Source organism: Brevibacillus gelatini, assembly GCF_050920745.1.
Classification (GTDB): domain Bacteria; phylum Bacillota; class Bacilli; order Brevibacillales; family Brevibacillaceae; genus Brevibacillus; species Brevibacillus gelatini.
Genome location: NZ_CP154342.1, coordinates 3,641,110 through 3,754,568, shown reverse-complemented (window position 1 = coordinate 3,754,568; position 113,459 = coordinate 3,641,110). Strand labels below are relative to the sequence as shown.

Annotated in this window: 108 protein-coding genes, 6 pseudogenes and 4 riboswitches (2 of these 118 only partly in view); of the genes and pseudogenes, 73 read left to right on the top strand and 41 right to left on the bottom strand. The window is 53.1% G+C overall.

From position 1 onward, the window contains the following. From AAFJ72_RS18140 to AAFJ72_RS18125, 4 genes are all read right to left on the bottom strand, one after another. Window positions 1-252 carry the 5' portion of a cupredoxin domain-containing protein gene (locus tag AAFJ72_RS18140; protein ID WP_122906477.1) on the bottom strand. The gene continues 138 nt to the left of window position 1, outside the view, so the window shows 252 of its 390 coding nt (coding positions 1-252); the start codon lies at window positions 250-252; its stop codon lies beyond the left edge, outside the window. A 135-nt stretch (window positions 253-387) separates the two neighbouring features. Then, window positions 388-1,398 (bottom strand): anion permease, encoded by a 1,011-nt coding sequence (locus AAFJ72_RS18135; RefSeq protein WP_432775118.1) that lies wholly within the window; start codon window positions 1,396-1,398, stop codon window positions 388-390. 20 nt (window positions 1,399-1,418) lie between these two features. Beyond that, window positions 1,419-2,036 (bottom strand): DUF47 domain-containing protein, encoded by a 618-nt coding sequence (locus AAFJ72_RS18130; RefSeq protein ID WP_432775116.1) that lies wholly within the window; start codon window positions 2,034-2,036, stop codon window positions 1,419-1,421. A gap of 61 nt (window positions 2,037-2,097) precedes the next feature. Continuing rightward, a complete protein-coding gene (locus tag AAFJ72_RS18125) occupies window positions 2,098-2,727 on the bottom strand; it encodes a LysE/ArgO family amino acid transporter (protein WP_432775114.1) in 630 nt (209 codons plus the stop codon). 148 nt (window positions 2,728-2,875) lie between these two features. Between AAFJ72_RS18125 and AAFJ72_RS18120 the strand changes: the two genes are divergently transcribed. Next, window positions 2,876-4,324 carry a PLP-dependent aminotransferase family protein gene (locus tag AAFJ72_RS18120; protein WP_432777221.1) on the top strand — a complete coding sequence of 483 codons (1,449 nt, stop codon included), beginning with the start codon at window positions 2,876-2,878 and terminating at the stop codon, window positions 4,322-4,324. A 50-nt stretch (window positions 4,325-4,374) separates the two neighbouring features. On the opposite strand, the gene AAFJ72_RS18115 is transcribed toward AAFJ72_RS18120, so the two are convergent. From AAFJ72_RS18115 to AAFJ72_RS18080, 8 genes are all read right to left on the bottom strand, one after another. Next, window positions 4,375-4,707 carry a hypothetical protein gene (locus AAFJ72_RS18115; protein ID WP_432775112.1) on the bottom strand — a complete coding sequence of 111 codons (333 nt, stop codon included), beginning with the start codon at window positions 4,705-4,707 and terminating at the stop codon, window positions 4,375-4,377. 135 nt (window positions 4,708-4,842) lie between these two features. Continuing rightward, window positions 4,843-5,175 carry a spore coat protein gene (locus tag AAFJ72_RS18110; protein WP_122906483.1) on the bottom strand — a complete coding sequence of 111 codons (333 nt, stop codon included), beginning with the start codon at window positions 5,173-5,175 and terminating at the stop codon, window positions 4,843-4,845. Between the two features lie 15 nt (window positions 5,176-5,190). Continuing rightward, window positions 5,191-5,499, bottom strand: a complete 309-nt coding sequence (locus tag AAFJ72_RS18105) for a ferritin-like domain-containing protein (protein ID WP_432775110.1) — start codon at window positions 5,497-5,499, stop codon at window positions 5,191-5,193. Between the two features lie 108 nt (window positions 5,500-5,607). Then, window positions 5,608-6,426 (bottom strand): hypothetical protein, encoded by an 819-nt coding sequence (locus AAFJ72_RS18100; RefSeq protein WP_432775109.1) that lies wholly within the window; start codon window positions 6,424-6,426, stop codon window positions 5,608-5,610. A gap of 137 nt (window positions 6,427-6,563) precedes the next feature. After that, window positions 6,564-7,406: a pyrroline-5-carboxylate reductase gene (gene proC, locus AAFJ72_RS18095; RefSeq protein ID WP_432775108.1), complete on the bottom strand. Its 843-nt coding sequence runs from the start codon at window positions 7,404-7,406 to the stop codon at window positions 6,564-6,566. A gap of 19 nt (window positions 7,407-7,425) precedes the next feature. Further along, a complete protein-coding gene (locus AAFJ72_RS18090) occupies window positions 7,426-8,694 on the bottom strand; it encodes a glutamate-5-semialdehyde dehydrogenase (RefSeq protein WP_122906487.1) in 1,269 nt (422 codons plus the stop codon). A gap of 43 nt (window positions 8,695-8,737) precedes the next feature. Further along, the gene (gene proB, locus AAFJ72_RS18085; RefSeq protein ID WP_432775106.1) at window positions 8,738-9,856 is read right to left on the bottom strand and encodes a glutamate 5-kinase; all 1,119 of its coding nucleotides are present in this window, start codon (window positions 9,854-9,856) and stop codon (window positions 8,738-8,740) included. A 374-nt stretch (window positions 9,857-10,230) separates the two neighbouring features. Further along, window positions 10,231-10,845, bottom strand: coding sequence for a hypothetical protein (locus tag AAFJ72_RS18080; protein WP_432775104.1), 615 nt, complete (start codon window positions 10,843-10,845; stop codon window positions 10,231-10,233). A gap of 197 nt (window positions 10,846-11,042) precedes the next feature. Here AAFJ72_RS18080 and AAFJ72_RS18075 point away from each other — a divergent pair, with 197 nt between their 5' ends. From AAFJ72_RS18075 to AAFJ72_RS18060, 4 genes are all read left to right on the top strand, one after another. After that, window positions 11,043-11,459 (top strand): hypothetical protein, encoded by a 417-nt coding sequence (locus tag AAFJ72_RS18075; protein WP_432775102.1) that lies wholly within the window; start codon window positions 11,043-11,045, stop codon window positions 11,457-11,459. A 169-nt stretch (window positions 11,460-11,628) separates the two neighbouring features. Beyond that, entirely contained in the window at window positions 11,629-12,354 is a 726-nt protein-coding gene (locus AAFJ72_RS18070; protein WP_432775100.1) for an ABC transporter ATP-binding protein, read from the top strand. After that, window positions 12,347-14,014 carry a putative ABC transporter permease subunit gene (locus AAFJ72_RS18065; protein ID WP_432775098.1) on the top strand — a complete coding sequence of 556 codons (1,668 nt, stop codon included), beginning with the start codon at window positions 12,347-12,349 and terminating at the stop codon, window positions 14,012-14,014. Before AAFJ72_RS18070 ends, AAFJ72_RS18065 begins: the two co-directional genes overlap by 8 nt. Before the next feature lie 260 nt (window positions 14,015-14,274). Further along, window positions 14,275-15,390 carry an S-layer homology domain-containing protein gene (locus AAFJ72_RS18060; RefSeq protein WP_432775096.1) on the top strand — a complete coding sequence of 372 codons (1,116 nt, stop codon included), beginning with the start codon at window positions 14,275-14,277 and terminating at the stop codon, window positions 15,388-15,390. A 344-nt stretch (window positions 15,391-15,734) separates the two neighbouring features. Here AAFJ72_RS18060 and AAFJ72_RS18055 read toward each other — a convergent pair whose 3' ends face one another. The 3 genes from AAFJ72_RS18055 to AAFJ72_RS18045 are packed head-to-tail and all read right to left on the bottom strand — an operon-like array spanning window position 15,735 to window position 17,508. Next, window positions 15,735-16,274, bottom strand: coding sequence for an RNA 2'-phosphotransferase (locus tag AAFJ72_RS18055; RefSeq protein WP_432775094.1), 540 nt, complete (start codon window positions 16,272-16,274; stop codon window positions 15,735-15,737). 2 nt (window positions 16,275-16,276) lie between these two features. Further along, entirely contained in the window at window positions 16,277-16,660 is a 384-nt protein-coding gene (locus AAFJ72_RS18050) for a DUF6960 family protein (protein ID WP_432775093.1), read from the bottom strand. A 20-nt stretch (window positions 16,661-16,680) separates the two neighbouring features. Beyond that, window positions 16,681-17,508, bottom strand: a complete 828-nt coding sequence (locus AAFJ72_RS18045) for a hypothetical protein (RefSeq protein WP_432775091.1) — start codon at window positions 17,506-17,508, stop codon at window positions 16,681-16,683. 578 nt (window positions 17,509-18,086) lie between these two features. Between AAFJ72_RS18045 and AAFJ72_RS18040 the strand changes: the two genes are divergently transcribed. The 6 genes from AAFJ72_RS18040 to AAFJ72_RS18015 all read left to right on the top strand — a co-directional run bounded on the left by AAFJ72_RS18040 (window position 18,087) and on the right by AAFJ72_RS18015 (window position 27,411). Next, window positions 18,087-20,495, top strand: a complete 2,409-nt coding sequence (locus tag AAFJ72_RS18040) for a 3-hydroxyacyl-CoA dehydrogenase NAD-binding domain-containing protein (protein ID WP_432775089.1) — start codon at window positions 18,087-18,089, stop codon at window positions 20,493-20,495. A 19-nt stretch (window positions 20,496-20,514) separates the two neighbouring features. Further along, window positions 20,515-21,693: an acetyl-CoA C-acetyltransferase gene (locus AAFJ72_RS18035; protein WP_432775087.1), complete on the top strand. Its 1,179-nt coding sequence runs from the start codon at window positions 20,515-20,517 to the stop codon at window positions 21,691-21,693. Window positions 21,694-21,729: 36 nt separating this feature from the next. After that, complete coding sequence (locus AAFJ72_RS18030) at window positions 21,730-23,508, top strand: acyl-CoA dehydrogenase family protein (protein ID WP_432775086.1); 1,779 nt, start codon at window positions 21,730-21,732, stop codon at window positions 23,506-23,508. A 158-nt stretch (window positions 23,509-23,666) separates the two neighbouring features. Then, window positions 23,667-25,202 carry a spore germination protein gene (locus tag AAFJ72_RS18025; protein WP_122906501.1) on the top strand — a complete coding sequence of 512 codons (1,536 nt, stop codon included), beginning with the start codon at window positions 23,667-23,669 and terminating at the stop codon, window positions 25,200-25,202. Continuing rightward, on the top strand, window positions 25,199-26,299 hold the full coding sequence (locus AAFJ72_RS18020; RefSeq protein WP_432775083.1) for a GerAB/ArcD/ProY family transporter: 1,101 nt from the start codon (window positions 25,199-25,201) through the stop codon (window positions 26,297-26,299). The genes AAFJ72_RS18025 and AAFJ72_RS18020 overlap by 4 nt, the downstream gene beginning before the upstream one ends. After that, window positions 26,296-27,411, top strand: coding sequence for a Ger(x)C family spore germination protein (locus tag AAFJ72_RS18015; RefSeq protein ID WP_432775081.1), 1,116 nt, complete (start codon window positions 26,296-26,298; stop codon window positions 27,409-27,411). Before AAFJ72_RS18020 ends, AAFJ72_RS18015 begins: the two co-directional genes overlap by 4 nt. A gap of 56 nt (window positions 27,412-27,467) precedes the next feature. On the opposite strand, the gene AAFJ72_RS18010 is transcribed toward AAFJ72_RS18015, so the two are convergent. Genes AAFJ72_RS18010 through AAFJ72_RS17995 form a run of 4 tightly spaced genes read right to left on the bottom strand, consistent with a single transcriptional unit; the run spans window position 27,468 to window position 30,534 of the window. Next, a complete protein-coding gene (locus AAFJ72_RS18010; protein ID WP_122906504.1) occupies window positions 27,468-27,980 on the bottom strand; it encodes a 1,2-dihydroxy-3-keto-5-methylthiopentene dioxygenase in 513 nt (170 codons plus the stop codon). 17 nt (window positions 27,981-27,997) lie between these two features. Beyond that, complete coding sequence (locus AAFJ72_RS18005; protein ID WP_122906505.1) at window positions 27,998-28,651, bottom strand: methylthioribulose 1-phosphate dehydratase; 654 nt, start codon at window positions 28,649-28,651, stop codon at window positions 27,998-28,000. Window positions 28,652-28,654: 3 nt separating this feature from the next. Further along, window positions 28,655-29,323, bottom strand: a complete 669-nt coding sequence (locus AAFJ72_RS18000; RefSeq protein WP_432775078.1) for a 2-hydroxy-3-keto-5-methylthiopentenyl-1-phosphate phosphatase — start codon at window positions 29,321-29,323, stop codon at window positions 28,655-28,657. Continuing rightward, a complete protein-coding gene (locus AAFJ72_RS17995; RefSeq protein WP_432775076.1) occupies window positions 29,320-30,534 on the bottom strand; it encodes a 2,3-diketo-5-methylthiopentyl-1-phosphate enolase in 1,215 nt (404 codons plus the stop codon). The genes AAFJ72_RS18000 and AAFJ72_RS17995 overlap by 4 nt, the downstream gene beginning before the upstream one ends. 110 nt (window positions 30,535-30,644) lie before the next feature. Further along, a riboswitch (SAM riboswitch) is annotated at window positions 30,645-30,793 on the bottom strand. Between the two features lie 200 nt (window positions 30,794-30,993). Here AAFJ72_RS17995 and AAFJ72_RS17990 point away from each other — a divergent pair. The 9 genes from AAFJ72_RS17990 (at window position 30,994) to AAFJ72_RS17950 (ending at window position 41,531) form a co-directional block, all read left to right on the top strand. Next, window positions 30,994-31,470, top strand: a complete 477-nt coding sequence (locus AAFJ72_RS17990; RefSeq protein ID WP_432777220.1) for a sigma-70 family RNA polymerase sigma factor — start codon at window positions 30,994-30,996, stop codon at window positions 31,468-31,470. Then, a complete protein-coding gene (locus AAFJ72_RS17985) occupies window positions 31,467-32,666 on the top strand; it encodes an anti sigma factor C-terminal domain-containing protein (protein ID WP_432775074.1) in 1,200 nt (399 codons plus the stop codon). The genes AAFJ72_RS17990 and AAFJ72_RS17985 overlap by 4 nt, the downstream gene beginning before the upstream one ends. A 92-nt stretch (window positions 32,667-32,758) precedes the next feature. Further along, a riboswitch (SAM riboswitch) is annotated at window positions 32,759-32,904 on the top strand. Window positions 32,905-33,040: 136 nt separating this feature from the next. After that, window positions 33,041-34,270: an S-methyl-5-thioribose kinase gene (gene mtnK / locus AAFJ72_RS17980; RefSeq protein WP_432775072.1), complete on the top strand. Its 1,230-nt coding sequence runs from the start codon at window positions 33,041-33,043 to the stop codon at window positions 34,268-34,270. Further along, the gene (gene mtnA, locus AAFJ72_RS17975; protein ID WP_432775070.1) at window positions 34,267-35,313 is read left to right on the top strand and encodes an S-methyl-5-thioribose-1-phosphate isomerase; all 1,047 of its coding nucleotides are present in this window, start codon (window positions 34,267-34,269) and stop codon (window positions 35,311-35,313) included. The genes mtnK and mtnA overlap by 4 nt, the downstream gene beginning before the upstream one ends. A gap of 162 nt (window positions 35,314-35,475) precedes the next feature. Then, window positions 35,476-36,030 carry a GNAT family N-acetyltransferase gene (locus tag AAFJ72_RS17970; protein WP_432775068.1) on the top strand — a complete coding sequence of 185 codons (555 nt, stop codon included), beginning with the start codon at window positions 35,476-35,478 and terminating at the stop codon, window positions 36,028-36,030. A gap of 131 nt (window positions 36,031-36,161) precedes the next feature. Further along, window positions 36,162-37,904: an ABC transporter ATP-binding protein gene (locus tag AAFJ72_RS17965; protein ID WP_432775067.1), complete on the top strand. Its 1,743-nt coding sequence runs from the start codon at window positions 36,162-36,164 to the stop codon at window positions 37,902-37,904. A 25-nt stretch (window positions 37,905-37,929) separates the two neighbouring features. Beyond that, window positions 37,930-40,005 carry an ABC transporter ATP-binding protein gene (locus tag AAFJ72_RS17960; protein WP_432775065.1) on the top strand — a complete coding sequence of 692 codons (2,076 nt, stop codon included), beginning with the start codon at window positions 37,930-37,932 and terminating at the stop codon, window positions 40,003-40,005. Window positions 40,006-40,062: 57 nt separating this feature from the next. Continuing rightward, a complete protein-coding gene (locus AAFJ72_RS17955) occupies window positions 40,063-41,247 on the top strand; it encodes an MFS transporter (RefSeq protein WP_432775063.1) in 1,185 nt (394 codons plus the stop codon). Window positions 41,248-41,390: 143 nt separating this feature from the next. After that, window positions 41,391-41,531 carry a hypothetical protein gene (locus AAFJ72_RS17950; RefSeq protein ID WP_432775061.1) on the top strand — a complete coding sequence of 47 codons (141 nt, stop codon included), beginning with the start codon at window positions 41,391-41,393 and terminating at the stop codon, window positions 41,529-41,531. A 63-nt stretch (window positions 41,532-41,594) separates the two neighbouring features. On the opposite strand, the gene AAFJ72_RS17945 is transcribed toward AAFJ72_RS17950, so the two are convergent. Further along, window positions 41,595-42,605, bottom strand: a complete 1,011-nt coding sequence (locus AAFJ72_RS17945; RefSeq protein ID WP_432775059.1) for a CAP-associated domain-containing protein — start codon at window positions 42,603-42,605, stop codon at window positions 41,595-41,597. Between the two features lie 228 nt (window positions 42,606-42,833). Here AAFJ72_RS17945 and AAFJ72_RS17940 point away from each other — a divergent pair, with 228 nt between their 5' ends. Next, a complete protein-coding gene (locus AAFJ72_RS17940; protein WP_432775058.1) occupies window positions 42,834-43,562 on the top strand; it encodes an amino acid ABC transporter ATP-binding protein in 729 nt (242 codons plus the stop codon). Window positions 43,563-43,611: 49 nt separating this feature from the next. Here AAFJ72_RS17940 and AAFJ72_RS17935 read toward each other — a convergent pair whose 3' ends face one another. Next, window positions 43,612-44,313 (bottom strand): polysaccharide deacetylase family protein, encoded by a 702-nt coding sequence (locus tag AAFJ72_RS17935; protein ID WP_432775057.1) that lies wholly within the window; start codon window positions 44,311-44,313, stop codon window positions 43,612-43,614. A 142-nt stretch (window positions 44,314-44,455) separates the two neighbouring features. Here AAFJ72_RS17935 and AAFJ72_RS17930 point away from each other — a divergent pair, with 142 nt between their 5' ends. From AAFJ72_RS17930 to gcvH, 4 genes are all read left to right on the top strand, one after another. After that, window positions 44,456-45,268, top strand: coding sequence for a DUF2797 domain-containing protein (locus AAFJ72_RS17930; protein WP_432775055.1), 813 nt, complete (start codon window positions 44,456-44,458; stop codon window positions 45,266-45,268). Window positions 45,269-45,358: 90 nt separating this feature from the next. Beyond that, entirely contained in the window at window positions 45,359-45,721 is a 363-nt protein-coding gene (locus tag AAFJ72_RS17925; RefSeq protein WP_432775053.1) for an arsenate reductase family protein, read from the top strand. A 3-nt stretch (window positions 45,722-45,724) separates the two neighbouring features. Beyond that, entirely contained in the window at window positions 45,725-46,912 is a 1,188-nt protein-coding gene (locus AAFJ72_RS17920; RefSeq protein WP_432775051.1) for an aminotransferase class I/II-fold pyridoxal phosphate-dependent enzyme, read from the top strand. Window positions 46,913-47,122: 210 nt separating this feature from the next. Beyond that, window positions 47,123-47,503 (top strand): glycine cleavage system protein GcvH, encoded by a 381-nt coding sequence (gene gcvH / locus AAFJ72_RS17915; protein ID WP_122906542.1) that lies wholly within the window; start codon window positions 47,123-47,125, stop codon window positions 47,501-47,503. Window positions 47,504-47,797: 294 nt separating this feature from the next. On the opposite strand, the gene AAFJ72_RS17910 is transcribed toward gcvH, so the two are convergent. Beyond that, on the bottom strand, window positions 47,798-49,852 hold the full coding sequence (locus AAFJ72_RS17910) for a methyl-accepting chemotaxis protein (RefSeq protein WP_432775049.1): 2,055 nt from the start codon (window positions 49,850-49,852) through the stop codon (window positions 47,798-47,800). A gap of 304 nt (window positions 49,853-50,156) precedes the next feature. Here AAFJ72_RS17910 and AAFJ72_RS17905 point away from each other — a divergent pair, with 304 nt between their 5' ends. From AAFJ72_RS17905 to sufB, 10 genes are all read left to right on the top strand, one after another. Continuing rightward, window positions 50,157-50,591: a hypothetical protein gene (locus tag AAFJ72_RS17905; protein WP_122906522.1), complete on the top strand. Its 435-nt coding sequence runs from the start codon at window positions 50,157-50,159 to the stop codon at window positions 50,589-50,591. A gap of 28 nt (window positions 50,592-50,619) precedes the next feature. After that, window positions 50,620-51,012 (top strand): VOC family protein, encoded by a 393-nt coding sequence (locus AAFJ72_RS17900; protein WP_122906523.1) that lies wholly within the window; start codon window positions 50,620-50,622, stop codon window positions 51,010-51,012. A 183-nt stretch (window positions 51,013-51,195) separates the two neighbouring features. Beyond that, the gene (locus tag AAFJ72_RS17895) at window positions 51,196-51,537 is read left to right on the top strand and encodes an SCP2 sterol-binding domain-containing protein (RefSeq protein ID WP_432775047.1); all 342 of its coding nucleotides are present in this window, start codon (window positions 51,196-51,198) and stop codon (window positions 51,535-51,537) included. Between the two features lie 79 nt (window positions 51,538-51,616). Continuing rightward, a complete protein-coding gene (locus AAFJ72_RS17890) occupies window positions 51,617-52,777 on the top strand; it encodes a M20 peptidase aminoacylase family protein (RefSeq protein WP_122906525.1) in 1,161 nt (386 codons plus the stop codon). Window positions 52,778-53,111: 334 nt separating this feature from the next. After that, complete coding sequence (gene pckA / locus AAFJ72_RS17885; RefSeq protein WP_432775045.1) at window positions 53,112-54,692, top strand: phosphoenolpyruvate carboxykinase (ATP); 1,581 nt, start codon at window positions 53,112-53,114, stop codon at window positions 54,690-54,692. A gap of 479 nt (window positions 54,693-55,171) precedes the next feature. Then, window positions 55,172-55,960, top strand: coding sequence for a Fe-S cluster assembly ATPase SufC (gene sufC / locus AAFJ72_RS17880; protein ID WP_122906527.1), 789 nt, complete (start codon window positions 55,172-55,174; stop codon window positions 55,958-55,960). Between the two features lie 21 nt (window positions 55,961-55,981). Continuing rightward, the gene (sufD, locus tag AAFJ72_RS17875) at window positions 55,982-57,280 is read left to right on the top strand and encodes a Fe-S cluster assembly protein SufD (RefSeq protein WP_432775044.1); all 1,299 of its coding nucleotides are present in this window, start codon (window positions 55,982-55,984) and stop codon (window positions 57,278-57,280) included. Beyond that, window positions 57,280-58,506, top strand: coding sequence for a cysteine desulfurase (locus tag AAFJ72_RS17870; RefSeq protein WP_122906529.1), 1,227 nt, complete (start codon window positions 57,280-57,282; stop codon window positions 58,504-58,506). The genes sufD and AAFJ72_RS17870 overlap by 1 nt, the downstream gene beginning before the upstream one ends. After that, window positions 58,493-58,930, top strand: a complete 438-nt coding sequence (sufU, locus tag AAFJ72_RS17865; protein ID WP_122906530.1) for a Fe-S cluster assembly sulfur transfer protein SufU — start codon at window positions 58,493-58,495, stop codon at window positions 58,928-58,930. The genes AAFJ72_RS17870 and sufU overlap by 14 nt, the downstream gene beginning before the upstream one ends. Window positions 58,931-58,970: 40 nt before the next feature. Further along, entirely contained in the window at window positions 58,971-60,368 is a 1,398-nt protein-coding gene (gene sufB, locus AAFJ72_RS17860; RefSeq protein ID WP_432775042.1) for a Fe-S cluster assembly protein SufB, read from the top strand. A 313-nt stretch (window positions 60,369-60,681) separates the two neighbouring features. On the opposite strand, the pseudogene AAFJ72_RS17855 reads toward sufB, so the two are convergent. Then, window positions 60,682-60,825 (bottom strand): annotated as a pseudogene (locus AAFJ72_RS17855) (AbrB/MazE/SpoVT family DNA-binding domain-containing protein); the annotation flags it as partial. A gap of 569 nt (window positions 60,826-61,394) precedes the next feature. On the opposite strand from AAFJ72_RS17855, the gene AAFJ72_RS17850 reads away from it, so the two are divergent. The 3 genes and pseudogenes from AAFJ72_RS17850 to AAFJ72_RS17840 form a co-directional block, all read left to right on the top strand. Next, complete coding sequence (locus AAFJ72_RS17850; RefSeq protein WP_210178980.1) at window positions 61,395-62,585, top strand: ISL3 family transposase; 1,191 nt, start codon at window positions 61,395-61,397, stop codon at window positions 62,583-62,585. Between the two features lie 90 nt (window positions 62,586-62,675). Then, window positions 62,676-63,347 (top strand): hypothetical protein, encoded by a 672-nt coding sequence (locus AAFJ72_RS17845; protein WP_432775041.1) that lies wholly within the window; start codon window positions 62,676-62,678, stop codon window positions 63,345-63,347. Window positions 63,348-64,464: 1,117 nt separating this feature from the next. Then, window positions 64,465-64,772, top strand: a pseudogene (locus AAFJ72_RS17840) (ParB N-terminal domain-containing protein); the annotation flags it as partial. Window positions 64,773-64,794: 22 nt separating this feature from the next. On the opposite strand, the gene AAFJ72_RS17835 reads toward AAFJ72_RS17840, so the two are convergent. After that, window positions 64,795-65,915 (bottom strand): IS3 family transposase gene (locus AAFJ72_RS17835; protein WP_432775040.1). Its coding sequence is split into 2 segments (ribosomal slippage): window positions 64,795-65,666 and window positions 65,666-65,915, totalling 1,122 coding nucleotides; the frame shifts between segments, so codons are not numbered across the junction. An 81-nt stretch (window positions 65,916-65,996) separates the two neighbouring features. Between AAFJ72_RS17835 and AAFJ72_RS17830 the strand changes: the two are divergent. From AAFJ72_RS17830 to AAFJ72_RS17820, 3 genes and pseudogenes are all read left to right on the top strand, one after another. After that, window positions 65,997-66,204: pseudogene (locus tag AAFJ72_RS17830) on the top strand (ATP-binding protein); the annotation flags it as partial. A gap of 178 nt (window positions 66,205-66,382) precedes the next feature. Then, window positions 66,383-66,535 carry a hypothetical protein gene (locus AAFJ72_RS17825; RefSeq protein WP_432775039.1) on the top strand — a complete coding sequence of 51 codons (153 nt, stop codon included), beginning with the start codon at window positions 66,383-66,385 and terminating at the stop codon, window positions 66,533-66,535. Window positions 66,536-66,707: 172 nt separating this feature from the next. Continuing rightward, entirely contained in the window at window positions 66,708-67,313 is a 606-nt protein-coding gene (locus tag AAFJ72_RS17820) for an acetylglutamate kinase (protein WP_432775038.1), read from the top strand. 129 nt (window positions 67,314-67,442) lie between these two features. On the opposite strand, the gene AAFJ72_RS17815 is transcribed toward AAFJ72_RS17820, so the two are convergent. The 3 genes from AAFJ72_RS17815 to AAFJ72_RS17805 all read right to left on the bottom strand — a co-directional run bounded on the left by AAFJ72_RS17815 (window position 67,443) and on the right by AAFJ72_RS17805 (window position 71,297). Next, window positions 67,443-67,736, bottom strand: a complete 294-nt coding sequence (locus AAFJ72_RS17815; RefSeq protein ID WP_432775036.1) for a hypothetical protein — start codon at window positions 67,734-67,736, stop codon at window positions 67,443-67,445. Window positions 67,737-67,835: 99 nt separating this feature from the next. Next, complete coding sequence (acsA, locus tag AAFJ72_RS17810) at window positions 67,836-69,575, bottom strand: acetate--CoA ligase (protein WP_432775034.1); 1,740 nt, start codon at window positions 69,573-69,575, stop codon at window positions 67,836-67,838. 459 nt (window positions 69,576-70,034) lie between these two features. Further along, the gene (locus AAFJ72_RS17805; protein ID WP_122906535.1) at window positions 70,035-71,297 is read right to left on the bottom strand and encodes a helix-turn-helix domain-containing protein; all 1,263 of its coding nucleotides are present in this window, start codon (window positions 71,295-71,297) and stop codon (window positions 70,035-70,037) included. 201 nt (window positions 71,298-71,498) lie between these two features. Between AAFJ72_RS17805 and AAFJ72_RS17800 the strand changes: the two genes are divergently transcribed. The 5 genes from AAFJ72_RS17800 (at window position 71,499) to AAFJ72_RS17780 (ending at window position 75,655) form a co-directional block, all read left to right on the top strand. Then, entirely contained in the window at window positions 71,499-72,083 is a 585-nt protein-coding gene (locus tag AAFJ72_RS17800) for a hypothetical protein (RefSeq protein WP_122906536.1), read from the top strand. A 312-nt stretch (window positions 72,084-72,395) separates the two neighbouring features. Next, complete coding sequence (locus AAFJ72_RS17795; protein ID WP_432775031.1) at window positions 72,396-72,932, top strand: suppressor of fused domain protein; 537 nt, start codon at window positions 72,396-72,398, stop codon at window positions 72,930-72,932. A 16-nt stretch (window positions 72,933-72,948) separates the two neighbouring features. Further along, on the top strand, window positions 72,949-73,413 hold the full coding sequence (locus AAFJ72_RS17790; RefSeq protein ID WP_122906538.1) for an NUDIX domain-containing protein: 465 nt from the start codon (window positions 72,949-72,951) through the stop codon (window positions 73,411-73,413). A 149-nt stretch (window positions 73,414-73,562) separates the two neighbouring features. Continuing rightward, complete coding sequence (locus AAFJ72_RS17785; protein ID WP_432775029.1) at window positions 73,563-74,084, top strand: NfeD family protein; 522 nt, start codon at window positions 73,563-73,565, stop codon at window positions 74,082-74,084. A gap of 17 nt (window positions 74,085-74,101) precedes the next feature. Continuing rightward, window positions 74,102-75,655: an SPFH domain-containing protein gene (locus AAFJ72_RS17780; RefSeq protein ID WP_432775027.1), complete on the top strand. Its 1,554-nt coding sequence runs from the start codon at window positions 74,102-74,104 to the stop codon at window positions 75,653-75,655. 231 nt (window positions 75,656-75,886) lie between these two features. Here the strand turns inward: AAFJ72_RS17780 and AAFJ72_RS17775 are convergent, their stop codons facing one another. Together AAFJ72_RS17775 and AAFJ72_RS17770 are read right to left on the bottom strand one after the other, a co-directional pair. Then, window positions 75,887-77,119 (bottom strand): IS110 family transposase, encoded by a 1,233-nt coding sequence (locus AAFJ72_RS17775; RefSeq protein ID WP_005833250.1) that lies wholly within the window; start codon window positions 77,117-77,119, stop codon window positions 75,887-75,889. A gap of 186 nt (window positions 77,120-77,305) precedes the next feature. Beyond that, window positions 77,306-77,482: a hypothetical protein gene (locus AAFJ72_RS17770; protein WP_432775025.1), complete on the bottom strand. Its 177-nt coding sequence runs from the start codon at window positions 77,480-77,482 to the stop codon at window positions 77,306-77,308. Between the two features lie 114 nt (window positions 77,483-77,596). On the opposite strand from AAFJ72_RS17770, the gene AAFJ72_RS17765 reads away from it, so the two are divergent. Then, a complete protein-coding gene (locus AAFJ72_RS17765; protein ID WP_432775024.1) occupies window positions 77,597-79,006 on the top strand; it encodes an aspartate kinase in 1,410 nt (469 codons plus the stop codon). Here the strand turns inward: AAFJ72_RS17765 and AAFJ72_RS17760 are convergent. Further along, window positions 78,931-79,374 (bottom strand): M67 family metallopeptidase, encoded by a 444-nt coding sequence (locus tag AAFJ72_RS17760; protein WP_432775022.1) that lies wholly within the window; start codon window positions 79,372-79,374, stop codon window positions 78,931-78,933. The two genes, AAFJ72_RS17765 and AAFJ72_RS17760, sit on opposite strands and share 76 nt — an antisense overlap. A gap of 113 nt (window positions 79,375-79,487) precedes the next feature. Here AAFJ72_RS17760 and AAFJ72_RS17755 point away from each other — a divergent pair, with 113 nt between their 5' ends. The 6 genes from AAFJ72_RS17755 to AAFJ72_RS17730 all read left to right on the top strand — a co-directional run bounded on the left by AAFJ72_RS17755 (window position 79,488) and on the right by AAFJ72_RS17730 (window position 84,579). Further along, entirely contained in the window at window positions 79,488-80,339 is an 852-nt protein-coding gene (locus AAFJ72_RS17755; protein WP_432775019.1) for a DUF72 domain-containing protein, read from the top strand. Window positions 80,340-80,360: 21 nt separating this feature from the next. Further along, entirely contained in the window at window positions 80,361-81,185 is an 825-nt protein-coding gene (locus tag AAFJ72_RS17750; protein WP_122903174.1) for a sulfite exporter TauE/SafE family protein, read from the top strand. A gap of 28 nt (window positions 81,186-81,213) precedes the next feature. Continuing rightward, a complete protein-coding gene (locus AAFJ72_RS17745) occupies window positions 81,214-82,692 on the top strand; it encodes a bifunctional metallophosphatase/5'-nucleotidase (protein ID WP_432775017.1) in 1,479 nt (492 codons plus the stop codon). Then, entirely contained in the window at window positions 82,689-82,928 is a 240-nt protein-coding gene (locus AAFJ72_RS17740) for a DUF6154 family protein (RefSeq protein WP_122903172.1), read from the top strand. The genes AAFJ72_RS17745 and AAFJ72_RS17740 overlap by 4 nt, the downstream gene beginning before the upstream one ends. An 85-nt stretch (window positions 82,929-83,013) precedes the next feature. After that, entirely contained in the window at window positions 83,014-83,316 is a 303-nt protein-coding gene (locus tag AAFJ72_RS17735) for a YunC family protein (RefSeq protein ID WP_122903171.1), read from the top strand. 168 nt (window positions 83,317-83,484) lie between these two features. Next, entirely contained in the window at window positions 83,485-84,579 is a 1,095-nt protein-coding gene (locus tag AAFJ72_RS17730; RefSeq protein WP_432775014.1) for an HD-GYP domain-containing protein, read from the top strand. Between the two features lie 4 nt (window positions 84,580-84,583). Here the strand turns inward: AAFJ72_RS17730 and corA are convergent, their stop codons facing one another. After that, window positions 84,584-85,519: a magnesium/cobalt transporter CorA gene (corA, locus tag AAFJ72_RS17725; RefSeq protein WP_122903169.1), complete on the bottom strand. Its 936-nt coding sequence runs from the start codon at window positions 85,517-85,519 to the stop codon at window positions 84,584-84,586. A gap of 533 nt (window positions 85,520-86,052) precedes the next feature. Between corA and AAFJ72_RS17720 the strand changes: the two genes are divergently transcribed. The 7 genes from AAFJ72_RS17720 to ribH all read left to right on the top strand — a co-directional run bounded on the left by AAFJ72_RS17720 (window position 86,053) and on the right by ribH (window position 93,171). Further along, window positions 86,053-87,369, top strand: coding sequence for a globin-coupled sensor protein (locus tag AAFJ72_RS17720; RefSeq protein WP_432775012.1), 1,317 nt, complete (start codon window positions 86,053-86,055; stop codon window positions 87,367-87,369). Window positions 87,370-87,526: 157 nt separating this feature from the next. After that, complete coding sequence (gene yunB / locus AAFJ72_RS17715) at window positions 87,527-88,252, top strand: sporulation protein YunB (protein WP_432775009.1); 726 nt, start codon at window positions 87,527-87,529, stop codon at window positions 88,250-88,252. Window positions 88,253-88,395: 143 nt separating this feature from the next. Then, a complete protein-coding gene (locus AAFJ72_RS17710) occupies window positions 88,396-89,046 on the top strand; it encodes an HAD family hydrolase (protein ID WP_432775008.1) in 651 nt (216 codons plus the stop codon). 87 nt (window positions 89,047-89,133) lie between these two features. Beyond that, a riboswitch (FMN riboswitch) is annotated at window positions 89,134-89,279 on the top strand. 103 nt (window positions 89,280-89,382) lie between these two features. Further along, window positions 89,383-89,530, top strand: a riboswitch (FMN riboswitch). A 131-nt stretch (window positions 89,531-89,661) separates the two neighbouring features. Beyond that, window positions 89,662-90,762, top strand: coding sequence for a bifunctional diaminohydroxyphosphoribosylaminopyrimidine deaminase/5-amino-6-(5-phosphoribosylamino)uracil reductase RibD (gene ribD, locus AAFJ72_RS17705; RefSeq protein ID WP_432775006.1), 1,101 nt, complete (start codon window positions 89,662-89,664; stop codon window positions 90,760-90,762). A gap of 42 nt (window positions 90,763-90,804) precedes the next feature. Beyond that, window positions 90,805-91,473: a riboflavin synthase gene (locus tag AAFJ72_RS17700; RefSeq protein ID WP_122903164.1), complete on the top strand. Its 669-nt coding sequence runs from the start codon at window positions 90,805-90,807 to the stop codon at window positions 91,471-91,473. 19 nt (window positions 91,474-91,492) lie between these two features. Next, the gene (locus tag AAFJ72_RS17695; protein WP_122903163.1) at window positions 91,493-92,692 is read left to right on the top strand and encodes a bifunctional 3,4-dihydroxy-2-butanone-4-phosphate synthase/GTP cyclohydrolase II; all 1,200 of its coding nucleotides are present in this window, start codon (window positions 91,493-91,495) and stop codon (window positions 92,690-92,692) included. A 14-nt stretch (window positions 92,693-92,706) separates the two neighbouring features. Beyond that, complete coding sequence (gene ribH / locus AAFJ72_RS17690) at window positions 92,707-93,171, top strand: 6,7-dimethyl-8-ribityllumazine synthase (RefSeq protein WP_432775004.1); 465 nt, start codon at window positions 92,707-92,709, stop codon at window positions 93,169-93,171. A gap of 352 nt (window positions 93,172-93,523) precedes the next feature. On the opposite strand, the pseudogene AAFJ72_RS17685 reads toward ribH, so the two are convergent. The 3 genes and pseudogenes from AAFJ72_RS17685 to AAFJ72_RS17675 all read right to left on the bottom strand — a co-directional run. Further along, window positions 93,524-93,670 (bottom strand): annotated as a pseudogene (locus AAFJ72_RS17685) (IS256 family transposase); the annotation flags it as partial. Further along, a pseudogene (locus tag AAFJ72_RS17680) lies at window positions 93,665-93,808 on the bottom strand (IS256 family transposase); the annotation flags it as partial. The pseudogenes AAFJ72_RS17685 and AAFJ72_RS17680, both read right to left, overlap by 6 nt. Window positions 93,809-94,127: 319 nt before the next feature. Continuing rightward, window positions 94,128-94,955 carry a hypothetical protein gene (locus AAFJ72_RS17675; protein WP_432775003.1) on the bottom strand — a complete coding sequence of 276 codons (828 nt, stop codon included), beginning with the start codon at window positions 94,953-94,955 and terminating at the stop codon, window positions 94,128-94,130. Between the two features lie 337 nt (window positions 94,956-95,292). Between AAFJ72_RS17675 and AAFJ72_RS17670 the strand changes: the two genes are divergently transcribed. The 4 genes and pseudogenes from AAFJ72_RS17670 (at window position 95,293) to AAFJ72_RS17655 (ending at window position 99,439) form a co-directional block, all read left to right on the top strand. After that, window positions 95,293-95,676, top strand: coding sequence for a transposase (locus AAFJ72_RS17670; protein WP_122903161.1), 384 nt, complete (start codon window positions 95,293-95,295; stop codon window positions 95,674-95,676). Window positions 95,677-95,734: 58 nt separating this feature from the next. Continuing rightward, a pseudogene (locus tag AAFJ72_RS17665) lies at window positions 95,735-97,234 on the top strand (spore germination protein). Window positions 97,235-97,238: 4 nt separating this feature from the next. Next, the gene (locus AAFJ72_RS17660) at window positions 97,239-98,324 is read left to right on the top strand and encodes a GerAB/ArcD/ProY family transporter (protein WP_432775000.1); all 1,086 of its coding nucleotides are present in this window, start codon (window positions 97,239-97,241) and stop codon (window positions 98,322-98,324) included. Next, window positions 98,321-99,439: a Ger(x)C family spore germination protein gene (locus tag AAFJ72_RS17655; protein WP_432774998.1), complete on the top strand. Its 1,119-nt coding sequence runs from the start codon at window positions 98,321-98,323 to the stop codon at window positions 99,437-99,439. The genes AAFJ72_RS17660 and AAFJ72_RS17655 overlap by 4 nt, the downstream gene beginning before the upstream one ends. Before the next feature lie 15 nt (window positions 99,440-99,454). Here AAFJ72_RS17655 and AAFJ72_RS17650 read toward each other — a convergent pair whose 3' ends face one another. The 3 genes from AAFJ72_RS17650 to AAFJ72_RS17640 all read right to left on the bottom strand — a co-directional run bounded on the left by AAFJ72_RS17650 (window position 99,455) and on the right by AAFJ72_RS17640 (window position 102,753). After that, window positions 99,455-100,984 (bottom strand): aldehyde dehydrogenase family protein, encoded by a 1,530-nt coding sequence (locus tag AAFJ72_RS17650; protein ID WP_432774996.1) that lies wholly within the window; start codon window positions 100,982-100,984, stop codon window positions 99,455-99,457. A 2-nt stretch (window positions 100,985-100,986) separates the two neighbouring features. Continuing rightward, the gene (locus AAFJ72_RS17645; RefSeq protein WP_432774995.1) at window positions 100,987-101,637 is read right to left on the bottom strand and encodes a TetR/AcrR family transcriptional regulator; all 651 of its coding nucleotides are present in this window, start codon (window positions 101,635-101,637) and stop codon (window positions 100,987-100,989) included. A 108-nt stretch (window positions 101,638-101,745) separates the two neighbouring features. Further along, window positions 101,746-102,753, bottom strand: coding sequence for a M23 family metallopeptidase (locus AAFJ72_RS17640; RefSeq protein WP_432774994.1), 1,008 nt, complete (start codon window positions 102,751-102,753; stop codon window positions 101,746-101,748). Between the two features lie 219 nt (window positions 102,754-102,972). Here AAFJ72_RS17640 and AAFJ72_RS17635 point away from each other — a divergent pair, with 219 nt between their 5' ends. The 4 genes from AAFJ72_RS17635 to lipA all read left to right on the top strand — a co-directional run bounded on the left by AAFJ72_RS17635 (window position 102,973) and on the right by lipA (window position 108,050). Continuing rightward, window positions 102,973-103,524 (top strand): DJ-1/PfpI family protein, encoded by a 552-nt coding sequence (locus tag AAFJ72_RS17635; RefSeq protein ID WP_122903159.1) that lies wholly within the window; start codon window positions 102,973-102,975, stop codon window positions 103,522-103,524. 197 nt (window positions 103,525-103,721) lie between these two features. Continuing rightward, entirely contained in the window at window positions 103,722-104,846 is a 1,125-nt protein-coding gene (locus tag AAFJ72_RS17630) for a metallophosphoesterase family protein (RefSeq protein ID WP_432774993.1), read from the top strand. Next, window positions 104,843-107,041, top strand: coding sequence for an ATP-binding protein (locus tag AAFJ72_RS17625; RefSeq protein ID WP_432774991.1), 2,199 nt, complete (start codon window positions 104,843-104,845; stop codon window positions 107,039-107,041). The genes AAFJ72_RS17630 and AAFJ72_RS17625 overlap by 4 nt, the downstream gene beginning before the upstream one ends. Window positions 107,042-107,141: 100 nt before the next feature. Beyond that, complete coding sequence (gene lipA / locus AAFJ72_RS17620) at window positions 107,142-108,050, top strand: lipoyl synthase (RefSeq protein WP_122903156.1); 909 nt, start codon at window positions 107,142-107,144, stop codon at window positions 108,048-108,050. Window positions 108,051-108,128: 78 nt separating this feature from the next. On the opposite strand, the gene AAFJ72_RS17615 is transcribed toward lipA, so the two are convergent. Further along, a complete protein-coding gene (locus AAFJ72_RS17615) occupies window positions 108,129-109,028 on the bottom strand; it encodes a YhcN/YlaJ family sporulation lipoprotein (protein WP_432774989.1) in 900 nt (299 codons plus the stop codon). Window positions 109,029-109,144: 116 nt separating this feature from the next. Between AAFJ72_RS17615 and AAFJ72_RS17610 the strand changes: the two genes are divergently transcribed. Beyond that, window positions 109,145-109,783: a YutD family protein gene (locus tag AAFJ72_RS17610; protein WP_122903154.1), complete on the top strand. Its 639-nt coding sequence runs from the start codon at window positions 109,145-109,147 to the stop codon at window positions 109,781-109,783. 60 nt (window positions 109,784-109,843) lie between these two features. Here the strand turns inward: AAFJ72_RS17610 and AAFJ72_RS17605 are convergent, their stop codons facing one another. From AAFJ72_RS17605 to glpX, 3 genes are all read right to left on the bottom strand, one after another. Further along, window positions 109,844-110,098, bottom strand: coding sequence for a hypothetical protein (locus tag AAFJ72_RS17605; protein WP_432774987.1), 255 nt, complete (start codon window positions 110,096-110,098; stop codon window positions 109,844-109,846). Between the two features lie 153 nt (window positions 110,099-110,251). Continuing rightward, a complete protein-coding gene (locus AAFJ72_RS17600; protein ID WP_432774986.1) occupies window positions 110,252-110,521 on the bottom strand; it encodes a DUF3055 domain-containing protein in 270 nt (89 codons plus the stop codon). Window positions 110,522-110,533: 12 nt separating this feature from the next. Further along, window positions 110,534-111,508: a class II fructose-bisphosphatase gene (gene glpX / locus AAFJ72_RS17595; protein WP_432774984.1), complete on the bottom strand. Its 975-nt coding sequence runs from the start codon at window positions 111,506-111,508 to the stop codon at window positions 110,534-110,536. Window positions 111,509-111,622: 114 nt separating this feature from the next. On the opposite strand from glpX, the gene AAFJ72_RS17590 reads away from it, so the two are divergent. The 4 genes from AAFJ72_RS17590 to AAFJ72_RS17575 form a co-directional block, all read left to right on the top strand. Then, complete coding sequence (locus tag AAFJ72_RS17590) at window positions 111,623-111,739, top strand: hypothetical protein (protein WP_007777847.1); 117 nt, start codon at window positions 111,623-111,625, stop codon at window positions 111,737-111,739. Between the two features lie 10 nt (window positions 111,740-111,749). Then, a complete protein-coding gene (locus tag AAFJ72_RS17585; RefSeq protein WP_432774983.1) occupies window positions 111,750-112,184 on the top strand; it encodes a DUF86 domain-containing protein in 435 nt (144 codons plus the stop codon). Between the two features lie 94 nt (window positions 112,185-112,278). Continuing rightward, window positions 112,279-112,905: a helix-turn-helix transcriptional regulator gene (locus AAFJ72_RS17580; protein ID WP_122903149.1), complete on the top strand. Its 627-nt coding sequence runs from the start codon at window positions 112,279-112,281 to the stop codon at window positions 112,903-112,905. Between the two features lie 225 nt (window positions 112,906-113,130). After that, window positions 113,131-113,459 carry the start of a TIGR01457 family HAD-type hydrolase gene (locus tag AAFJ72_RS17575; protein ID WP_432774981.1) on the top strand. It continues 451 nt past the right edge of the window, so only the first 329 of its 780 coding nucleotides appear in the window; its start codon is at window positions 113,131-113,133; its stop codon lies beyond the right edge, outside the window.

Below are 113,459 nucleotides of genomic sequence, written 5' to 3'. Positions count from 1 at the left end.
GTTCAGATCGCGAATGGAGAGGTTGTGCGGGCGCGTATCTGCGTTGACGATCATCAACGCGACGCGCTCGCCTGCCCGCGCAGTCAACTGGTTGGGCAAAAAGCCGGCGCTGGAAATCGTAACCGTGTGCGTCCGCGTCGTGGCGGCGTAGGAAGTATGCAACCGTTGGTGATGATGCGTCCAAAGCAGCGTTAATGTCACGGTCAGTGCGATGAGGGGATAGCGAAGCTGCCGGAACCATTGACGAGACATTTGCAAATCAGCTCCTTTGCGACAATAACATGATGAAGTTACTATTATCCTGTCCCCACTCTGTCAACAGTAAACACATTTTTCCTCATCGGCAAACGCTGGGCATTCGCAAACCGGGCGCAGCTCGCATCGCCTTCACTCAAAAAACAAACGCAACAAGGAATAGATTGCCGCAGAGATCACCGCGGAAATCGGCAGCGTAATAAACCAGGTGATGATGATCCGTTTGGCGACGCCCCAATTGACACCCTTCATCCGTTTGGCCGCGCCGACCCCCATAATCCCCGAAGAAATCACGTGTGTCGAGCTGACCGGAAGCCCTAACTGCGTAAATGTAAAAATGATCGTGGACGAGCTTAAATCAGCGGTCGCGCCGTTGATCGGCTCGATTTTCGTAATTTTGCCGCCGACCGTCTTGATGATCTTCCAGCCGCCGACAGAAGTTCCCAGCCCCATGGCAATCGCGCAAATCAGCTGGACCCAAAACGGAATCGTCGCTGTATCCGTATGCAAATCGGCAGCCACCAGAGCGAAGACGATGATGCCCATTGCTTTTTGCGCGTCGTTGGTGCCGTGGGAGAAAGATTGCAGGGCAGCAGTAAAAATCTGGAAGTAACGAAAGCCTCGGTTCACTTTGGCGGGCGGTTTCTGGATGCGGCGAAACAAGGCGTAAGCCAGCTTCATGAGCAGATAGGCGGCCACGAGCGCGATGACGGGCGACAATATCAGCGCCTCGAAAATTTCCAAAAAACCGCTCCAGTTAACGTGCGAACCGCCAGCCGAAGCGAAAACGGCGCCTACGACGGAGCCGATGAGCGCATGGGAGGAACTGCTCGGAATCCCGTACCACCAGGTGACCAGATTCCAGAAAATCGACGAGGCCAAAGCAGCCAGCACGATCAGTACGCCGTATTCCAGCTTGGTGGGATCGGCAATTTTTCCTCCGATAGTTTTGGCGACCCCTGTAAAAGCAAGTGCGCCGACGAAGTTCATGATCGCGGCAAGGGCGATGGCGATTTTCGGCGGCAAAGCTTTTGTCGAGACTGTGGTGGCGATGGCATTGGCTGTATCGTGAAAGCCGTTGATAAAGTCAAAGGAAACGGCCAGAACAATGACAGCGATCACAAGAGGCAGGCTAGTGTGCATGGAAGAAGAGCCTCCTTCGTTTATGTATTGCTCATAATCACCGTCTCCATCATGTTGGCGACGTCCTCGCAATGATCCATGACATCCTCAAGCACATCGTAAATTTCCTTGAACTGCATAATGTGAAGCGGATCGTTCGTCGACTTGAACAACTTCCGGATGCTGTTGCGCACCAACTCATCACCGGCGCTTTCCAGATCGTTGATGCGAATGATGTACTCCTTCATGCCAGACAGCTTTAGTTTTTGCAACAGCTCAATTGCGAACAAAATTTGCTGGGTGGCATCCTCAATCAGTTGGCCAAATTTGACCATCGCTTCATCCGGCTCCATGATGTCGTACATGTACAGGCGAGCGGCGCACCCCTCCAGTCCGTCCAGCACATCGTCCAGCTTGACCGCCAGATTCAGCACGTCCTCCCGTTCAATGGCCGAAATAAACGTTTTGTTGATCCGGACGATAATCTCGTGAATCAGCTTGTCGCCCTTGGACTCATACACTTTCATTTCCTCGGCAAAGCTTTTTAACGTTTCCAGCGAAGTAATTTTGTAATTATTGAAATAAATCGCTGAGTCATACACGTTTTTGGCGATCGTGTACAAATGATCGAGCAGGGCGTCTGATTTGGCAAAAAGCATGAAAAGACCTCCACATTAAAATCCGACTAGGGATATTTTGAGTGGAGGCGAAAGCATTTATTCACTTTTCCCAGAACCAGGCCAAATCGAGCTGGCTTGTCATGTAGGCAGCGACTCCCCACATAATGAGCGCAGAGATGATGTTGAGGCTGCGCAGCAAGGACCCGGACCGATCCAGTTTGCCCATGATTCTCCCTGCCACAGACAAGCCGAAAAACCAGAGGCAGGAGACGAGGATGCAGGCGATGGTGAACCCCCATTTTTCTGCTCCTGCATAGTTGAGCGAGTTGGTTCCGATGACCCCGATGGTATCGAGGATTGCGTGCGGATTGAACAAAGAGACGGAAGCGGCGAACATCATCTGCTTTTTGGCGGAAAAGCTTTCCTGATTACGGTGATCCAGGCTTGGGCGGCTGCGCCAGGTCAGGTAGCCCATGTACAGCAAAAAACAGATCCCGATGACGTACAGGACGGTTTTCAGCCAGGCAACGGTCAAAATCACCAGAGAAACGCCAAGGACGGCAAGTAAAATCAGGAGCGCATCACAGGCTGCTGCCGTCAGAACGACGGGAGCGGCTCTCCACAGCGTAGGCTGTACGGCTCCCTGGTTGAATACAAACACGTTTTGCGCACCCAGCGGCAAAATCAGCCCGAAGGCGAGCACAAAACCGTGCAGAGTGGCTTCCAGCACGATTCCTTCCTCCTTTTTCGTTGGCATGTCAGCAAGCAAAAGCATGACACTATGGACATTATTCATGAGGAAGGAGCGAATGTCTCCAGCCAATTGGTTTACCACTGCCCCAACCAATTTGTACAATGGAGCAAAGGAGTGGAGACGGATGCTGACCATTGACTGGAAGCCGGACAAATCGGGTGACTTGCCTGTCTACGCGCAAATTGTCGCGTACATGAAGGGAAAAATTGCGCGGGGAGAGTGGCCGGTAAACAGCAGGCTGCCTGCCCAGCGTGCTTTGGCTGCTGCTTTCGGGGTGAACCGCAGCACGGTCGTGACCGCACTGGAGGAACTGAAGGCGGAAGGGCTAATTGAGTCGACGGTCGGGAGCGGCTCGGTCATTTGCAACAACACATGGTCGCTGTTGACGACCACGCCGCCGCCGGATTGGTTGGGGTATGTGCAGGCGGGCACGCATTTGCCCAATTCGCCGACGATCCAGGACATTAACCGCTATGAGCCGGATCCGCGCTACACCCGTCTGGGCACAGGAGAGCTTTCGCCCACCCTGATCCCGACGGCAGAGATGGAGGAAGTGCTTTGTGACCTGCGCGGGAAAATGACGCAGCTTGGCTATTCCGAGCCGAAGGGACTTTTGCCGCTGCGCGAGGCGATCAGCGCTCACCTGCGCACGCGAGGGATCGAGGCTTCTCCGGCGTCGATTCTCGTTGTATCCGGTGCGCTGCAGGCTTTGCAGTTGATCTCACTCGGGATTTTGCACCGAGGCTCGACGATTTTGCTGGAGCAGCCCTCGTACCTGTTTTCGCTGCCGTTATTCCAGTCGTCAGGGATGAGGCTGGCTGGCGTCGCGATGGATGGGGAAGGAATAGCGCCTGCCTCTGTCGCCCGGCAGAAGCAGCTTCATAACGGAGCGCTGCTCTATACGATCCCGGCTTTTCACAATCCGACCGGGATTTTGATGAGCGAGCAGCGCAGGCGGCAGCTTATGGCGGTATGTGAACAGGAGCGGCTGCCCATCTTGGAGGACGATGTGTATGGCGAGCTGTGGCTGGATGAGCCGGGGCCTGCTCCGCTCAAGGCGAGCGATCAGAATGGGCTGGTGCTCTACCTTGGTAGCCTGTCGAAAACGCTCAGCCCTGGCTTGCGAATCGGCTGGCTCGTCGGGCCGCAGCCAGTCATTGAACGTTTGGCCGACGTGAAAATGCAGATTGACTACGGCGCGAGCGCCCTTTCGCAGTGGGCGGCGACAGAATGGCTGACGAGCGGGCGCTATCAACGGCATCTGGAACGAATCCGCGCGGCACTCAAGGAAAGAAGAGCGCGGATGGACGAGCTTCTCACGCGCTGGTTTTCCGACTTGGCCGACTGGCAGGTGCCGCAGGGCGGTTTTTACATCTGGCTGCGCCTGCGTCAGCCCGTGTCGATGCGCAAGCTGTTTACCCAGGCGCTGGCAGAAGGCGTCCTGCTCAATCCCGGTTTCGTGTACGACCAGACGGACAGCCAGCATTTGCGTTTGTCGTATGCGTATGCGGCAGACGACGAGCTGGAGCGGGCGTTGTTTGCGGTCGCCCGGCTCTTGCGGGGCAAAGGATGAAGAAGAGGTGACAGGCTGTTTGCGGAAAGCACAAAGCGCAAAGCTGCCAGTTACCAGGGCAGCCAACTGGCTTTTGCTGTCTTGCATTTCAACACGCCGGACAGAAAATACAGCAAGGAGGCAATGAGGAAAAAGAAAAATTTGTCTGCATTCATGGACAAGTACAGGCAAAGCGGCAAAGAGACGACAAAGGAAAGCAGAATAACGGGCGGCTTAACAAAGGAAGCAACCAGGCCGAGCAACGCCGGAAGCACGAGGCAAAGAAACGTCAGCGCAGAGACGGAGGACTTTTCGGACAGCAAAACGTACCACAAAACAAGGGAGCCTGCAGAAGCGAGCAGGCCGCAAAGCAAAGAGAGCCAAAACAAAAAACGGTCTTTCATTTGAATCCCTCCTTCTCCAATAAATTATACAATTTGGAAAAAGGAGTAAAAAGACCCCGCAAGCACAACAAACAGCCCCGGCCCGAACGGGAATCGGACCAGGGCTGCATCAGCCATGCTGGAAAAACAGCCTAACTATTGATACGGGAACTGACTGGAATAGCCGGAGAACTGCTGGTAAGCTTGCTGCAGCTTTTGCTGTTCTTCTGCTTCGAGCTTGTACCAGCCTTTTTGGAACATCAGGTTGTACACTTCCCGAGCCGACTGGTGTGTCTCATTCAGCAGTTGCAGCATGTCGTTGTACAGTTGCTGGTGGCTCGCCTCGCGCACCGCGACGTTCAGGCTGTCTGTGAGGTATTTGCACGTCGCCAGACAGTCATTGAGAAAATCGCGGTCATTCATTTGCGGCCCTTTGATTTGCGGCAGCTGTCCGGATTGCGGGTTTGCGATCTGATTTTGGTTTGGCATCCCTGTTCTCCTCCCTTACTGCATCTGTTGTTGCTGTTGTTGGGATTGGGTCTGCGGCAAGGTCGCCATGACAGCCGTGTTGTTGTTTTGCAGGTGGGAGAGCAGCTTTTGGTAGTGCTGCTGGTGCATGCGGCCTGCTTTTTCCAGACATTGCTTCACATCCGGGTCTGTGGCTTGCTGGGCAAAGAAGTGCAGCTTTTTAAAGGCGAGCAACTCCCAGGACAAGGCATCTTTCAGGTAGCTCAAGTCTTTGGTCGTGATGACTTTGGGCGGCTCGGGAATCGGCGCTTGTTGAAAAGGCGTGGAAGACATGATGGATGGCATCTGATTGCTCCTTTCATGTGTGATACATGTATAGGATGGGCAAACAGGCCGCAAGTAACCCTGCCTCTTTCCGCCAAAAAATGAACCGGTCCGAAAAAAAGACCGGTTTCACGCTTTCACAGGAGCCAATTCCAGCGAAGCGACCTGAATGTCGATGCTGGCGGGTGCGATATTGAGGCAAAAGCTTGCTTCCTTGTGCAGCTCTTCCTGAATGTCCCGAAGCAGTCGGGTCATATCTGTCAAAAAGGGCAGCCTGAGGGCGAGCGTAATCTGGAGGCGAGGCAAATCCTCGAAGGAAAAGCTGACTTTGACGACCTGGCTGACTTCTGCATAGCGGCTGCACGTAGCCTGCGCGATCTTGCGCAACACTTGCGGATGAATCAGGATGCGCCCGCCGGAAAAAGGCGGGTGAACGACGGTCGATTCGCCGATGACTTCCTTTTTCGAGCTGAAAATGCGGGTCGCGGAAGCAATCAGCCGCTGCAAATAGTCTTTTTCCACCTCGACGCGGGGGATCGGGATGACGTGTCTGCCCATCGTCTCCCGCACGTAGCGCGCCGCTTCGATTTCCTGCGGCGGCTTGATCGACTCAATCGGAATATATTCAATCGTAGAAGGCAGATGCAGCGCCTCGGCGATGCGCGTAATCATGCGCTGCGACGTGCCGAGAATCAGCAAGCGTCCGGGTTGAATCTGCTCCAGACTGCGCCGCACTTCCTCTGCGTGATCCGCGTAATGAAAAATCGCCCGCTTGACCGCCTGGATTTTCGTTTTCTCGTACTTGGCGGAGGTACCCGCCACCTTGCGCCCCTGGTAGATCAGGATGCCGTCGTCAATAATGGCGTCGATGTTCATGCGGTGGGAAAGTTCTAATGCACTGGAGCTTTTCCCCGTACCACTGGTGCCGTACAAGGCGTAAATTTCCATCGGATACCTCCCTCGTTCAGTTTCTCGCAAAAAATCGGGCAACGGTGTGCCTCTATGCCTGTGCGTCTGGACATGCTTTGTTCCAACATCGTAACGCACAGGCGGCTTACGCGGCAACTATCTTCCGCGAAAAACGCTTACCGATACTGCGCGCCCATTTCCCGTGCGCGCTCGGTCGCCCGCAGGATGGCTGATGTTACCGCCTCCTGGAACCGATACGACTCCAACACTTCCAGCCCGGCCTGTGTAGTTCCGCCAGGGCTGGTGACTTGCTTGCGCAGCAAGGCAGGCTCCGCGCACGTTTCCAGCAGCATATGGGCCGCGCCGATCACTGTCTGGAGCGTGAGCTGACGCGCCATTTCCCGATCCAGCCCGGCTGTCGCGCCCGCTCCCATCATCGCTTCGACCAAATAATAAATATAGGCCGGGCCGCTGCCGGACAGCCCTGTAATAATATCGAGTTCTTCTTCTGCCACTTCGTATACGGTGCCAATCGCTTCGAACAGGCGGGTGGCGAGGGCGAGCTGCTCGGGACGCACAAACGCATTGGCACTCAGTCCTGTCGCAGACAGCCCGACAGCAGAGGACGTGTTTGGCATCGTGCGAATGATCGGGCAGTCTACCCCCAGCCATTCGCCGATCAGGCTGGTAGGAACGCCCGCGATAACGGAAATAATCAGTTGGTTTGAAGAGACGGCTCCGCGCAGTTCGAGCAGCGCTTCCTTCGCGTCCTTCGGCTTGATTGCCAAAATCAAAATGTCAGAGGCCCGCGCTACCGCCAGTTTATCCGTGGTGGCGTTGACCCCGTATGCGTCCGTCAACTGCTCCAGGCGCTCCGCGTTGTTGCGGTTGGTGACGAAAATGCGGTCTTTTGCGGTCAAGCCTTTTTTCAAAATCCCCGCAAGCATCGCTTCCACAATGGAGCCTGCGCCGAGAAAGCCAATTTGTCCGGTTGCTATACTAGCTGTTTGGTTGCTCATCGCTGTTTCCTCCTTTGGTCTAGCGAATTTGTCCCGTTCCACGTACGACGTACTTGTAGGAAGTGAGTGCGGGCAAGCCCATTGGCCCGCGGGCGTGCAGCTTTTGCGTGCTGATCCCGATCTCGGCGCCAAAGCCGAACTCGCCGCCGTCGGTAAAGCGGGTAGAGGCGTTATGATAGACAGCAGTTGCATCGACAGCGGACAAAAATTGATTGGCTGCCGCAGCGTCTTCCGTCACAATCGCTTCGGAGTGGCCCGTGCTGTGTGCGGTAATATGCGCAATCGCTTCGTCCAGGCTATCGACGGTGCGGACAGCCAGGATGAGAGCGGTGTATTCCGTATCCCAGTCCTCTGCCTGCGCTTCGTGCAGGAGAGAAGCCAGCTCATGGTGTGCCTCCCGCGTTTTCTCGCAGGCGCGCAGCTCGACTCCTTGATCGAGCAGCTTTTGCAAAAGCGCCCGCTGGTAGTCGTGCGGCCAGTTGCGGTGGAGAAGCAGCGTTTCGGCTGCGTTGCAGACGGCGGGGCGGCTTGTTTTCGCATTGACGGTGATGGCTTCTGCCATGTCGTAGCGGGCCGCCTGATCGATGTAGATATGGCAGTTGCCCACTCCCGTTTCCAGCACAGGCACGCTGGACAGTTGCAGCACGCGCTGGATCAGGCCTGCTCCGCCGCGCGGGATGATGACGTCGACCAGCCCGTTTGCGGTACATAACAGGTCGACAGAGGCATGCTCGGCAAAAGGCAGGTACTGCACGGCGTCCTCGGGGAGGTCTGTCGCTGCCAGCGCTTCGCGAATCGAGCGGGCGAGTGCGACGTTGCTGTTGACGGCGCTGTGGCTGCCGCGCAGGACGATCGCATTGCCGGTTTTCAGCGCAATCGCCGCCGCATCGACCGTGACATTGGGCCGCGCTTCGTACACCATGCCGATGACGCCGAGCGGGACGCGAATCTGTTCGATGACAAGACCGTTCGGCCGCGTCCAGGAAGCCATTTTTTGTCCGACAGGATCATCGAGAGCGGCCAAGGCAGCCAGACTCTCGACAAGATCGTTTATCCGCGCAGGTGTCAGGCGCAGGCGGTCGAGGTAGGAAGCGGGCTGGCCGTCAGCTTCCGCCTTGGCAATATCCAGCTCGTTTGCCGCCAGGATGGTTTGGGCATCAGCCAGCAGTTTTTCTCCGATGGCAGCCAGTGCCTTGTCTTTTTCTGTACGGGTCAACAGCGCCATTTGTCGGGAAGCCTGTTTGGCCAGTGAGAGCTGTGCATACACTTTTTCTTTCAGGTTTTCCATTGTCTCCCCATCTCCTTATCTCTCTTTTTAAGTAAAAAGCGGTTTAAGTTAAAAATGCTTTCGAGCGTGCCGGGGTCCATTCATCACGGTGTATCACGGTACCGCTGCGTCGCGTCAAGCCGGAAGGTGAGAGAGATTCCAGAAGCTGGGCAGCGCCATACCTGCTGACGCCCCGGCCGATCAAGGTGCCTTCGCAATACACCTCGATCACCTCGCCTTCCTCGAACATCCCCGAGACATCGCGGACGCCCGCCAGGAGCAGGCTGCGGCTTTTTTCCAAAATCGCTTCCGCCGCCCCGCTGTCGACGGTAATCCTGCCGCGAACAGGGGAGTGGAGCGCAATCCATTGTTTGCGCGTGGAGACGCCGGCTGATACTGGCGCTTCGGGATGATAGCCGACGTAGGTGCCGTCTCCGTTTCCTTCCAGCACCTTGACGAGATCAGCCGATTGCGCCAATTTTCCGATAAAGCTCGGAATCCCCAAGCCTTGCGCTGTTTTCGCGGCAATCAGCTTCGAGCGCATACCGCCCGTGCCGAGCTGTGACGCTCCTCCTGCCAACGCCTCGATTTCCTCCGTCACCTGCTCAAGCGAGTCAATGCGTCGGGCGTCCGGGTTGTGGCGCGGGTCTTTGTCGTACAGTCCGTTCGTATCGGTGAGAATCATGTACAAATCTGCGTGGACCAGCCCGGCGACCAGCGCGCCGAGCATGTCGTTGTCGCCAAAGGTCAGCTCCGCAACCGATACGGTGTCATTTTCGTTGATGATCGGCAAAATGTTTTTGTCCAAAAGCAGCGACAACGTCTGAAAAGCGTGCTGATAGCGCTCGCGATCCGAGAAGTCTCCCCGCGTCAGCAAAATTTGCGCCACGCTGAGGTGATGGGCTGCGAACATTTGCGTGTACGTCTGCATCAGCAGGCTTTGCCCGATGGCTGCTGCGGCCTGCTTGGCAGCGAGAGAGCGGGGGCGCTGCTGGTAGCCAAGCCGTTGATAGCCGCTCGCGACCGCACCCGAGGAAACGAGCACGACCTGGTGCCCGGCTTCGCGCAGCTTGCTGATAGCAGAGACGAGCAAGGACATTTTCGCCGGGTCCACCCCACCGCCCGCTGCGGCAATCGAACTGCTGCCGACTTTGACCACCAATCGCATTTTTCCCTTCTTCATGCCTTGACCTCCTAGCACTCACTTGTATCCATGTAAAAAAGCAATAAAAAAAGCCCAATCGTCTCTTTGTTAAGGACGAAAGGGCATGTTAGCCTTACGCGGTACCACCTTAATTGACGTTTGCCGACAGAAAATACCCGTCAAGTCGCAAACATCCAGCTCTCTTTCTTTGATAACAGGTGAAAGAAACCTGTCCAGGTCTTCCCTGGATGCTCTGGGGTGGGTTCAAACCGATTCATGGACGAAATCTCTCAGCCGCCGGATTTCGCTCTCTGGACCTGAAGGGCGGTTTTACTGTTCCCCGTCATTGCCGCTTGCTATGCGCTTGTTAATTCACTATTATTCGTCGGGCATATAAGAAATGTCAAGAGAAATTATTGAAATTGTTCGCTGCCATACGCGCCCGCTCTCGACTTGATCTCGAACCGTTTCGTCTTCTGGTCGCGAACGAGGCGGTATTGAATCGTCTGGTCGGAGGCAAAAGACGGGTCGGTTGCGTTCTGGACCGTCACGTTCAGTTCGCCGTTTTCTTTGGCGACAGTCGTATTGCGGACGGAGATCAGGACCGGGTAGTCGACGCGCGGGATCGCAATGTACAGCTTTTCCTTGACGAGCTTCGTCGTCAGCTTGTCGTACATGGAAAGTGCCAGCGGCTTGCTCCAAAAACGTCCAAAGTAATCGACGATTTTATCCTTGCTGTCAAATCGCTTCGGCAGCTCGCGGAACACCAGCCCATCCTCGTAGATCGTCTTGCCCTTGGCGTTGTCGAGCGCGGCGAAGTACACTTCCTCCAGCAAATGCTCGGCACGGTTGAGGAACAGGACGACATCCATTTTGTTGTCGCCGAGCTTCTGAATTGCAGACAGCTTCACGGGTTTGTTCCGGGCCTTCGTCTTGCTTTTGCTCTCTTCCTTGCCGGGAAGGGCACAGCCTGTGACGATCAGGGAGAAGGACAGAAAAATCATCCACTTTTTCCAGTTGGTTTTCATCGCGCACCTCACTTGAAAAGCCGTTGTTACCTGTTAGCATGTGTGGCCAAAGAAAAAAATAACCAAGTGAAAAGGAGCCAGTTGCAAAACAGCCGTCATGTTCGGGAAAAAGGAAACAGGATAGGGGTTGTCTGACACCCGGATTATGTCTATCATGAAGAGAGTTGTGCAGATCGAACGATATGAGGTGAACATACATGTTTGGATTTGGAAAAAAAGCGAAAAAGCCGGATGGCATTGACATTTTGATTATCAAGACCGTCGAGGCGAAAAACCGCAACTTTTACCAGGTTGCTTTTCCAAGCGTAGTAGCAAACGATGTCTTGTCCATGCTGCAAAAGCTGGAAAAATCGAAAATCAACAAGCAAGAATTTTTGGGAGAGATCGGCGGATTCCGCATCGTGACACACCTGGAAGCACTGACCAGCTACGATGTGCTCGATGACGCCGATATGGAAGCACAGCCTGTACAAATCGCCGATTTTGCGAACATACTGCTGCGCCGTCTGGAAGCGCTGGCGGAGAGCGGCAAGCTGGGTGAATCCGAGGATTTGGCATTCATCATGGGCGAGCTGACCATGCTGCGCGATGGAAGCTTTCTCCCGCTAGAGTAGATATGGTTGTGTGTTCAAGCTGATTTTTGCGCTGGACAAAAATGCGTGATGAGCCGTTGGGAAACTGACGGCTTTTTTTCGTATCCGCAACTTTTTGGGGGTGCGAGCGTATAGCATAAGGTGGAATCTTATGGAAATGAAAAGACGATAAGCAAAAGGAGGGACGGGCATGATTGAGCTGATAAATGTGACGAAAAGCTACAATGGAACAAACAAAGCGGTCGATCAACTGAATCTCACGGTGCCAAATGGAGAAATATTCGGGTTCCTTGGCCCCAATGGCGCAGGGAAGACGACCACGATCAAGATGGTGACGGGAATTATCCGCCCGGACCAGGGCGAGATCACGATTAACGGAAAAAACATCGCGACACAGCCGCTTGAGGCCAAGCAGCAATTTGGCTACGTGCCGGACAGTCCGGACCAGTTTTTGCGGCTGAAAGGGCTGGAGTACATAAACTTCATGGCCGATATGTACCAGGTGCCAAAAGACGTGCGCGGGCAGCGGATTCTGGAGTTGGCGAACCGCTTTGAAATGACGAGTGCGCTCGGCGATCCGATTCAGAGCTACTCGCACGGGATGCGGCAAAAAATCATGATAATGGGTGTGCTTGTCCATAACCCAAAGGTGTGGATTCTCGACGAGCCGCTGACCGGACTCGATCCCAAAGCGTCGTTTACGCTAAAGGAAATGATGCGGGAGCATGCCGACAGCGGACGAACGGTATTTTTTTCCACGCACGTACTGGAAGTGGCAGAGAAACTGTGTGACCGTGTCGCGATTATCAACAAGGGGAAAATTTTGTTTTGCGGCACTTTCAAGGAGATGCAGCAGCATTTTCAGTCGGATCATTCGCTGGAAAGCCTGTTCCTGGAGCTGACGAAGCATGAATAAAGTCCTGCTGTTATCCAAAGTGCTGCTAAAAAATGCGGAATCGATCTGGGGGGCGAAAAAAGGAAGCGACTGGAAGAAGTTTCTGCTTGTTTTGGCGCTCGCCATCGGAATTATCCCAATGATTCTCGGGGCAGTCGTCTTTCTTTCCGCGATGTACGACGGTCTTGCGCTGATCGGACAGGAAGGGGCGCTGCTTGGGCTAGGATTTACAGTGGCTTCGCTGGCCATTTTCATCTTCGGGATTTTGTACGTCCTGAGCGTGTTTTATTACTCGCAGGATGTCGAGCAACTGCTGCCGTTGCCGCTTCGGCCCGCGCACATTCTGGGAGCCAAATTCGTTGTCGCGCTCTGCTACGAGTATCTTACGGCACTGGTCTTGCTGGGACCGCTTTTGGTAACATACGGGGTGAAAAGCGGGGGAGGCATTGTGTACTACCTGTTTGCCGTCCTCATTTTTTTGGCTGTGCCCATCGTGCCGTTAGTGATGGCGGCTCTTCTTGTCATGCTGTTCATGCGCTTTACAAACGTAGGCAAAAGCAAGGAGCGCTTCCGGCTAATCAGTGGCCTGTTCGCGATCTGTCTGGCAGTCGGGTTTCAAATGTTCGTCCAGCGCCAGTCGAGCGGCGGGATAGACAGCCTGGAACAGTTGCAGCAAATGATTGCGAGCCAGGAGAACGCGCTGTTGAATCTGGTGACGCAGTTTTTCCCGGCGGGCAGGCTGGCCGCGCTCGCTTTGCAAGATGGTGGCACACTGGAATCGCTCGGCTTTTTGGCCGCTTTTTTCCTCGTGGTTCTTGCCAGTCTTGTCGTCTTTCTTGTGGTCGGAAACAGCTTTTACTTCGCGGGGGTCATGGGGATCAGCGAAGCCGCAGCCAAACGAAAGGCGATCGGAAAGACGGCTTTTCAAAAACTCGTGAAGCAGCGCTCAAGACTACTGTCTTACTTCTGGAAGGAATGGAAAATTCTTTGGCGGACGCCCGCTTTTTTGCTGAACTGCACGCTCTCCAGCCTGCTCTTCCCGATCCTGGCCTTGCTGCCTTTGCTTGCGCGTCGGGATAGCGGAGAGTTACTCGCGCGCCTGCAAGCGACGCTACAGGGCGAGCAAGCCGGGGCTACCAGCCTGGCGATAGCTTTCGCGGCGATTGTGCTGCTTGGCGCTCTTAACAGCACATCGGTTACGGCAATTTCCAGGGATGGACAAGGGTTCTTTTACAACAAGACATTGCCGATTTTGCCTCAGCACCTTTTGCTGGCAAAAGTCATGCCCGGCATCATCCTCAGCATGGTGGGCATGCTGGTGCTGCTGGCCGAAGCGGTCTGGCTTCTGGCACTGCCCGGAACGTTCATTTTTTGGGCGATCCTGTGCGGGATTCCAGGCGTAATTTTCATCAACCTGATCGGCATCATGGTCGACCTGCACCTGCCCAAGCTGGTATGGAGTTCGGAACAGGAAGCGGTGAAGCAAAATTTCAATCCGCTGTTTTCGCTGCTCGCCGGCTTGCTGACGGGAGGATTTGTTGTCGTGTGTGTGATGTATGTGGAGGCTTCCCTGTTCGCAACGGCTCTGGGGCTTTTCGCTCTTTTTGCCCTGTTGGACGCTGCCATTTACCGGCTGCTTGTCGTCAAAGGGCCAAAATGGCTGGAAAATATTGAGGATTGAGGATAGTCAGGCTGCTTCTGGAAGCGGTTCTCCCCGTGCCGGAGTGCGGCTTTTTTCACTGGATAAAGGCAAATGAGGGACATTTGGGAAAAACGGGGTATAAAGAAGTGCGCGCTCCATCCCGATACATGAATGGGGGATCATTGTTGTCCGAGACGAATGTCGAGTCCGGGACATTTCTGCCCAGGAGAGGGCAGGAACATCTACATAGAAAAAGGGGTAAAGATTCTGGCAAACGAAGAAAGGAGTATGCGTAAAACATGATGAAGCGTTTTGCTCTCTGTTTTCTCATGGCGTTGCTGCTCGTGCAAGGGATATGGACGGGCGGGGCACATGCTGCAGGTGTTTTCGATGACACCCAAGGACACTGGGCAGAGCAACAGATTGAAGAACTGGCAAATCTGGGGATTGTGAAACGAAACAGCAAGCACGCGTTTTATCCGAACAACCCGATCACCCGCGGCGAAGCACTGGCATTGCTCAACCGCGTATTTGAGACAGCGTACGGCTCACTTGAGCAGCCGCAGCGAAAAAACAATCTGGACCACCGCTATCTGCTCCGGGGGGAAGTAGAGCAGCTGTTGGTCAATATGAAGGCGATTTGGCAAGTCGAAACGAACGCTCTTTCCAGCTACGATCCCGGCGACCGGATGCTCTATTACTTGTATCTCGCCGAAAGCGGACAACTGCTCAAAAAGCAGCAGAAAGAAAATCCTGACTGGTGGCTGTCCAGTGAAGCCATGCAGCGGCCTTTGTCCAGGGAAGAGGCCAGTCTGATCTTGTTCCATGTACTGGCTCCGCAAAAATTCCGGACGGCCAATTTGAAGCCGCAGGACGCCGTTACTTACTTCAACAGCTTTTACGAGTGGAAGCAGGATCGATTCTACCGTGATACATACTCTCCGTACCCGCTGGCTATCCGCGAGTTCCAGCTGTTTTTGACAGAAAAGACGTTTTCACCCGAGAGGATCATGACCCGTGCCGAATACGCCGTCGTCATGAAGCGACTGCTCGATTATTACCGCACCGATATATCTGCCCAGTTCCGCGGAACGTTGGTTCAGCAGCAAAAAATCGCACAGTTGTACTTGCGCTCGGCTCTTTTCGCACTGGAGAAAAACAATCAGGCCCGTCTGGCGGCAGTGTTCGCTCCCGAAACTTTACAAACAATGGCGACGCTTCCGCAAGTGCCGAAGTACAACGGCCCGGTGACGCTTACGAGCAAGGCAGATAGCAACGACCCGAAAATCCTTTGGCTGATCGGCCACTATCTCGATCCGGTAAACGGAGACTTCCAGATCGAGTACAAGCTGGAGCCGGATGCGTCCAGTGCTTTTGGGCGGAAAATCATTGCGGTGCTTTATTCGGAAAAATAGGCGGGTGCCAAGGGACAGGTGGCTGTCTAGCAAGTTTCAAAGCAAAAAAATTGGGCGGGAGACGCAATGTTCCCGTCCAATTTTTTTGGTTCTTTTGTTTTTTTGGAGTACATGTCGGCCCTACGACACACAAAAAGGCTTATTCCTCGTCATGTTCTCGGGGAATAAGCCTTTGAAAGTTTAACAAGTGTGTTTGTCAAGTTGTTATGACGAAATCTTCATACGGGTATTACATGGGGTATATGTGTTATTGGTTGAATGATATGTTTATTCGGCACTGGGTAACCCCCACCAAAAACCTCAAAGGCATGAAGCCAATCAATGTTAAATTAAACGAAACGAGCTTATTCTATAGAAATATATTGAGATGGAACATAATCTGCCAGCCAAACTAAATTGTTGCCTTGGTAAAATTTTACCCCGTCACGTGAAGCATTTCCTGCCTGAATTTTTAATAGTATTGGATTTGAATCCTTACGTTTTCCCACCATCTTGGCTGTATGAATGTCAACAGACATATGAACGTACTGTCTTGCCATTGGTTTAAGCCCCTCATTCATAATGCGTTCAAATAAATGCCTAGATGTTCCATGAAAAAGGATTGATGGTGGAGTAGCTTCAGTTTTTAATATTTTTTCAGACGTTGAATGACCGTAAAGTGCTCTTATCTTACCATTTGAAATCTCATGTCTTTTCTTGTCTGAATTCTCAATCATATTAACTATAATTTGCTCGTCGACAGATTCCCACTGTTTATTTAAGTGCAATCCAGCTAATAGCTGACCTATCTCCACCCACCCTTCATTATCTAGCTCAAGTTCATATTCCCAAGGTGCATGTCTTAATGCATACGAAATTTCCCTGCTTAATTTTAATATATCCAAATTTAATTATCCTCCACATTACATAGTTCTTCGTTGAAATAGCGAGTAGACTTCTTTTTTCCGTTCACTTCAATGAAATACATTTCCCTTGCCTCTTTACTGTGCCAATTTATGTCGCAGATAATCCCCATTACCTCTTTACTTTTAATACGTACTTTCTCGCCAAATTTATATGTCGGACTAGGAGTTTGTTTAAATAACTCAGGCTTCACTTTAAATTTCTGCTTATTATACAGAATCTCAATATATTCTCCATCTATCCCAACACATTGAAATAGTTTGCCAACTGGTTTCAAATTTCTAAAGCCCTCTAAACTCTGTGCTTGAATGAATCCTTCGCCATCTTCTTCAAACCAGTTGTATGTTCCCCAGGAACCAATTAGCAAGAACAACACCTCCTTAGAAATTATTTGTTATAAGGAACATAGCCTTGGAATGAAGGGCTGAATGCAGATGATGGTAGCTTTCCAAACGCTTCTTCTGCAGCTTTGAGCGATTCAGCACTTGGCTTGAAATGTCCACTTGAATTATCTATCTTGTAAATCTGTCCACCTCTAATTTCAACAATTCCCGCCGCTTTAACTTTTGGGTTTTCGCCACCAATGAGAGTTGGATGAGGCATTTTTTGTCCTGCTCTAGTACCAATAACTATATTCCCATTGGTATCTACTACGTACATATACTGTCCAGACATTTGCTTACTACCAATTTTACCCGAAACGGTAATGAAATCACTTAGATTTTTGGCAGTCGGGTTCTTAATATAACTACCGTTCTTCAGTACACCTGCCGCTTCATCATCTGCTTGCATGGCAGGGTCGACCTTAAAATAACTCGGCCCCTCAACCTTCGAACTCGCCCCCCGCTTCAACGCCCCGCGAACCCTCTCAGCACCTTTCGCCAACCAGGACGTCCCTACGGAAAAAGCTCCTCCCAGCGCGGCCCCAACCGCAAATGATTCCAGCGCCTGACCTCCATCCGGCGTCCGCCCGTCCCACAGCTCCCGCAGCGAATAATCAATATAGCCCGAGGTTCCCCCCATAAAAACGGCCGAGCCAAGCCCTACGGTCGTTTGTCCGCCCGCAAGCGGCACAATTGCTCCTCCGCCGATCCCTGCAATGGGGCCGAAAATCGCTCCGCATACCGCGTCGATCACGGACCCTTGGGCGGCGCTTTTGATATACTCCGACGGACTGCTCGCCTCCCCGTTGATGAGATCGGACGAGGCGGTCATCACTACGCCACCTATTGCTCCGAGAGCAGCCCCCACCGCTGCCGCTCCAATCACCGCACCAGCGCCAAACGTCGCTACGGTCAATGCCACAGCCCCAACAATCGCCACAGCCCCTAACACACAAAGAGCCAGCTTTCCCCAATCAAACGGCGGTTCCGGCGGTGGGGGTGTTCCTTGCTTCGGCTCGTCGTCAAACGCTGGGAACGTCGTCCGATCCCGCCCTTCCACGTGAACGGCTGTCCCCAGGAAGACAGCACCTTGTTGTTTTGCAAGAAGCAGAAACAGTGGCAAGTGGCGATTGCAAATGACAGAATTTTCGTTTACAATAAAACTGAACGGTGATTCAGTCGGGAGCAGCCAAACATCTCAAGGCGGGGAGCAAAGCCAATGCGTGGGATGTATTTTTTGGCCCACAAAATGAATGAGCATTCATTCAATAGAAGCATGAGCCTGCTCATACAGGAATATGGTAAAGAATAGTAGAACTTATAAAAATATCTACTAGTCTGAAAATTAAGCAAGTAAGACAGCATTTGTGACTATGCCTCGACAGAGGTTTTCTAAAGGAGGATTTGAAGATGGAACGCAAAATTCGCAAAGCGGCGGTACTTGGCGCGGGCGTCATGGGTGCCGGGATTGCCGCGCATCTCGCCAACGTCGGAATCCCTACCTATTTGCTGGACATCGTACCCCGTGAGCTGACGGAGGAAGAGAGCAAAAAAGGACTGACACTGGCTGATCCCGCAGTGAAAAACCGCATTGCGCAGGCGGGCAAAGACAGGCTTCTCAAGGAAAAGCCAGCCCCGCTTTACGATAAAAAGAACATCGAGCTGATAACGGCAGGCAACTTCGAGGACCATTTGCCACTGCTCGCCGAAGTTGACTGGATCATCGAGGTCGTCGTGGAGAACCTCGAAGTGAAGAAAAGCGTGCTCGCGCAAGTCGAAGCACACCGCAGGCCCGGAACGATTGTCTCTTCCAATACGTCCGGCGTTTCGATCAACGAGATGGCAGAAGGCCGCTCAGACGACTTCCGCAAGCATTTTCTCGGCACGCACTTTTTCAACCCGCCGCGCTATTTGAAGCTGCTGGAGCTGATTCCCGGACGCGATACCGACCCGGCCATCGTCGCCTTCATGAAGCACTTTGGCGAGCATGTACTCGGAAAAGGAATGGTCGTCTGCAAAGACACGCCAAACTTCATCGCCAACCGTATCGGTACATACGGATTGCAGGTTTCGCTCCACGAGATGGTGCGGCTTGGGCTTGGGGTAGATGAAGTCGATGCGCTGACAGGCCCGGTAATCGGCCGTCCGAAGAGCGCGACGTTTCGCACGCTGGATGTCGTCGGGCTGGACACGTACGTCCATGTGGCAGGAAACGTCCGCAACAAGAGTACGGACGAAACCGAGCGCGCCATCTTTGAGGTGCCGGATTTCGTTTTGCAAATGGTCGAGAAGCGCTGGATTGGGCAAAAGGCCGGGCAAGGCTTTTTCAAACAGGTGAAATCGGCGCAGGGCAAAGAAATTTTGGCGCTGGACATCAACACCTTGGAGTATCGCCCGAGCGTAAAGCCGAAATTCCCGTCGCTCGATGCAGCGAAGGCGGCGAAAACGCTGCCGGAAAAGCTGCGGGCGCTCGTGTACGGCAAGGACAAGGGCAGCGAGTTTGTCTGGAGCGTCTTCAAAAAAGTGCTGCTGTACTCGGCTGAAAAGGCTTACGAGATCGCCGACGACATCGTCGCGGTCGACCAGGCGATGAAGTGGGGCTTCGGCTGGGAGATGGGGCCGTTTGAGACGTGGGATGCCATCGGCGTGGAAAAATCAGTGGCGCGGATGCGCGAGGAAAACGAGCGGATTCCCGCACTGGTTGAGGAACTGCTTGCAAGCGGCAAAACCTCCTTTTATCAGAAGGCAGAAGGCAAGCGCCAGGTCTTTTCCATCGGCGGCGTCTACAAGGGCATCGAAGAAAACAAGGAAAACATCAACCTGGCCGCGCTCAAGGAGCAAGGCAAGCTGATTAAGAAAAACGCGGGCGCTGCCCTGATCGACCTTGGAGATGGCGTCGCGTGTCTGGAGTTCACTTCGCCGCACAACGCACTCGGACTGGATGTATTGCAGATGGCGAACCAGGCGGCAATAGAAGTGCAGAAAAACTTCGCCGGACTGGTCATCGGCAATCAGGGCAAAAACTTCTGCGTCGGGATGAACCTCGCGATGGCACTGATGGAGGCGCAGGATGAAAACTGGTTGGAGCTTGACATGCTCGTCAGCAATTTCCACAAAGCAGCGAGAGCGATTCGCTACATGCATCGCCCGGTCGTGGCAGCACCGTTTGGCATGACGCTCGGCGGCGGTGTCGAGGTCACGTTCCTGGCCGACCGTGTGCAGGCAGCGGCGGAGACGTACCTTGGGCTTGTCGAGGTCGGCGTCGGGCTTTTGCCAGGTGGCGGCGGCACGAAGGAGATGCTGTTCCGGGCGATGGAAAACGTGCCGGAGGGCGGTAGCGTGCCAGTCGATCCGTTCCCGTTTGTCGCCAGAGCGTTTGAGACCATTGCCATGGCAAAAGTTTCGACCAGCGGCCAGGAAGCGATCAACCTTGGCTACTTGCGGCCGACGGACAGAATCAGCATCAACTCCGACCATCTGTTGTACGATGCGAAGCAGCTGGTGCTTGCGATGGACAAAGAAGGCTACACGCCGCCGCAGCCGCGCAAAATCCGCGTCATCGGGGAGACAGGCTACGCTAACTTACGCCAAAACATTTATGCGATGAAAAAGAGCGGATACATTTCCGAGCATGACGAGCTGATCGCATCGAAAATCGCCTACGTCATGTCTGGCGGCAACGTGCCGGCGGGTACGGAAGTGACCGAGAGCTACATTCTGGAGCTGGAAAAGCAAGCGTTTCTCTCGCTTATCAAGACGCCGAAGACCCAGCAGCGGATGCAGCACATGCTGATGAAAAACAAGCCTTTGCGCAACTAGAAAGAAGGAGGGTAAAACGATGAGAGAAGCAGTAATCGTCGCAGGGGCCCGTACTGCGGTCGGCCGAGCGAAAAAAGGAAGTCTCAAAGACGTGCATCCCGTCGACATGGGGGCAGCCGTCGTAGCGGATTTGCTTCGCCGTGTTCCGCAACTGGACCCGGCGGAAATTGAGGACGTCATCATGGGGACGGCCGTGCCGGAAGCGGAGCAGGGCATGAACATGGCGCGGCTGATCGGACTGCGCGCCGGACTGCCGACAAACGTAGCGGGCATTACGATCAACCGTTTTTGCTCCTCCGGCTTGCAGACGATTGCCTATGCGGCGCAGCAGATTATGGTCGGCAGCTCGGACGTCGTCGTGGCAGGCGGAGTGGAGAGCATGAGCCTCGTGCCGATGCTCGGCCACAAGATCGCGCTCAACCCGACCCTGGTGGAAACGATGCCAGAGGCGTACATGAGCATGGGGCATACAGCAGAAGAAGTGGCGCGGCGCTACCATGTGACTCGCGAGGACCAGGACGCGTTCGCCCTGCGCAGCCATCAGCGCGCGGTCGCGGCCATCAACTCGGGCAAGTTCCAGGACGAAATCGTTCCTTTGACGGTGAAGCAGTACACGGTAGACGAAGCCGGAGTGGTGCATATCCGCGAGCGCATTTTTGACAAGGACGAAGGTGCGCGCCCGGATACGACCATGGAGGCACTTGCCAAGCTGAAGCCGGTTTTCCACGTGCAGGGCACTGTAACTGCCGGGAATTCTTCGCAAACGAGCGACGGCGCAGCAGCGGTGATCGTCATGTCAGCCGACAAAGCGGCAGAACTGGGCGTTCAACCTATCGCCAAGTTCCGTTCCTTTACCGTTGGCGGGGTGGACCCGGATGTCATGGGGATCGGTCCGGTCGTCGCGATTCCGAAGGCGTTGAAACTGGCGGGAATCAGCCTGGGCGACGTCGATTTGTTCGAGCTGAACGAAGCGTTCGCGTCCCAGTCGATTGCGGTCATTCGCGAGCTTGGCCTGGACCCGGAAAAAGTAAACGTCAACGGCGGCGCTATCGCCCTGGGCCATCCGCTCGGTTGCAGCGGCGCGAAGCTGACCGTCTCGCTGCTGAATGAAATGAAGCGCAGAGGCGGCAAGTACGGCGTCGTGACGATGTGCATCGGCGGAGGCATGGGCGCCGCAGGCGTTTTTGAAATGATCTAGCACGTATGTCCATTTTCATAAAAGGAGAGGGATAGCATGGCAGATACGAAAGAATTGATCCGCGGTGGAAGCTTTTTGATTGACGCAGGTTCGGCTGACGATATGTTCGTGCCGGAGGAGTACAACGACGAGCAGAAAATGATCGCGAAAACGACAGAGGACTTTGTCGTCAACGAAGTTCGTCCGCATCTGGAAGAATTGGAAAAACACAACTTCGACATTTCCGTCCGCCTGCTGAAAGAAGCAGGGGAGCTTGGCCTGCTGGCTGGTGATGTGCCGGAGAAGTACGATGGACTTGGCCTAGACAAAGTCAGCACGGCTTTGGTGACTGAAAAGTTTTCGCTGGCGCGCGGCTTCGCAATTAGCTTCGGCGCACATGTGGGCATCGGTTCGCTGCCGATCGTCTACTTTGGAAACGAGGATCAGAAGCAGCGCTATTTGCCTGATCTGGCCTCCGGAAAACGGCTTGCAGCCTATTGCCTGACAGAGCCAGGCTCCGGCTCGGATGCGCTGGGAGCGAAAACGACAGCGACACTTTCTGCTGACGGCAAGCACTATATTCTTAACGGTGAGAAGCAATGGATCACCAACGCCGGTTTTGCTGACGTATTTATCGTCTACGCGAAGATCGACGGCGAAAAATTCACGGCCTTCATCGTCGAGCGCAACTTCCCAGGCGTGTCGTTTGGGCCGGAAGAAAAGAAAATGGGGATCAAATGCTCTTCGACCCGCACCGTCATTTTGCAAGACGTGCCAGTGCCAGTGGAAAACCTGTTGGGCGAGCCGGGCAGAGGCCACGTCATCGCCTTCAACATCTTGAACGTAGGCCGTTACAAGCTGGCAGTCGGCGCAGTCGGCTCCGCGAAAAAAGCGCTGGAGCTGGCGACGAACTACGCGAAGGAGCGAAAGCAGTTTAAGACGCCACTCGCCAATTTCACTCTGATTAAAAATAAACTGGCGAACATGGCAATCAAAACGTACGCCGCAGAAAGCTCCGTTTACCGCACAGTCGGCCTGTTCGACACCGCGCTTGGCCGCCTGGGCGAAAAAGCGGATGACGGCGTAGAAGTAGCGAAGGCGATTGCTGACTACGCCATTGAATGCTCGATCAACAAGGTGTTTGCCACAGAGGTTTTGGACTACTGCGTGGACGAAGGCCTGCAAATCCACGGCGGATACGGCTTCATGTCCGAGTACGAGATCGAGAACATGTACCGCGACTCGCGGATCAACCGGATTTTTGAAGGCACGAATGAGATCAACCGACTGCTCATTCCAGACACGTTGGTGAAAAAGGCAATGAAAGGCGAGCTGCCGCTTATGCAAGCAGCAACAAGCCTGCAAGCCGAACTGATGAGCTATTACCCGGAGGAGATCGAGGAAGCGCCACTTGCGGTCGAGAAGCATCTGCTCAACATGACACGCAAAATCATCCTGATGGTGGCAGGCTCCGCGCTGATGAAGTACCAGCAAGCGATTGCCAAGGAGCAGGAGCTTTTGGCCTTCGCTGCCGACATGCTGATCGAGCTGTACGCGATGGACAGCATCGTGAAGCGCACGGAAAAAGCGATTGCGGCAAACGGTCTGGAAGCGGAGCAGCACAAGCTTGCGATGACAGCGGTTTATGTGCAGGAAGCGTTTGACCGCATCGAAGCGTGGGCCAAAGAAGCGCTCGCTTTCATGGAAGAAGGAGATGAGCTGCGGCTGCGCCTCTCCATTCTGAAAAAGCTGACACGCCGTACGCCGATCAATACGGTTGCCTTGAAACGGTCGATTGCTGATCGCGTCATCGAAGCAGGCGGATACGTGGTGTAAGCCGCAAAGATACGCATAGCGAAAAAAGGAGCGAAGAATCATTCTTTGCTCCTTTTTCTATTGGCGGCTGCTGCGGAATATTGGGCGGGCATGCATATTATTGAAAGTTGTCACGAACGCTAATAGAACATACTAGCAGAGGATGGGAATGGTTCGAGATGACGTTGAGAGGATGGCTGAGAAGAAAAAGGGTATCGGCCAAAGACAGAATTCAGTCGTTTCCTGCCCGCCCGTTAAGCAACAGCCTGAGTGAAAATATCGCCGAACTGCAGAACATATTCACGCTGACCCCTGACCTGGTCATTCGCACGTTTGAGAGCAGTTTTGTTGAAGGGACGGCAGCAATCGTATATTTGACCGGGCTGGTCGACAAAAACTCCATTAACAACAATATATTGCGGCCCTTGCTGAAACAGCAGGCGAGGGGAGATGCAAAAATTCTGGACCGGATCTCGGTGGGGGAGGTCACGGTCGCCTACGATTTTGCCACGGTTGAAAAGGAGATTTTCGAGGGTAGCTGCATCATGCTCGTAGAAGGGCGCAACGAGGCGTTCGTTCTGGAGACACACGGCTGGCCGCAGCGGGCGATCGAGGAACCGCAACTGGAAGCAGCCCTGAAGGGTGCCCACCAGGGCTTTGTGGAGACAGCGATTCAAAATATCGCCCTCATCCGCCGTTACTTGCCCAACCGGGAATTGAAGATCAAGGAGTTTTTGGTAGGGGACAGGGGGGCTACCCGGGTGTCGGTCCTGTATTTGCGGGATGTCGTTCACCCGGAGGTTTTGCAGGAGATGGAGGACCGGATCAAGCTCATCAGGATTGACACGATTCTCAATTCAGGCGAGCTGGCGGAGCTGATTGAAGACAACCCGTTTTCCCCTTTTCCGCAGTTCATGGTAACGGAGCGCCCTGATTCGGCAGCCTCGCATATTTTACAGGGCAAGATCGTCGTCATGGTAGACCGTTCACCCAGCGTCCTCGTCGGCCCTGCTACGTTTTCTGCCTTTTTTCAAAGCGTGGACGATTACAGCACGCGCTGGCTTGTCGCGACGTTTATTCGCATGTTGCGCGGGATGGCTTTTCTCATCGCCACCTTTCTCCCGGCTGTCTATATCGCCCTGATTTCGTTCAACTACGAGGTGATTCCGCTCGACCTGATTTTATCTGTGGGGGAGTCGCGGGAGAGAGTGCCTTTTCCGCCTTTGCTTGAAGCGATGATTATGGAGCTGACACTGGAAATGCTGCGGGAAGCAGGGGTCAGGCTGCCTGCGCCGATTGGACAGACTGTGGGGATCGTCGGGGGGATCGTCATTGGACAGGCGGTGGTACAGGCGGGGGTTGTCAGCAACATCATGGTAATTGTGGTCGCGTTTACCGCCATCTCCTCGTTTATTATCCCGAATTCCGATATGGGGGCAGCAGTCCGACTGCTCCGTTTTCTCATGATGGGGCTGGCTGCTCTGTTTGGCATCGTGGGGATTATCGTCGGGCTGATGGGCTTGATCGGCCATCTGATCCAGCTCGAATCGCTCGGTGTCCCGTACGGAAGCCCGCTGGCGCCTGTTCGTTTCAGTGACTGGAAAGATTTCTTTGTGCGCTTGCCTCTCTGGAGCATGAAAGATCGGCCGGTCAGCTCCAGAGTCATTCAATCCAAAAGGCAGGGGGATAACCGCCCAAGAGGAGATGGGAAATGAAAAGGTATGCCTTTAACGAACTGACGGTCTTCCAGTACATTTTTTTGATTCACGGCGCACAGGTAGGGATTGGCGTATTGTCGATGCCGCGCGAGTTGGCGGAGGTGGCGGGGACGGACGGCTGGATTTCGATTATATTGGGCTGGGCCTTGGCAGTGATTGCCAGCCTGCTCATTATCAGCATCATGAAGCGCTATCCCGATAAAACGATCATTGATCTGCTCACGCTTTTTTTCGGGAAATGGCTGGGCAAAGCATGCATGGTTCTAATCGCCCTCTACTGTGCAGTGGCCGCTGTGACGGTTATTACCCATACGGCGGCGATTATCAATACGTGGATTCTCACCAGGACGCCCGGATATGTCGTCACCATTTTTTTGGCGATCCCGTGCTACATGATTATCCAGGGCGGCCTGCGCGTGCTTGGACGCTATGCAGAGCTGATCTTTTATATGACACTGTGGATGCCGGTTGTGCTGATGACGGCAATGCCCCACACGAAATGGCTCTACTTGCTCCCGATTGTGAAGGAAGGCTTAGGACCGATTGTGACGGGAACCAAATCGACGATCTTGTCTTTTTTGGGCTTTGAGCTAGCCTTTTTTCTCTATCCTTTTTTGCAAAGAAAGCAATATGCTTCGCTCGGGATCATCGTGGCCAACACATTGTCGATGCTGATTTTTTTGCACATCACTGTATTTAGCTACACGTTTTTCAGTCCGGATGAAATCACGCAGTATACGTGGCCGACGCTGAATTTATGGAAGGTCATTGAATATCGCTTTCTGGAGCGGATGGATATTATTTTCCTGGCCTTCTATCTGTTCTACTTGTCGACAACCAGCTTTCCTTATCTTTATTTCACGGTCTTCTCGACAAGCCAAATGATGGGGACGGTCGACCACCGCAAGCATCTGGCTATCTTTTTGCTGTTGATCGTCCTGGCACTATGGTTGTATACGCCAAACTTTATCGACCTGAAGAAGCTGACGGAGCTCTGGAGCTTCGGCGGGATTGTGTTTGGCTACGCCCTGCCCGCTTTGGCTGTAGTGCCCATCTGGCTTTTGCGAAGGCCGTCAGAGGAGAGAAAGGCATGAGATTGTATGGGCGAATTCTGCTGCTTTTCTGCATGGTCGTATCCCTGACAGGCTGCGTAGACCAGATCATTCTGGAGGATGCGACGATCACGCTGATGACGGGGATCGATCTCAATGAAAAAAATGAGCTAATCTTCTACTTGTCCAGTCCGGTGTTTAGCAGGGAAGCAAGACTGAATGAAGAGGAGTACGGGGTCAAGGCGGATTCGATGCGCCAGGCGAGAGGAAGGTTTGACGAGATGGTAACAGCTTTGACCCTGTCCGGGAAAATCCAGGTGTTTGTGATCGGAAAAAAACTGCTGGAGCATCCGCACTGGTTCCAACTGATGGACGTCATGTTTCGGGATGCCCGCTTCTCGGTCAATGCGCGGGTGGTGGTTTTTGACGGTCCGCTCGCGGAGTTGTTCGCTTTTGACCCTATAGATAAACCGCGCCTTCCGCTCCACCTCACCAAGCTGATCGATACAGCCAATCAGCGGAACTTGACGGTCAAGACAAGGGTACAGGAATTTCATCGGCAAATGGTGGAAAAAGGAGAGACGGCTGTACTAACGGAAATCAAATTGGACCGTGCTGTCAAGATTATGGGCACGGCGCTGCTGAGACACGACGGAACGTACGCAGGATTGCTTGAGTCCAGAGATACGATGCTTTTGCAAATGTTCTTGCACGAAAGGGCGGGTGAGACTTCTATGACCATTCCGCTTCCGATTCAGGATGACCGCAAGAAAATCGTCAAGGACAGGCTCAGCTTTTTTTTAAGAGGCACCAATCGCGATGTGAAGGTGAGCTATCGCAACAACCAGTTCCGTTTTGACGTGAAGTTGCGATTGCTTGTAGACATCGCTGAAAGGCAGTTTCCATTCGACATGGAAAAGGATTACAAAAAAATGCAGAAGATGATTGTCGAGGAACTGCGAAAAGAGTTCACACGTCTGGTGAAAAGCTGCCAGGAGAACGGGACAGACCCGTTTGGCTTTGGCGTGTACGCCCGCGCCTACGAGTACGAGGCGTGGAAAAAGGTGCAGGATGATTGGGCAGCGGCATTTGCCAAAGCCGATGTCCGTTTTGTGCCGGAGGTGTCGATTAAAAGCAATGGCGTTATCAAGTGAGCCAAAAAAGGAAAAGCACCCTTTCGCCAATGGAACGGCTAAGGGTGCTTTCTGTATTAGTAGATGGCTTCCCAGCCCGCAGGTGTGACGAACAGGCGGATTGCCTTGATTTTGCGGTCGTCCATCAGCGTGAAGTAGTGACGGAAGTTAGGCGGTACAGAGATCAGGTCGCCTGGCTCAAGCTCGACGTCGAAGTAGCGTCCGTCTTTGCCCTTGATGGCGAAAATGCCGTGGCCGTCTACGCAGAAGCGGCACTCATCGTCGGTGTGATGATGCTCGTTCTTGAATTTCACGAGCAGCTCATCGAGGTTAGGGGTTTGGTCGGAGAGAACGACGATGTCTGCCGTCAGGTAGCCGCGGCGCTTGCTGATCGCTTCGATCTCCGGCTTGAAGGCGTCGAGAATTTCCTGCTTTTCTTCCTCGGTCGGGCTGTAGTTGTCGCGGTGCTTCGGATCGAGGCGGTCTACGCCCCATTTTTCGTAAATGATCTCCTGGCTGTTCAGGAAAGAAATGACTTCCTCCGGTGCGGAAATGTACTCGTTCGTGTCGTGAAAACGGATTTGTGCCATCTTGCATACCTCCTTGATTAATTGGTTGTAGTGGACACGACAGCTTGGCGCAACTGCAGCCAGCGGGCGTGGTACTCGAACAAAAATTCAAATGCTTCCAGGTGGCGCTTTGCCTCAAAGTCGTTGCCGCCCCAGGCGTAAATGCCGTGATTGCGGATGAGTACACCCGGAATTTCCGGGGTGATGACTTTTTCAATCGCAGCAGCGAGTGTCGGAATATCGGCAAAGTTTTCAACAATCGGAACCGTGATCCGGGCGTTTTCCTCCCAAATGCCCAAGCCTTTAATCAGCTCTTGCCCCTGGATGGAGAAGGCGCGCTGGCCGAAGTACAGCTCGGAAATGAGGTTGTTCCAGACCGTGTGGACGTGGAAGCAGGCGCCTGCCTGCGGAAACTTTTGATAGACGACGGCGTGGATCAACGTCTCTGCGGACGGCTTGAGCGAAGTCGCGTCTACAGGGCGGGAATCTCCATCGACCACCAGGTAGTCTTCCGGCGACAGTTTGGTCTTGTCTTTGCCGCTTGCGGTTACGGCAAATTGCAGCGGCTCATCCTGGATTTTGATCGAGAGATTGCCGCTGGTGCCGGGAAACCAGTCCCGGCGGGCAAAGGTCAGCTTGACGTCATCCAGACGGCGAAAAGCGTCCAGACGTTGTTCGAGTGTAGCGGTCATGGATCAGACAACCTCCTGTTTCAGTTCCGTCAGTGTGTCAATCACGTCGTGGAAGGTCGCAAATGTGCTGTGCGAAAGCGCAAGCTCCTTCGCCTTCTCGGCGAGGAAGGAGCGGGCGATGACGTAATCCGCGATTTTTGCGCCAGCCAGGTCCGTGATCGAGTCGCCAATGACGACGCGATAGTGAGTGGCAGGGTCGTAGCGGCGAATGATGGTCGTCTTACACATGCCGCAGCCGTTTGTGCAGTGCTCGTCGCAGGAGTGCGGCCACGTAATCGTGATGTTCTCGCCGGAGAAGTCACTGCCGTTGCAGTAGATCGGAACACCGCCAAGGTCAAACGGAGCGAGAATCGGCTGAACGAAAAAGTCGATGCCGCCGCTCGTAATCAGAAGCTCGATGCCTTCCTCGCGGCAAAAGCGGACGAAGTCGGCGAAGCCGGGGCGAATCGTAGCCTCCTGGACGATGTAGTCCACAATATCCTGGCGCAACGAGGAGGGTAGCAGCTGAAACAGCTTGCCGACGCCTTCCTGCACACTTATTTGTTGCGATAAAATTTGTTCGGTGATCGCTTCCCATTCGGGGGGAGCGAACTTTTTCACAATCGCGACGATGTTGTCCTTTTCCGTAATCGTTCCGTCGAAATCGCAGAACAGTACGAGTTTTTTGCTCATCGTGTGCCACCCCACTTTTCCAGGGCGACGGCAAGCTCCGGCGATCCGGCAGCGGCTTCGTCCAGGCTGTGTCCGGCTGTGACGGTTGCGATCGCATCGACAAACGCCTTCGCTCCCGCTGTTGCGCCGCCGGGGTGGCCGTGGATGCCGCCGCCTGCGTTGACGATTTGGTCGAGGCCAAAGTCCTGATACAGTTGCGGTACGAGTCCGGGATGAATGCCAGCGGACGGAACCGGGAACGAGCGGCGCACGCCCGCAAGTGGTGTCGTCAGGTTTTGGGCGAGTTGAAGCGCTTCTGTTTTGTCCAGCGCAACATTGCCGTAAGGAGACGGGAACAGCACCAGGTCTGCTCCGGCGATCCGCATCAGGGTGCCGAGCAGAAGCGGTGTGGCGATGCCGTAGTCAGGCGACGGATAGTACGCGCCTGCGAGCGCCGGGTGCGCCATGATCGGGACGTTGACATCCGGATCGGCTGCCAGACGGTGCAAGGCATCGAAGCCGAAGGCCAGCACGTTGAACAGCAGGCAGTCGGCGCCAGCCTCGACTGCGCGTTTTGCTTTTTCATTCAGCTCGTTGATCGGGCCAGTCAGGTTGGCGGCGTAGAGGACGGGCTTGCCTGTCTCGGCTTCGGTTTCCCGGGCGATCTCTTTGAACGCCCGGATGCGCTCCAAAAACGGCGCGCGGTCGTCTGCGAAGAAAATTTCGTCATCTTTGACCAAATCGACGCCGCCTGCCGCCTGTGCCTTGAATTGCGTTTTCAGATCGTCAAACGGCAAGCCCAGGCAAGATTTGAAAATGCTCATCAGGAGCGGACGGTTATGGGCGTTCAATCGGCTACGCAGTCCCTCGATGCCGAACTTCGGTCCGGGAAATGCCTGGAGGAACGAGTCGGGAAAAGCGATGTCGACCAGCTTGATTTTTCCGTCCATCGAGAGCTTGCCGAAGATTCCGGTCAGAAGCGAAGGAATATCGCTGGTGAAGTTGCGGGTCGGGTAGCTGACGGTAATCAGCCCGCGTACATCCCCGTTTTCCAATGTTTCCAGCGGAGTGGCGCTGACGGCTTCGCCCAGGTACGGCGCCAGCTCTGCTTGCTTGGCGGCGGGCAAGTCCGTCCAGGAGCCGACCGTCATGCCGACTGCGATGGCAGCCGCTTTTTTGTTCAAGTCTTTGGCTTGGGTCAAATAGGTGACGAGGATGCGTTGCTCACTCATGCTAGTCCTCCTTGGCAGCTTGAAAGCCGTCGTGATCGTTTTGAAACATGTAAAAAAGCCTCCCCACTTGAGCGGGGAGGCGGTTGTCGACTATGAAAACGTCTCGTCTCCTCTCATCTCTCGGGTCAGTAGCCGGAAGCAACAGCTCCGACTCTTATCCGTTGGAATTAGCACCGTTTCGCTATTTCGTCGATCACAAAAAATAGCGCCGGTTGCCGGGCATCATAGGGCCAGTCCCTCAGCCAGCTCGCGATAAGAGTGAATATGGTTCACACGACATCGATCCGTGTGCGATACCCCCATGATATGCCTTCTCGTTTCCCGAGTCAATCTTTGTTTTTTACGAGAATGTGCATCTGCTCACAGGGAAAAGGAGGCAGCAAGTGAAACTTTTTTACACAGCGTGCGTGGTATGGGATGAAAGGGTGTGGAGACATTGGGAAAGTAGGCTTGGAGGACGTGTACCAGTTGCACGTAAACGATATATACCGCTATCTTTTCCGGCTCACACGCGATCAGAGGCAGGCGGAAGATTTGACGCAAGAGACTTTTTTTCGCGCGTTTGCCTCTCTGGAGGACTATCACGGGGAAAAAGTGCGGCCATGGCTGTTCAAGGTGGCTTACCACGCTTTCGTGGATTGGCATCGCAAGCAGAAGCGGCGGCCAGTCGATTACGTCGGGAACGTGCCGGATCGGCTGGATGCTTCCGCTATCGATCCCGCTGACCAGCTCGTGAACCAGGAATTGTGGGAGACGGCATCCGCCTGGCTGGAGCGGCTGCCGGAAAAGCAGCGGCAGGTGATTTTGCTGTCGACGATGCAGCTTTCCTACGCGGAAATGGCGCAGGTGCTGGGAATCGAACTGGCAGATGTCAAGCGTTCTCTGTTTCGGGGACGGCAAAAGATGCGACAACTGTGGAAGGAGGAAGGGCTATGACGAGGCAAAACGGAGATGAGCGCGAGCAAAGGCTGCTTGCTTATTTGAGAGGGGAAGTAACGGGAGAGGAAGCGAAGCGACTGGGCGAGGAACTGACAAGCGATGAAGAGTACGCACAGAGGCTGGAACGGTTGCTGCTGGGGGAGGACAAGGGGGAAGACGACAGGGAAGAAGTCAAGTCAGCGCTTTCGCTATCGGAAGCCAGACAGCGGGCAATCGTCCGCCGGGGAAAATGGAAAAACCGGCTGACGACCTCCTTTTATGCCTTCGCGATTCCTTGCCTTGCAGGTGTGCTCTTGCTGCTTGTAAACGGCTGGGTGGGCAGGCTGATGTACGACGATTTGTTCCGGGTGGCGTGGGACATGGTCAATTTTACCCAGCCGGGCGTGAGCGTGGGCAGCAGCGGCTCGCAGGTGGGGCTGTTGTACGGCAGCATCGACATGGAACTGCGCGAGCAAGTTGGCAGAGAGGCCAAAAACGCTGGCCGCTTTCGGAGCACGAATGTACTGTGGAACGTGAGCGCCAGACCGGAGTGGACAGGTGGCGTCAGGGAGCAAAAACTGTTTTTCCGCTACCCGTTGTCATCCGGAGAACCGGAAGAAGACACGGCCTATTTGCGCACGCCTGCCTGGACAACGCTGGAAAAGCTGCCGGAGGGAACGGTATCCCAACTGGCGATCTCGTTTGACAGCTTCTTGACGTATGACCAGTACGTCAAGCTGGTTTCCCGCCATATCATCAGCGACAGCCAAGAAACGGTCTGGTTTGCCGTCGACACGGGAGTGGAGTTGAAACAGGCAGACGGAGAAGTAGGCAATCTGTTACTCGGCCCGGGGGAAGTTTGGGGCTTTGCCGAGCGGGCGCTGGATTACGGAGCAGCGCCGATTCAGGTGAACGGCGAAAGCGAGCGGCGAATGGCTGCCTTCATGGGCGAGATGAAATATTTGACCGAGCAAAAAAGCCTGGTACGCGACATGGGCTCTGCACTGCTTACGGGCGGCGATCCGCAAATCGAGGAGCGCTATCGCTATTTGCAGGAAAAAGGCTTGCGCATCTACGGCGCCGTCCTGACCGGACCGACGAAGGAGTTGCTTAGGCTCAAGGAGGAAAAGGCGATTACCGCCGCATTTGTCGGGAAAATCGACTGGTGGAACTGGGACCCCCCCGCCGCATCGGGGACACAAAAAAGCTGGTAAAGGGCGAACCGTTTTTGCAAAAAAGAATGTTGACATCCCGGAACCACAGGTTGTATGATTCAAACTAAATCAAAAACCGCATACGTTTGGATACCTTATCCAGAGAAGGTGGAGGGACTGGCCCGATGATACCCGGCAACCGACACGACGCTATGTTGACGCGAACAGCGATGAAAACAATCAGCGACGTGCACGGTGCTAATTCCTGCAGAAACAAAAGTGGTCTGGAAGATAAGGGGGACATGACACGTTATTTGTACGTGACGACAGCGACCTCTTTTCTTCGGAAAAGAGGTTTTTTGCATGGCTGAACGATATGACCAGTCTGCTGCAGATAGAGAGAGCAACGACTTAAACGAGGGGAGTAATCAATCATGGCATACCGCGCATTGACTGAACAGGAAGCAGTGGAGTACGTAAAAGGCTTGCCGGGTCTGTTTACGGAAGGGGCCGAGCTGACCAGCCGTGAAATCGGGGACGGGAATCTGAATCTGGTGTTCGATATTCAGGAACCGGCTACCGGAAAAAAAGTGATCGTGAAGCAGGCGCTTCCGTTTGCGCGCGTCGTGGGCGAATCGTGGCCGCTGACCATCGACCGCTCCCGAATCGAGAGTGAAGCACTCCGCATTCAGCACAAATACGTGCCGGATCTCGTGCCGGAGGTGTATCACTACGATCAGGAGCTGGCACTGACCGTCATGGAAAACGTCGGGGACCATACGATCATGCGCAAGGGCCTGATTGAAGGAAACCGCTACCCGCTATTCGCCAAGCAGATCGGTCGTTTTCTCGCGCACACCTTGTTCTACACATCGGATTTGGGCGCGCATCCGTACGACAAAAAAGCGCTCGTCGGAACATTCATAAATCCGGAATTATGCAAAATCACAGAAGATCTCGTCTTTACCGACCCGTACGAAAATGCGCAGACCAATAACTTCAACCCGCTGATTCACCGGGAAGTGGAAGCGATCTGGAACAACAAGCCGCTCAAGCTGGAAATCGCCAAGCTGAAATACGACTTCCTCACGCGCACAGAAGCGCTCTTGCACGGCGACTTGCATACGGGCAGCATTTTCATCACCGAGACGAGCCTGAAAGTGATCGATCCCGAATTTGCCTACTACGGGCCAATCGGCTTCGACATCGGCGCGGTCATCGCCAACCTGCTGCTCAACTACGCTGGCCAGCACGGATTGCAGGAAGACCAAGGAGAACGCGACTCGTACCGCGAATACTTGCTGGAAACGGTGGAGGATGTCTGGAACGAATTTGTTTCCCAGTTCGTTCAGCTCTGGCACAAGCAGGCAAAAGAGCGCAGCGCTCATGTCGAAGGCTTGTGGCAAAGCTACGTGAAGCGACTGATTCAGGACACGGCAGGCTATGCCGGCTGCAAAATTTTGCGCCGCGTGATCGGACTTGCGGGAGTGGCTGATCTGAACACCATCGCAGACGATGCAAAACGGGCAGAAGCCGAGCGTCTGGCGCTGGCAATCGGAGAAGCACTGATTCTCGGCCGGGCCAACGTCGAAGAATCGACAGACATCACGGACATCGTCCGCCAAGTAACTGCACGCTACTATCAGGAGGCAACGACAGTATGACAATCAGCACACAAATCACGCCAGTCAAGTGGGAAGACGACGTGCTCGTCTTGCTCGACCAGACGCGTTTGCCAGTAGAGACGATTTACTTGCACCTGACGACTGCCGAAGAAGTATGGGGCGCCATTCGCCGCCTGGAAGTGCGCGGCGCGCCGGCAATCGGCATGGCCGCAGCGTATGGATTGTACCTGGGGATTCGCGACAGCGAGGCACAGACGTACGAACAGTTTTGGCAGGAGCTGAACCGCCAGGCAGACTATCTGGGCACATCCCGCCCTACAGCTGTCAACTTGTTCTGGGCGCTCGACCGGATCAAGGCGCGCGTGGAAAAAGAAAAAGATGCTGCCCTGTCCATCGCAGAGCTGAAAGCCGCTGTACTCAACGAAGCGCTGGCGATTCAAGCGGAAGACGCGGAGGTGTGCCGGACAATCGGGGAGCATCTGCTCACGCTGCTGCAAGACGGCATGGGTGTTCTCACGCACTGTAATCCGGGGGCGCTCGCTACGGCAGCGTACGGAACCGCAACGGCTCCATTTTATCTGGCCAAGGAACGCGGCTGGGATCTGAAAGTGTACGCAGACGAGACTCGCCCCGTTTTGCAAGGCGCCCGTCTGACCGCGTATGAACTGCAGCGGGCAGGCATCGACGTCACGCTGATTTGCGACAACATGGCGGCGATGGTGATGGCGCAAGGCAAAGTGCAAGCGGTCGTCGTCGGAACAGACCGCGTGGCGGCGAACGGCGATGTCGCCAACAAAATCGGCACGTACGGGGTAGCTGTTTTGGCAAAAGCGCACGGCATTCCTTTTTACGTGGCAGCTCCCTTGTCCTCTGTCGACCTGGCAACACCGACGGGCGCGGACATTCCGATTGAGGAACGTTCGGCGGAGGAAATCACGCACGGTCTGGGCAAACAGGTAGCACCGGATGGCATCAAGGTGTACAATCCGGCGTTTGACGTGACGCCTGCCAAGTACATTACGGCAATTGTGACGGAGACGGGCATTTTCAAACCGGAAGAGATCGCAAAAAGCAAACAATAATCACGTCCATGAGCGTCTGCCAGTTCGCTGGCGGGCGCTTTTTTGCGCAAAAATGACCGTACTGCTTGCCAAATAATGGCTCGGGTCGCATAATCGAGCGTAAGCAGTCGTTTGCCCGTCTTTAGCCGCTGCATCTACATGAATACAAGGAGGGCTTTTTGCATGAGAATGATACCGATTGATGAGGAGACATTTCTCAAACAGCTGGAGCTGTCCGATGCTGCCGAAATGTTCTGGCTTACGGATACGAACAGACCCTACCTGAAGGAGTGGCTGCCGTGGCTGGATTTTACGCAGCGTGTCGAGGATACGAGCCATTTTATCCAGCGAACGATCCAGCAGCATAACGACAACCAGGGCATTCACTACGGAATCTGGCACAACGGACGGCTGGCCGGAACGCTGGGCGTACATCATATTGACTGGATCAACAGGAAAACGGCAATCGGCTATTGGCTTGGTGCCCAGTTCCAGGGCAAGGGACTGATGACAAAGGCAGTGGCGGCGTACATGGACCGTCTTATTTTCGGCTCGTGGGGGTTGGAAAAGGTGACGATTCAGGCGGCGACGGAAAATTACCGGAGCAGAGCGATCCCGGAGCGGCTGGGCTTTCATTTGGAAGGCATCCTGCGCCGAAACGAGTTTTTGTACGACCATTTCGTCGACCATGCGGTGTACAGCATGTTGAAGGAAGAATGGCTGGCCAGACGCAGCTAAAAAAGTTGGATTGACAAAGAAAATTCAGTAAATTACGATGTAGGAAGCAAGAAAGAGGCTGCGTGATGCGCGCGGCCTTTTTTATATATAATTGTACAATTACGGTGCCCATGATTTGGAGGGGGATCTGCTTGCATACACTCAAGGAGCTATCGTGGTTTTTTCGCGCGTACTGGAAACGGTACACAATCGGTATCCTGTTTTTGTTTCTCATCGACGTCCTGATGCTTTGGCCGCCTCGTCTGATCGGAGAGACGGTCGATGCGATGCGCAACAGCTCCTTGACGCCGCAGGACTTGACCAGGACGGTTGCGATTCTGCTTGCGCTCGGTGTCGGTCTGTACGTGATGCGCTTTGCCTGGCGGTACTTGCTCAACGGCGGTGCGCTGATTTTGGAGCGAATCTTGCGCGAGCGTCTGTTTGCGCACCTGACGCGGATGACGCCGTCGTTTTATCATCGTAGGCGCAGCGGTGACTTGATGGCGGTCGCCACGAACGACATTCCAGCGATCGAGCAGACAGCGAGTACAGGCGTGCTCACACTGGTCGATTCGCTGTTTATGACCCTGCTGACGCTTGGTGTCATGGTGACGGTCATCGATTGGAAGCTGACGTTGGCGGCGCTGATCCCGATGCCTTTTTTGGCCTGGTCCACCGCCTACTACGGCAGACTGCTGCACGAGCGCTTTTATCTCGCTCAGGAAGCGTTTGGCGAGATGAACGACCACGTACAGCAATCGGTTTCCGGTGTGCGTGTGCTGCGTGCGTTTGTGCAGGAAAAGGAAGACATGGAAGCCTATCGCCGGGTCAGTGAAAAAACGCTGGAGCGCAACGTGAGCGTGTCGCGAATCGACGCGCTGTTCGAGCCGACGATTGGGATCATTATCGGCTTCAGCTTCCTGATCGGGCTTGGCTATGGCACATATCTCGTCTTTACGAGTGCAATTTCGCTGGGCGATCTGGTCGCTTTCAACCTGTACCTTGGGCTTTTGATCTGGCCGATGTTCGCCTTTGGCTGGCTGGTCAACGTGTTGCAGCGCGGCGGAGCGTCGCACAAGCGCCTCTCCGAGCTGTTGGAGGAACAGCCGGATGTGCAGGAAGCCGCCCATCCGGTGACAGCCGAGACGCCGAATACGGTAGAAGCCCGCCAGTTTTCTTTTGCCTATCCGGGCAGTGAAAAGCCTGCGCTTACGGACATCACCTTTTCGCTTGGAGAAGGCAAGACGCTGGGCGTTGTCGGGCGGACGGGGAGCGGCAAGTCGACGCTGTGCCGCGCCTTGTTGCATCAATACGAGCTGAAGGAGCAGTCGCTGTTTGTCGGCGGCGTGCCGATTGAACAGCTGTCCTTTGCCGCGCTGCGGGAAAAAATCGCCTATGTGCCGCAGGAGCATTTGCTGTTCTCGCGGACGATTGCAGAAAACGTGGCATTTGGAAGGCCGCAAGCGACCGAGGCGGAGATTTTGCACGCGCTCAAGCTGGCGGAAATGGACAATGATCTGGCCCAGTTCCGCGATGGCCTGCAAACGATGGTGGGCGAAAAGGGCGTGACGCTATCCGGCGGGCAAAAACAGCGGGTTTCCATCGCCAGAGCGTTGCTGCTCGATGCAGGCATCCTCATTCTCGACGATTCCTTGTCGGCGGTTGACGCCCGGACGGAAGAGGCAATTTTGCGTCATTTGCGTAAGGAGCGTGCTCATAAAACAACGATTATTACCGCGCACCGCCTGTCTGCCGTGCAGCACGCCGAACTGATTCTCGTGCTGGACGAAGGGCGGATTGTCGAGCGGGGAACACATGATGAGCTGATGCAGCAAAATGGCTGGTATGCGGAGCAGTATCGCAGGCAGCAAATGGAGCGGGATGTTGCCGGCTAGGCCGCGAAGAGGGGGAGAGCGTTTCGTGGGAAAAGAACAGGTATGGAAGCGGCTGGCCGCATTTGCCCGGCCGTTTCAGAAGCAAATAGCGGGAGCGCTGATCCTGCTTCTGCTCGGGACGAGTGCGGAGCTGGCGGGACCGTTTCTCGCGAAGGTGATGATCGACAATCACATTCTCGCCATCCAGAAACCCTGGTACGAGTTTGCACAAAAGCCGCAGGCGCAAAAGGACGTGGCGGTGGCGATAAATGATCGCTACTATATACGGGAAGATATGCTGGCCGATGCGGGCTTGACCCCCGGCAGCATCCAGGCGAACGAAGTGACTGTCGTTGCGGAAGGCACGACGTATTACTTGATCGCGGGAAAAATCGAGCAAAATGGCGAGAAGCAGTTCACGCCGATTGAGCCGGAAAATGGCCGGGAGCGCTTTGCGGTGAGGACTGGCGATGCGGCGGGAACGAGTGCGACCCCGACCGGAATCCGCCTGACGGGCGAAGAAGTTTTGGCGATGTACCAAAACGACGTGCAGCCGATCATCTGGCTGTCGGTCGGGTACGGAGCGCTGATTTTGCTGTCGGCGGGCTTCAACTACGTGCAGATTTTGTGGCTGCAAACGATTGCCCAGCGCATCATTCAGCAGATGCGGATGAAGCTGTTTGCGCATTTGCAAAAGCTTCCGGTGTCCTTTTTTGACAAGACGCCGGTTGGCTCGCTCGTCTCCCGCGTGAGCAACGACACCGAGGCGATTCGCGAGCTGTACGTGAGCGTGCTGGCCACGTTTGTGCAAAACGGGATTTATTTGATCGGAATTCTGGTCGCGCTGTTCGTGCTCCAGCCGCAGCTGGCGTTGTTTTGCTGTCTGACGGTGCCGCTGCTCGCGCTTTTGGTTTACTTTTATCAAAAGTATAGCTCCCGCTACTACGCGGTGATTCGGGCGAAGCTTGGCGACATGAACGCGACGATCAACGAAATGATCCAGAACATGACGATTGTTCAGGCGTTTCGCCGCGAGGAAGGCGTGCAAAAAGAGTTTGCGCAGGTGAACGAAAGCTACTTCAAGGTGCGGATGAAGGAAATCAACCTGGAGTCGCTTCTGCTGCGGCCCGCTGTCGATCTGATCTGGAAAATCGCCCTGACCTTGATTATCTGGTACTACGGCTCGGCGTCGTTTCACAGTGTCATTTCGTTCGGGGCGCTGTTTGCTTTCGTCGATTACATGGGCCGCTTTTTCGAGCCGATCAACATGATTATGAACCGCCTGTCGCAAATGCAGCAGGCGACGATCTCGGCGACACGCGTCTTCGATATTCTGGACACGGCGGTCGAATCGCCGAAAGCCGGGGAGCCAATCGCGCGGCCGCGCGGGGAAGTGGTGTTCGACCAGGTGTCGTTTGCCTACAACGAAGAGGAGTACGTGCTGAAAAACGTTTCGTTCACCGCGAAGCCGGGCCAGACGATTGCGCTCGTCGGCCATACCGGGTCGGGCAAAAGCTCGCTGATGAACTTGCTGCTCGGCTTTTATCCGGTGACAAAAGGGCGCATCCTGATCGACGGAAAAGACATGCGCCAGATCGACACGCACTCGCTGCGCAGTCATATCGGGCTGGTGCTGCAAGACCCGTTTTTGTTTACGGGCAGCATCGGCTTCAACATTCGCATGTACAACGATGCGATTTCCGATGAAAAAGTCGTGCAGGCTGCCAAGGCAGTGCGGGCCGACGAGTTTATCACGCGCCTGCCGCAAGGGTACGACGAGCCTGTTGTCGAGCGCGGCATGACGTTGTCAGCGGGTCAGCGGCAGCTCATTTCGTTTGCGCGGGCGCTGGTGGCCGATCCGGCGATATTGATTCTCGACGAGGCGACGGCGAGCATCGACAGCGAAACGGAGCTTGCGATCCAGGAAGCGCTGCACGTCCTGTCGCGCGGGCGAACGACGTTTATCATCGCCCACCGTTTGTCAACCATCCAGCACGCCGACCAGATTCTCGTATTGTCCCGTGGAGAAATCGTAGAGCGGGGAACGCATGACGAACTGATGGCACAGGATGGACTGTATCAAAAAATGTACCAGCTTCAACAGGGGAGTCTTTTACGCTAAAGTGAATGGATAGAGGGTTACAGAGAATTGGATTTAGGGGAAAGGAGCTTCAACACCATGTCTTCATCGAGATATACCTTTTGGGTGTTGATTCTGGTTGTGGCCATATCGGGCTTGAGCCAAGGCTTGAGCATTCCGCTCTTGGCTGTGCTTTTGGAAAAGCAGGGCGTCTCGTCGGTCATAAACGGGCTGAATGCCGCCGCTCTGTATGTGGGAATGGTGATCGCCTCGCCTTTGCTGGAAAGTCCGCTCAGGCGAATCGGCTACCGTTCCACGATTTTGTGGGGAATGCTGCTGCTCACGATTGCAACAGCATTGATTCCGCTGTTCAGCCACCTGGCTGTCTGGTTTGTTTTACGCTTTCTGATGGGGATTGGCGACACCGCCCTGCATTACTCCAGTCAAATGTGGGTGACAAAAATTGCCGCGCCAGAAACGCGGGGACGCGACCTGTCCCTGTACGGGCTGGCGTATGGCGTAGGCTTTAGCATCGGGCCGCTTGGCTTGAATCTGCTCCCGCTTGGGCTGTGGGTTCCCTTTGGCGTTTTGTTGTTTTTGTACGCCATTGCCATTGCGCTTTTGTTGCGGATTCAAAACGAATATCCCGAACAGCTCAAGCAAACGGAAAAGAAGCAAAACAAATACGCCACCGTTTTGCGCATCGGCTGGCTGTCGCTGATCCCTTCCTTTTTATACGGGTTCATGGAGACGTCGCTCAACGGCAGCTTTCCGGTCTATGCGCTGCGCACAGGCTTGTCGCTGGAATGGGTTTCCCTGATTCTGCCATCGTTCGTGGTGGGCAGCATTATTTTGCAAATGCCGCTGGGGACGCTGAGCGACCGGATCGGACGCAGACAAGTGATGCTCACCTGTGCCATCGTCGGAAGCATAGCCTTTTTCCTGTTCCCGCTGGCCGGGGAGAACGTCTGGCTGATGATGCTGCTGCTCGGCATTGCCGGGGCGGCGGTCGGGTCTTTCTATTCGCTCGGTCTGGCCTATTCGGCCGACATTTTGCCTGCGGCCATGGTGCCGACTGCGGGGATTATAGCGGGAATCAACTTTGGGGTAGCGAGCATTCTTGCGCCAAACGTCAACGGTTTGCTCATGGAGCTGTGGGAGCCGTGGACGATGTTTTGGCTGATGGGAGCGTTTCTTTTGGTCTTTGCCGCTGCCTGTCTGTTTGCCAAAAACAGCAAGTCTCAGAAAGAGCACTACTCGCTGCCTTTGCAAAAGCAAGGCTGACATCTGTCCATAAAGAAGCCGTCGCAGACTTCACCGATCATTTTGGGCGAAACCGGGTTTTTCTGTGAGAAAAAGTATAAACGGGCGCAGGGGAGGGAAGCGTATTGTTATAGAAGAAGTGTTTTTTGGAAGGGGTTGACCCGATGCTGACACCGTGCATTTTCAAGCGGGGGATCATCTGGATTTTGTTTTTCGTCCTCAGTCTGGTCGTCATCCCGTTCTTTTCCGAAGAGGGTCAGGCTCCGCCGCCAGCTCCTGCTGCGAACGCGGCTGCGCAGAAGTAACCTCCATTTTGGCAACAAAAAGACACGCCATGGCTTTCGTACTGGCGTGTCTTTTTTGCGCGCTTATTTCCTGACGAAATTTTGCGTGTAGAACGGCTGGCCGTCTTTGATGACGACGCCGACGCCCAACTGCCTGTAGTTTGGATTCAGCAGATTTTGCCGATGACCGGAGGAGTTCATCCAGTCGATATGTGCTTCAATCCCGTCCAGTTGGCCGTAGGCAATGTTTTCGCCCGCGTAGCTATAGCGGATGCCTGCTTTTTTCAGGCGGTCAAACGGGCTTCCGGTTGTCGGTGAGTGATGGCTGAAGTAGTTGTGCTGCGCCATGTCGTTACTGTGCGCCCTGGCGACGGCCGCTACCTGCTCGTCCCAAGTCAGGACAGGCAATTTGGCACGCAGCCGTGCTACGTTCAGCAAATCGAAATTTTCTTTCTCATAAGCAATGGCGGCTTGCTTGATCTGGGCGTCTGTCAGCTTTGGCTGTGCCGGCAATTGTGTATAGACAATCGGGTACATCAGGCCCATGGCGATGGTGGCGAAGTGCTCCGGTGTGGAGATGCGGACACCTGCCACTTTGTTGCCGCCCAGTTGATCGATGGAAAAGGTGATGACCTGACCGTTATGGATATAGGTCGGGTGCTTGAGCGTATTGTCCTGGATGCGCAATGACGGGGTAATGGTCAAGGTGCTTTGCGGCGCTCCCCACGCATCCTGCAAGGCTTTGGTGGTGGAATCGATCGTGATTCCCCCGATGCTGGTTTTTGCTCCGTTTGTAAACAGGGTGACGACTTTGTCGTTTTGGATGCCGACCTGGATGTAGTTGTTCAAATCTTGGTTGTAAATCCACCATTCTACTCCGGTGTGGCTTGGGTCTTTGCGTGCGGGCTTGCCCAGCTTTTGCTCGACCTGGGCTGTGCTCATTCCGAGCTGGATGCCATACGTGGACACCGATTTGACTGCAACTTGCTGTGCGGCAGCGACAGGAGCAAAAACTCCCGATACGGGTGACAGTTGGCCGAGCAGAGCTAGGGAAAGGCCCAGGGCGAGGATGCTGATTCCTTTTTTCTTGCGCATATATCTACCTCCTCGGAGTGAAATAGGCTCGGTTGTTTACAATATCGGTGAAAAGACGGGCTGCAAAAAGGGCCTTAGGAAGCAAATCTGCTACGAAAAAAGAAACATCCTCCGAATGAAAATGGGGTGTAGGTTGCAGACTATTCATGCAATTTTCAAACTATTGCGGTACAATATAGTTATGTAAAAGATACAGAAAACGTATTTACCGTTACTAGGGGGATGACAATGATTATTCAAGTGACCGATTTGACGAAAAGCTACGGAGAGCTTCAGGTGTTAAAAGGAATTACGACACAGGTGGCGGAAAAGGAAGTCGTGTGTGTCATTGGGCCGTCGGGCTCGGGGAAAAGTACCTTTTTGCGCTGTCTGAACCAACTGGAGCAAATGACCAGCGGGAGGATCGTCATCAACGGGCATGACTTGTCAGACCCCAAGACAGACATTAACAAGGTGAGGGAAGAAGTGGGGATGGTGTTCCAGCGCTTCAACCTGTTTCCGCATAAGACCGTTCTGGAAAACGTCATGCTGGCGCCGATCAAGGTGAAAAAGGTCGCGCAGGAAGAAGCGCGCAAGCAAGGTCTGGCGCTGCTGAAAAAAGTCGGACTGGAAGACAAGGCAGACGTGTATCCGGACAGATTGTCGGGGGGGCAGATGCAGCGGGTGGCGATCGCCCGTGCGCTGGCGATGAATCCGAAAGTCATGCTGTTTGACGAGCCGACCTCCGCACTCGATCCGGAGCTGGTCGGAGAGGTGCTGACCGTCATCAAGAATCTGGCCAAGGAAGGAATGACGATGGTTGTAGTCACGCACGAGATGGGGTTTGCGCGGGAAGTTGCAGACCGGATCATTTTCATGGACCAGGGCGTGATTATGGCCGAAGGGAGCCCCAAAGAGCTCTTCGACAACACCAGTCATGAGCGGCTGCGTTCTTTTCTCGGAAAAGTTCTGGTCTAAAAAAGCAAGGCACCAGCAGCTTCGCAAAAGAGCGAGGCGTTGGTGCTTTTTACTTTGCTTCATCCAGCAGTTGCGAGACGGTGACAAAACGGTAGCCTTGCGAGCGCAGGTCACTGATGAGCTCCTGCAGGGCTGCAACGGTTTGCTTCTGGTTCAGGCCGCCATCGTGGAACAAAATAATGTCGCCGGACGACACGTTGCTTTTCACGCTTTTGGCTATGACGGACGCCGTTCTCGCCAGGGACCAGTCGCGCGGATCGACCGACCAGTGGATGATGTCGTAGCCGCTTGCCTGCACTGCATTCATGACGTCGTGGGTCAGGACACCTCCGGCGGGACGGTAGTATTGGGCGAGAATGCCCGTCGTTCTCAGAATGGAGCGTTCGGCTCGCTTGATGTCCTCGTACACCTCGTGCTCCGTCAGCTTGTTCAAGTCAACATGATGGTAGCCGTGATTGCCGATCTCGTGTCCGGCCTTGTAAATCCATTGCAGCACCTTTGGATGTTTGTCCACCTGGGAGCCGAGCACGAAAAAGGTGGCGGGCACCCGGTTTTTGTGGAGCACCTCCAAAATTTTCGGGGTGTAGGTCGCATCGGGGCCATCGTCAAAGGTCAGGGCGACCACTTTTTTGTTCGTGTCGATCCGGTGAATCGGTTCGTAAGAGGGAAGCAGTTCACGGGCCAAGGCAGGAGTTATTCCGCAGCCGAGCAGGCAGGCCAGCAAAAAAGCGTACAGCACGACGCGGCTCATGACGGACGCCCTCCTTTTGATTGAGATAGTTTAGGTTCACCCGGCGCTTTGCAAAACATGCTGCCAAAAGAAAACAGCGTCCGGTGTACACAGGCGATATGGTAAAATGAAAGGACTGTACAATCGGAGAGGAGAGAATGAAGTGGAACTCCGCGGTATTTTGCACGGTCTGACCCACGATTATCACGGGCGGGAAAAGCCGGTCGACTACTACCTGAACATCGGTGAAGACCGTCTGCCTTTAAATGAATGGCTTGGCAGCGAACTGACCATTTCCTATCTGGGACAAAAAAACTGCATCGCCTGCGGGCGCAAAACGAACAAAACATTTAACAACGGGTACTGCTACCCCTGTTTTACCAAACTGCCGGAAAATGACTTGTGCATCGTCAAGCCGCACGAATGTCATTTTGACCAGGGGACGTGCCGGGACGAAAGCTTCGGTGAGCAATACTGCATGATCCCGCATTACGTCTATCTGGCCGTTTCCAGCGACATCAAGGTCGGACTGACGCGCAAGCACAACCAGCTCAAACGCTGGGTCGATCAGGGGGCGATTCGCGCGATCCCGATTGCGGAAGTGCCGACGCGCCGGATGGCGGGGGAGCTGGAGTATCATCTCAGCCAATTTTTGCCAGATAGAACCAACTGGCGCAAAATGCTCAAGGGCGACGTCAAGGAAGTCGACCTGCTTGCCATGCGCGACGAGGTGTACAGCCATTTTCCCGAAGCGTTCAAACCTTTTCAATACAGGGAAGACGAATGGGTGGATATTACATATCCGATTTTGGAGTCGCTGGACAAGATCAATTCGAAAACGTTGGACAAAGAGGAGCAGCTCGGCGGACGGCTGATCGGCGTCAAGGCGCAGTACCTGATTTTTGAAAACGGCGTTTTTCAGGTGCGCAAGCATGCCGGCTATCAGGTGGAGATCAAGGCGAGCCGCCCTGCATAATGCATAAGTTCAGGCAAACATTGTCCGGAACGGTGTGGTATTCTTTTACCAGAGAGAATCACTCCATAACGAAAAGCGAGGGAATGGAGCATGACCATGAAAGCGTATTTGTACAACAAATGCGATACATGCCGCAAAGCGAAAAAATGGCTGACAGACCACAAGGTGAGCTTCGAGGAAGTGCCGATTGTCGATGCGCCGCCTTCCAAGGAGGAACTTCGCCGGATTTGGCAGACGAGCGGGCTTGACCTGCGCAAGTTTTTCAATGTCAGCGGTGTGCAATACCGTGAACTTGGGCTAAAGGACAAGCTGCCGACGATGACAGAAGAGGAAATGCTCGACTTGCTCGCTTCCAACGGCAAGCTCATCAAGCGCCCTCTTTTGGCAAGCGATGACACGGTGACACTGGGCTTCAAGGAAGACGTGCTGGAAAAAGCGTGGGGAGGCAAGTAGAAGATGCGCCAACCGTCCAAAAGATTGCAAAACCTGTCTGCCGCGATTTTTTCCGAGATGGCTGCGCGAAAAAAAGAAGTCGCGAAAAAAAGGGCTGTGTACGATTTGAGTATCGGCAGCCCCGATCAGCCGCCTGAAGACCAGTTGCTGGAGACTTTGCTCGATGCTGCCAGACAGCCGGGCGCATTTGGCTACGCCTTGAGCGAGGGCACTGCAGCCTTTCGCGAGGAAGTGGCGCGCTGGTATCAATACCGTTTCGGCGTGGAGCTTGCGCCGGACGGCGAGGTTCACTCCCTGATGGGCTCACAGGATGGACTCGCGCACTTTGCTTTGGCCTGGACCGATCCGGGGGACATCGTACTCGTGCCTGATCCCGGCTACCCGATTTACGAGGGGAGCGTGCATCTGGCAGGGGCGATTCCTTACCGGATGCCGCTGCGCGCTGAAAACGGCTTTTTGCCGAAGCTCGCAGACATCCCGGACGAGATTGCAGCCCGTGCGAAATTCATGATTCTGAACTATCCGAACAATCCGGTGTCGGCTGTGGCCACCGTCGACTTTTTCACAGAGGTCGTCGCATTCGCCAAGCGTCACGACATCATCGTTGTCCACGACCTCGCTTATTCGGAGATGGCTTTTGACGGCTACCGTCCGCCCAGCTTCCTGCAAGCACCGGGGGCCAAAGAGGTCGGGATCGAATTCAACTCTTTTTCCAAGAGCTTCAACATGGCGGGCTGCCGGATAGCCTATGTAGTCGGCAACAGCGAGATTATCAAGCCGCTGGCGATCGTCAAGTCGAATGTCGACTACGGCGTCTTCTTGCCAGTCCAGCAGATGGCAGTCGCAGCTTTGCGCATGGATCGGGAAGCAGGCGGCAAGAACAGTGTCGGCCCTGTCTACCAGGAGCGCCGCGACGTCTTGCTGACAGCGTTAGCCGAGGCGGGCTGGGACATTGAGCCGCCAAAAGCGACAATGTTCGTCTGGGCACCCGTGCCAAAAGGCTGGACCTCCCGCGAGTTTGCCATTGCGCTTTTGGAAGAGGCAGGAGTGGTCGTCATCCCCGGCAGCGCCTTTGGCGACGAAGGGGAAGGTTATGTGCGGATCGCGCTCGTGCAAAGCCCGGAAGTGCTGCGCCAGGCGGCTCGCTCGATTGCGGAGTCGGGCATTCTCACAAGACGAGCAGGGCTATAGGCTGCACGCCAATCCCGTATGGCGTGACAAAGCGGCGGCAGCGGTCTGAAAATCACAGGTATTCATCTGCCTAATTTGGAAAAAGATACAGATATTGAAATCGCTTGCTGAGCAGGGACTCAGAATTTTTTTAAGCGAAGAGGAATCCGCGAATGTTCGTCTAATAATGTATGTGTAGTGGATTGTACCCGATAGGAGGATATGAAAACGATGGAATTCCCGAAAAATCTACGTTACAGTGAAGAGCATGAGTGGGTGCGAGTAGAAGGCAACAAAGCGTACATCGGAATTACCGCTTTTGCTCAATCAGAGCTGGGTGACATCGTGTTTGTCGAGTTGCCAGAGGTAGGCGCGACAATCAAACAGGATGAGCCATTTGGCAGTGTGGAGTCGGTGAAAACCGTATCCGAGCTGTACGCTCCTGTATCCGGAAAAGTAGTGGAAGTAAACAGCGAACTGGAAGATGCACCAGAGCTGGTGAACTCTTCGCCTTATGAGCAGGCCTGGATGATTGCTGTCGAGATGGACGACGCAGCAGAGCTGGACAAGCTGCTGGATGCCGACAAGTACGAGTCTATGGTAAAAGAATAGGTTGCAAGTCACACAAAAAGCCGGGGCATGTGGTGCCCTGGCTTTTTTGGCAGGCAAAGGTAGGTAGAGCGTTGCCGCAGTGGAAAGAGAAAACAGGAAAATTGGACCTCTGGCAAGAGAGGAACTGGCCGCCTGCAGGGAAAAAGGAAAACCGTGTCCAAAGGTGGACGATCGAAGGTTGTAAAAAACAATTTTTTCTTTAAGACCGTCTTGTGGTAATAAAGAAAAAGGCTTCGCCACACGACTAACTGCCAGGCGAAGCCTTTCCCTATAGAGATCAAGCACATAAAAGCGTTAACTGAGCTTAAACGAGCGCACCGTATCGTTCAGCTCTTCTGCCATCTTCGCAAGCATGGTCGCTGCTGCCGATATTTCTTCCATCGATGCATTCTGCTCTTCTGCCGCGGCGGCAACGGTTTGCGAGTTGCCCGCAGACTGCATGGCGATTTGGGAAATATGGTCGATTGCTGTCACGATGGCTTGCATTTCCTGGCTGATTTGTTTCATCTCCGCTGACACTTCGTCTGTGCGGGTCAGCAAGTGGGCGGTAGAGTCGGCAATTTGTTCGAAAGCGGTTCCGGTCGCGCTGACCAGCGTCATGCCTTCTCCCAGGATGGCGGAGCCGTGGCTCATGGCCGCGATGGCCGATTCCGTATCGCGCTGAATGTCGACGACGATGTTGCTTACCTGCTCGGCTGCCGAGCTGGATTGTTCGGCCAGCTTGCGTACCTCGTCAGCGACAACGGCAAAGCCTCGTCCCTGCTCGCCGGCTCTGGCTGCCTCGATTGCTGCGTTTAAGGCGAGCAGATTGGTTTGGCTGGCAATGGAGGTAATCAGCTCGATCATTTGGCCGATCTCCTGGGAGCGCTGTCCCAGTGCGTTGACCACCGCTGCGGTTTGTTCCATTTGTCCGTGAATCACCGTCATGTGCTCCACTGTCTTGGCCGCCATCTGATTGCCTTCCGTCGCCTGATGATTGGCATCGCGGGTAGAGGAATTGACTTCCTCGATTCCTTTTTCCATCACGGAAATATGCCGGGCGATCTCATTGATGACATCGCTGCCCTGATTGGTCGCATCAACCTGCTGCTCTGTGCCGTAGGCAATCTCCTGGACAGACTGGGCGATCTGCTCCGTCGCCTTGCTCGTCTGCTCGGCGCTCGCCATCAGCTGTTCGGAGGTAGCGGCCACTTGTTGGGCGCTGTAGCTGACCTGGCTGAGCGTTTCGCGCAAGGTGGCGGTCATCGCATTGAACCGGCTCGCCATGACGCCCATCTCATCGACCGTCTTGACATCCATCGATGCGGTGAAATCACCGGAGGACAGAGCTTCCGAGAGCTGGTTGGCCTTGTTGATTTGTCCGGTCAAATATTTGCTGAAAAAATAAATGACGGCAATCAGGATCAACAGCCCGAGCAGACTGACAGCGACAAGCCGGTAAGCAAGAGCGTTCAGTGGTTTGGCAAATTCATTTTCCGGCATGACGAGCGCGATCGTCCAATTTGCGGAAGGGATTTTTTTGAAATATACACGGTTGACGCCATTGTCGTCGGAAAAAGTTTTCATGCCCTCGCTTTCGGCAAGCAGACTGGGACCGATTTCTGCGAGCGACGTGTTGCTGTCGGTTTGCACGGATTCCACCATCATCTTTTCCGATTGCGGATGGGACAGGTACTTGCCGCCCTGGTCGAGCAGGAAGGCCCAGCCAGTATCGCCTACTTTTGTCCCCGAGACCATCGTTTGAATATCCGTGAGCGTGATGTCGTCCGTTGCTACCCCCAAAAGCTTTTTGTCCGGAGAGTAAAACGGAGCGACGACAGTCGTCATCGGGAGCTTCAAAATCTCGTCATAGTAAGGCGGGGTGTAATCCGTCGCTTTTTTTGTCGAGGCACCGATCTTGTACCATTCTTGCGTCGGATAATTGAAGGCCGGTGAATTGTACTCGTATGTGATGCTCACCTTGCCGTCTTTTTTGGCCCCGTAAGTGGAAACGAACTGCCTGGACGGATCAAAAGCGTACGGCTCCATGAAAATCCCCATGCCGACAGACGTTTCATTGATGAGAACCGTTTTGGTCAGCAGAGAATCCAACTGCTCCAGCGAATAAGTAATCGGACTCATTTCGATTACCCGAGCCATGTTCAGCGTTACTTTGCTGTGCGATTCCAGTTCCTGCTCCACCTTGTTGCTGAGCAAGTCCAACTGGTAGTTCATTTTTTCTGTCAGTTCCTCGTTCAACTGCGCATAGGAGAACATAAAGGACATGCTCATCAGAAGCACGAGAGTCAGGACAATCACAGGAAGGGTAATTGTAAGAGTCCGTGCACGAAGGCTTTTAAAACGAAACATAGTACCGCTCTCCTTTTACATATGACTAGCTGTGTACTTATTCCCGTTATCGGCTTAATCCAAACTTTTTTACAACAATATTTGGGAATCGCGGTAAATCTTCTAACTAATCAGAAAACGGTGTTCAAACGCAGACAAATCGAGTACAATGGTATGACAATTCATTTTACCATAAATTGATTGGCATCTTTTTGCGGTAGAGCATCAGCAGGGTTACGGGTTACAATGCGGGTACAGACAGAGAGTTTCGACCAGACGCGTCTTACGCTTTTCGCTGTTTGGGGAAGAAGGAGGGAGACTATTTATGAGTTTTTGCTGCGGTGCAGGAATGGTTGGTTCCGTAGGCTCAGTCCGTCATTATAGAACGCTTGTACACAACGTCCCCATCATGTTTTGTCCTGTTTGTGACAGAATTGAGGTTCATCCCGCTATTGAGGGAGAGTACGAAATTTTAGTAGAATATGCTCAGGGGGATCAGGCACCCGAAGTCGATTTCGCTGATTTTGTGAGTGTTGACAATACATCCGAGTTGTTTGAGAATTGTACCATGACGGATGAAGCAGCGAGCTTCTCCGATGTCCTGAAGCAGCAGATTGATATTTCCCTGGATTTGCTCGGGATCGCCAAGGAGTTAAAGGATGAAGAGTGGCGCGAAGCACTCATGATTCGTTTAACACGGTTAAGCGATCGACTGAAGCAGTACAATATACGCAAGCAGGTGTCGCAAAAAAGCGCATGACCTTTAGTTGACGTGGGAGGCAGTGTGAATGTTTCATTTGAAAGGCGTTCACCACATCGCATTGAATTGCAGCGATGTCGTGAAGGTAGCTCGGTTTTTTAAGGACATTTTGGAAGTCCCCATCCCGGAAGAGAATATGGTGGAAGGAGCGCCTGTCTACTTTCAAATCGGCACATACACACGGATCGGTCTCCATCCGCATGGCGGGGGAGAAGGCAAAGGCGGCGTAGGGCAAGTCGATCACCTTGCTTTCTCGGTGACGAGCCGCGCTGAGCTCGACTATCTGGTCGACAAGCTGGAGGCGGAAAACATTTGCTACCGCGGTCCGATTACGCAGCCTACGAGCTACAACTTGTATTTTGAGACACCGGACGGCCACCATCTGGAGGTCCGGCTGGATAAAGACGAATTTGATGAATAACGGATGGATACCAAGAGCATCTGCGGTCGCGGGTGCTCTTTTCATTTTTGCCCAACCGCTGAAAAAGCCTGTCGAGAAAAAGTCGCTCTCCCTGACAAGACCCGACAGTGGTTCTCATCCCTCGCCAAAGGATTCGACTGCGCGAGCCGCGAACCCAATGGGAGAAGAGAGGGGGACGGATTCATGATCGGACTGGGCAGACTGCTCCATGAGGTAGGCGAACGTTTGCAAAAGAAAACGCACTTGCGCCATGTAACTGTGGGCTGGGAAAAGAGGATCGGAATCGTCGTTGACGACACGCAGTCGCGGTGGCAGATCACGGTATCAAAAGGCAGCATCTCGGCAGGCGTCTGGGAGGAGGAGCAGTCCGCTGATCTGATCGTCAGGGGAGACGAGCGGCAGATGGAGATGCTGTTTGGCGGGGACGAGCTGGTCTACGCTTTGGCCAAGCAGCAAGTACACATAGCAGGGACACTGCGCGACCAGTTGAAGCTGGATGCGATTTTGCGTTTGACTTGCAAATAAAGGCGGGCTGAGGCTCCTTTTCCAAATAAAGGCGCTCCACTGTGCTATAATAAGAGGAAACGATGGGGGAGGCGCAACTATGTCTGATCGCTTGGCATTGAAAGAGACAATCGCGGCTCGTGTGCAGTCGATTGACGAAACATTCCGTCACTTGCATGCGAATCCGGAAATTAGCTGGCAGGAAGTCGAGACGACGAAATATTTGGCGAAGAGAATGCAGGCACTGGGACTGAAAGTTACCACCTTTGCGGATTGTACGGGGCTTGTCGCAGAGTGGGGGGAAGGAAAGCCTGTCGTCGGGCTGCGCACGGATATTGATGCGCTGTGGCAGGAAGTGGACGGAGAGTGGCGCGCCAATCATTCCTGCGGGCATGACGCGCATATGACCATGATTGTCGAAACCGTAGAGGCATTGATCGCCTCCGGGTACAAGCCGCCGGGAACGCTGAAAATTTTGTTCCAGCCCGCCGAAGAAAAAGGAACAGGTGCCCTGAAGCTGGTGGAAAAAGGCGTCGTGGACGACATCGACTATTTGTACGGCGTTCATCTTCGTCCGATTCAGGAAATGGCGAACGGAACCGCAGGCCCTGCCATTTACAACGGTGCCGCGATGTTTTTGTACGGCGAAATAACAGGCGTATCTGCACACGGAGCGAGGCCGCACCTTGGAATCAATGCGATTGAAGTGGCAGGTGCGATCATTTCCGGGATCGGACAAATCCATATCAATCCGATGGTACCGGCTACCGTGAAAATGACCATGCTGCAAGCCGGAGGGGAGAGCTACAACATCATTCCGGACAAGGCGAAGTTTGCCCTTGATTTGCGGGCGCAAACGAACCAGGCGATGGAGGAACTGGTTGGCCGCGTCCATCAGATGATCGAAGGGATTGCAACCTCCTACCAGGCATCTATCGAGCTTGCGGCCGGGCCGCGAATGGTGGCAGCCGAAGTGGATGAGGAAGCAAAAGGACTGATGGAGCAGGCGATTGTCGATGTGCTCGGGGCGGACAACCTCAAGGCAGCTCCTGTCAGCCCGGGAGCAGAAGACTTTCATTATTATACGGTAGAGCGTCCGCACATCAAGGCGACCATGCTGGCTCTCGGCTGCGATTTGCAGCCTGGACTGCACCACCCGCAGATGAAGTTCGAACGGTCGGCACTGCGGGACGGCGTCGAGATTCTCAGCCGTGTCATCATGCGTACCTTTGAAAAGGTCAAAGGACAAGCCTCCCGCTAAACGAACAGGCAGGACAACCCGCTCATGCAGCGGGTTTTTTGCGGTTCGCACGCCTTACGCCCGGCCGCTGCCGATGCGAACTGGCCAGACCAGCGGAATTTTCGGAATATGTGTTCATTTACGAAAGGGTGGACATAGAGCAGAAGAACTGAAATACTGTTGGTTGGGGAAAACTACTCGAGAGGTTATTCACACATTCTCCACAAGAGATTATAAAATTATGTGGCTTATTTAGCTAAATGTGATATACTAATTACAAATCAGACGACAGTATGAAAAGTCACTATCAAGAAACTGGATAGGATATACATTTTGGGAAGGAGATCGTTCACACATGGAAACCAATACGGTTCACAAGCTTGCTGACATTCTGGGTGCTACACAGGTATATCGCAACCTGTCCGTAGCTGGACTCGTGGAGATGGCAGTAAAGCGTGGCGAAGGGATTTTGACTGATAAGGGGGCGCTCAATGCGCTGACAGGCAAGTTTACAGGCCGTTCGCCAAAGGACAAATTTGTGGTGGACGAAGCTTCCGTACACGATAAGATCAACTGGGGTCCGGTCAACCAGCCGATTTCTCCAGAGAAGTTCCAGGTACTCCAGCAGGACGTGCTGCGATACCTGCAAGGCAAAAGCGAACTGTTTGTGTTTGACGGTTTTGCCGGTGCAGACGTCACCTATCGTCTGCCAATCCGGGTTGTAACAGAATACGCTTGGCACAGCCTGTTTGCCCGTCAGCTGTTCATCCGTCCTAGTGCCGAGGAACTGGCGACACACGAGGCTGAGTTTACCGTACTTTACGCACCTGGCTTCAAGGCGAATCCAGACGTACACGGCACAAACTCCGAAACTTTCATCGTTCTGAGCTTCGAGCAAAAAACCGTTTTGATCGGCGGCACTGAGTACGCGGGCGAGATGAAAAAGTCGATTTTCAGCGTCATGAACATGCTGCTGCCTGAGCGCAACGTTCTGCCTATGCACTGCTCGGCCAACGTGGGCAAAGACGGGGATGTCGCGCTGTTCTTCGGATTGTCCGGCACAGGCAAAACAACGCTGTCCGCTGACCCGAACCGCTTCCTGATCGGGGACGACGAGCATGGCTGGTCTGACAATGGCGTATTCAACATCGAGGGCGGATGCTACGCAAAATGCGTCAAGCTGTCCGAAGAGGGCGAGCCGCAAATCTGGAACGCCATCCAGTTCGGTACCGTACTCGAAAACGTCGATGTTGATCCGGATACCCATGTCGCTGACTACGACAGCACGAAATACACGGAAAACACGCGCGCAGCCTATCCGGTAGATGCAATCTCCGGCGCTGTGATCCCAGGTGTGGGCGGTCAGCCAAACGTCATCATTTTCCTGACAGCCGATTCGTTCGGCGTGCTGCCTCCGATCTCCAAGCTGAACAAGGAACAGGCCATGTACCACTTCCTGTCCGGCTACACCAGCAAAATGGCTGGTACAGAGCGCGGTGTCACTACTCCGCAAACCGAGTTCTCCACATGCTTCGGCTCCCCATTCCTGCCGCTGCATCCGGTTGTGTATGCGGAAATGCTGGGGAAAAAAATCGACGAACGCGATGTGCAAGTATACCTCGTAAATACAGGCTGGACGGGCGGCCCTGTCGGTGTCGGACAGCGCATGAAGCTCTCCTACACCCGTGCAATGGTAACAGCAGCGCTGAACGGCGATCTGGAAAAGGTAGAGTACGTGGAAGACGCAACATTCGGCGTACAAGTGCCAACCACTTGCCCGAACGTGCCGGCAGAAGTGCTTCAGCCGCGCAACACATGGGCAAACAAGGAAGACTACGACAAGCAAGCCGCTGAACTGGCTGCACGCTTCATCGAGAACTTCCAGAAAAAGTTCCCGGATGCAACCGACATTGCCAAAGCAGGTCCAAAAGCGTAAGCAATGGCGATCTATACGAAAAAACGGCTGGACAATCGCGTCTGGCCGTTTTGCTTTTCCACGGCGAGAGCGGCCAGGCAGTTCTCACCGCTTTTCTATTTGACTGGCGCAAAAGGGTCAGGTAAGCTTCCATAGGAGGCTTTTTCAGCGAAAAAAAAACGAACGGTTCGGATTCGTATCCAACATGAGACAAGCTGCTGAATGGGCTGTACGCACCTGTGCCTTTTTGTGGTACGCAGGCGGAAAAGTTCCCTGGAAATGCCAAGCGATGTATTGGAAAAAGTTGCATGGGGGAAAATGCTTACGTGGTCACTGTATTTGGAAAGGTTTTTTGAAGCAAAAACAGACTTTCTAAATATAATGATATAAAAAATACAGATATGTTCCATTCCTTGATTTATAATTATTCTTATTATAAGATAGTTATTGAGAATGGATTGAGAATTACCAACTCACTTCTGTGTATGGAGGGAATTCAGATGACAGCAGTACCGCATTTGCAAATAAAAAACCTTCGCGCCAAGATCGAGGACAAGGAGATCCTCAAAGGTCTGAATCTGGAAATCAAGGGCGGCGAAGTACACGCGATCATGGGACCGAATGGTACCGGTAAATCGACACTGGCATCTACGCTGATGGGTCATCCCAAATATGAGGTAACAGACGGCGAAGTGCTGTTGAATGGCGACGACCTTTTGGAAATGGAAGTAGACGAGCGCGCACGCGCAGGTCTGTTCCTGGCGATGCAATATCCGTCCGAAATCAGCGGCGTAACCAACTCCGACTTCCTGCGTTCCGCGATCAACGCGCGCCGCGGCGAAGGAAACGAAATCTCCCTGATGAAATTCATCCGCGAGATGGACAAAAAGATGAAGACGCTGGAAATGGACGACTCTTTTGCGCACCGTTACCTGAACGAAGGCTTCTCCGGCGGGGAGAAAAAGCGCAACGAGATTTTGCAGATGATGCTGTTGGAGCCAAGCATCTGTATTCTGGACGAAATCGACTCCGGTCTCGACATCGACGCGCTGAAAATCGTAGCCAACGGTGTAAACGAAATGCGTTCGGCTGACCGCGGTTTCCTGATTATTACGCACTACCAGCGTTTGCTGAACTATATCAAGCCTGACTTCGTACACGTCATGATGCAAGGTCGTATCGTGAAGTCCGGTGGTCCTGAGCTGGCTGAGCGTCTGGAGGCAGAAGGCTACGACTGGATCAAGGAAGAGCTCGGCATCGAGGACGAAACCGTTAACGCCAACGTGTAGGAAGAAGGAGGCAGCAGTGAAATGAGTGTGGATGTACAGCTCCGCTTCGGTTCCGAAGCGATCACCGAGTACTCCAAAGCTAATCAGGAGCCTGCCTGGTTCCTGGAAAAGCGCCTCGCTGGACTGAAGGCGGCGGGAGAGCTTCCGCTTCCCGCTTTGGAGAAAACGAAGATTGATAAATGGAATACGGCCGGGTTCGACCCGTTTCAAACCACTGCCAAGATCGCGTCGGCCAATGAGCTGAGCGATCTGGTAAAAGGACAAATCGACGTGGACAGCGTGAAAAATCTGGTGGTGCAAAAGAATGCTTCCGCCGTTTTTCAGGCCGTGACAGATGAGCTGAAGGCAAAAGGCGTTATTTTCACGACGCTGGCTGACGCGCTGCAAAACCATGGCGAACTCGTGCAAAAATACATGTATCAGGTAGTGGCACCAGATGAGCACAAGCTGAGCGCACTGCATGTCGCAGTCGTAAACGGCGGCGTTTTCCTCTACGTTCCGAAAAACGTGGAAGTGGATGTACCGCTGCAGGCTGTATACGAAGTTGCAGGCGACCAAGCGCTTCTTTGCCCGCATGTGCTGATCGTGGCAGAAGCGAACAGCAAAGTGACCTACGTGGACACATTCGTTTCTGGCGAAGGCAAAGACATGGTAGCCAACAGCATTGTGGAAGTGTTCGTAGGAGCGGGCGCATCGGTGCAGGTAGCGTCGGTACGTTCCTTGTCCGCGGAGGTTCACGACTACAGCTTCCGTCGCGCGACTGTTGACCGCGATGGAAAAATGGAATGGATTTTGGGCGAGATGAACGACGGCAACACCGTTGCCAACAACACGACCATCCTCAAAGGAACAGGCTCGAACGCCCTGACCAAATCCATTTCCGTAGGGACAGGTTCCCAGCGGCAAAACCTGACTTCCCAGGTTCAGCATATCGGCACTCACTCTGAATCGGACATGGTCAGCAAGGCTGTGATGACAGGGGAAGCAGTCAGCATTTTGAACGGGATTACCAAAATCGAAAAAGGCGCTGAAAAAGCAAACGGTGTGCAGGCGGAAAACATCCTGATGCTGAGTGACAAAGCTCGCGGCGACGCCAACCCGATCCTTTTGATCGACGAGGATGACGTGAAAGCGGGGCATGCTGCTTCGGTAGGACGCGTCAGCGAAGAGTCCATCTACTACCTGATGTCGCGTGGAATTTCCCGTCAGGACGCAGAACGCCTGATTATTCTTGGCTTCCTCGATCCGGTTGTTTCCGAAATTCCGGTGGAAGAAGTGAGAAACAAACTCCGTCAGGCGCTTGAAAGGAAGTTAGGCTAATGGACGCCAAGGAGCTTCGGAAATATTTTCCCATCCTTCACCAAGAGGTAAACGGACACCCGCTCGTCTATCTGGACAATGGAGCAACCTCTCAAAAGCCGATTCCGGTGATTGAGGCGATGGATAAATACTACAGGGAGTTCAACTCCAACGTGCACCGCGGTGTGCACACCTTGGGCAACCGGGCGACTGACGGCTACGAGGGCGCAAGGGAGAAGGTTCGCGCTTTCATCAACGCCCGCGAGGCAGCAGAAATCGTGTTCACCCGCGGAACGACCTCTGCGGTCAACACGGTAGCGTACGGCTACGCTCGCCTGGTTCTGAAGCCTGGAGATGAGATTGTCACCACGCTGGTAGAGCACCATGCCAATTTCATTCCATGGCAGCAGGCAGCCAAGGCAACCGGAGCGACCTTCAAGTTCATTCCGCTGGCAGAGGACGGTACCGTCACGCTGGAAGCGGTAAAAGCAACCGTTACGGACAATACCAAGATCGTGGCGATTCACCATATTTCCAACGTACTTGGCGATACGACTCCGATCAAGGAGATTGCCCGGATCGCGCACCAGCACGGCGCTCTTCTGTTTGTGGACGGGGCCCAGGGCGCTCCGCACAAAAAAATCGACGTCCAGGACTTGGATTGCGACTTCTACGCATTTTCCGGCCACAAAATGGCAGGCCCGACAGGCATTGGCGTCCTGTACGGCAAGCGCGAGGTGCTGGAGCAGGTTGAGCCGATGGAATTTGGCGGCGAAATGATCGACTACGTGGATATGTACGACTCTACGTGGAAGGAGCTGCCGTGGAAATTCGAAGGCGGCACGCCAATCATCGCAGGTGCGATCGGACTCGGGGCAGCGATTGACTTTTTGGAGGAAATCGGTCTGGAAAACATCGAGCGCCATGAAAAGCACCTGGTGAAATACGCCCTGGAACAAATGCGCGAGATCGAAGGGCTGAAGATTTACGGCCCGCAGCAGGATCGCAGCAGTTTAATTACATTCAATCTGGATACGGTACATCCGCATGATCTGGCGACTGTGCTGGACAGCTATGGAATCGCAGTCCGTGCAGGCCATCACTGCGCCCAGCCGCTTATGCGCTGGCTGAATGTGACGGCCACGGCTCGGGCAAGCTTCTACCTGTACAACACAGAAGAAGACGTAGATGTGCTGATAGCGGGATTGAAGAAGACGAAGGAGTATTTCGGAAATGTCTTCTCTTGATGATTTATACCGCCGCGTCATTATGGACCACTACCAGAAGCCGCGCAACCGCGGCAAGCTGGAAGAATCCGATGGACTCATTGTGAATCTGAATAACCCGACTTGTGGCGACAGCATCTCGCTCTCCTTGAAGGTAGAGGAGGGCAAGGTGGTGGACGCGAAGTTTCTCGGCGAAGGCTGTTCGATCAGCATGTCATCCGCTTCGATGATGACAGAGGCGATCAAAGGCTTGCCAGTAGAAAAGGCACTGGAACTGGCGCACAACTTTTCCGATATGATGCAGGGCAAAGAGATCGACGATTCCATTGATCTGGGTGACATCGAGGCTTTGTCGGGCGTAGCCAAGTTCCCGGCACGTATCAAGTGTGCGACTCTGGCCTGGAAGGCGCTGGAGCAAGGCATCCGGCAGGCCGAGCAGAAATAGCAGCCAGGTATGGACATGAATGAAGAAGGAGTGAGCAACGATGGCTAAAAAAGCCCCTGAGATACAGGATTATCAGTACGGCTTTCACGACAAGGACGTCTCTGTATTCCGTACGAAAAAGGGTCTGACCCGCGAGATCGTCGAGGAAATTTCCAGGATCAAGGAAGAGCCGGAATGGATGCTGGAATTCCGCTTGAAAGCCCTGGACATTTTCAACAGCATCCCGATGCCGAAATGGGGCGGCGATCTGGGCGACCTCGATTTCGACAACATCACGTACTACGTGAAGCCTTCGGAAAAGCAAGGCCGCAGTTGGGATGAGGTGCCGGAAGAAATCAAGGCGACCTTTGACAAGCTGGGGATTCCGGAAGCCGAGCAAAAATTCCTCGCGGGTGTATCCGCTCAATACGAATCCGAGGTCGTATACCACAACATGCAGGAAGACCTGGAAAAACTGGGCGTTCTGTTCTGCGACATGGATTCGGCTGTGAAGCTGTACCCGGAAATCGTGAAGGAATACTTCGCAACCGTCATTCCGCCAGCAGACAACAAGTTTGCGGCGCTGAACTCGGCTGTATGGTCCGGCGGCTCTTTCATTTACGTGCCAAAAGGCGTAAAAGTAGAAACGCCGCTGCAAGCATACTTCCGCATCAACTCGGAGAACATGGGGCAATTCGAGCGCACGCTGATTATCGCTGACGAGGATTCGTTCGTGCACTATGTAGAGGGCTGTACAGCTCCGATCTACAGCACGGACTCCCTGCACTCCGCTGTTGTAGAAATCATCGTGAAAGAGCGCGCTCGCTGCCGCTACACCACGATTCAAAACTGGTCGAACAACGTATACAACCTCGTAACCAAACGCGCGGTTGCCTACGCAGACGCAAACATGGAGTGGATCGACGGCAACATCGGCTCCAAGCTGACCATGAAATACCCTGCGGTTATCATGAAAGGCCCGCGCGCCAAAGGTACAGTCCTGTCCATCGCGGTAGCAGGCAAAGGCCAGCACCAGGACGCGGGCGCGAAAATGATTCACCTGGCGCCGGATTGCACCTCGACCATCATTTCCAAATCGATCTCCCGCGACGGCGGAAAAGTAACCTATCGCGGTCTGGCACAGTTTGGACGCAAGTCGGAAGGCTCCAAGTCCAACATCAAGTGCGACACGCTGATTCTGGATAAACTGTCCACGTCCGACACGATCCCGTACAACGAGATCATGAACGACAACATCACGCTGGAGCACGAAGCGACTGTCTCCAAAGTGTCCGAAGACCAGCTCTTCTACCTCATGAGCCGCGGCCTGACAGAAGCCGAAGCCACCGAAATGATCGTCATGGGCTTCATCGAGCCATTCACGAAGGAACTGCCGATGGAGTATGCGGTGGAGATGAACAGATTGATTAAGTTTGAGATGGAAGGCAGTATTGGGTAGGAAACGATAAAACGTTGTTGCCCCAGCATTTTATAAGTGGCATACGTGTTTTAAAAAATAATCGTGCCGATTTCGTGCCGATTCAAAAGGTTCCTTTGGTGTAGAAGGCGAACTTTTATGTTCGTCTTCTTCCATTTTTTCGGCGATGGACCAGGAGCGAGAGAAGCAGCTCACTGCGCTGCGAACGCTTTGCGTGACGCGGGGTATCCTGAAATATGACGAAGCCCTCCTTCAGAATTCTTGTCTGGAGAGGGCTTTCTTTGTTTATTCTGATTCATGTTGCTTCACTAGCACAGGAATACACATGCCAGTCATACTTCTTCAATATGTTACATTCATCAACAACGTAAATCTCCAATGGATCTTTGAGGATAATATCAAAAATGTCTCGTAGCTCCTTTTGAAGCACAAGGCGTCCAAACTCATCGACTTTTCTAACAACCCCGGTTGCATTCATCGTTTATTACTCGAAACTGAATAAAAAATGAGCAAAAAAGTGGAAATAAATCTAAAATTATGCTAAATTTTAAAAAGGGTAATATGGGTAATGTTGTAAAATTAGAGGGGTTAATTTTTTGAGAGATAATTGAAAAGCCAAAAAAAGAAGATTATTGATGTTGGAAATACAATGATAAAAATTATTAGTGTCTCTTTTGGATTCTTAATTGAATCACGAATAAAATTAGAGAAACCAAGTGTAAAGAAAAACGTGATATTTTCAAAAGCTTTGTCTGCAAGGCTTTTGTTTTGATCATCATTGTTTTTCAAAGTAAACACCTCTTTTGGGTTTATTACACAATATTACCGTTTATCTCCTTATTAATAAATAGTAAAGTAGTGCTGAAAATTATGCGAATAGAAATAATTGGTGGGATTTTTGTTAGGTATTTACAAAAAAGTAAAATAGATGTAATATTGATGTGTGTTAGATTCATCACCATAACCCGTGCTAGACATTGAAAAAACGTAGATGTTCCTCTATCGTGAAAGTTGTCCTGACCATCACAAGATAGGAGGAAATCTACGTTGTCTAACCAGTTTACCACAGACTTAATCGGCCTTCCATCGTTTCAACTTTCCCATTGGGACAAAACGACTGAAACCGATTGGGTAGTGACTCTCACTCCCAATCCAGCCTCTCATCTGTGTCCTCTCTGCCTGAAAGAGAGCACCAATCATGCTCGCCCAGGGTACCGTCTTCTTCGTCACCGCTTTATTCCTTCATGGGGTACTGTCTGGGTACGTGTTCCTGTATATCGACAACGTTGCCACGATTGCCAGATCACCTGGACTCTCGAATGGGATGGAATTCCCTATCGAGGAACGGCTACTTTTGCGTTTCGTCAAATGGCCGTTGAGTTGTGTCAGAAGAGGGATTTGCTTAGCGTTTCCAAACAACTCGGAATCTGCTATACGACATTGGAACGGTGGTATTACCAACTGGCTCCTCAGCTTCTCGCTAAGCCCCAAGATCATCTTACGCCTACTATGGTCTGTCTGGACGAGTTTGCTCTCCAAAAAGGACACAAGTACGGTGTCAACCTCATGGATGCACAAAGCGGGCATATCTGGCAGGTTACAGAAGGGCGTTCACGTGAGCAGGTTCGTCAGGCTCTCATGAACTGGCCCTTTGCTACGCCTCCACAGGTTGTTGTGACAGACTTGGCTCCTGGAATGGCTGAGACGGTTCGCGGTGTTTGGAAGGATGCCACGGTAGTAGCGGACAAGTTCCACGTCATTCAGCTCTTCTCCAAATCGTTAGAAGCTGCTCGTAAACGTACCCGTTCGCGGGGAACTCATCGCCGGGGTAGACATGAACAACGTCTGCTCCACACATCTCCTGATAAACTGAAACCTGAGGAACAGGAGGAATTGAAAGCCTGGTTCGCTCAAGATCCCCATTTGGAACGCCTTTACAACGCTCTTCAGCACATGAGAACGGTATATGCAGCTCAGACAGAAGAGTCGGGAAAAGAAGCACTCCAACAATGGATAACCGAGCACCTCACATCTCCCACCTCTGCCGTCCGTTCGATTGCAAAAACAATCGTTCAATGGCGACAGTCGGTTCAGAATTATTTTTCGTTTCGAGTTACAAATGCTCCGATTGAAGGGACACACAACAAAGTGAAAGTCATCAAGCGACGAGCCTATGGGTATCGCAACATCGAGCGGTTCAAGATTCGAATTCGGCTGGAGTGTAAACCAGCCATATAAAAAAGTGAAAAACTACGCTAGAGGAAGATCAAGCACGTTTAATGGTGAAGAGCTGTGTGTTAATAAATATAGAAAAATGTGGAGGTTACTATGAAACTAAACAAAGCAATTGTTAGTACTCTAACAGTCGCAACACTTTTAGCAACGACCGCAGGAAGTATTTACGCACATGAAAATGATGGTTCAAAAGAAGTAACAAACGAGTCGCATATTCAAAATGTGAAAGTCTCAGGGGATGCTGAGGTGGTACTCAATAACTTGATTCTGCTTGAGGAATATGTGGTTTTAGGCGATGATGGCTTGTACTATGTGAAAGAAGAATTGAAAGATTTAGTAGATCAAGAAACGTACGATATTCTCGTAAAAACGAACAGACAAATTAACGAAGTAATTAAAGCGAAAAAGATTACTTTCGATGAAAACGAGGATATTGAACAGTCTTTTAGCACATTATCCGTGGGCTCTAAATATTACGAGAATTACGAATACTATTGGTGGGGAACGCATTACATTTTAAATCGTTCACAGGCTGACTTACTGTCTAAGGATTTGCGGAAGTCATCGACAAGTTACGCATATCTTGCAATTGCAACTGCCTTAGCACCAGAAGGAACAGCCACTAAAGTCATTTCTGCGTATGCCGGATTGTTTGCTGCATACCATAATCAGATAGCGAATGATATCGATACAGAAAAAACGCGGTATGGGGTTTACTTGGATCTTGACTGGACGGAAATGATCTATAACGTATACTCAAGATAAATAAAAATAAACTCAGGGAATTGTATAATGTTTCCTGAGTTTGTTTTTGTTAGTAAATAACTGTATAATATTCACTGTAGGTAAGTGTTTACTTTGGAGGTGTTTTTTACGTGCATACAAATTTCAGTTTTTTGCTATTTGCGATCCCCCTCGTTATCCTTATCGTAGCCATTTGTAGAAATGTTATTTCGAAAGAAAAGATAAACAATCATTATGTAAGTATGGCAGTGTTTTTTTATATCCTTGTGCTTCAGTTATCTCAACAAAAGGAGAACATGTCATTGCTGTTAATTGTTGTATCAGTCATCGGTATTGTTTTTCTTTCGTTTCGAATTTATAAGCTCAAAAAAAATACACGAGGTGTTTGAAACCGAATAGGCGCTAGTAGGACCAATGAATTAGAAGTAATATTACTTAAGCGATCTTTTTTCATGGAGATGGGTGAGTGTTGCCCCCTGATACCGGCGAAGTTTTCTATGAGGAACAGATTCTCCGGCGGTCCGATGAGATCGTCAAGGTATTCCGGCCTGCCAGCCGCAGCGTCAAATTTGTGAAAATCAAAGCCAGCCAGAAGGCAAAGCGACGGCTTAGGAAGCTATCGCTCGCCGAGGCTGGCTTATTGTTGAAAATCGCCCATATGCCAGCGAGGGTACTAACCTTCTGAGGGACATAATGAGTGCGGCCAGAAGGGTACTCCTCTTACTGTTAAGGACGCCGATTGCTCTTACCCTCAGGCAAGAAAGATCGTCAAGTCGTTCATTGTGTAGCGGGTACTGCGGTGTGCGGAGGGTGACGGGAGGACAGCGCTGCCAATCAATCCGCTGTATTCACTCAACGGCAAGGCAGCAGCCCCCTCCTGCAGCTCTTCAGGCAGGAGATCACAGAAGCCGGGGAGGACTTGAATGCTGATTAGGGGGCCAGAAGCCAACAGCATCTGGAGCCTTACGGTTCTAAGCACCAACTCCATTTTTTGCGGTGTTACGAAACGAATACTTTTTTGCCCGAATAGTAGTCGTTTTGTAGCGCGCAAAAAAATCCAATCAACCCAGACTTATCAAGGTTTATAGCCATTTTAGGTCTGGCAATATTCTTTATCGCGACGAAGGAGATGAACAGCATGGACATACGAAAAATTCCTGTTTCAAAGATCAACCCGGCCCCGTACAACCCGAGGCTGGACTTGCAGCCGGGCGATGCCGAGTACGCAAAGCTGATACGATCATTCGAAGAGTTCGGCTGTGTCGAACCACTTATCTGGAACGAACCGGGAACCTCGTAGGTGGACATCAACGGTTCAAAATCTTGGTCATCGAACACCACGTCGATGAGATTGAGGTGTCTGTGGTAGATCTGGATGATACTAGGGGAAAAGCCCTCAATCTGGCGCTGAATAAGACCAGCGGGGCTTGGGATGAAGAAAAGCTGGCACTGGATTGTCAACACTAAATCAGACAATTTTTATAAGGGCTTCTTGGCGATACTGAACAGCCGTCATATAGCCTAAGGTGCCATGAATACGATGCTTGTTAAACCAGTTCACGTAATCGGATAATTCCAGCTCCAGATGACGAAGACTCTGGAAGTTCATCTGATTCACAAACTCTGTTTTCATGATCTTGTAGGTGGCTTCTGCCACAGCGTTGTCGTACGGACAGCCCTTCATACTTAGTGATCGGCCGATTCCAAACGTCTCCAAAAGCTCATCCATCTTTTGATTGTTGAACTCGCTACCACGGTCAGTATGAAACCACTGAATTTGGCGTAAATCACCTTGTACCGTCGCAAAAGCGCGGGAAATCAGTGCAGCGTCCTTGTTCGGACCTGCACTATGCCCAATAATCTCTCGATTGAATAAATCGACCAACACACAAATGTAATGCCATCGGTTCTGGACCTTCACATACGTTAGATCGCTGACGACGAAGCGTTTTGCCTCCTTCTGATCGAATTCTCGATCCAGAACATTTCCCGTCGTTGCTTCATTACAAGCGGTTTTATGGGGCTTATATTGAGCCACGGTATAGGGGGAAACGAGTCCTTGCTCTTTCATGATCCGACCAATCCGTCGTCTGGAGACGACGAGTCCGCGTTCCTGAAGCTTAACTTTGATCTTTCGTGTCCCGTAGGCCTTACGATTCTTCTGGAAAATCTCCACAATCGCTTCGGTTATTTTCTCTTCCTTTGCTCGTTCTTTCGCTTCATAGTAGAACGTACTTCTTGCGATTTGCAGGACGTCGCACATTGCTGATACCGAGTATTTATCACGATTATTCTTTATGATAGCTACTTTCGTCCCATGATCAGCGCGGCTTGCTTTAAAATATCTACCTCCATTTTCAGACGTTGGTTCTCTTTTCGCAAAGCAATCCATTCCTCTTCTTCTGATGAACGATTGTCCTTTTCCTTGAAAGAACCGGTTGTCTGTGCTTGCTTGATCCAGCGGTCCAGGGCAGAAGCTGTGAGGTCATATTCCTCCACAATTGCCGCTCTTGTTTTTCCGTTTTCATACAGCTTCACCATTTGAGTTTTAAACTCGGTTGTGAACGTGCGACGTTGTTTTTTAGGCATTGTAGAGATCCGCTCCTTAACATGATAGGTTTATTCTACAAGCCCTTATTTTTTTCTGTCCAACTTAGTGTAGCTGATCCAAACCTCTTTTTCCATGAAGTAAGTGCAAGATACGAGAGAGAGGGAGTATTCTGTTAACCAGCAACAAGAGTTTGGCGATCCGATACATGCTACAGCTATTCTGGATCGACTCTTACACCATTCCCACATCGTCAACATTAGAGGGAATAGTTACCGACTTCGTGAAAAAATGAGGACTGGAGCCTACGGCTCTCCCTCTACCACCTAACCAACAAAATCGCCGGGTGGGTCAGTTCTAAACCGGCGAGGGTGGGTCAAAATAAAGTCGGCGTTGACAGACAAGATGGTGGGGAACATTTTTTTCATACCAAAACATAGAAACGCTACGACAGAAAAATAAAGAAACAGGAGAGTTCTTATCTGGTACATATCTATGGTCAGTCAATATGATTATTTCCGAAGATGTAAGCCGTGAAACAATTGAAAAAGTGGTCGATCATTTAATTGAAGAAGGCGATTTGCAAAGGGTCATGGCGAAAATAGAAGATGTACCTTTTGGGGAAGAGGCTGACTATGGAGAAGACTTCTTTGACAAATGAAGGTTTTTATTTATTTCCGCTAGCCATCGCCACGTTGCCGCCAATGAACTACAATCACGCAGTCCTCATCAAAGCCCTGGCATGCTCACATCCTTCCCAAATAGGTATAAGCACGAAAAATGCTCTTGGTCTATATACTGTGGAAAAACCAGAAAAAAGGGGCTTTTGACAGATGTACGTTTTTTCCCCGAATTATTACGGTTACGATTTTAGACAGATCGCTATCATGGCTTGGACGCCGTCCGAAGTGGCGCTGAATCGAAAGCTAAGGGTTTTGTGGGAGCAACATGTTTACTGGACAAGGTTGGCGGTGAATAGTATCGTAGGCGACCTGCCTGATAAGGATGAAACGATTAAAAGGCTTCTGCGGAACGCTACAGATTTTGCGGCTGCTTTTGAACCTTTTTATGGAAAGGCCATTGCCGCACGATTTGGCGATTTGATGAAGCGACATCTTACGATTGCGGCCGAACTGGTTCAGGCACTGAAGACAGGCAATACCTCAGCCGCTGCAGATGCCCAGAAACGTTGGTTCGCTAACGCAGATGACATAGCTGTCTTCCTGGGGAGAATTAATCCTTTTTGGTCCACAGAGGAATGGAGACGCATGCTGGATGAGCATTTGAAGCTTCTCAGCAGCGAAGTGACTTCCCGCATCGCCGGAAACTATGCTGAAAACATCGCATTAAGTGACCGGATCGAATCACAAGCGCTGGAAATGGCAGACGTGATGACGAGCGGAATTATTCAACAATTTCCGATGGCCTTTTCCGCTTAACTGCTTTTAAAAAAAGGGGGTGTCCAGAAAGTCAGGGAAAACTGACTGCTGGACGCCCTTTCTTCCTTGTTAGGGCAGTATTTTAGGTGGCTTTCGCAATTTTTGCAGAACAATAGCTGTGTTGTTTTGCTACAAAGTAAAAATCTGAAAAGCCAGCACAAAAACCAAAAACATACTGACACCCAAAAAAGTGTAAGCTCTGGCTTTATTTTTGTTCCATGCAAATGCCCCTAAAGAAACCATGAGAACAACCAAGCCAAGCGTATTCAAGATTTCTAAAAAAGGAACATCGATTAGAAGGGAAGTTACTGCCATCACAATGACGATGATTGCAGTGACAGAAACCCAGAGAGGGAGCTTGCCCAAACGAAACACCAAATTCCTTTTTTGGTTAATTATAACATATTTCTTGGCGTGTTTCATGGATATTCCACATGAGTTTTGAAGCACTGGCGGGGCAAGAGCGATTACGCGATCGTTACCAGCTCGGAAGGGGCCGCCTGCTCTGTCAGCAGCCTTCTCTCAAGCTTCCATGGTCGACAAATCGCCTGTCGGCAATCCAAGCTCCCATGCCTTCAGTACGCGGCGCATGATTTTGCCAGAGTTGGTTTTCGGCAGTGTCTGTCTCACCTCGATCAGGCGCGGTGCTGCATGTGCAGCCAGGCGTGTCCGCACGAACTGCCTGATCTCTTCTTTCAGCGCGTCGCTTTCTTCATAGCCAGCCCGCAGTGAGATAAACGCCTTGATGACTTCTCCGCGCAACGGATCAGGAACGCCGATGACGCCAGCTTCTGCAATCGCCGGATGCTCGACCAGCTTGCTCTCGACCTCAAACGGCCCAACACGTTCTCCAGACGTATTGATGACGTCGTCCACGCGGCCTTCGAACCAGAAGTACCCGTCCGCATCCTTGTAAGCGGAGTCTCCTGTCACGAACCAACCGTTCAAGAAGTATTTTTCGTATTTGCTTGGATGATTCCAGATTGCGCGAACCATAGCCGGCCATTTCGGCTTGATCGCCAGGTTGCCCAGCCGATTGGGGGGAAGCTCGTTTCCCGCGTCGTCCACAATCGCCATCGTGATGCCTGGCAGCGGTTTCCCCATGGAGCCGGGCCGCAGCGGATTGCAGCGGAAGTTCGCGCACATGGAGGAACCGGTTTCGGTCATCCACCAGTTGTCGTGGATGCGTATTTTTAGCGTTTCCAGCCCCCAGCGGATTACTTCCGGATTGAGCGGTTCTCCGGCGGACAGCACGTGGCGCAGCCTGGAGAGATTGTATTTTTGCAAAGGCTGGCGTTCGCCCTTTGCCATTAGCATGCGAAAAGCGGTAGGGGCACTGAACCAGACTGTCACCCCGTACTTTTCCAGCGTCGAGTACCATTCGTCCGCGTCAAAACGTCCGCCGCGGATCACGATGGTCACGCCGTTCAGCCACGGCGAAAGCACGCCTCCGGAAGTGCCTGTTACCCAGCCTGGATCAGCGGTACACCAGTAAATGTCGTCTTCGCGCAGGTCGTACACCCATTGCCCTGCCAGCTTCTGGTGGATCATCGCGTCATGGACGTGCAGGACGCCTTTCGGTTTTCCCGTAGATCCGGAGGTATAGTTCAAAATCATGCCGTCTTCGCGATCCACCCATTCGATCACGTACTCATCGCTGCTATTGTTCATCAGGTCTTGGTAAAGGATCTGGTTCGCTTCGGTTGTTTCGGGCGCATCAATGAGGATCACATGCTGCAGTTGCGGCAGCTCCTGCGTGCGTATGCGCGAGGCCAGCGCAGCCGTCGTGACGATAACTTTGGCGCCGCTGTCTTCCAACCGGTCTTTTACCGCTTCTTCCATGAATGCTTCAAACAAAGGGCCGGCAATGGCTCCGATGCGGAGAATACCGACAAAAGCGATATACAGCTCAGGACTGCGCGGCATGAACAGGAAAACCCGGTCGCCTTTTGTCACGCCGAGCGAACGCAATCCGCTTGCGAAGCGCGAGCTCAGCTTCATCACGTCGGAAAACGTGTAGCTTTCCTCTCGCTGGCGATCCGTGTAATGGAAGGCGATGCGCTCTCCCCGCCCTTCCATTACATGACGGTCAATCGCCTCATACATGATGTTTACTTTGCCTGTTTCAAACCAGGTAAATTGTTGCTCGACTTGCTGCCAGTCCATCGTTCGTACCGCTTCCTCGTAGTTGTTGAGATTTGCCCGCTCATCCAGCATCAAAATTTGCTCTCTCTCCACTTGGACCCCTCCTGGTATGCACATGTAACGTTATACGTTCTGTTCTATAACAACACACAGTTATTATATAATAATATCCTGTATTATAACAGAGAAAATTTTGACAATTCGAAGATGTGGACGTGTGCAGAAGGCATCGGGGAGGGGAATTTTATGCGACGGAAACGGGATAAGTTTGGGGAGGAAGGGGATGGCCGGGAGAGAGAAATGAATTCTGAAGCGCTCATGCGAGTGGGGTTCAGTGTAAATATGAATGGAAGCAGAAGGAAGTGCCCCGGCATAGGTTCTCGAAAAACAAATACCCCCGTAACGAGTTCGACCTCATTACAGGGGCAGCGTGGGGGGAAGCAGATTACCAGTCTGGTTCTGCTCCGTTGCGTATGATGAAGTAGTCTGGTTGACTTACTGCTGTGAACGGTATCGTTGTGACAAGGAAAGCAAACGCGAATAGGAACAATTTCTTTTTCACGGGCTGTACCTCCCTTATTCATTTACTACCTTATTATGGCATAATCTCTCAATAAATTCCATATCTTCGAATGAAATATTTTTTCCTTGCAGGCGGTGATGTTTCAGGAAGAGTCCTATACCCTCCGCTACTTTTTCTGACGCTCCTAACTGCTGATAGTAGCTAATGCTCTGGAGGAGGCTGTCAAACCCGTCCTCAACGCAGCCAACCGCGATCTGGCTCACGCCTTTGCGCTTGTAATACCTCGCTGCCAGTTTGATTCGATAGGGATGGGCCAATATGTCCGAAGGTAAAAACTGATCCTCCGAAACGATCAGCTCTTTTATCAGATCCTCTTTTCCACTCTCCAAATAGACTTCCAAAAGATCGCTCACAATCGTAACCCGGCTGTCCTGCCCTGCTTCTGCGAGGCACTGCTCGTACAGTCTGATTGCATCCTCATGCCGTTCCTGTTTCGCGTGCAGAAGTGCTCGCAAATGATTTTTTCGGTAGTCTGCATATTCGCTATCTTCATACTTTTTCAGATACAGTTCAGCCAGGATCAGATCGCCCAACCTCAAGTAGGAATTGACAATGGAAATGAGAGCGGAGGCTTTGGCCTTGTTGTCTGTCTCGTCTTCGAGGATCCCTTTCCGACAAAACTCAATGCTTTCCATGTAGTATCCCAAGATATAGGCATGCGTTCCCATTCGATAGAAAAAGGTAATGCGCTCAATCGGCTGGAGCATATCCGTGTAGTGCAGCAGTTCCTTCCCTCTGCGATACGTTTCTTCAAATCTTGAAAAATCATCTCTTTCGAGCATATAGCGTTCGTAGAGACCTTTTCCCAGATAGAAGGGGATGCCGCGTTTTCTCGCGTAATCAATGATTACTTCATACAGGGCCAAGAGGACGCTGTGATCCTTTGCGTCATTTGTCGCCTGAAGAAGATGATCCAACGCGATAAAAGTATCCATTTTTGGCGTTTCCAGCAGCCTCATCGCCACCCGTTGCACCACCGGCGGGTAATTAAGCTCAATTGCTTCTTTCAATAGTAACTGAATGGACGCAGGTCTGTCCGTGCTGTCCAGATAGGCAGTAATGATGTCGACATCCGGAATTTGGAGAGCACTCGCGATTTTTTTCCATTGGGAAAACCCTGGTCGCTTTGTTTCCCGTGATTCAATTTTGGAAAGGGCTGCCTTGCTAATACCTGTACGTTCTGCAAGCTCACTCAACGATATATTTTCCCGTTGTCGGTAAGTAAGGAGTAAATCTCCGATTACTTCCGTAAACATAGGAAGCCCCCCTAAAAAAATTTATCGTTTGCTATTTTTTTATGATAACACAAGTCGAAATAGGTGGAAATAGTTCCCTTTTACAGGGATTATGTGGCAAAATGGCAGTGAGGTAGAATGCAAAGCTACAGTGTGCTCTCTTTACTGGCTTGAAAACAAATATTTATGTAACTCGAAAAACAGGCAAGAGAAATACAGGAAGTGACAAGCTTGGACGCAAAGAACGCGCATTACTGGATCACTGTGATATTCGCGGGGCTGGTATTTTTGTTAGTGCTCAACTACATCCCCGCCCAAGACACTGTACAAGAACAAATCTTTGCAGAGAGAGGATATAAGATTGTAAGCCAATCAGAAAGCATCGCTACTGAGTTTATTTTCGATCCGACATGGCTTCCCGAAGCAGGCGGAAGCAAAACTGTTGATTATATTTTTTATGATGCTAACAATACTCGAATTTATGTTAGTGAAATTAAAAATAATGGACAAATGACATATGTAAATATAAAATTCAGCTCAAATTACAATAAAGAGGAAGGAACATTTGTCACTTCTACTGTCATTCACAAAGACAACGGGGAATTGAGTTATTCAGGTGTTTTCATAAAGCCGCGCTTTTATGATGTGCAAAACAATGAAGAACTTGCCATGGAGTATAGTATGGGGATAGGGCCAGATGACTTGATAACGCTAGGCTTCGGGGAAAAGGAAATGGAACAGTTTAGCGGGAAGCAAATAGCTGTAAAACTAAGTAATTTCAATTTGGTTCACTATAAAAGAATATAGGGGGCAAGAAAGAACTTTATTTTTGTCAGAGAAACCGTTGTCACCGCTTGGGTCACGGCTTGCGAGAAGCCAGCCCTTGGCTTGTACTATCCTTTTAAGCAGTGTTAAAATAATCAGGTACGATTGTTGAATGAGCTACACCGCCAATACGACACACATGCAAAAGTATGCTTGCTTTACAGGCATGCTTTTTTAGGTCTCGACAGAAAGGCATTGGAGCAAGACAACAGAAGTTCTGGCAAAAAAAGTGGCGAAGCGAGGCTTCGTCAGGTGAGCCGCACATTTTTTTCTTGTTGAAGCGAGGAAACACATATGCTGGTAACAAGGCAGCTGATTCATCATTGTGAGCGTTTTTGGGGGAGCCGGGGAGAGCTGTATCAGCTTGAAGAGGCGGATGTGCTGATTGGCGTCTATCCGGCGTCGCGCAGGCGGGGATGGTGGACATACGTTACGCTGGAGCTGCATAAAACGGGAGCGAGCGAATGTATGCTCTATTCTTACCGCTTTCAAAAGGAAATGATTGCGCATCTCGCAACGATTGCTTCACAGGTGATTCGTCAGTGGGACAAAGAGCGGACGCGCGTGCAGGCAGGAGATGTGTTCAAGCTTGCCGACGTAATTGTGGAAGGCTCTGTGCTGAATCACGCGGTTCTTACTCCAGCCTTTTTTGAGGATGTCGGCTTTGAATACTATACGAACGGAACAGACGTAATCCGGTTTATGATGCTGCATGCGATCGCGGAGTCGGAAGCCCGGTATGTCGAGAGCTTTGGACTGGATGCACTGCAGGAACGGTTTGCGGACTCCGGCGTAGATTCCTTGCATGTATTGCGTACCCCTGCCATCTGAGAAGGGAGCGAGCGGGATGAAAGAGATTCGGTTGAGAGTGACTGTAGTGGTTTGGCATGAAGGAAAAATTTTGGTGATTCGGGAAAAGAGCAAGAACGGGACTTTTTACAGCTTGCCGGGCGGAAATGTGGAATATTTGGAAGCGATTCCGGATGCGACGAGAAGAGAAGTGTGGGAAGAAACGGGATTGCTCGTCGAAATGGATCGTCTGCTGTGGGTCGATGACCGGATTGACCAGGAAGGAGACGGAAAGCATACCGTGGGAATTGCCGTACTGGCCAAACTGGTCGGCGAGGAAACGACGCCGATTCCCGGTGGGCTGGAGGACGAGGAGATCGAGTGGGCCGGCTGGGTGACGCTGGAGGAATGGCGGGCGCTGCCGCAGTACCATAGCGCGCGGCCTGACCAGGTTTTGCAAGCGTTGAGCGACCCGGTTTATCGTCCGGGGTATATGGGGAACATGCTGGACCAGACGAATTGAACGAAAAGCGTGTGCACCGTCCTGAAAAAGTGGGGCGGTGCTTTTGTTTTTGGCATTGGTTGTGCAAAAGGATTTTCCTTATTTACGCAACCTTTTTCCCGTTTGTTCGTAATGAAAAATAGATGTATTCTTGGAAAGGAGTGACAGGTTTGGGCGTGCTTGAAACCGTCTACATGGTCTGCCTGGTGAGTGGCATTATTTTTACCGTCTTTTCGCTTTTATTCGGCGATGCGGTCTCGGATTGGCTCGAACAGCTTCATTTGCCGCTGTTTCAGCCAATCACGTTCGTTAGCGGCCTCACCGCTTTTGGCGGCGCCGGATATATTTTGTCCCGATATACCTCCCTGTCTGATCTGGTGGTGCTGGCACTGGCCGCGGTCATTGGGGCGGGGCTTGCTGTCTTCGCGTACCTCCTTTGGGTGAAGCCGATGAGCAACGTGGAAAACTCTACGGGCTATTCCATGGCCCAGTTGAGCGGCAAGCTTGGTGAGGTAGGGACGACGATTCCGGCAGAAGGCCTTGGCGAAGTGCTGCTGCCCATGATTAGCGGGACGACTTACCATATGGCGGCCAGCCTGGAGGGAAAAAGCATCCCGCAAGGAACCCGTGTCGTGGTGGTCGAAGTGCGCGACCATGTCCTGTACGTTATTCCTTTCTCAACTGATTCTTAAAAAGGAGCTGAGCGAACATGTTTGAACTCGACATCTTGACTACGGTCGGCATTGTCGTCGCTGTCTTTGTCGTGTTGGGGATCGCGTTTTGGGCGCGGTATAAAACGGTGGGTGCCGACGAAGCCATGATCGTGACGGGCAGCTACCTGGGCACGAAAAACGTACTTAGCGATGAATCCGGCCGCAAAATGAAGATCGTCCGCGGAGGCGGTGCGTTTATTCTCCCGATTTTTCAACAGGCCAATTTTCTGAGTCTTTTGTCACATAAGCTGGATGTGTCCACCCCGGAAGTGTACACAGAGCAAGGTGTACCTGTCATGGCGGACGGAGTGGCGATCATCAAGGTTGGCAGCTCCATCGAGGACATTGCCACTGCCGCTGAGCAGTTTATGGGCAAAAAAGACGAAGCTCTCCGCGCCGAGGCGCAGGAGGTGCTCGAAGGCTACCTGCGTGCCATACTCGGCAGCATGACGGTAGAGGAAATTTACAAAAACCGCGAGCGCTTTGCCCAGGAGGTGCAGGCGGTTGCCACGAAAGACCTGAAAAAAATGGGGCTGTCTGTCGTCAGCTTTACGATCAAGGATGTCCGCGACAAAAACGGCTACCTGGCGGCACTGGGGATTCCGCAGATCGCGGCTGTGAAGCGGGACGCGACGATTTCCCAGGCAGAAGCAGACAAGGAAGCGCGAATCCGGCAGGCCAAGGCTGAGGAAGAAGCGCGCAAGGCTGAACTGCTGAAAGAAACGAACATTGCCGAAGCAGAAAAGGAAAAAGAATTGAAGGTGGCTGCCTTCAGGCAGGAGCAGGACAAAGCGCGTGCGACTGCTGACCAAGCCTACAAGCTGCAAGAGGCTGTCGCCAAGCAGCAGGTAACGGAAGAGGAAATGAAGATCGATCTCGTGCGCAAGCAAAAAGAGATCGAGCTGGAGGAAAAAGAAATTTTGCGTCGCGAGCGGCAGTACGACGCGGAAGTGAAGAAAAAGGCCGACGCGGATCGTTACTCGGTGGAGCAGGCAGCGGAAGCGGAAAAGGCGAAAAAGCTGAGAGAAGCGGACGCGCTCAAGTACCGGATCGAGGCAGAGGCAAAGGCGATGGCCGAGCAGAAGCGCCTCGAAGGTCTGGCGATTGCGGAAGCCGAGAAGGCGCGAGGAAGCGCCGAGGCGGAAGTCACGCGGCTCAAGCTGGAAGCCGAAGCGGAAGGGAAGGAAAAGCTGGCGGCAGCATTCGAAAAGTTCGGACATGCGGCTATCCTGGACATTATCGCCAAAATGCTGCCTGAGCTGGCTGAGAAAATTGCCGAGCCGATGAAAGCGATCGACAAGGTGACAATCGTGGACGCAGGCGGCGGCCAGGGAGACGGTGTCAACCGATTGAGCGGCAACGTCACCAAGCTGATGGCCCAACTGCCGGAAATGCTCAAGGACGTTTCCGGCCTGGACATGAACAAAATGATTAGCGATTTCATGCAAAAAGGTTCTGCGCAGTCCGTTTCGTCTGCCAATCCTGACCAGCCGGCAGCACCATCCGTCTCCAGCCTGCCGGCAGGAAAAGCAGCAGAAGACAAGGCGTAAGCAGCGAAGCCGACGGATCACCGCGCATAAAGCATCATGACAGGATGGAGATGTCCGTAAAAGGGCAATTCCGCAAACGTTTCATCATCAAAAGCATGCGTTTCTGTAAGGCAAAAAGGGGCTTCTCAAAGTCGAAATACCGACTTTTTATACGAAAATGCCCCCCCTAAAAAGCAAAAAAAGGGACGGACTACAGTTGGTTGCTAGATATATCCAAAATATGGTATTTACTTACACGACCTCAGTTGGTTCAATCATTACCTTGAACCCTTGTGATTCAATTCTCTTGATCCAATAATCAACAACTCGATCCTGATCTTGTAAGTAATCCCATCCAAACTCTTGATACGTTATGTTATTTTTCAACATGTGATATATAATACGTAATATGAGGTGAGCCGTGGCCATCGTAGCTTTTTTCTGGCCTCTTCGTTTCTGGATGCGATAAAAAAACGAAGCGAGCCGAGTGCCTTTCGATTTACTCGCGGCCCAAGCTGCCTGGCAAAGTACGGCTTTCAAGCTCCTGTTTCCCTTCGTGGTTCGGGAGCTTTTTTTCTTGCCCGCACTTTCGTTGTTCCCTGGACTTAAACCTCCCCATGATGAGAGATGGGCATCCGATGGAAAACAAGACATATCGTATCCGATTTCTGCTAGGATGACCGCCGCCGCATCCTTTTGAATCCCCGGAACGGTGATGAGTTGTTCAACAATGTCCAAATGAGGACTGAGGAGCCTGTCGATTTCTTTTTCGATTTCCCTAATTTGTTCTTCGAGATACCTCAAGTGATCGAGGTGCATCCCGATTATTTTTCGATGATGAGCTCGAACTCGACCATTCAAAGCCTCTATAAGTTGCGGAACTTTTCTTTTCAGTGATGTTTTGACTAGATCTTTTACTTGGTCTGGACTTAGCACCTCACCGTTCACAATCGATTCGAGTAAGGCTCTTCCGGATACACCGAATACATCACTCACATATGTTGTCAGCTTGATGTTGGCATCCTGCAAAATCTTGTGGATTCTGTTTTTTTCCGCCGTAGCATCACCGAGCAGCTTTCTCCGATAACGAGTGTAATCGCGTAAATCTCGAATATTTTCGGGCGGAACAAAGCTGGGAGTGATCAGCCCACAGCGGAGTAATTGAGCAATCCAAGCTGCATCTTTTACATCCGTTTTTCGACCTGGAACATTCTTGATTCTCTTAGCGTTGGCGAGTACCAATGTAAAGCTCCCTTCAAGAACGTTCCATACCGGTTTCCAGTATACTCCTGTGCTTTCCATTGCAATGTGCGTACATTCGTATTGATGGAGCCAATCGTGAAGTTCAAGGAGTCCTTTGGTAGTGGTAGAAAAAGTCTTGGTTTCTTGTTTCGGTTTTCTGTCCAAAGGACCATACATAACACATGCTACCACCGTCTCTTGGTGTACATCGAGTCCAGCACATCGTTCTAATATTGCATCCATTCCCATCACTTCCTTTGTAGAAAATGATGCAGGCCATGCACCCGAAGCAAAGTATTTTTATACACGTACTCATGGTAACAATCGGCGGTGCTCGTAGGTGCAGTCGGCCGGTTTGAGACTCGGGGTTATTGCCACCAAAAAAGTATCGGCCTGTGACCTGCTAATTTTATTATGAAATCAGCAGGTTCACAGGCCAAGTACATTTTCATTCAATGTGGTGGCTGTCAGGCCATGGTAGTTTGAGACAGCCCCTTGCTGTATTTCATCGGCACTGTCCAACTGCTTCCAGTGGCCGGATAGGCTCATCAGTTGCTTGCGGTCACGAAGCGGCAGCCGACTCTCTCTCCTGCAGCTTTGCGCCACTGTTTATGTCCTTCCGAAAAAGACACTTGTACTTTTTGGGTGGATACATTAAGCTAGTAACAGACTTTCAGAAAGAAAAAGAACGGCCAAGAGCGGATAGATGGAGGAGTAGAGATGAAAGTAGCTAAATTTGGGGGCACTTCCCTGGCGAATGCCGAGCAAATCAAAAAAGTGTGCAACATCGTTTTGGCAGATCGGGAGCGGCGGATTGTCGTCGTTTCGGCCCCTGGCAAAAGACATAAGGACGATACGAAAGTAACCGACCTGCTGATTCGCTACGCCACCCGTTTTTTGCAGGACGGACAGGCAGACGCGGAGAAACAGGCTGTTTTTCAGCGTTATCGGGAGATCGTGGCAGAGCTTGGGTTGGGCGAGCACGTCGGGAAGCAGCTGGAAGGCGAGCTTGACGCGGTGCTGAGCAACCGGAAGGGGCTGTCAGCCGAACGGTTTATGGATGCAGTCAAGGCTGCGGGAGAAGATACGTGCGCGAAGATCGTGGCGCATTATTTGCGGAGCCTGGGTGAAGAGGCCAGCTATGTGAATCCGAAAGACGCCGGATTGCTGGTGTCAGATGAAGCGGGCAACGCCCACGTCTTGCCGGAAGCTTACGAAAAGCTTGCCGCGCTGCGGGAGAGAGAGGGGCTTACCGTCTTTCCCGGCTTTTTCGGCTATACGACGAGCGGCGAGCTGGTGACGTTTTCGCGGGGCGGTTCCGATATTACCGGTGCGATTTTGGCCGCAGCGGTGACAGCGGACGTGTACGAAAACTTCACGGATGTCGATTCCGTGTACGTCGTCAATCCCAATCTGATCGCCAATCCGCGAGAAGTGAAGGAAATCACTTACCGCGAGATGCGGGAGCTGTCCTATTCGGGCTTCAGCGTCTTTCATGAGGAAGCGCTGATTCCGGCGTACCAGGCGGACATTCCTGTTTGCATCAAAAATACAAACAATCCGTCCGCGCCGGGAACGATGATCGTAGCCGAGCGTCTGTGCGCGACCAACCAGGTGTCGGGGATTGCCAGCGACAGCGGCTTTTGCAGCATCTACGTCAGTAAATATTTGATGAACCGCGAGATTGGCTTTGGCCGCAAGCTTTTGCAAATTTTCGAGGAAGAGGGCATTTCCTACGAGCACACCCCGTCGGGCATTGACAACATTTCCGTGATCGTGCGTGAAAAAGACCTCACCGAAGACAAGGAGAAGCGGATTATCGAGCGGATTTTCCGCGAGTTGGAGGCCGATGATGTCACCGTGCAGCACAGCCTCGCGCTCGTGATGATTGTCGGGGAAGGAATGCGTCAATCAGTCGGCACTACAGCCAGAGCGGCGACGGCGCTCGCGGCGGCGAAAATCAACCTGGAGATGATTAACCAAGGCTCGTCGGAGGTCAGCATGATGTTCGGCGTCAAGGCAGCCGAAGCGAATCGCGCGGTTATCGCCTTGTATCAGGAGTTTTTTGGCGACGACGCGGAGTCGGCTGACGAGGTGTCTGCCACTTCTGTTGCGTCCGTTAGCGTGTAGTCGCGCCCAACGAAGCCGCCGTCCTGCCATTGATAGACACGCCAATCCGGAACGTCCAGGGCCAGGCTGACAATCCAGTAGGACAGCGAAGGGTAGTGCCAGCCTGCAACGTCCCGCGCAGAAGGGATGGGGGCAGTGTGCGGATGGGTGTGCAGGACGCCCAGCCATTGCAGATGGCGCTTGCGAATGTCGCCAATCGCCTGGAAAAAAGCAGGGCCGTCCCAGGAAAAGGCGTGCTTGTCCGCGGAGATTGGCATGGAAAGGAAATCGGTAATCGTTGCCCCTTTGCCGATGAGCAAGGCGGAATATTCATAGGGAAACGCCTCTTGAGCAGCATACAGGAGGCGTTTCGCTACTTTTCGGTCCAAAAATATTTTGCTATTCTTAGACGCAAAGGGTTCACCCAACCAGTTCGTTGCTTGCATAAGGGGTCGCTCTCCTTTTTGCCATATCCAGTGAAATCCGGAGGTTTATTTGTGCCATGAGTACGATACATGTGGGAGTCTGCGGGTGGGGCGACCATGACACACTGTACGTTCAGGGCGTGCGTAGCCGTGACAAGCTGGCTGTATATGCCAGCCACTTTCCGATTGTGGAGGTGGACAGCTCGTTTTACGCCATTTTACCACAGCGCAATTACGAGTCGTGGGTCCGGGATACGCCGGATCGCTTCGGCTTTATCGTGAAGCCGCATCAGGCGATGACGGGGCACCAGCGGGGAGATGCCCCTGTCAACCGCCGCGAGCTGTTCGCGCAGTTTGAGGAGAGCATTCAGCCGCTGGTAGAGGCTGGGAAGCTGAAGGCACTGTTGTTTCAGTTCCCGCCCTGGTTCGATTGCGCGCGCGAGCACGTCCAGTATATCCGGGCTTGCCGTCAGGCGCTGGCCGCTTATCCGTTTGCTGTGGAGTTTCGCCACCAGAGCTGGTTTGAGGAGCGTTTTGCGGAGCGCACCCTGGACTTTTTGCGTGAGATCAACGCCGTGCATGTCGTATGCGACGAGCCGCAGGCCGGAAAAGGCTCGGTTCCAATCGTGCCGGCCGTCACGCATCCTGCTCTGGCGATTGTCCGGTTCCACGGGCGCAACAAAGCGGGGTGGCGCGATCCGGGCGAAGGTCAAAACTGGCGCGACGTGCGCTACCTGTACCGCTACAGCGAGCAGGAGCTGACAGAGTGGCTCGTCCATATTCGCAAGATCGAGCAGGAAGCGGATGAAGTTTGCATTTTGTTCAACAATAACTCTGGAGGCGATGCGGCAGCGAATGCCAAGCAGTTTTCAGACATGCTCGGCCTTGAGCCAAGCGGTTTGAACCCTCGACAGATGGAGTTGTTCTAAAAGGAAGAAAGAAGGGTAGCCATGCTTGTAGCCATCGCTTTTTTATTTTTGCTGATCGGGGTGGGTGCCGGTGTGATCGGCAGTATCGCCGGGCTTGGCGGCGGTATCTTTTTTGTCCCGGCCCTGATGTTTTTCGCCAACTGGTATGAACCGAATTCGATGCCTCCGCAGGTGGCCGCTGCGACTTCCCTGCTCGTGATTGCGGTCACTGCCTTGTCATCATCCATCTCGTACATCAAACAAAAAAAGGTCGACATGCAGAGTGCCCTGCTGTTTTTTATCGGCAGCGCACCGGGTGCTATCGTCGGTGTCTACCTTAATACATTACTGGAAACGGAAGATTTTACCCTGCTCTTTGGCCTGTTTCAACTGTGCATGTTCGTGGTTCTGATGGTCAAGGACAAACTGCGGCCGCGCCAGATCGACTGGGAAGTGAAGCGGCACTTTGTCGACAACGAAGGCAAGGAATATGAGTATGGATATAGCAGGTGGAGCGTGATTGCGATCGCTTTTTTTGTCGGGATCACGTCCTCGCTTTTCGGCGTGGGTGGCGGCGTGCTGATGGTTCCGGCCATGATGCTCTTGTACCGCTTTCCTCCGCATATCGCCACAGCTACCTCGATGCTGGTCATCTTTTTCTCGGCGGTGGTCGGTTCGGTGACGAACATTTTCCACGACCATGTGAACTGGCTGTACGCCGCGATGCTCGCCCCCGGTGCATGGGCGGGCGGAAAGCTGGGAGCCATCATCGCGAGCAAGCTGAAAGGGCGCACGATTGTCCTGTTTTTGCGCATTTTGATTCTGGCGATTGCTGTACAAATGATTATGAAATCGGTTATCGGATAACGAAGTGAGACGAAGGGAGGGGAAAGTCGTGGCGGACACCTGTACCTTGCATTTGCTGCACACCAACGATTTGCACAGCCATTTCGAAAAAATGCCGCAGATTGCGACTTGCCTGAGAACGAGCCGGGAGCAGTGGGAGAGCCGGCAGGAGCATGTGCTGACCATTGACATCGGGGACCATATGGACAGGATGGACGGCCGCTCGGAGGCGAGCTTCGGCAAAACGAATGTGGGCGTCCTGAACCGTTGCGGCTACCAGTACGCGACGATCGGCAACAACGAGGGCCTCACACTGCCGAAAAGCAAGCTCGACACCATGTACGAGCAAGCTGACTTCACCGTCATCGTCGGCAACCTGCTGGACAGATCAACGATGGCACCTCCGGCATGGGCGGTCCCGTACGCCATTCATACGTGTGGAGAGCTGCGCATCGCTTTGCTCGGCATGACGATCCCTTTTTTCTCCTATCAGAACATGGGCTGGGAGATTCGCGAGCCGCTGCCTGTTCTGCGCGAGCAAGTCGCCGCGCTCCGTTCCTCTGTCGACATCATCATCCTGCTGTCTCATCTTGGCTACCAGACAGATTGCATGCTTGCGCAGGAGGTCGCGGGGCTGGATGTGATCCTTGGCGGGCATACCCATCATACGCTGCCGCATGGCGAGCGGGTGGGAAGTACGCTGATCGCCCAGACAGGCCGCTTTGGCGAGCATGTGGGCCACGTCAGGCTCATCTGGGACCGCGCGGCCAAACAGATCGTCGATGTTTCGGCAGAGCTGTTTGAAACCGGGCGGTACGAGCCGGATCAGGCGTTGCTCGCTTTTTTGCAAAAAGAGCAGGAACGGGCAAACGCGAGTCTGATTCGACCGATTGCCAGGCTGGAGCGGGATTTGCGCGTCAACTGGACGGAGGAGACTCCGTATGGCTCTTTTCTTGCCGCCAGCATTCGCAAGTGGACAGGGGCCGAAGTGGGAATGGCCAACAGCGGGCTGTTGCTTGCGGAGTTGCAGCGCGGCAGTCTGACTTTTGCCCAACTGCTGAAAAGTGTGCCACACCCGATCAACGTCTGCGCCGTGACGCTCACCGGCAGGCAGCTTGCTGCGGTGCTGGAGCAGGCAATCCAGCCGCAAATCGTGCATCGCGAGCTGCGCGGCTACGGTTTTCGCGGCAAAATCGAAGGCTGGATGGCAGTAGACGGGCTGCGTATCCAGTATGAGGACTCCCGCAAGCCGCACATCGTGGCCATTGAAGTCAACGGCCAGCCGCTGGCAAACGAGCGGGAGTATCGCGTCGGAACGGTCGATATGTTCATGTACAACCGCCTGTTCCCCGATTTGTTGCAGGGCAGGGAGATCGAGTATTTTTTTCCGGAAATGCTGCGCGAGGTGATCGCAAACACGATTACCGATCAGACGCTTGTGCAAAACGCTTTTTTGCCAAGGTGGGAAAAAGTGCCCTCGCCCGATTCGGGGCATGCTATGGAAAGAAGCAGGGGGGATGAGCGATGAGGTTTATCGACGAATTGTACGAGTTGTACAAGGGACACTTCAACGGCGACGAGGAGGATATTACGGCAGTGGTCGTCGGGGTTTTGCACGAGCAGACGCGCGATGATCTGCTCAGGCTGGTAAAAGAAATGGACGAGGAAGAGCTGTTTCACATGCTGGCGACGTACATGATCGAAGTGATGAAACGCAAGATTGCGATGGAGGGTGAACAGTTCCCGGCTCCGCTCGTGCATTGAGTGCGGCGCTTTTCCCTGCACACACTTTTTGCTCCTGTGTCATAGGATGGTAACGCAAAAGCAGGAGTGAAAAGGAGGGAACGGGATGGTTGAAGTACAGCCTATCCACTTTCCGGAAGGGACGGCGATCGCAGTCACTGTGCGGCTGCCCAAGACGACTTTGCTTGCGGTGACGACAGACAAAGGCTACATCATGTGCGGAGCATTGGACGTCGGCCTGCTGAATGAACGGTTGGCCAGCCGCGAAATTATTGCGGGCAGAGCCGTCGGTGTCAAAACAATAGACGAGCTGCTGGACGCACCCCTGGAATCGGTGACGACGACAGCGGAGGCGCAAGGCATCAAGGTTGGCATGATCGGGCGGGAAGCCGTCGTCAAAATGCTGTAACAGAACACGGATAACGATACAAAGCTGCAAGCAAGGACGCCTTTGTCGATGAGACGAAGGTGTTTTTTTGCGGTCCCAATTTTTTGTAAATTGATAAAAATTTTTTATGTAGAACGACGTCGAATCACGCTATAATAGGGATACTCAGATGAAAGGCGAAGGTTGGAAATGAGACTGAAATCCATTCATAAATGTCAGCCGGGCGACAAGCTTGCCCGTTCCATCTATGCAGAAAACGGAACGGTACTCGTTGGAGCGGGAGTAGAGTTGACAGGGCGAATGATCGAGCGCCTCAAGAACAAAAATATCAACAGCCTGTACATAGAAGATAAACGTACAGACGACATCATGGTGGATACAGTTATTTCCGAGAGCACGCGCAGACAGGCGATGTCTATTATTCACGATACGTTTCGCGGTATTCAGGAAGTGCCGCAAAAATGGCAGCTGCTGTTTTCTGATAAAAATCTGGGCCGTCAACTGAAGCAGGTCATGTCGGCAGTTGCGGATGAACTGAAAGGCAACAAATCAGCGATGAATCTGCTCGCAGATGCATGTGCCTTCGACAACTACATTTTCAGCCATTCCTTTAATGTCGCGCTCTACAGTACGGCACTGGCGATCAACACAGGCTGCACCGAAAAGGAAATTTTGGACATTTCCATCGGCGGCATGCTACACGACATCGGCAAGATGCAAATTCCGGATCAGATTTTGAAAAAGCCGGGTCGCCTGACGCCGGAAGAGTATGAAGTGATGAAAAAGCATGCCGAAATCGGCTTCGAGATGCTGCGCAGACAGGAAGATATTCCGCTGCTCGCAGCCCACTGCGCCTTGCAGCACCATGAGCGCTGGAACGGCTCCGGATACCCGCGTAAACTGAAAAACACCGAGATTCACCCGTATGGCCGCCTGATGGCCGTCGCTGACGTATTCGACGCCTTGACCGCGCATCGCGTCTACCGCCGGGGGATGCTGCCGCACGAAGCGATGGAAGTGCTTTATTCCGGTTCAGACATATTGTTTGACCAGGCTTATGTCGAAGCGTTGCGCGACACCATCGCGCTGTACCCGGTAGGCTTGAGCGTGACGCTCAACACAGGGGTATCCGGCGTGGTTGTGGATTCCAACAAGAGCATGCCAAGCCGCCCCGTCATTCGCGTCCTGGTGAATGAAGAAGGGCAGGAGTTGTCACAGCCGTATGAATGCGATCTGTCAAAAATGCTCTCGCTGATGATCGTAGCTTGCGGAGATCTCGTCTAGTCGTTCACAGCCATTCCTTTTTCTTGAACAGAATGAACATCGTCAATCCGATTGCGGCCATGCAGCCAAGAACGATGTAGTAGCCGTAAGGGGAGTGCAGTTCCGGCATGAAGTCGAAGTTCATGCCGTAAATTCCTGTCACGATGGTAAGCGGCATGAAAATCGTGGTCAGGGCGGTAAAGATGCGCATAATATCGTTTGCCCGTCCGGCGAGCGCCGCCTGGTAGGCTTCGCGCAAGTTTCCGATGAGGTCGCGAAACGTTTCGAAGTTCTCCACGATTTTGCTCGCATCCTCCCATATATCGCCAAAATACTTTTGCAGCTTCGGCCGAATCAGCGGGAGTTCTTTTTTGTGCAGGGCATCAATCAAATCCCGCTGCGGCACGAGCATTTTTCGCGCATACAAAATCTCGCTGCGCAGCCCGATGATCTGGTCGAGCTGGGATTTGCGGGTGTGCATCAATATTTCCTCTTCCAGCGCTTCAATCAAGTCCTCGATTTTTTCCGTCACCTCAAAATACCGATCCACAATCTGATCGATCAGATGATACAAAAAAGTGTCCGGGTGGCTCACTTCTTTTTCCCTGATGATCGCGAGCATGGAAGCAAGCTCCGGCGATTCCTGTTTGGTCACGGTAATAATCGCATGGCTGCCGAGAAAAAGATTGATCTCGCGCAGGAAAATGTCCTGATCGTGGAAGGCGATGCCGTTTAGGACCATAAAATAATGATCGTCGTATATTTGCAGCTTGGGCCGCTGCTCTTCTTCGTCGATGCAGTCCTCGACCGCGAGCGGGTGCAGTCCGAACAACGGCTGCAATACATCGAGGTCAAAGGGAGAAGCGTCAATCCAAAAAAATCCTTTTCCGGGTGCCGGAACCGCTTCCTCCACGTCATCTATTTCCGTTATGAGGCCGTTTTCGATCAGTCGTATCTTCATGCTCGCAACTCCTGCCAGTAGAGTGAGGGAATGGCGGCAGACGCGGCAAAATACGTGTGAGAATCAGCTCGTAGGCAGAGCGCAGCGCTTCGCGGCTGGGAGGTGCTTGTGCGACCCGCCGTTTTTGGGGCGTATCCACCCTTGTCTCGCCTCCTTTTTGGGCTGTCATTCTCATACGTATGAAAATCGGCTCGTCTGCTTGCCAGAGACGGACTTACGTTTCTTGAAATAGTGTGCCGCACTTTCCTGAATCTAGCCATTTTCAAAAAACGGAGATGTTTTCGTATCAGGACGGCTGCAAAGTGCCGATGTATATAAAAGAGACGAATCGTACCACCATTCTCGGCCTGACCGACCGCAGAAACAGGTAGGGCGAAAGCAACAAAGCCAACCGTATTTGCTCTGGGGCAGTGTTTACACAATATTACACTCGGGTATATAATTGAGCAGATATAAGCCAATTGGAATTTATTTGTATACTCTACCTGATACGGTTAACCCATCCATTTTTTCGTTAAGAAGGAGTTCGGCATATGAGTTTTAGTCCATTTTCTAGTCTGTTTGGTATGAAAGGAACAGAAAAAAAAGAGTCGTTTTTCCAGGAGCGAAAAGAGCAGGGAAAAGTAGAGCTTCAAGGGCAATCCACCCTCTCCAGACAACTGTCTATGATCCATTTGACAGAGGAAGACTTGTCGATTGTCAAAGCGCTTCAGCCGCTTATCGTTCGCAATATTGATAATATTGTAGACTTCTTCTATTCAAATATTGAAAATGAACCTCTGCTCATGGGCATCGTCGACAAGAACAGCACCATTGCAAGACTGAAGGGCACACTGACCCGGCACATCACCGAGATGTTCAACGGCTGTATCGATGCCGCCTACATTGAACAGCGCAGCAAGATTGCCGTTATTCACATGCGGATCGGACTGGAGCCGAAGTGGTACCTGGGTGCGTTTCAAAATCTGTTCGTTTCCATCATGGACCTTTTGCATAAAAACATCGAAGACAAGGAAGAGTTTGTGCTTGCGCTCACTGCGGTGAGCAAAATTCTCAACATCGAGACGCAAATCGTACTGGAAGAGTACGAAAATGAGCATGAGCGCGTGCGGCGGGCCGAACAGGCCAAAAAGGACGAGCTGCGGGTGGTGCTGACCAATTCCGCGCATGAGCTGGCAGCCGTCTCGGAGGAAAACAGCGCGTCCGTCCAGCAACTGACGGAGCAGTCGCGCGAAGTGCTTCGCTATGCCGAAAACGGTACGAATTTTTCCACCAAGGCGCAGGATTTGTCCAGGGAGGGCAAGGAAAAGCTGGAGAACCAGCAGAAGCAAATGGGGCTGATCCAGCAAAGCGTGAGGCAAATTTCCGAAGAAATGAACACGCTGGAGGACAACGCCGAAAAAATTCGCGGAATTGTCGACGTGGTGACAGCAATCGCAGAGCAGACCAATTTGCTGGCGCTCAACGCGGCGATCGAAGCTGCGAGAGCCGGAGAGCAGGGGCGCGGCTTTGCGGTCGTGGCCGACGAGGTGCGCAAGCTTGCTGAGCAGACGAAGAAATCGGTATTCGGCGTGCGGGAGCTGATTGAGAAAACGAATCAGCAAACGACGGCCCTCTCTTCGGTTGTGCTGGAAATTCAGGGTCTTGTCGAGTCGAGCACCGCGATGACGAACGAGACGAATGAGTTTTTCGAAGGCATTATCAGCGCTGTCTCAGACAGCAAGGAGCAGAGCGCGCACATTCAAAAGGAACTGGAAAACTTCTTCAAGGTCATGGAGGATATGAACCAGGCTGTGGCGCAAGTGGCCAGCTCCGCAGACGAGCTGTCGGAGATCACGGAAAACTTGTAGCTCTAAAAAAAGCAGTACGTCTGTCGGTTGGCGGCGTACTGCTTGTTTGTTTTGCGTGACAAGGCAGTTCACCCCGATTGAATGGCAATGCGCGAGCTGCTCTTGTCGCGGGTAGTCTTTTTTCCCGTCGCTCACCATAGGATGTACCAGTTGGGAGGTGACGGGAGTGGCCATATTTCGACCCCGTCGGCGTTGGAGAAACCCGCTTTCCCGAACGAAAGCGTTTTTGATCGCGCTGGTGATTTTTTTGCTGCTGTCGATTCAGACGCTCGTTTTTTTGCAGCATCGGCTGGAGCCGACCCTGTTGATCCTGGCTACTCAAAAAGCAGAGCAATTGGCGAAGGAAGCAATTACGGATGCAGTCACCAAGCGGATTTCCCAACAAGGCGTCGACTTCAACCAGATCGTGAAGATTGAAAAAAACAAAGAGGGGCAGATTCAGGCGTATCAGTTCAACTACAAGGAGTACGCAAGAATTGTCGGCGAGACTACCTCGCGCGTCCAGAACAAACTGCAGGAGTTCGAGACGGAAAAAGTTGACCGCACGATTCCGCTGGGCCTGGCGACGGGCAATGCGTTTTTGGCGCAAATGGGGCCGAACTTGCCCGTGACATTCGTGCCGATCGGCTCCGTGAAAACGAAGCTGGAGACAGAGTTGAAAGAGGCGGGCATCAACATGGTGCTCGCAACCGTCTACATTTTCGTCGAGGTCGACTTGCGCATCGTCATTCCGTTCGCGACCGACGAGCAGACGGTTACGACGAAAATCCCGATCACGCACTCCCTCATCATCGGCGATGTGCCGCAGTATTTGTACAACAATCCGGAAGGCAAGCCGGATGTCCCGCGGGCACCGATGGAAGGGGCAGACGACACTCGGTAGAGGTGCGATGGAAAAGGAAAAAGCGGCAGCGCATGGGCTGTCGCTTTTTTCAGTGATCGGGGAAGCAGCTTGTTTGCTATACTGAAACCAATGTGGCTGACAGGGTACAAGAGACGGGAACGGACGAGACAGGGAGGCTGACGATGAAGAGACGTTTTTCAACAGGTGTCATTTTCGACATGGACAACACGCTACTGCAATCGAGGATCGACTTTTCAGAAATGAAAGAGGCTATTTTTCGGCTATGGACGGAGCACGGCCTGATTGAACCGACATTCGACTGGCAGAGCCACACCGCTTCGCAGCTGATCGAGATCGGCCGGACATCGGGCAGGCTGACCAGCCGGCTTGAACAGGAGATGTGGGCAGCTGTGACGGAGATCGAAAAGGCGGGGATGCACGAAGCTGTCCTGGAGAACCATGTACAGGAAGTGCTCGCCATACTCAAGGATCGGCATCATCTGTTCATTTTGACGAACAACGCTTATATCGCCGCAGAGGAAGCGTTGCGCCGCACGGGCATCGCGGGCTGCTTCGAGGAGATCGTGGCGCGCGAGCAGATGACGACGTTGAAGCCGCATCCGTCCGGGATTCACTACATTCGCAGACAGTATCCCGAGCTGCCTGCGACAGCCTGGACGATGGTTGGGGATTCCTGGATTGACGGAAAAGCTGCCCAGGACGGGGAGGTGGCGTTTATCGCCTACCAGTCAAACCCGCAGGAGATGGAACGGCATAACGTGGCGCCACAGGCGTATATCGCCGATTTGCGCGAGCTGCTGCACATTTTGTAGCGGGTCTGGCGGGTGCGGACTGACACTTCTGTTTTAAAAAAATGACAGTGAACGTGAAAAATGTGTTATACTTTACGGTAACTGAATACCAGCCTTCAGGGTAGGGTGAAATTCCCGACCGGCGGTAATGACGAACGCACGTCTGAGCCCGCGACTCGCTATTGCAACTGGATAGCGACTGACTTGGTGCAATTCCAAGGCCGACGGTAAAGTCCGGATGGGAGAAGGTATTGGCATGGCCTCGACGCTGTTTTTCAAAAACAGGCAGTCACGAGGCTTCTTTCTCTACGCCCTGAGTATGTGCTCGTGGGCGTTTTTTGTTGGACAACTTCATAGCAAAATCTTCAGGGCAAGGTGAAATTCCTGACCGGCGGTGATGGCGATCCAATCGTCTTTAGCCCGCGACTCGTTGACCGTAACGGTCGGCGACTGATCTGGTGCAAATCCAGAGCCGACGGTAAAGTCCGGATGGAAGAAGATTTGACCCAAGCTTTTTGGCATCGTTTTTTGCAAAAAACGAATGCAAGAAGGCTTCTTTCCCTATGCCCTGAGACACTGAAGTTTCCAGGGCTTTTTGTTTTGGCTGGAATCCATGCAGGAAAGAGGAGGTTTTACATGGAGCAGGACAGGCGGTTCATGGCATTGGCGCTGGATCTGGCGCGTTCGGCACAAGGTCAGACGAGCCCCAATCCACTGGTCGGTGCAGTCCTGGTGAACAACGGAGCTGTTGTAGGCATGGGAGCCCATCTGCGTGCGGGCGAGCCGCATGCGGAGGTGCATGCGCTGCGCATGGCTGGGGAAAAGGCGGCTGGCGCTACCTTGTATGTGACGCTGGAGCCGTGCAGTCATTACGGAAAAACGCCCCCTTGCGCCGATGCGGTGGTCGCGGCGGGCGTTCGCCGGGCCGTCATTGCGACCTTGGACCCAAATCCGCTTGTGGCTGGAAAAGGCGTGGAGAAGCTGCGCGCCGCAGGCGTGGAAGTGGTTGTCGGAGTCGGTGAGTCGGAAGCACAAAGGCTCAACGAAGTGTTTTTCCATTACATCACGACGAAGCGCCCGTTTGTCACGGTGAAAACGGCAAGCACCCTGGACGGCAAAATCGCTTCGGTCACGGGGCACAGCCGCTGGATCACGGGGGAGCGGGCGCGGGCGGAGGTGCACGAACTGCGCAGACAGCACGACGCGATTCTGGTCGGCGTCGGAACCGTGCTGGCAGATGATCCGCTGTTGACGGCCAGACAAGGGGAGCAACTGTATGGACGGCAGCCTGTGCGGATCATCCTGGACAGCCAACTGCGCACGCCGCTCACAGCGCGCGTGATTGCGAATACGGATGCGCCGACCTGGATTTTCACGACAGAGGCGGCCCCGGCAGAGAAGCGTGCGGCAATGGCGGCAAAAGGTGTCAGGCTGTTTGTGGCAAGCGGACAGATTACGGTGGAATACGTGCTGGACACGCTGGGAGAGCAGGGCATTACTTCTCTGCTGGTAGAAGGCGGGCAGGCTGTGAACGGAGCGTTTTTGCAGGCGCGCGCCATCCAGAAAATGATTAGCTACGTATCGCTAAAGTTGATCGGCGGAAACAGCGCACCTACGCCAATTGGCGGACAGGGCTTCGCCACGATGGATCAGGCTGTCCGGCTTGAAAATACGAGTGTCGAGCTGCTGGATGAAAGCGATGTGCGCATAAGCGGTTATCCGCTGTGGGAGAAGTAGTAGCAGGGAGCTGTTTTCAGGAAACAAAAGGAGGAAAGGCCGATGTTTACCGGACTGGTGGAGGAAGTAGGGGTTCTGGCATCCATCACGGGCAACGATCAGGCGAGCAGGCTCGTGATTCGGGCGCAGCGGGTGCTGGAAGACGTCAAGCTCGGCGACAGTATTGCTGTCAACGGCATTTGCCTGACGGTCACGTCTTTTTCGGAGCGGCATTTTAGCGTGGACGTCATGCCGGAGACGATGAAAAAGACGAGCCTGCGCCACTTGCGCCCAGGCCAGCGGGTCAATCTGGAGCGAGCGATGCGGCTGGGCGACCGCTTTGGCGGGCATATCGTCTCCGGGCATGTGGACGGAACAGGCACGATTTTGTCCCGCGAGCCGCACGCCAACGCTGTGCTGTTTCGCATCGAAGCTGCGCCAGAGCTGTTACGATACGTCATCAGGCAAGGCTCGATCTGCGTCGACGGCATCAGTCTTACGGTCGTAGACGTTGCCGATGCGCATTTTTCGGTGTCGATCATCCCGCATACGCTGGCAGCGACCAGCCTGCAGGATCGGCGCGCGGGCGATCAGGTGAATCTGGAGACAGACATCATCGGCAAGTACGTTGAGCGGCTTTTGGGCTATCGCGGCCAGCCAGCAGGCAATCAGGTCGAAGCAAAAGGCGGGAAACTCAGTCTGGCTTTTTTGCAGGAAAACGGATTCGTCTGAACGAGGAGGGACAAGTTCCATGTTTCATCGCATAGAAGAGGCGCTCGAAGATTTGCGGCAAGGAAAAGCCGTCATCGTCGTGGATGACGAGGATCGGGAAAACGAAGGGGATTTCGTCTGCCTGGCGGAAGCGGCTACGCCGGAGATGATTAACTTTATGGTGACGCACGGGCGCGGTCTTGTCTGCGTCCCGGTGACAGAGGAACGGGCGGCGCGGCTTGCGCTCACCCCGATGGTCGAGCATAACACGGACAAGCAAGGGACGGCGTTTACCGTATCCATCGACGAGGTGAGCACGCATACCGGCATTTCGGCACAAGAGCGCTCGCAGACCGTGCTGGCGATGCTGGATGAGCAGAAAACGGCAGAGGACTTCCGCAGGCCGGGGCACATTTTTCCGCTGATTGCCAGAGCCGGAGGTGTTCTGCGGCGGGCGGGCCATACTGAAGCGGCGGTGGACCTCGCCCGGCTGGCGGGGAGCGTGCCCGCAGGGGTCATTTGCGAAATCATGAACGAGGATGGTTCGATGGCACGGCTGCCGCAGCTTGTGGAGATCGCTCGCCGCTTCGACTTGAAGCTGATTACGATTGCTGATCTGATCGCCTACCGGATGCGCACTGAGTCCCTCGTGCGAAAAGAAATCGAAGTGAGCCTGCCGACGAGCTACGGCGATTTCCGGATCGCCGCCTATACGAACGAGCTGGACGGCAAAGAACACGTGGCGCTTATCAAGGGCGAAATTGGTACGGACAAGCCCGTTCTCGTCCGGGTGCATTCCGAGTGTCTCACAGGAGATATTTTCGGCTCCCACCGCTGCGATTGTGGCCCGCAACTGCATGCGGCGCTGGAGCAGATCGAGGCGGAGGGCTCCGGCATTCTTTTGTACATGCGTCAGGAAGGCCGCGGCATCGGGCTAATCAACAAGCTGCGTGCCTACAAGCTGCAGGAGGAAGGGCTGGATACGGTGGAGGCGAACGAAAAGCTCGGCTTCCCTGCCGATCTGCGCGATTACGGCATCGGGGCGCAAATTCTCCGCGACCTGGGCGTGCAGAGAATGCGGCTTTTGACCAATAACCCACGCAAAATCCGGGGGCTGGACGGCTACGGACTGAAAGTGGAGGAACGGGTGCCGCTGCAAATGCCGACGCATCCGCACAACAAACGGTATTTGTCGACCAAGCAGGAAAAGCTGGGACACCTGCTGCATATCAAAGGCTAAGGAGAGTGGAGAAGATGAGAACATTTGAAGGACATCTGGTAGGAACGGGTTTGCGCGTAGGGATTGTAGCGGGACGATTTAACGAGCTGATCGTCAGCAAACTGGTAGGCGGTGCGCTCGATGCGTTGAAGCGCCACGGCGTAGAGGAAGACAGCGTAGATGTGGCCTGGGTGCCCGGCGCTTTTGAGATTCCGCTGATTGCCAAAAAAATGGCCGAATCCGGCCGCTACGATGCGATTGTGACACTGGGCGCGGTCATCCGCGGGGCGACTCCGCACTTTGACTACGTTTGCAACGAAGTGGCCAAAGGCGTCGCTTCGCTGTCGCTTTCCACGGGGATTCCGGTCATTTTTGGCGTGCTGACGACGGACAACATCGAGCAAGCGATTGAGCGCGCCGGGACAAAAGCGGGCAACAAAGGCTGGGAAGCGGCAACGGCAGCGATTGAAATGGCGAACCTGTCCAAACAGTTCGCCTAAGCGACACGAATCGCTTGTCTGGGTGCGAAACGGGGGCTGCGGCTCCCGTTTTTTCGTTTGCCCGAAAGCACACATAGATCCCATTCTTGATTCATGTTATTTGGCTGATATTTTTTGTGAATGAAGTGCTAAACCAATGAAGGAAAGTAAAGGGAATGCCTGGTAGGAAGAGTAATGTAATTTTTTTTGTGTAAATGGGTTTTTAACAGGTGAATAGTTACGTCAACGGCTTTACATGGAGGAGCGGGCATGATAGATTCGTTAGCCATGCTATGCATGGTTGACTGGCATCGCCCAATCGCAAGGAATCATGCCCGCAGAGGCTCCATGTCAGGCCGACCTAACAGCCTCTTTATGCGGACAGTTCCCCTTGCAAGCGGCTTCCAAAATGGATGGCCAGTTGCGATATACATTCTTTCCAGCACCGAAGTGGCATGGTTCATTTATTTGATGCCTCCATGGTTGCCAGTTAGATAATTTTCCGTAAGGCATCGTCAGCATTATGTTTGGCATAGCCTAAATGATCGTCCATTTCCGCTTCAAACAACTGCTGGATGGTGTCACGGAAGAGGTTCTTGAGCATCTCATGAACGTCCTCGATGGCTCGGCAATCTTTCGCTAATGCTTTGATCGTCATGGTTAACGCCCGATGTATTCAAAAATAATGATATAGAGGACAAGGAGAAGTAAGAAACTAATTATGGATACTGTTTTAGCGGTTTTAAATCTTGTATTGTTTTTTTCAGTTAATGCTTTCATTACTTCAATAAGATTCCATATGAATGATAACGCTACGATAACCATTATTGATAGGTAGAATGATAAGTAGAAAATTTTCAAAAGTAATCACTCCCCAAAAAAGTTGGCCAATTATTGTTTCTGATTGTAATAAATTCACCATAACTAAAACTAGATCCTCTCTTACTTTAGGGAGGATCTAGTTTTAGTTATATAGATTAGTATCGAAACACAATACCGAAGTCTTCAACCTTAGTAACTGATGCCGGTTCAATAGCAAAACCTGCTGGATAGACAGCAAAGGCAACAGATCCCAAAGTCCAAGTTTGATGACCATATTCAAATTTTACGTTTACTGTACCAGACTCATTTTTTTCGACGTATACATACTGTGATATATACCCTTTGTGAGCATTATTACTTGGCATTGCTTCCAAATCAATTTTCGATCCTACGCCAACACCAGAATCCCAATCATCAGGGGTAGTATAGGTTGAACAACTCCATTTAGCAGAAGTATTGTTGTCAGGTCTATAACAATATCTGTATTCATGCTGCTGAACTTTTCCACGTGATGACATCGGGAGGAACCATTTTGATGTAACTGGAAAACCAATACTCAAGCCGTCTGTAAGTTCCCATTTAGGACTTTTTGACCATTCGTAACTTCCATATAAATAAAACTTTTTATAACCAGTCATGTCACTATTTACCGAAAATGCGGTAGCGTTTAAATCTAGTATTCCACCATCTAAAGCTACTTGAGGTGTGATTGTATTCTTATCCATAAATTCTTCTTCTCTTACAGTTTTACTATTAGATGCCAACTTTTTAGCGTTGTTTTCAAGTAATTCTTTGAGTACATCATCTGGGAAATTCGCAAGTTCTTCTTCTGTTAACCCTATATCGTCAACTATACGATTGATTTCTTTTTTTGTTAAAGTAGTTTCTTCTTCCCATGACGGCGGTTGTTTAGCAGTAGAAGGAGCAACGAAAGTTAATAGGGATAAGCTCAAAGCCAAAACACTTAAGTAAAACTTTTTCACTTCCAACAACTCCATATTTGTAATTTGTTTACAATATAACAAATATAGGTAAAAATTGCAATTTAAAGATTCATCACCATAAATCCGTGATAGACATTGAAAAAACGTAGATGTTCCTCCATCGTGGTTGTTGTCGAGACAAACCATTGAAAGAGATGAAATCTAACGTTGTCTAACAAGTTTACCACAGGAGCGTCTTGCGCCTACCATGGTCTGCTTGGACGAATTTGCTCTACCAATAGGACACAAGTACGGTGTCAACCTCATGGATGCACAAAGTGGACATATCTGACAGGTCACAGAAGGTCGTTCACGTAAACAGGTTCGTAACGCTCTCATGAACTGGCCCTTTGCTACGCCTCCACAAGTTGTTGTGACCGACTTGGCTCATAGAATGGCTGAGATAGTTCGAAGCGTTTGGAAGGATGCAACTGTAGTAGCAGACAAGTTCAATGTCATTCAACTTTTCTCCAAATCACTAGAAGCTACGCGAAAACGTACCCATTCGCGGGCAACTCATCGCCGGGGTAGACATGAACAACGTCTGCTCCACACATCTCCCGATAAACGAAAACCTGAGGAACAAGAGGAATTGAAAGCCTGGTTCAGTCGATTGCAAAAACAATTGTCCATTGGCGCGAGCCGATTCAGAATTATTTTTCGTTTCGGATCACGAATGCCTCTTACTCCACTCCCTTCAAAAGCACACGCCAATGGATAAAATCACCACGTATCGGTCAAAGTAAGAAGGATTTTCCTGCAGATCGAGGGGATTCAACATGAGGCCGACAGATTGGTGGAGAGAGCAAGTAACCAAGGTCGCAGAAGCCAGAAGGCACGAGCAGCCGTCTGGTCGCGGCGAACGCATCACGCCGCACATGGTAAAAGAACAATTGGCGAACGTGGATGACCTCAGCAGTCTGTCCTTGACGATCAATGAGGAAGAGGTACACGTTTTTTTTCTAGATACGATGGTAGATTTGACGCAAGTGTACGAAACCGTCTTTTTGCCGTTGCAACGCTCGGATGGAAAAGACCCGTTGCGGGTGTTGCCTTATGCGCAGCCGTGCCAGTCCGATGACATGGGCAGGCTGATGAACAATTTGCTGCGCGGCCATACGATCCTGTTTTTCCTGGACAGGGAGCTGATTTTGCACGTCAATACGTTTCAGGTCGAGCATCGCTCCATCACGAAGTCGGAGAGCGAGGCGACTGTGCTCGGGCCGCAGGATTCGTTTGTGGAGATGCTGGAAATCAATCTGTCGATGCTGCGGCGCAGGCTGACCACGCCGAATCTGAAAATACTCGCCTACACGATCGGCACCGAGACGAAGAACAGGGTAGCCGTGCTGTACCTGTAAAATATCGCGAATGACGAAAACGTGGAGCGGGTAAAAACGCGGATTCAAAACGTCGAGTACCAGGGCTTTGTCGGGATGCCCGTGTTGAAGCAGATGCTGGAGGACAAGCCGTACTCGCCGTTCCCGCAGTTCGGGCTGACGGGGCGGCCTGACAATGTGACAGCAGCGCTGTTGGATGGCCGCATCATCATTATGCTCAACGGCAGCCCGGATGCGGCGATTTGTCCCGCTTCCTTTCTGGAGATGTTCAGCAGCCCGGAAGACTTTTACAACCGCTGGTCGACCGCCAGCCTGCTGCGGATGATCCGCTTTTTCGGACTGTTTGTCACGATTTTGCTCACATCGAGCTACGTATCTGTCCTGACCTTTCATCCGGAAATGCTTCCTCCCGCTTTGTTGACGATTTTGTCCCAGTCGCGCAGCCAGGTTCCGTTTCCTCCTGTGATCGAAGTGCTGTTCATCGAGCTGGTCATCGAAGTTTTGCGGGAAGCCGGGATACGCATGCCGACGAAAATCGGGCAAACCATCGGTATCGTCGGAGGTATCGTGATCGGGACGGCCTCTGTGCAGGCGGGTCTGGCGAGCAACATTCTGATCGTTCTCGTGTCCATCTCAGCGCTGCTCTCGTTTGTGCCGCCGAATTTTTTGATGAGCAACGCCATTCGGCTGGTGCGATACGGCTTTATTTTGATGGCTGGCTTGATGGGGATGTACGGGCAGATGCTCATGCTGGCCTTTTTGTTCGCGCATCTGCTCAACCTGACCTCGCTCGGCACTCCGTGCATGGCGCCCGGCGTGCCGCGTCAGTGGACAGACTTGTTGAACGGCCTCGTGCGCGCACCGATGAAGTTCATCGTCTATCGCAACCGCATGTCCCGAGCAAAACGCAAACAGACGCGTCCTATTGGTGAGGAGTAGATAGATGGACAGAGGAAAGATTCACAGCCTGCGTCCGGTTCTTGTTGTAGGACTGGTAATCAATACGATGGTGGGGGTCAATTTGCTGTCCCTTGCCCATTATGCCAGCAAAATGGGATACAACCTGTGGTGGTCGCCGATTTTGATGGGGCTGATCGTCACGCTCACGATTTTTCCGATGATCGCTTTGTGCAGGCGCTACCCGGAGGACACGCTTTTTCGGATTCATGAAAAGCTGCTCGGCAAGTGGCTGGGCAGAGGGATCAACGTCGTGGTGATTGTCTACGCCATCTTGAACGCCTCTACCGCGAACGAAGGCTATGTGCGGCTTTTGCAGACGTCGATGCTGAACAACCAGACGATCACCGTGCCGCTGCTCGGCCTGACGCTCGTGATGTTTTACATTACCAACGGCGGAATCAAGCTGGTCGCCAGGTTTTGCCTGCTGGCGCTGTTCTTTACGGGCTGGATGCTCTTGCTGCTGCAATACGGCTTTCAGGAAGGGGGAATCACGCACATCTTTCCGCTGTTCAATACGGATCTGGCCAGCGTGCTGGACGCGCTCAACCAATCGTTCGGGAGCATGCTCGGGTATGAGGTGCTGCTGATTTACTATCCGTTTATTGTCGAAAAGAAAAAGGCGTTGAAGCACGTGCTGATCGGCGTATGGTCAGTGGTTTTGTTTTACGTGCTGGTGCTGATTACGAGTGTGGCCTACTTTTCCGAATGGCAGATGGCGAATCTCGTCTATCCGATCCTGAATCTGTTCAAGGCGGTGGAGCTGTCTTTCATGGAGCGGATCGAAAATCTCGGCATCGGCTTGTGGGTGTTTCTCATTCTCAGCACGTCCACGACGTATTGGTGGATGGCTCGCACGGGGATAGAAGACATGGCAAGAAAACAGCGGCTCTGGCATCTTCTGTTGCCGACGGCGATCTCCTACTACATGATTCGCGGCCCGCTTGCGGTGGAAGACCAACGGTTCATTTATGACTATGTGACCGTTTATTTGGGGTATGGCTTGATTTTGTGGCCGATCTTTTTATTGCTGCTGCACGCCCTGCGTTCGGGAAGGGGAGAGGGAGCATGATGAGGTGGATCTGCTGGTATTGGATATCGACGGTTTTTTCCCTGGCGCTTGCCGGATGCACGGGAGAGTTCGAGCGGCCAGCCCTCGAAGACATGGCGATGATCGGCGTCATGGGCTTTGACTACATCGACGACAAGCAAATGAACGTCGTTGTCGCCATCCCCGTTCCCGCCAGAGGAAAGGAATCGACACAAGTTTACTCGACCAAAGCTTCCATGACGAGCGAAGCGATGTTGAAGCTCGCCACAAAATCCGAACGGACGATGACGCTGTCACAGCTTCGCGTCATTTTGTTCAGCGAGGAGCTGGTGCGCAAAGTCGGCATCGGCAAAGTCGTGCTCGACCTGTACCGGAATCCGATTGTGGGCGAGAACGTATTCATCGCAATTGTCAAAGGCAAAGCGGAAGATATCATCAGGGGCGAGTACCGAAACAAGCCGGAAGTGAACACGTATTTGAACGATTTGCTGCGTCCGCGGGTGGAAACGGCTTTTTCGTCTTTTTCTACGATCCACGACTTTGTGTTCATGATGACCAGCAAGACGGGCGATCCGAACTTGCCCTATTTAATCAAGCAAAACGGAAACATTCAGATCGCCAAAGTCGCTCTGCTGCGCAAAGACAAGCTGATCGGCTTCTACTCGCAGCGCGAAGGCAAGCTGGTGCAATGCTTGCTCGGACAAAAGCGGCTTCCCCGCGTCAAGTTTGAGCTGACGGAGCAGACGAACGAAGGCGAGCGTCTGGAAGAGATCATTTTCGATTTTGTCTGGTCCAAGTCAAAAGTGCGGAGCAACGGCAACCAGAAAAAGCCCGTCATTGACATCAACCTCGAACTGCGGGGAGTGGTGGTAGGCTACGATGGCAAGAAAAATTTGGACAAACGACCGCAAATGGAAAAGCTCGTGAAGCAGATGGAAGCGCTGATTAAACGGGAGACCGCTGTGATGCTGAAAAAATTTCAACAAGAGGGCGTTGATCCGGCCGGAATCGAAGAGAGCCTGCGCCAGAAATACTACGGAAAATGGACGCGGGAAAAAGGGCTCGCGCTCTATCAGCAGGCCGGATTCAACATCAAGGTCAAGCTCGATATACTCGGCTACGGCACGATCAAGTAAGCGTGGCCGCTCGCGTTATCGCAACCGTTTCAGCTCCCGCCAGATCGCTTTCAGCGTCGGGCGGTCCCATTTTGGCCGCTTTCCGTACAGAAAACGGGTCAAGCCGCTGAACATCAACTGCTGGTCTTCTGTGTACGGGTACCAGTTGAACTCGCGTTTTTTCGAGCCGGGGTCGTGAATGACCGAGATGCTGTGCGTGAACGCTTGCAGCCCGGCTGGCCCGCGGTAGCGGCCGATGCCGCTCTCTTTGACCCCGCCGAACGGGAGGTGCGGATTGGCGTAGCTGATGATGACGTCGTTAATGCACACGTTGCCGCTCAACAGCTTTTCTGCTACGCGCTGCGCTCTTTGTTTGTCAGACGACCAGACAGACGCATTCAGGCCGTAGGGCGACTCGTTTGCCAGGCGGATAGCTTCTGCCTCGTCGGAAAACGTCATGATCGGCAGGACAGGGCCGAATGTTTCTTCCCGCATGATCTTCATGTCCGGCGTGACGTCTGTCAGGATGGTCGGGGGGATGAACATGCTGTCGGTTTGCGGCAGCCCGCCTGTGACGGCTTTGGCTCCGGCGGCGAGCGCTTCCTCGATATGCGCCCGGACGATGCCGAGCTGCTCACGCGAAGTCATCGAGCCGACTTCCGCCTGATCGGGAAAGCCTTGGCGCAGCGCTTGCGTTTTTTCCGTGACTAACCGCAAAAACTCGGGATACACGCGCTCGTGCACGTACAACCGCTCAACGGACATGCACACCTGGCCGGAGTTCGTAAAAGCGCCCCAGATCGCTCCGTTTGCCGCCCTCTCCAGATTCGCGTCTTCGAAGACGATCATCGGGTCTTTTCCGCCCAGCTCCAGCGAGACCGGAATCAGATGCTCCGCTGCTGCGGCCATAATTTTTTTGCCTGTGGCGGCCGAGCCTGTAAAAAAGATTTTGTCCGGGCGGGCCGCCACCAGTCGACTGCCGACTTCGCGTCCCCCGTGCAGGACGGTGACGACTCCTTCCGGCAGCCCGGCAACGGCAAACAGCTCTTCGATGAGCAGGCCAGTAGAAGGGGTGACTTCGGACGGTTTGAGAATGACCGTATTTCCCGCGACAAGCGCGGACAGCATCGGGATGATCGCCAGTTGAAACGGATAGTTCCACGGCGAAATGACCGCGATTACCCCCATCGGCTTGTAGTGAATGTACGATTTTTTCGGCCAGAGCACGAGCGGGGTCGGCACGGGCTGGGCAGCCAGCATTTGCGGCGCGTGCTTCTCGTAAAAGCGGATCGTATCGGCAGTGACAAAAATTTCGGTCATGTACGCTTCGATGGTCACTTTTCCGGTGGCCTGGCTGATTTTTTCCGCCAGTTCTTCGCCGTGCTCGACGAGATAGTGGCGCAGGCGCGTCAAGTAGCGCAGCCGTTCGGACAGGGAGGTAGCGGACCACGCTTCAAAGGCGAGCCGGGCTTTGGCGACTGCCGCGTCTACCTGGGCGGGACTGGCTTCAGTCACGGAGCCGAATGTCTCGCCAGTGGCCGGATTGCGCAGAGGGAGTACGGACATTATCAATCACCTCGTTCGACAGGATGGGTGGCAGGTGAACCAGAAGAAAAAAGCGACTCGAGAACATGGTGGAGAGCAAGCTGAAAGCGGCTGATCGCTTCTGCGGCCGTCCGGGATTCGTCCAGCAAGCATTGCAAGATCATGCCGTCGATCACGGAATAGAGGATCGAGCTTGCCGCGCTCACGTCCACGGCAAGCGCGGCTCCACGCTCCGTCTGCAGCCGCTTGAGCATGCGGGCAATCAGGTCGTGCAGCCGGTTTCGCGTGTGGTGCACCTGCTCCAAAAAGACAGGGGTGTACAGCGCCTGCGCCTGCAAATCGTACCAGAGCCGATGCAGCTTGCGGTCTTCCAGCAGGCTGCGGCCGAGAACGGCAGCGAGAGCCGGGAAAAAGTTGTCCAGGGGAGCAGCCACCACTTCGCGCTCCAGTTCGGCGATGAAGCGTTCCTTGTAGCTGGCGATTACTTCGAGCATCAACTCTTCCTTGCTTGCAAAATAATAGTGCAGGATGCCGAGCGAGACGCCGGATTCCTTGGCGATATCGCGCAAGGAGACGTGGGCATAGCCTTTTTCCGCGAGGCAGATCGTCGCCTGCTCGATCAAAAAGGCCCGCTTCGCTTCGGCTTTCGCCTGGCTTTTCGAAGGGGGAGTCATGCTGTGCACCTCTTTTTTGGACGACTGTCCAATTTTTTGCCTTGATTGTAGTGCGCAAGCCTTGCTCCTGTCAACGCCCGAATGGGCACAAAAAAAGAAGCGGCTGTGCTACCGCTTCCTTTGTCGTTCCCAGCGCTTTAGATACGGGTAAGGGTCGAAAGCCCAGTCGGCTCCCCCAGTCTCTCGGTACATGCCGTAATGCAGGTGGGGCGGGAATTTTCCGGAGGTGCCAGGCTTGCCGTAGCCGGAGCTGCCCACGTATCCGATCACTTGCCCCGGCTCCACGATGTCGCCGGGCTTCAGCCCTTTTTTAAACGAAGACAGGTGGGCGAAGTAATGGTACACATTGCCCATGTCGCGCATCCCGATCCGCCAGCCGCCATAGCGGTTCCAGCCGATGACCTCGATCACGCCGTAAGCTGTGGAGAGTACGGGCGTCCCGTGACGGGCGAAAATGTCGGTGCCTTCGTGAATCCGTCGCCCGCCCCAGCCGCGCGCATCCCCCCAGGTGCTGCGGTAGCTGTAGTCGTACCTCGCCGGGATGGGAAAATGACGCTCATCCAGTTGCAAATGCTGGTATTTTTCATACACCTGCGCGAATTGCCGGATCGTTTTCACCGAGCGATCCCGCTGGTAGTATGACCAGACGCCGATTTGCCAATCATCCTGGGAAAAACCGTACTGCGCCAGGAAATGAATAAGGGAAGTAAGTGCATCCATATCGTTGTTGCGGTCGGCAAGCCCATCCCCGTCGCCGTCCATGCCCATCCCGCCGAAAAACTGGATCGATACCGGATTGGTGTCATCCGGGTCAGGGTTCATGCTGCCTGCCCAGCGATCACTCGGGATGTCCACGGCAGTCAGCCGCGAGGACGATGCCTGGTTGTCGGTTTGCTTTTTGCGTATTTTCATCGTGCGCTCATACTGATCGATTGCCGCCAAATAGTTCCAGGGAATGCCGTACAAAGACTCCATTCGCAAAAAAAGCTGTAGCCGCTCTTGCAGGAGAGGGTCTGCATGGTTAGCAGAGGAGCCTTTCGCAAAGCCTGTTTCCAGCGGCAAAATGACAGTGGCCACGCACAAGCTGATCTGAATGATGAGGCGGAAAACTCGCATGCCGTCTCCCTCCAGCCCGGGTAGTTTCCGTTGTAGTTTCTGCCAGTCTCTCTGGATTATCCACGATACTTTTTGGAAGCGGGCGTAGCGCACCGCATCCGGGACGGCTGTCTGTTAAAGCTCTGTAAAAAAATGGGCGAGAAAGCAGGAGTGAGACGTTCCTGCAAAGAAATGGAAAAATGGATGATCCAACCAAACCCGTATGGAGGAGGCTGTGTGATGAGCAAAAAAGTGTTGATCGTGACAGGGGACGCCGTAGAAGCCCTGGAGGTGTTCTATCCGTATTACCGTTTGCTGGAGGAAGGCTACGAAGCCGTGATTGCCGCGCCCAGCGTGAAGACTCTGCACACCGTATGCCATGACTTTGAAGCACACAGTGAGACGTACACGGAAAAGCCTGCTTATCAGTTGCCTGCGCACGCCGCGTTTTCCGACATCAATCCGGAAGCATTTGATGCGTTGATTATTCCCGGCGGAAGAGCGCCTGAATACATTCGGCTCCACGAAAGCCTAAAGCCGATCGTGGCGCACTTTTTCGAGACAAACAAGCCTGTTGCGGCAATCTGCCACGGCTCCCAGGTGCTGGCGATTGTGCCCGAGCATCTCGCCGGCCGCAAGCTGACTGCTTATCAGGCGTGCAGACCGGATGTGGAAGCGATGGGTGCGATTTACGAAAAAGAAACACTTCACGTAGACGGCAACCTGGTGTCTGGTCATGCGTGGCCGGATTTGCCCGGCTTCATGCGCGAATTCTTACGTCTGCTGCGCTAGTCATGGATAACGAAAAACTTCCGCCGAAGGAATGTCGACGGAAGTTTTTTGTTTTTTCCGCGACAGCGCTTGCTGCAAGCGAGCGCCCCTGCGAAACACTCCTTTTCAACCAGTCATTTCCCCGGTATCATATAGGGAAAGTATGTTCGCACACCATTTTGCCGATTTGGTTGGTCATGCAAGGAGTTGAGCGCTTCGTGTTGTCATTCATTCATACGGCGGACGTTCATCTGGACGCGCCTTTGCATATGCTGGCGGATCATTACGAGCTGCGGCAGGATGATTTTCGCCGCACGCTGCAAACGATTCGCGATCTGGTCGTGGAAAAGCAGGCAGACTTTTGGCTGATCGCCGGAGATTTGCTGGAATATCACGGGGGACGGCGCTCTACAGCGCTGTTTTTGCGCGACCTGTTTGCAAGCATTGCCCCGATTCCGGTCTGCATTGCGCCGGGAAACCACGATCCATGGCGCCCGGATTCGTTTTACCAAACACTGGATTGGCCGAGCAATGTGTACTGGTTCACTCCCGAGTGGGGGGCGTTTGAGTTTCCGGAAAAGTCTTGTGTGATCTACGGTTGGGGATTTGGACAGCCGCACGTCTACGAGTCGCCGCTCGCCTCTTTTCCAGGCAAGCTGGACGGCTATCGGCATCACCTGATGATCCTGCATGCCAGTGTCGTGAACAGGACAGGGGACGAACACCAGCCGTACGCTCCGGTCACGCTGCAGGAGCTGGTGCAGGTGGAGATGGATTACGTGGCACTCGGTCATATTCACAAGCCGGAGCAATTCGTGCATCCGCAAAAAAAGCAGCCGCTTGCCGCCTATCCGGGCTCGCCGGAAGGGCTGACGAGCAAGGAAACGAATGTGCGCTCTGTGCTGTACGGCGAGCTGGACGATAGCGGGAGACTTACCTTGCAAGCCGTGCCCGTCTGTCAGCGGCAGATTCACAAAGTGACGATTCATGCTGCAGGAGCGGAAACGACAGAACAACTGGTCGAGGTGATGACCGCACAGCTTGAAGGAATCCCTGCCAGCGATCTGGTCTACGTGACCTTGACGGGAGAACGGGCCGCTCATTTCGTGCCTGCGCTCCCGGTTCTTGCGCAGCGCTTTTCGCGATTTTTTTTCCTGACCATTACAGACGAGACGTGGCCGGACATCGACGCGGACAAGCTGGTGGCAGAAGGCGGCATATGGGGAAAATGGCTTGCCCGGCTGGCAGAAGCCGAGGCCAGTGCAAAAAATGACGAAGAGCGGGAAATTGCCAGACTGGCCAGGCAGGAAGCGCTTGCGAGGATTGGAGGAAGCATGCGTTGAAGATCGAGGAGTTATCGCTTGCGGGCTTTGGAAAATGGCAAGGGGCTGATTTTCGCTTCGCTCCCGGCCTGAACCTGTTTTACGCTCCCAACGAAGCAGGGAAGTCCACACTGCTGCAAGCCATTTTCGCGGCATTGTACGGGATGAAGCGCGATTACGTCAAAGCAGCCCGCTATTTGCCTGTCTATGAAAAATACCGCCCTTGGCATCAGGGGGAATACGAGACGATTGTCACCTACCGGTTGGGGGACAAGACGTACCGCTTGCATCGGACGCTCACCAAGGAAAGGGAGCAGGCACGTCTGTTTCTGGACCCGGAGTGGACGGAGCTGACAGACGTTTACATGGAGGATCGGCGCAAAGAGCGCAACTTTTTGGAAAAACATCTGGGCCTTACCCGCAGCCTGTTCACGGATTTGACCTGGATCAGACGGGAGCCGCTCGAAGCGGCCGAGCATCTCATGCCTTCTTTTGCCAATGCAGAAGAGACGAGTCCGCTCGTCCACAACATTTTGGCCGAGCTGGAGCGGGAACTGGCGAGCATCGGCAAAAAGGAGCGGGCGGAAAATACGCTGCTCGGCAAAGCGGCGTCGCGCCTGGCGAGCACTGAGCAAGAGCTGGCTCACGCTGAAGAGGCATGGCGCTTGATTCGCCAGCTGACGGAGTCCATCCAGCTATGGGAAAAGAAGCGCGAAGGACTCGAACAGCGGCGCACCAGGCTTAGAACGCAGATACAGAAGTGGCAAAAGCAGGATCAGCTCTGGCAAGAGAGCTGGCAGAGAAGCTATTCGCCCATCAATGAGCAGGATTGGCAGTGGTGGCTGGAGCGGGCTGGCAGCGCAGAAGAGCGGGAGCTGCACGAAAAAGCGCGCAGCTCGATGATGACATGGGATGATTCAGTGACAAACCGTGTGCAGGAAGCTATGCCGAATCAAGTATTGGCTGAGATGGACGCGGATTACGCACACGCTGTTTCGTTGCGCAAAGCGCGGGAGCAGCATCATGTGCGGCTGGCTGAGCTGGCTGTACTGGCGTTGTCTGCCGGGACGCGCAGCCAGGCACGGACACAGCGGCAGGGGAATTTGGCCAAGCGCAAAAAAGGCGCCGCGCGCCTGTGGGGTGGTGCAGGACTGTTTGCCGCCCTGGGCGCAGTCGGCTTGGCGACGGAGCATCCCGCACTTGGCGGAAGCTTCCTCGGCCTTGCCCTGCTGCTGTTCGCACTCGGAATCTTCGTGCTGCGGGCAAAAGGGAGCAGGCCTGCACCTGCTGCCGACAGCGAGCACTTGCGGGAAAGCGAGCGGCTGCAACAGGAGATCGCTGCCATTGACGCTGAGTTGGCGACGCTTTTGGGCCGCTGGGATGTTCGGGATTGGGATGCTTTTCTGGCAAAAAGGGAAGAGCTGCAAAAAAGCGCACAGCAGCAGCGAACTGTCCAACTGGAGAGCGATCTGGCCAAAACGAAGCGGGAGGAAATGCTGTCGGCAAGCTGGGGCGAGGCTGTGCGGGCGATGCTGAAACAGCAAAAGCAGCAGCGCGAAGAAGCGGAAAGCGATTGTCTGGCACAGCTGTCGCGCATAGAGGACGAGTTGCAGGAGCTGCGGGAAAAAATGGCCCGCGCCTACGGGGAAATGGCTGCATATGAAGGTGTGTCCGTAGCGAAAGCCAGGGATGAGTACGAGGTGGCAGCGACGGCGCTTCGCCAGCTGCAGCAACGCCGCGATGCCCTCCAGCTCGCGCGGGATACACTGCTTGCCGCGCAAAGCGAATGGAAGCGGGACGTTTCCCCGGATGTGAACCGCACAGCTTCTGAGGTGATGGCGCAAATTACAGGGGGAGCCTATCACGATGTGCGGCTGGACCCGACTGATGGCTTTGCGGTGCGGCTGCTTGTGCCGACCCGCAACCTGATTGTCAGCCACGAGCAATGCTCCACAGGGACGGCGGATCAGCTTTACCTGGCGCAGCGGCTCGCCTTGCTGCAGCATGTCAGCAAACGGACAGAGCCGTTGCCGCTGTTTTTGGACGACCATTTTGTCCACTATGATGACGAGCGCCTTAAGCGAACGCTGGCGTACATCGCCAGGCTGGCGGAGGAGCATCAGGTTTTTCTGTTTACGTGTCAGGAACGGGAGGGGCGGTTGCTCGCGCCGATTTTGAGCGGATCGGATCGGCACAAGGTGCATCAGCTCGGGTAATTGTTATCTGACTGGGGAAAGAGGTTGCCCCTTGCAAAGCCAACCTCTATAATGAAAATGAAATGATGTCTCGTACCAAGATACATGAGGAGTGGGCCCTATGACGCAACGCAAGCCGGAGTGGCTCAAGATCAACCTTGTTTCAGGACCAGAACTCGCCAGCTTCAAAGAGCTGAAGCAGACCATGCGCAGCAAGACACTGCATACCGTATGCGAAGAGGCAAAATGCCCCAACATTCATGAGTGCTGGGCCAGCGGTACAGCTACGTTCATGATTTTGGGTGATATATGTACCCGTGCCTGTCGGTTTTGTGCTGTAAAAACCGGATTGCCGACAGAGCTTGATCTTGCCGAACCGGAACGCGTAGCAGAGGCCGCCGAGCAAATGCGTTTGCGGCACGTTGTCGTAACCTCCGTTGCCCGTGACGATCTGAAAGACGGAGGCGCACAAATTTTTGCGGAAACGATCCGGGCGATTCGCCGTCGTCTGCCGTTCGCTTCTGTGGAAGTGCTGATTCCGGATTTCCAGGGGAACTGGGATGCGCTGAAGCTCGTGATGGACGCGAAGCCGGACGTGCTGAATCACAATATCGAGGCGGTTCGCCGCCTGTCTGACCGGGTACGGGCGCGCGCCAAGTACGACCGGACACTGGAACTTTTGAAAAAGGCGAAAGAATTCCAGCCGAATATTCCGACGAAGTCCAGCCTGATGATCGGGGTGGGCGAGACGCTGGAAGAAGTGATCGAGACCATGGACGATTTGCGATCCGTGGATGTCAACATCATGACGATCGGTCAATACCTGCAGCCAACGAAAAAGCATCTGAAGGTCGAGCGTTACTACCATCCGGACGAATTTGCCTTCCTGAAAGAAGAAGGCATGAAGCGCGGTTTCAGCCACGTAGAGGCAGGACCGCTCGTACGCAGCTCGTACCACGCACACGAGCAGGCGAATGCCGCGAAGGAAACGATTGCCAAGGAAGCCTCGCCACAGGTGCAGGCACAGTAAAAAGGAACAACCCCCTCCTTGCACGCGAAATGGAATCGCTGCAAAAAGGGGGTTCTTCTCTATACAGGGGAGATCCGCCTAGCGACTGGTTGTACCCATTTTCGCTTTGTGGGTTGCATTCGCGTTCTTTTGAGCGCTCATGCTGCTTCCTTGCTCGCTGTCTGTTACGCCGCCCATGCGTTTGATGAGCGCGTCGATGCTTGCGGCATCCTCGTTGCGCGCTGTATGCAAGTTGCTGGAACGGCTGGCGACACGGGCAATTTCCTGAATGTCATTCGGGTTGTCCGTGACATACACCTTGTAATAGCGTGGCGCGATCGACTGCGCATTCATTTTCGCCTGGTTTTTGGCTGTGCGGGCATCTGCTCCCTGCGTGTTCAGACCGACGAAAATCTCTTCATCCGTCACCAGGACAGTAGAACGCTGAACTCCAGGGCAGCTCGTTGTGACGTTGCCGACTGCTTGTGCCAGGGCATCGCGGTCTACGTAGACGTTTTGGGCGCCAGCGGTCTTCATGCTTGCCCGGTCAGTCTGGGCGTAGCCCATTCTCGGCATGCCGGTTTGCATGATGCCGGCCCCCGCCCGGTTCCAGGCCCGCTTTTGATAAATGGAATGGTTCATTCCATTCTGCGCGCCCATCAGTCCGTCCTTGTGGTCCGTAAAGGCGTTGTACGGCCGCATGCCACTGGTGTAGGCGTTGTAGCTGTTGGCGTTCATCCGCGGATACGTTCCATTCGGGTACAGGCCATTATCGGCGCCCGGCAAGTTGTTCAGGCCGGCGCCGTTGCGTACGTGCAGCCCGTCAAAGCTGCGCACGCCGTCGTAGTTGCGGCCGTGCATCCCATCAACATTTGTGACGTGAGGAGCTGTCTGGTTCGGAGTCGTGTAGTTCGGCGCAGCGTTGTTCGCACAAGCGGATGCCAAGAGAGCAATGCCTGCAATCGCAGGATACAACCATGTCTTTTTCAATGGTAACACCCCCTACCCGATAGAATGTCCAGGGGGATTGCGCAGTTTTCGTGGGAATTTTATCTCTTGCTGGTGGAAATGTGATAAGATGGACGAAAGTATACAAGTGTAAGGAGGAAGCGGACTTGATTCGCACGCAAGCCGGTACTTATGAAGTCATGGAAGAAAATCGCGACGGCTGGAATCCGGAAGCATTCAGGGAGCGCTACAGCGATATCCTCGACAAATACGATTACATCGTCGGAGACTGGGGCTATGGACAGCTTCGTTTGCGGGGATTTTATACAGATGCCAACCGCAAAGTACCGTTCGAGCAGCGGATCGCCGCTTTGGATGAGTACCTGCACGAGTATTGCAACTTTGGCTGTCCGTATTTTGTCTTGCGCAAGGTAAAATCGACGGCCGGCAGCACCGGTGCCGAGCAGGAAGGCCCGGATGACAATCCGGACAATGTTTCCGATTACCGCCAGGACTCGTCTCGCGGCGACAATTCGCCACTGGTTGTCGAGCGCAAGGAACGGCGTCGTTTTCATCCGCGCCAAAACAGGCAGGATCGCCAGGAGCGCAACAACGGCGGCGCAAACGAGCGGTCCGGCGGGCGCAATGAGCGGTCAGACAAGCCGAAGTTTCTCAAAGACAAACCGGAGAAAAACAGCAAGGACTCGTCTGCGCGGGAGAAGCGTCCGAACCAGATGCGCCCCCATCGCGAGCGCGACAAAGTGCCGACTGGACAAAGCCACAGCACGCCCAAGCGTGAAACATAGGAAAACAAACGAAAACAGCCCTTGATTGCAGGGGCTGTTTTTCTGTAGAGCCTTGTTCGGTTAATATCCGCCGTAAAACGGATAGGGCTGATACGGATATGGATATGGATAGTACGGATACGTGTATGGATAGGGATACGGATAGTAATACGGCGGATAGTAGGTATAAGGGAGCGGAATGATGATAGGAAACACGTTGTCGTCTCTCCTTCTGCGAAAGAAGACGGGATGCGCCTGGTCTTCCGGAATCGTCTGGTATTGGTCATCCGCTTGATGAGCCTGCAGTTGTTGATTTTCGTCTTGATAAGGTTGCATGATGCGACTGCACTCCTCTCGTTGTCTGTATGTGCAGTAGCAGTATACGAGGCATTCGCCTGTATGGAGAGTTGTCCGCCTGGATTTGGGCACAAAAAGCCCATCCCGAAGAGGCTCGTTTCGGGATGGGCGAAGACAGGTGAAAGGCAATCGTCAAATCACGGTTTCCAAAAAGGTTTTCAGTTCTTCTGCTTCTGATTCGCTCAGGTTGAAGGCAAATTCGAGATAGCCTTCTTCTTGCAGGTCGTCTTCGCCGATAATGGCAGAGCGGCCGTTTTGGATGTTGATGACGAGCTTTTTGCCGTAAAAACGGCTGGTCGTCGTGATGGCCAGATCAAACCGTGTGGATTCGCCCATGAAGCTGACAAAGCGCGTCTTGGTGTCCTCCGATTCGTCGTACAAGTAAAACAAGTCATTCGCCATAAATACGCCCCTCTACTTCCATGACAGATTTGGTTTGTGCTCGATATTGTGCAAAGCGCGGATAAAACGGATTGTTTTCGTCTGGGCGCGCATGACGATGGAGTGCGTCTCCACCATGTCGTCGCCCAAATAACGGACACCCTGCAGCAGTTCGCCGTCCGATACGCCAGTTGCCGCGAAGATGGCGTCGTCTCCTTTTACCATATCGTGCAACGTCAGCAGCTGCTCCGGATTGGCAAGCCCCATCTTGATGCAGCGCTCCCGCTCGCTGTCGTTTTGCGGCTTGAGCATCGCCTGCATGTCTCCGCCGAGACATTTGATCGCTGCTGCGCTGATGACGCCTTCCGGTGCGCCGCCGATTCCGAGAAACAGGTCAATCCCGGTATGCGGCAGACAAGCGGCAATCGCTGCGCCGACATCGCCATCGCCGAACAGCTTGACGCGCGCGCCTTTTTCCCGAACGGTGTCGATGATGTGCTGATGCCGCTCCCGCTCCTGGATGATGACGGTCACATCCTGAACGCGTTTGTTGTTCGCTTTCGCTACGACTTCGATCATTTTGTCCACGGGATCAAAAAGGCTGATTTTTCCCGCAGCCCGCTTGCCCACCGCCATCTTCATCATGTACATGTCGGGGGCGTGCAGCAAAGTTCTACGGTCACCGACAGCGATCACCGACATGGCATTGTTGTGCCCCTTGGCAACGATCGTCGTTCCCTCCAGCGGGTCTACGGCGACGTCTACCTCCGGGCCGACCGCATCCGGGTGGCCGAGCTTTTCGCCAATGTACAGCATCGGAGCTTCGTCCAGCTCGCCTTCGCCAATGACGACGGTTCCCCTCATGTTGATCGTGTCAAACATGGCGCGCATGGCGCTCGTCGCTGCTTCGTCCGCTTCATTTTTCTTTCCCCGTCCCATCCAGTGCGACGAGGCGAGGGCAGCCATTTCTGTCACCCGCACGATTTCCAATGCCAGTTCGCGTTCCACAGTTGTGTTCCTCCCTTGTATGCCGGCAAAAATTCACCCCATCATTGTAACATAAAGTACAAGCTGATTCGTGACAGCCGGGACAAATTTGGTATACTGTTTGGAGGAAAAGAGGTGAAAGCCGTGAGCAATTCCTATTTGCAGGAAGGGGAATTGGTCCTTCTCGTCCTGGTGCTGACGTTTGTGTTTACTACCTATTATGCAAAACGAAAAGCGAAAAAGCGAAAATAAGGAGAATCCCATGTACGACGTGAATACAAAGCGAATTGACCAAGTATTGGCCTATATGTCTCGCATGCTTGATCTGTTGGACAAGCTCCGGGCACGGGGAGCCGAAGCGGTTTTGGACGACGAAGTGGCTGTTGCAGCGATGGAGCGAGCCCTGCACTTGTCCATCGAAGGGATTGTGGATGTCGGAAATGCACTGATCGATGGCTTTATCATGCGCGACCCCGGCAGCTACAGCGACATTGTAGAAATTTTGCGCGACGAACAAGTCGTTACCGATGAGCAGGCGGCTATTTTGACTCGCGTGGTCGAGTTCCGCAAGCATCTGGTCATTGACTATACGAACGTTCCCGCTAAGGAAATGTTTGCGCTCGTGAATGAATCAGTGGATACGATGCGGCAGTTTGACCCGCATGTGCGTGCGTTTTTGGAGAAAGAATTGTTTTAGAAAATGGAGAAGCGGATTTTTTATACAAAACACTTTCGTTTGTTTACTAAAGCGTGCCGATCCGCTACAATAGGTAGAAAGGACGGTGATACGTATGACAAACGAGGGGACGTCCACTCGTGACCAAATCCTGCACATGCTCAAGGTAAAAGGCTCACTCTCTGTCAGCGACATGGCCGTCGATCTTGGTATTACAGAAATGGCGGTCAGACGCCATCTGAACACCCTGGAGAGAGACAATCTGATTAAGTCCACGCTTGTGAGACAAGCGATGGGACGACCAACCAACGTATATTCCTTGTCGCAGGAAGCAGATGAGCTGTTTCCGCGCAATTATTCACATTTAACACTCGACTTTTTGCAAGACTTGAAGGAAATGGACGGGCCGGGAAAAGTCGAAATGCTGTTCCGCCGCCGCGAAAATCGCCTGGAGGAAACGTATCGCGCCCATATGCAAGGAGACTTGCGGGACCGCGTGGCCAAACTTGCCGAGCTGCAAAACGAAAAAGGCTACATGGTCGAGTGGGAAGCGGATGCGGATGGAAACACGTACCGCATTCGGGAGTTCAACTGTCCCATCGCCCAGGTGGCGCGTGAGTTCAATCAGGCCTGCACCTGTGAGCTGTCGCTGTTTCGCCGGGTGCTGAAAGCCGATGTGGAGCAAACCTCCTGCATGGCAAAAGGCGGAGACAAGTGCGTGTTTGAAATCAAAAAAGTGTAAAAACAGTGTCAATGACAGCCACTTTGTGCGGTTTGGTGCAGGGTGGCTTTTTTGCTGGGGAAAAAGATTTCTGGGGGAGCTGGCAGCCACGGCTTCGGCTCCTTGTCCGGCCGCGGCTGGCTTTTTTACGGCTCGTCAAATGGCGTAAAAGCGGGTATCGTAAGGGGGACCAGTTGTTTTGTTTTGGCAAAAGAGATAGAGCAAACTGGACGGAGGAGAAGCAACATGAAACCATACAAAGGCTATCTGATTGATCTGGATGGAACCATTTACCGCGGCAATGAGCCGATCCCCGGCGCTGCCGAATTTGTCCGCTACCTGAAAGCGAACGGCATTCCGTACCTGTTTTTGACGAACAATTCGTCCGCATCGGCCGAGCGCGTGGCAGCGCGACTGAGCGGGATGGGCGTTGAGGCAACTGCACAGGATGTATATACAACCAGTATGGCAACGGTTGAATATTTGAAAGAGAAAGCGCCAGCAGGGGCAAGCGTGTATGCGATTGGCGAGGAAGGCTTGCTGTCACAACTGGAAGCGGCAGGCTTCAGGCTGAC

Excerpts from the sequence above, each read along its gene's own strand:
- AAFJ72_RS18135 (WP_432775118.1), bottom strand. The coding sequence starts at position 1,398 with ATGCACACTAGCCTGCCTCTTGTGATCGCTGTCATTGTTCTGGCCGTT.
- AAFJ72_RS18130 (WP_432775116.1), bottom strand. The coding sequence starts at position 2,036 with ATGCTTTTTGCCAAATCAGACGCCCTGCTCGATCATTTGTACACGATC.
- AAFJ72_RS18120 (WP_432777221.1), top strand. The coding sequence starts at position 2,876 with ATGCTGACCATTGACTGGAAGCCGGACAAATCGGGTGACTTGCCTGTC.
- AAFJ72_RS18115 (WP_432775112.1), bottom strand. The coding sequence starts at position 4,707 with ATGAAAGACCGTTTTTTGTTTTGGCTCTCTTTGCTTTGCGGCCTGCTC.
- AAFJ72_RS18110 (WP_122906483.1), bottom strand. The coding sequence starts at position 5,175 with ATGCCAAACCAAAATCAGATCGCAAACCCGCAATCCGGACAGCTGCCG.
- AAFJ72_RS18105 (WP_432775110.1), bottom strand. The coding sequence starts at position 5,499 with ATGCCATCCATCATGTCTTCCACGCCTTTTCAACAAGCGCCGATTCCC.
- AAFJ72_RS18100 (WP_432775109.1), bottom strand. The coding sequence starts at position 6,426 with ATGGAAATTTACGCCTTGTACGGCACCAGTGGTACGGGGAAAAGCTCC.
- proC (WP_432775108.1), bottom strand. The coding sequence starts at position 7,406 with ATGAGCAACCAAACAGCTAGTATAGCAACCGGACAAATTGGCTTTCTC.
- AAFJ72_RS18090 (WP_122906487.1), bottom strand. The coding sequence starts at position 8,694 with ATGGAAAACCTGAAAGAAAAAGTGTATGCACAGCTCTCACTGGCCAAA.
- proB (WP_432775106.1), bottom strand. The coding sequence starts at position 9,856 with ATGAAGAAGGGAAAAATGCGATTGGTGGTCAAAGTCGGCAGCAGTTCG.
- AAFJ72_RS18080 (WP_432775104.1), bottom strand. The coding sequence starts at position 10,845 with ATGAAAACCAACTGGAAAAAGTGGATGATTTTTCTGTCCTTCTCCCTG.
- AAFJ72_RS18075 (WP_432775102.1), top strand. The coding sequence starts at position 11,043 with ATGTTTGGATTTGGAAAAAAAGCGAAAAAGCCGGATGGCATTGACATT.
- AAFJ72_RS18070 (WP_432775100.1), top strand. The coding sequence starts at position 11,629 with ATGATTGAGCTGATAAATGTGACGAAAAGCTACAATGGAACAAACAAA.
- AAFJ72_RS18065 (WP_432775098.1), top strand. The coding sequence starts at position 12,347 with ATGAATAAAGTCCTGCTGTTATCCAAAGTGCTGCTAAAAAATGCGGAA.
- AAFJ72_RS18060 (WP_432775096.1), top strand. The coding sequence starts at position 14,275 with ATGATGAAGCGTTTTGCTCTCTGTTTTCTCATGGCGTTGCTGCTCGTG.
- AAFJ72_RS18045 (WP_432775091.1), bottom strand. The coding sequence starts at position 17,508 with ATGACCGCCTCGTCCGATCTCATCAACGGGGAGGCGAGCAGTCCGTCG.
- AAFJ72_RS18040 (WP_432775089.1), top strand. The coding sequence starts at position 18,087 with ATGGAACGCAAAATTCGCAAAGCGGCGGTACTTGGCGCGGGCGTCATG.
- AAFJ72_RS18035 (WP_432775087.1), top strand. The coding sequence starts at position 20,515 with ATGAGAGAAGCAGTAATCGTCGCAGGGGCCCGTACTGCGGTCGGCCGA.
- AAFJ72_RS18030 (WP_432775086.1), top strand. The coding sequence starts at position 21,730 with ATGGCAGATACGAAAGAATTGATCCGCGGTGGAAGCTTTTTGATTGAC.
- AAFJ72_RS18025 (WP_122906501.1), top strand. The coding sequence starts at position 23,667 with ATGACGTTGAGAGGATGGCTGAGAAGAAAAAGGGTATCGGCCAAAGAC.
- AAFJ72_RS18020 (WP_432775083.1), top strand. The coding sequence starts at position 25,199 with ATGAAAAGGTATGCCTTTAACGAACTGACGGTCTTCCAGTACATTTTT.
- AAFJ72_RS18015 (WP_432775081.1), top strand. The coding sequence starts at position 26,296 with ATGAGATTGTATGGGCGAATTCTGCTGCTTTTCTGCATGGTCGTATCC.
- AAFJ72_RS18010 (WP_122906504.1), bottom strand. The coding sequence starts at position 27,980 with ATGGCACAAATCCGTTTTCACGACACGAACGAGTACATTTCCGCACCG.
- AAFJ72_RS18005 (WP_122906505.1), bottom strand. The coding sequence starts at position 28,651 with ATGACCGCTACACTCGAACAACGTCTGGACGCTTTTCGCCGTCTGGAT.
- AAFJ72_RS18000 (WP_432775078.1), bottom strand. The coding sequence starts at position 29,323 with ATGAGCAAAAAACTCGTACTGTTCTGCGATTTCGACGGAACGATTACG.
- AAFJ72_RS17995 (WP_432775076.1), bottom strand. The coding sequence starts at position 30,534 with ATGAGTGAGCAACGCATCCTCGTCACCTATTTGACCCAAGCCAAAGAC.
- AAFJ72_RS17985 (WP_432775074.1), top strand. The coding sequence starts at position 31,467 with ATGACGAGGCAAAACGGAGATGAGCGCGAGCAAAGGCTGCTTGCTTAT.
- mtnK (WP_432775072.1), top strand. The coding sequence starts at position 33,041 with ATGGCATACCGCGCATTGACTGAACAGGAAGCAGTGGAGTACGTAAAA.
- mtnA (WP_432775070.1), top strand. The coding sequence starts at position 34,267 with ATGACAATCAGCACACAAATCACGCCAGTCAAGTGGGAAGACGACGTG.
- AAFJ72_RS17970 (WP_432775068.1), top strand. The coding sequence starts at position 35,476 with ATGAGAATGATACCGATTGATGAGGAGACATTTCTCAAACAGCTGGAG.
- AAFJ72_RS17955 (WP_432775063.1), top strand. The coding sequence starts at position 40,063 with ATGTCTTCATCGAGATATACCTTTTGGGTGTTGATTCTGGTTGTGGCC.
- AAFJ72_RS17950 (WP_432775061.1), top strand. The coding sequence starts at position 41,391 with ATGCTGACACCGTGCATTTTCAAGCGGGGGATCATCTGGATTTTGTTT.
- AAFJ72_RS17945 (WP_432775059.1), bottom strand. The coding sequence starts at position 42,605 with ATGCGCAAGAAAAAAGGAATCAGCATCCTCGCCCTGGGCCTTTCCCTA.
- AAFJ72_RS17940 (WP_432775058.1), top strand. The coding sequence starts at position 42,834 with ATGATTATTCAAGTGACCGATTTGACGAAAAGCTACGGAGAGCTTCAG.
- AAFJ72_RS17935 (WP_432775057.1), bottom strand. The coding sequence starts at position 44,313 with ATGAGCCGCGTCGTGCTGTACGCTTTTTTGCTGGCCTGCCTGCTCGGC.
- AAFJ72_RS17925 (WP_432775053.1), top strand. The coding sequence starts at position 45,359 with ATGACCATGAAAGCGTATTTGTACAACAAATGCGATACATGCCGCAAA.
- AAFJ72_RS17920 (WP_432775051.1), top strand. The coding sequence starts at position 45,725 with ATGCGCCAACCGTCCAAAAGATTGCAAAACCTGTCTGCCGCGATTTTT.
- gcvH (WP_122906542.1), top strand. The coding sequence starts at position 47,123 with ATGGAATTCCCGAAAAATCTACGTTACAGTGAAGAGCATGAGTGGGTG.
- AAFJ72_RS17910 (WP_432775049.1), bottom strand. The coding sequence starts at position 49,852 with ATGTTTCGTTTTAAAAGCCTTCGTGCACGGACTCTTACAATTACCCTT.
- AAFJ72_RS17905 (WP_122906522.1), top strand. The coding sequence starts at position 50,157 with ATGAGTTTTTGCTGCGGTGCAGGAATGGTTGGTTCCGTAGGCTCAGTC.
- AAFJ72_RS17900 (WP_122906523.1), top strand. The coding sequence starts at position 50,620 with ATGTTTCATTTGAAAGGCGTTCACCACATCGCATTGAATTGCAGCGAT.
- AAFJ72_RS17895 (WP_432775047.1), top strand. The coding sequence starts at position 51,196 with ATGATCGGACTGGGCAGACTGCTCCATGAGGTAGGCGAACGTTTGCAA.
- AAFJ72_RS17890 (WP_122906525.1), top strand. The coding sequence starts at position 51,617 with ATGTCTGATCGCTTGGCATTGAAAGAGACAATCGCGGCTCGTGTGCAG.
- pckA (WP_432775045.1), top strand. The coding sequence starts at position 53,112 with ATGGAAACCAATACGGTTCACAAGCTTGCTGACATTCTGGGTGCTACA.
- sufC (WP_122906527.1), top strand. The coding sequence starts at position 55,172 with ATGACAGCAGTACCGCATTTGCAAATAAAAAACCTTCGCGCCAAGATC.
- sufD (WP_432775044.1), top strand. The coding sequence starts at position 55,982 with ATGAGTGTGGATGTACAGCTCCGCTTCGGTTCCGAAGCGATCACCGAG.
- AAFJ72_RS17870 (WP_122906529.1), top strand. The coding sequence starts at position 57,280 with ATGGACGCCAAGGAGCTTCGGAAATATTTTCCCATCCTTCACCAAGAG.
- sufU (WP_122906530.1), top strand. The coding sequence starts at position 58,493 with ATGTCTTCTCTTGATGATTTATACCGCCGCGTCATTATGGACCACTAC.
- sufB (WP_432775042.1), top strand. The coding sequence starts at position 58,971 with ATGGCTAAAAAAGCCCCTGAGATACAGGATTATCAGTACGGCTTTCAC.
- AAFJ72_RS17845 (WP_432775041.1), top strand. The coding sequence starts at position 62,676 with ATGAAACTAAACAAAGCAATTGTTAGTACTCTAACAGTCGCAACACTT.
- AAFJ72_RS17825 (WP_432775039.1), top strand. The coding sequence starts at position 66,383 with ATGATTATTTCCGAAGATGTAAGCCGTGAAACAATTGAAAAAGTGGTC.
- AAFJ72_RS17820 (WP_432775038.1), top strand. The coding sequence starts at position 66,708 with ATGTACGTTTTTTCCCCGAATTATTACGGTTACGATTTTAGACAGATC.
- AAFJ72_RS17815 (WP_432775036.1), bottom strand. The coding sequence starts at position 67,736 with ATGAAACACGCCAAGAAATATGTTATAATTAACCAAAAAAGGAATTTG.
- acsA (WP_432775034.1), bottom strand. The coding sequence starts at position 69,575 with ATGTGCATACCAGGAGGGGTCCAAGTGGAGAGAGAGCAAATTTTGATG.
- AAFJ72_RS17805 (WP_122906535.1), bottom strand. The coding sequence starts at position 71,297 with ATGTTTACGGAAGTAATCGGAGATTTACTCCTTACTTACCGACAACGG.
- AAFJ72_RS17795 (WP_432775031.1), top strand. The coding sequence starts at position 72,396 with ATGCTGGTAACAAGGCAGCTGATTCATCATTGTGAGCGTTTTTGGGGG.
- AAFJ72_RS17790 (WP_122906538.1), top strand. The coding sequence starts at position 72,949 with ATGAAAGAGATTCGGTTGAGAGTGACTGTAGTGGTTTGGCATGAAGGA.
- AAFJ72_RS17780 (WP_432775027.1), top strand. The coding sequence starts at position 74,102 with ATGTTTGAACTCGACATCTTGACTACGGTCGGCATTGTCGTCGCTGTC.
- AAFJ72_RS17775 (WP_005833250.1), bottom strand. The coding sequence starts at position 77,119 with ATGGATGCAATATTAGAACGATGTGCTGGACTCGATGTACACCAAGAG.
- AAFJ72_RS17765 (WP_432775024.1), top strand. The coding sequence starts at position 77,597 with ATGAAAGTAGCTAAATTTGGGGGCACTTCCCTGGCGAATGCCGAGCAA.
- AAFJ72_RS17755 (WP_432775019.1), top strand. The coding sequence starts at position 79,488 with ATGAGTACGATACATGTGGGAGTCTGCGGGTGGGGCGACCATGACACA.
- AAFJ72_RS17750 (WP_122903174.1), top strand. The coding sequence starts at position 80,361 with ATGCTTGTAGCCATCGCTTTTTTATTTTTGCTGATCGGGGTGGGTGCC.
- AAFJ72_RS17740 (WP_122903172.1), top strand. The coding sequence starts at position 82,689 with ATGAGGTTTATCGACGAATTGTACGAGTTGTACAAGGGACACTTCAAC.
- AAFJ72_RS17735 (WP_122903171.1), top strand. The coding sequence starts at position 83,014 with ATGGTTGAAGTACAGCCTATCCACTTTCCGGAAGGGACGGCGATCGCA.
- AAFJ72_RS17730 (WP_432775014.1), top strand. The coding sequence starts at position 83,485 with ATGAGACTGAAATCCATTCATAAATGTCAGCCGGGCGACAAGCTTGCC.
- corA (WP_122903169.1), bottom strand. The coding sequence starts at position 85,519 with ATGAAGATACGACTGATCGAAAACGGCCTCATAACGGAAATAGATGAC.
- AAFJ72_RS17720 (WP_432775012.1), top strand. The coding sequence starts at position 86,053 with ATGAGTTTTAGTCCATTTTCTAGTCTGTTTGGTATGAAAGGAACAGAA.
- AAFJ72_RS17710 (WP_432775008.1), top strand. The coding sequence starts at position 88,396 with ATGAAGAGACGTTTTTCAACAGGTGTCATTTTCGACATGGACAACACG.
- ribD (WP_432775006.1), top strand. The coding sequence starts at position 89,662 with ATGGAGCAGGACAGGCGGTTCATGGCATTGGCGCTGGATCTGGCGCGT.
- AAFJ72_RS17700 (WP_122903164.1), top strand. The coding sequence starts at position 90,805 with ATGTTTACCGGACTGGTGGAGGAAGTAGGGGTTCTGGCATCCATCACG.
- AAFJ72_RS17695 (WP_122903163.1), top strand. The coding sequence starts at position 91,493 with ATGTTTCATCGCATAGAAGAGGCGCTCGAAGATTTGCGGCAAGGAAAA.
- ribH (WP_432775004.1), top strand. The coding sequence starts at position 92,707 with ATGAGAACATTTGAAGGACATCTGGTAGGAACGGGTTTGCGCGTAGGG.
- AAFJ72_RS17670 (WP_122903161.1), top strand. The coding sequence starts at position 95,293 with ATGAACTGGCCCTTTGCTACGCCTCCACAAGTTGTTGTGACCGACTTG.
- AAFJ72_RS17660 (WP_432775000.1), top strand. The coding sequence starts at position 97,239 with ATGGACAGAGGAAAGATTCACAGCCTGCGTCCGGTTCTTGTTGTAGGA.
- AAFJ72_RS17655 (WP_432774998.1), top strand. The coding sequence starts at position 98,321 with ATGATGAGGTGGATCTGCTGGTATTGGATATCGACGGTTTTTTCCCTG.
- AAFJ72_RS17650 (WP_432774996.1), bottom strand. The coding sequence starts at position 100,984 with ATGTCCGTACTCCCTCTGCGCAATCCGGCCACTGGCGAGACATTCGGC.
- AAFJ72_RS17645 (WP_432774995.1), bottom strand. The coding sequence starts at position 101,637 with ATGACTCCCCCTTCGAAAAGCCAGGCGAAAGCCGAAGCGAAGCGGGCC.
- AAFJ72_RS17640 (WP_432774994.1), bottom strand. The coding sequence starts at position 102,753 with ATGCGAGTTTTCCGCCTCATCATTCAGATCAGCTTGTGCGTGGCCACT.
- AAFJ72_RS17635 (WP_122903159.1), top strand. The coding sequence starts at position 102,973 with ATGAGCAAAAAAGTGTTGATCGTGACAGGGGACGCCGTAGAAGCCCTG.
- lipA (WP_122903156.1), top strand. The coding sequence starts at position 107,142 with ATGACGCAACGCAAGCCGGAGTGGCTCAAGATCAACCTTGTTTCAGGA.
- AAFJ72_RS17605 (WP_432774987.1), bottom strand. The coding sequence starts at position 110,098 with ATGCAACCTTATCAAGACGAAAATCAACAACTGCAGGCTCATCAAGCG.
- AAFJ72_RS17600 (WP_432774986.1), bottom strand. The coding sequence starts at position 110,521 with ATGGCGAATGACTTGTTTTACTTGTACGACGAATCGGAGGACACCAAG.
- AAFJ72_RS17585 (WP_432774983.1), top strand. The coding sequence starts at position 111,750 with ATGTACGACGTGAATACAAAGCGAATTGACCAAGTATTGGCCTATATG.
- AAFJ72_RS17580 (WP_122903149.1), top strand. The coding sequence starts at position 112,279 with ATGACAAACGAGGGGACGTCCACTCGTGACCAAATCCTGCACATGCTC.